Annotated in this window: 102 protein-coding genes (1 of these 102 running past the window's edge); 56 read left to right on the top strand and 46 right to left on the bottom strand. The window is 47.7% G+C overall.

What is annotated here, in order from left to right; all coding sequences use genetic code 11:
- A protein-coding gene (locus EJV45_RS00515; protein WP_129713662.1) for a glucose-1-phosphate adenylyltransferase crosses the window boundary here: on the top strand, positions 1 to 409 show its 3' portion. 860 nt of this gene lie to the left of the window's left edge; the window shows 409 of its 1269 coding nt (coding positions 861-1269); the start codon falls outside the window, past its left edge; its stop codon occupies positions 407 to 409.
- A gap of 103 nt (positions 410 to 512) precedes the next feature.
- On the opposite strand, the gene EJV45_RS00510 is transcribed toward EJV45_RS00515, so the two are convergent.
- Positions 513 to 1385: a ChaN family lipoprotein gene (locus EJV45_RS00510; RefSeq protein ID WP_129713661.1), complete on the bottom strand. Its 873-nt coding sequence runs from the start codon at positions 1383 to 1385 to the stop codon at positions 513 to 515.
- A 127-nt stretch (positions 1386 to 1512) separates the two neighbouring features.
- Between EJV45_RS00510 and EJV45_RS00505 the strand changes: the two genes are divergently transcribed.
- The 10 genes from EJV45_RS00505 to tsaB all read left to right on the top strand — a co-directional run bounded on the left by EJV45_RS00505 (position 1513) and on the right by tsaB (position 7535).
- Positions 1513 to 2292 carry a LiaI-LiaF-like domain-containing protein gene (locus EJV45_RS00505; protein WP_129713660.1) on the top strand — a complete coding sequence of 260 codons (780 nt, stop codon included), beginning with the start codon at positions 1513 to 1515 and terminating at the stop codon, positions 2290 to 2292.
- Between the two features lie 13 nt (positions 2293 to 2305).
- Complete coding sequence (locus EJV45_RS00500; protein ID WP_129713659.1) at positions 2306 to 2656, top strand: DUF4288 domain-containing protein; 351 nt, start codon at positions 2306 to 2308, stop codon at positions 2654 to 2656.
- Between the two features lie 10 nt (positions 2657 to 2666).
- On the top strand, positions 2667 to 3728 hold the full coding sequence (locus EJV45_RS00495) for a sensor histidine kinase (protein WP_240755148.1): 1062 nt from the start codon (positions 2667 to 2669) through the stop codon (positions 3726 to 3728).
- Positions 3706 to 4440 carry a LytTR family DNA-binding domain-containing protein gene (locus tag EJV45_RS00490; protein ID WP_129713658.1) on the top strand — a complete coding sequence of 245 codons (735 nt, stop codon included), beginning with the start codon at positions 3706 to 3708 and terminating at the stop codon, positions 4438 to 4440. The genes EJV45_RS00495 and EJV45_RS00490 overlap by 23 nt, the downstream gene beginning before the upstream one ends.
- Before the next feature lie 43 nt (positions 4441 to 4483).
- Positions 4484 to 5287 carry a helix-turn-helix domain-containing protein gene (locus EJV45_RS00485; RefSeq protein WP_129713657.1) on the top strand — a complete coding sequence of 268 codons (804 nt, stop codon included), beginning with the start codon at positions 4484 to 4486 and terminating at the stop codon, positions 5285 to 5287.
- Positions 5288 to 5377: 90 nt separating this feature from the next.
- Complete coding sequence (locus EJV45_RS00480; protein WP_165304948.1) at positions 5378 to 5887, top strand: DUF1772 domain-containing protein; 510 nt, start codon at positions 5378 to 5380, stop codon at positions 5885 to 5887.
- A gap of 104 nt (positions 5888 to 5991) precedes the next feature.
- Complete coding sequence (rpmH, locus tag EJV45_RS00475; RefSeq protein WP_055133745.1) at positions 5992 to 6150, top strand: 50S ribosomal protein L34; 159 nt, start codon at positions 5992 to 5994, stop codon at positions 6148 to 6150.
- A 61-nt stretch (positions 6151 to 6211) separates the two neighbouring features.
- Complete coding sequence (locus tag EJV45_RS00470; protein WP_129713655.1) at positions 6212 to 6607, top strand: ribonuclease P protein component; 396 nt, start codon at positions 6212 to 6214, stop codon at positions 6605 to 6607.
- On the top strand, positions 6591 to 6821 hold the full coding sequence (gene yidD, locus EJV45_RS00465) for a membrane protein insertion efficiency factor YidD (RefSeq protein ID WP_129713654.1): 231 nt from the start codon (positions 6591 to 6593) through the stop codon (positions 6819 to 6821). Before EJV45_RS00470 ends, yidD begins: the two co-directional genes overlap by 17 nt.
- 18 nt (positions 6822 to 6839) lie before the next feature.
- Positions 6840 to 7535: a tRNA (adenosine(37)-N6)-threonylcarbamoyltransferase complex dimerization subunit type 1 TsaB gene (gene tsaB, locus EJV45_RS00460; RefSeq protein WP_129713653.1), complete on the top strand. Its 696-nt coding sequence runs from the start codon at positions 6840 to 6842 to the stop codon at positions 7533 to 7535.
- Here the strand turns inward: tsaB and EJV45_RS00455 are convergent.
- The gene (locus EJV45_RS00455; protein ID WP_129713652.1) at positions 7532 to 9094 is read right to left on the bottom strand and encodes a hypothetical protein; all 1563 of its coding nucleotides are present in this window, start codon (positions 9092 to 9094) and stop codon (positions 7532 to 7534) included. The genes tsaB and EJV45_RS00455 overlap by 4 nt on opposite strands.
- Positions 9095 to 9255: 161 nt before the next feature.
- Between EJV45_RS00455 and EJV45_RS00450 the strand changes: the two genes are divergently transcribed.
- Both EJV45_RS00450 and priA read left to right on the top strand, forming a co-directional pair.
- A complete protein-coding gene (locus EJV45_RS00450; protein ID WP_129713651.1) occupies positions 9256 to 9642 on the top strand; it encodes a DUF423 domain-containing protein in 387 nt (128 codons plus the stop codon).
- Positions 9642 to 12119 (top strand): primosomal protein N', encoded by a 2478-nt coding sequence (gene priA, locus EJV45_RS00445; RefSeq protein ID WP_129713650.1) that lies wholly within the window; start codon positions 9642 to 9644, stop codon positions 12117 to 12119. Before EJV45_RS00450 ends, priA begins: the two co-directional genes overlap by 1 nt.
- On the opposite strand, the gene EJV45_RS00440 is transcribed toward priA, so the two are convergent.
- Positions 12116 to 12811: a hypothetical protein gene (locus tag EJV45_RS00440; protein WP_129713649.1), complete on the bottom strand. Its 696-nt coding sequence runs from the start codon at positions 12809 to 12811 to the stop codon at positions 12116 to 12118. The two genes, priA and EJV45_RS00440, sit on opposite strands and share 4 nt — an antisense overlap.
- Positions 12812 to 12969: 158 nt before the next feature.
- On the opposite strand from EJV45_RS00440, the gene EJV45_RS00435 reads away from it, so the two are divergent.
- Positions 12970 to 13626: a protein-L-isoaspartate(D-aspartate) O-methyltransferase gene (locus EJV45_RS00435; protein ID WP_129713648.1), complete on the top strand. Its 657-nt coding sequence runs from the start codon at positions 12970 to 12972 to the stop codon at positions 13624 to 13626.
- Positions 13627 to 14769: 1143 nt separating this feature from the next.
- Here EJV45_RS00435 and smpB read toward each other — a convergent pair.
- The gene (gene smpB, locus EJV45_RS00430; RefSeq protein WP_129713647.1) at positions 14770 to 15219 is read right to left on the bottom strand and encodes an SsrA-binding protein; all 450 of its coding nucleotides are present in this window, start codon (positions 15217 to 15219) and stop codon (positions 14770 to 14772) included.
- A 152-nt stretch (positions 15220 to 15371) separates the two neighbouring features.
- Here smpB and EJV45_RS00425 point away from each other — a divergent pair, with 152 nt between their 5' ends.
- Entirely contained in the window at positions 15372 to 17678 is a 2307-nt protein-coding gene (locus EJV45_RS00425; RefSeq protein WP_129713646.1) for a TonB-dependent receptor, read from the top strand.
- On the opposite strand, the gene EJV45_RS00420 is transcribed toward EJV45_RS00425, so the two are convergent.
- On the bottom strand, positions 17679 to 19538 hold the full coding sequence (locus tag EJV45_RS00420) for an Nramp family divalent metal transporter (protein WP_129713645.1): 1860 nt from the start codon (positions 19536 to 19538) through the stop codon (positions 17679 to 17681). It lies immediately after the preceding gene.
- 1 nt (position 19539) lies between these two features.
- The gene (locus EJV45_RS00415) at positions 19540 to 20193 is read right to left on the bottom strand and encodes a metal-dependent transcriptional regulator (protein ID WP_129713644.1); all 654 of its coding nucleotides are present in this window, start codon (positions 20191 to 20193) and stop codon (positions 19540 to 19542) included.
- A gap of 114 nt (positions 20194 to 20307) precedes the next feature.
- On the opposite strand from EJV45_RS00415, the gene EJV45_RS00410 reads away from it, so the two are divergent.
- Positions 20308 to 20778 carry an Lrp/AsnC family transcriptional regulator gene (locus EJV45_RS00410; RefSeq protein WP_129713643.1) on the top strand — a complete coding sequence of 157 codons (471 nt, stop codon included), beginning with the start codon at positions 20308 to 20310 and terminating at the stop codon, positions 20776 to 20778.
- A 36-nt stretch (positions 20779 to 20814) separates the two neighbouring features.
- On the opposite strand, the gene ung is transcribed toward EJV45_RS00410, so the two are convergent.
- On the bottom strand, positions 20815 to 21495 hold the full coding sequence (gene ung, locus EJV45_RS00405; protein ID WP_129713642.1) for a uracil-DNA glycosylase: 681 nt from the start codon (positions 21493 to 21495) through the stop codon (positions 20815 to 20817).
- Positions 21496 to 21510: 15 nt separating this feature from the next.
- Positions 21511 to 22029: a thioredoxin family protein gene (locus tag EJV45_RS00400; protein ID WP_129713641.1), complete on the bottom strand. Its 519-nt coding sequence runs from the start codon at positions 22027 to 22029 to the stop codon at positions 21511 to 21513.
- Between the two features lie 92 nt (positions 22030 to 22121).
- Between EJV45_RS00400 and EJV45_RS00395 the strand changes: the two genes are divergently transcribed.
- A complete protein-coding gene (locus EJV45_RS00395) occupies positions 22122 to 22661 on the top strand; it encodes a DUF2892 domain-containing protein (RefSeq protein WP_129713640.1) in 540 nt (179 codons plus the stop codon).
- Between the two features lie 43 nt (positions 22662 to 22704).
- Here the strand turns inward: EJV45_RS00395 and EJV45_RS00390 are convergent, their stop codons facing one another.
- The 6 genes from EJV45_RS00390 to EJV45_RS00365 form a co-directional block, all read right to left on the bottom strand.
- Positions 22705 to 22920 (bottom strand): hypothetical protein, encoded by a 216-nt coding sequence (locus EJV45_RS00390; protein WP_129713639.1) that lies wholly within the window; start codon positions 22918 to 22920, stop codon positions 22705 to 22707.
- A 94-nt stretch (positions 22921 to 23014) separates the two neighbouring features.
- Entirely contained in the window at positions 23015 to 24736 is a 1722-nt protein-coding gene (gene lysS / locus EJV45_RS00385) for a lysine--tRNA ligase (RefSeq protein WP_129713638.1), read from the bottom strand.
- Positions 24737 to 24804: 68 nt separating this feature from the next.
- A complete protein-coding gene (locus EJV45_RS00380; RefSeq protein WP_129713637.1) occupies positions 24805 to 26721 on the bottom strand; it encodes a long-chain fatty acid--CoA ligase in 1917 nt (638 codons plus the stop codon).
- 100 nt (positions 26722 to 26821) lie between these two features.
- Positions 26822 to 27148, bottom strand: coding sequence for an iron-sulfur cluster assembly accessory protein (locus EJV45_RS00375; protein WP_129713636.1), 327 nt, complete (start codon positions 27146 to 27148; stop codon positions 26822 to 26824).
- A 27-nt stretch (positions 27149 to 27175) separates the two neighbouring features.
- On the bottom strand, positions 27176 to 27589 hold the full coding sequence (gene iscU, locus EJV45_RS00370; protein WP_129713635.1) for a Fe-S cluster assembly scaffold IscU: 414 nt from the start codon (positions 27587 to 27589) through the stop codon (positions 27176 to 27178).
- An 85-nt stretch (positions 27590 to 27674) separates the two neighbouring features.
- Positions 27675 to 28886, bottom strand: coding sequence for an IscS subfamily cysteine desulfurase (locus EJV45_RS00365; protein WP_129713634.1), 1212 nt, complete (start codon positions 28884 to 28886; stop codon positions 27675 to 27677).
- Positions 28887 to 29000: 114 nt separating this feature from the next.
- Here EJV45_RS00365 and mce point away from each other — a divergent pair, with 114 nt between their 5' ends.
- The gene (mce, locus tag EJV45_RS00360; RefSeq protein ID WP_129713633.1) at positions 29001 to 29399 is read left to right on the top strand and encodes a methylmalonyl-CoA epimerase; all 399 of its coding nucleotides are present in this window, start codon (positions 29001 to 29003) and stop codon (positions 29397 to 29399) included.
- A gap of 388 nt (positions 29400 to 29787) precedes the next feature.
- Here the strand turns inward: mce and EJV45_RS00355 are convergent, their stop codons facing one another.
- Entirely contained in the window at positions 29788 to 31413 is a 1626-nt protein-coding gene (locus tag EJV45_RS00355) for a Na+/H+ antiporter (protein ID WP_129713632.1), read from the bottom strand.
- A 163-nt stretch (positions 31414 to 31576) separates the two neighbouring features.
- On the opposite strand from EJV45_RS00355, the gene EJV45_RS00350 reads away from it, so the two are divergent.
- From EJV45_RS00350 to EJV45_RS00325, 6 genes are all read left to right on the top strand, one after another.
- Positions 31577 to 31825, top strand: coding sequence for a type B 50S ribosomal protein L31 (locus EJV45_RS00350; protein ID WP_107216258.1), 249 nt, complete (start codon positions 31577 to 31579; stop codon positions 31823 to 31825).
- 116 nt (positions 31826 to 31941) lie between these two features.
- Positions 31942 to 33111: a putative sugar nucleotidyl transferase gene (locus EJV45_RS00345; RefSeq protein WP_129713631.1), complete on the top strand. Its 1170-nt coding sequence runs from the start codon at positions 31942 to 31944 to the stop codon at positions 33109 to 33111.
- 8 nt (positions 33112 to 33119) lie between these two features.
- Entirely contained in the window at positions 33120 to 33881 is a 762-nt protein-coding gene (gene tpiA / locus EJV45_RS00340) for a triose-phosphate isomerase (protein WP_129713630.1), read from the top strand.
- Complete coding sequence (gene prmA / locus EJV45_RS00335; protein WP_129713629.1) at positions 33881 to 34732, top strand: 50S ribosomal protein L11 methyltransferase; 852 nt, start codon at positions 33881 to 33883, stop codon at positions 34730 to 34732. Before tpiA ends, prmA begins: the two co-directional genes overlap by 1 nt.
- Before the next feature lie 63 nt (positions 34733 to 34795).
- Positions 34796 to 36148, top strand: a complete 1353-nt coding sequence (murC, locus tag EJV45_RS00330; protein ID WP_129713756.1) for a UDP-N-acetylmuramate--L-alanine ligase — start codon at positions 34796 to 34798, stop codon at positions 36146 to 36148.
- A gap of 35 nt (positions 36149 to 36183) precedes the next feature.
- On the top strand, positions 36184 to 36510 hold the full coding sequence (locus EJV45_RS00325; RefSeq protein WP_129713628.1) for a helix-turn-helix domain-containing protein: 327 nt from the start codon (positions 36184 to 36186) through the stop codon (positions 36508 to 36510).
- On the opposite strand, the gene EJV45_RS00320 is transcribed toward EJV45_RS00325, so the two are convergent.
- From EJV45_RS00320 to EJV45_RS00300, 5 genes are all read right to left on the bottom strand, one after another.
- Positions 36511 to 37629 carry a GNAT family N-acetyltransferase gene (locus tag EJV45_RS00320; protein ID WP_129713627.1) on the bottom strand — a complete coding sequence of 373 codons (1119 nt, stop codon included), beginning with the start codon at positions 37627 to 37629 and terminating at the stop codon, positions 36511 to 36513.
- Between the two features lie 107 nt (positions 37630 to 37736).
- Positions 37737 to 37934, bottom strand: a complete 198-nt coding sequence (locus tag EJV45_RS00315; protein ID WP_129713626.1) for a hypothetical protein — start codon at positions 37932 to 37934, stop codon at positions 37737 to 37739.
- A 103-nt stretch (positions 37935 to 38037) separates the two neighbouring features.
- A complete protein-coding gene (gene scpB, locus EJV45_RS00310) occupies positions 38038 to 38604 on the bottom strand; it encodes an SMC-Scp complex subunit ScpB (RefSeq protein WP_129713625.1) in 567 nt (188 codons plus the stop codon).
- 255 nt (positions 38605 to 38859) lie between these two features.
- Entirely contained in the window at positions 38860 to 41790 is a 2931-nt protein-coding gene (locus EJV45_RS00305) for a two-component regulator propeller domain-containing protein (protein ID WP_240755147.1), read from the bottom strand.
- Complete coding sequence (locus EJV45_RS00300; protein WP_129713623.1) at positions 41780 to 42559, bottom strand: LytTR family DNA-binding domain-containing protein; 780 nt, start codon at positions 42557 to 42559, stop codon at positions 41780 to 41782. Before EJV45_RS00300 ends, EJV45_RS00305 begins: the two co-directional genes overlap by 11 nt.
- Before the next feature lie 56 nt (positions 42560 to 42615).
- On the opposite strand from EJV45_RS00300, the gene EJV45_RS00295 reads away from it, so the two are divergent.
- Together EJV45_RS00295 and EJV45_RS00290 are read left to right on the top strand one after the other, a co-directional pair.
- On the top strand, positions 42616 to 43404 hold the full coding sequence (locus EJV45_RS00295; RefSeq protein WP_370291086.1) for a ferritin-like domain-containing protein: 789 nt from the start codon (positions 42616 to 42618) through the stop codon (positions 43402 to 43404).
- Positions 43405 to 43416: 12 nt separating this feature from the next.
- A complete protein-coding gene (locus EJV45_RS00290; RefSeq protein WP_129713622.1) occupies positions 43417 to 44277 on the top strand; it encodes a ferritin-like domain-containing protein in 861 nt (286 codons plus the stop codon).
- A gap of 125 nt (positions 44278 to 44402) precedes the next feature.
- Here the strand turns inward: EJV45_RS00290 and EJV45_RS00285 are convergent, their stop codons facing one another.
- The gene (locus tag EJV45_RS00285) at positions 44403 to 45527 is read right to left on the bottom strand and encodes a CofH family radical SAM protein (protein WP_129713621.1); all 1125 of its coding nucleotides are present in this window, start codon (positions 45525 to 45527) and stop codon (positions 44403 to 44405) included.
- A gap of 195 nt (positions 45528 to 45722) precedes the next feature.
- On the opposite strand from EJV45_RS00285, the gene EJV45_RS00280 reads away from it, so the two are divergent.
- On the top strand, positions 45723 to 46961 hold the full coding sequence (locus EJV45_RS00280; RefSeq protein ID WP_129713620.1) for a pitrilysin family protein: 1239 nt from the start codon (positions 45723 to 45725) through the stop codon (positions 46959 to 46961).
- The gene (locus EJV45_RS00275) at positions 46954 to 48240 is read left to right on the top strand and encodes a pitrilysin family protein (RefSeq protein ID WP_129713619.1); all 1287 of its coding nucleotides are present in this window, start codon (positions 46954 to 46956) and stop codon (positions 48238 to 48240) included. The genes EJV45_RS00280 and EJV45_RS00275 overlap by 8 nt, the downstream gene beginning before the upstream one ends.
- Before the next feature lie 16 nt (positions 48241 to 48256).
- Here EJV45_RS00275 and EJV45_RS00270 read toward each other — a convergent pair whose 3' ends face one another.
- From EJV45_RS00270 to EJV45_RS00260, 3 genes are all read right to left on the bottom strand, one after another.
- Positions 48257 to 50152: a DUF3857 domain-containing protein gene (locus tag EJV45_RS00270; protein ID WP_129713618.1), complete on the bottom strand. Its 1896-nt coding sequence runs from the start codon at positions 50150 to 50152 to the stop codon at positions 48257 to 48259.
- The gene (locus EJV45_RS00265) at positions 50149 to 52149 is read right to left on the bottom strand and encodes a DUF3857 domain-containing protein (protein ID WP_129713617.1); all 2001 of its coding nucleotides are present in this window, start codon (positions 52147 to 52149) and stop codon (positions 50149 to 50151) included. Before EJV45_RS00265 ends, EJV45_RS00270 begins: the two co-directional genes overlap by 4 nt.
- A gap of 92 nt (positions 52150 to 52241) precedes the next feature.
- On the bottom strand, positions 52242 to 54074 hold the full coding sequence (locus tag EJV45_RS00260; protein WP_129713616.1) for a PQQ-binding-like beta-propeller repeat protein: 1833 nt from the start codon (positions 54072 to 54074) through the stop codon (positions 52242 to 52244).
- A 775-nt stretch (positions 54075 to 54849) separates the two neighbouring features.
- Here EJV45_RS00260 and guaB point away from each other — a divergent pair.
- The 3 genes from guaB (at position 54850) to EJV45_RS00245 (ending at position 57478) form a co-directional block, all read left to right on the top strand.
- The gene (gene guaB / locus EJV45_RS00255; protein WP_129713615.1) at positions 54850 to 56319 is read left to right on the top strand and encodes an IMP dehydrogenase; all 1470 of its coding nucleotides are present in this window, start codon (positions 54850 to 54852) and stop codon (positions 56317 to 56319) included.
- A gap of 117 nt (positions 56320 to 56436) precedes the next feature.
- A complete protein-coding gene (locus EJV45_RS00250; protein WP_129713614.1) occupies positions 56437 to 57015 on the top strand; it encodes a nitroreductase in 579 nt (192 codons plus the stop codon).
- A gap of 1 nt (position 57016) precedes the next feature.
- Complete coding sequence (locus EJV45_RS00245) at positions 57017 to 57478, top strand: 3-oxoacyl-ACP synthase (protein ID WP_129713613.1); 462 nt, start codon at positions 57017 to 57019, stop codon at positions 57476 to 57478.
- 61 nt (positions 57479 to 57539) lie between these two features.
- On the opposite strand, the gene EJV45_RS00240 is transcribed toward EJV45_RS00245, so the two are convergent.
- The 6 genes from EJV45_RS00240 to EJV45_RS00215 all read right to left on the bottom strand — a co-directional run bounded on the left by EJV45_RS00240 (position 57540) and on the right by EJV45_RS00215 (position 64067).
- Complete coding sequence (locus EJV45_RS00240) at positions 57540 to 58688, bottom strand: DUF3298 and DUF4163 domain-containing protein (protein WP_129713612.1); 1149 nt, start codon at positions 58686 to 58688, stop codon at positions 57540 to 57542.
- A 69-nt stretch (positions 58689 to 58757) separates the two neighbouring features.
- Positions 58758 to 60128, bottom strand: a complete 1371-nt coding sequence (locus EJV45_RS00235; protein ID WP_129713611.1) for a M1 family aminopeptidase — start codon at positions 60126 to 60128, stop codon at positions 58758 to 58760.
- A 1-nt stretch (position 60129) separates the two neighbouring features.
- Positions 60130 to 60999, bottom strand: coding sequence for a polysaccharide deacetylase family protein (locus EJV45_RS00230; protein WP_129713610.1), 870 nt, complete (start codon positions 60997 to 60999; stop codon positions 60130 to 60132).
- A gap of 477 nt (positions 61000 to 61476) precedes the next feature.
- The gene (locus tag EJV45_RS00225; RefSeq protein ID WP_129713609.1) at positions 61477 to 63084 is read right to left on the bottom strand and encodes a DUF4173 domain-containing protein; all 1608 of its coding nucleotides are present in this window, start codon (positions 63082 to 63084) and stop codon (positions 61477 to 61479) included.
- Positions 63085 to 63126: 42 nt separating this feature from the next.
- Entirely contained in the window at positions 63127 to 63426 is a 300-nt protein-coding gene (locus EJV45_RS00220; RefSeq protein ID WP_129713608.1) for a transcriptional regulator, read from the bottom strand.
- On the bottom strand, positions 63423 to 64067 hold the full coding sequence (locus EJV45_RS00215) for a hypothetical protein (protein ID WP_129713607.1): 645 nt from the start codon (positions 64065 to 64067) through the stop codon (positions 63423 to 63425). The genes EJV45_RS00220 and EJV45_RS00215 overlap by 4 nt, the downstream gene beginning before the upstream one ends.
- 1152 nt (positions 64068 to 65219) lie before the next feature.
- Between EJV45_RS00215 and EJV45_RS00210 the strand changes: the two genes are divergently transcribed.
- From EJV45_RS00210 to EJV45_RS00190, 5 genes are all read left to right on the top strand, one after another.
- On the top strand, positions 65220 to 65876 hold the full coding sequence (locus tag EJV45_RS00210; RefSeq protein ID WP_129713606.1) for an ABC transporter ATP-binding protein: 657 nt from the start codon (positions 65220 to 65222) through the stop codon (positions 65874 to 65876).
- 22 nt (positions 65877 to 65898) lie between these two features.
- Entirely contained in the window at positions 65899 to 66396 is a 498-nt protein-coding gene (locus EJV45_RS00205; RefSeq protein ID WP_129713605.1) for a hypothetical protein, read from the top strand.
- On the top strand, positions 66386 to 66991 hold the full coding sequence (locus EJV45_RS00200; RefSeq protein WP_129713604.1) for an HAD hydrolase-like protein: 606 nt from the start codon (positions 66386 to 66388) through the stop codon (positions 66989 to 66991). The genes EJV45_RS00205 and EJV45_RS00200 overlap by 11 nt, the downstream gene beginning before the upstream one ends.
- Before the next feature lie 4 nt (positions 66992 to 66995).
- Positions 66996 to 68606: a S41 family peptidase gene (locus EJV45_RS00195; RefSeq protein ID WP_129713603.1), complete on the top strand. Its 1611-nt coding sequence runs from the start codon at positions 66996 to 66998 to the stop codon at positions 68604 to 68606.
- Between the two features lie 162 nt (positions 68607 to 68768).
- Positions 68769 to 69035 (top strand): hypothetical protein, encoded by a 267-nt coding sequence (locus EJV45_RS00190; RefSeq protein ID WP_129713602.1) that lies wholly within the window; start codon positions 68769 to 68771, stop codon positions 69033 to 69035.
- Positions 69036 to 69135: 100 nt separating this feature from the next.
- Here EJV45_RS00190 and EJV45_RS00185 read toward each other — a convergent pair whose 3' ends face one another.
- Positions 69136 to 70083 carry a M20/M25/M40 family metallo-hydrolase gene (locus tag EJV45_RS00185; protein ID WP_129713601.1) on the bottom strand — a complete coding sequence of 316 codons (948 nt, stop codon included), beginning with the start codon at positions 70081 to 70083 and terminating at the stop codon, positions 69136 to 69138.
- Between the two features lie 189 nt (positions 70084 to 70272).
- On the opposite strand from EJV45_RS00185, the gene EJV45_RS00180 reads away from it, so the two are divergent.
- Positions 70273 to 71703, top strand: a complete 1431-nt coding sequence (locus EJV45_RS00180) for a PQQ-dependent sugar dehydrogenase (protein ID WP_129713600.1) — start codon at positions 70273 to 70275, stop codon at positions 71701 to 71703.
- A 9-nt stretch (positions 71704 to 71712) separates the two neighbouring features.
- On the top strand, positions 71713 to 72705 hold the full coding sequence (locus tag EJV45_RS00175; RefSeq protein ID WP_205942300.1) for a glycoside hydrolase family 43 protein: 993 nt from the start codon (positions 71713 to 71715) through the stop codon (positions 72703 to 72705).
- Positions 72706 to 72749: 44 nt separating this feature from the next.
- Here the strand turns inward: EJV45_RS00175 and EJV45_RS00170 are convergent, their stop codons facing one another.
- Positions 72750 to 73193, bottom strand: coding sequence for a GNAT family N-acetyltransferase (locus tag EJV45_RS00170; protein WP_129713599.1), 444 nt, complete (start codon positions 73191 to 73193; stop codon positions 72750 to 72752).
- Positions 73193 to 73684 carry a YajQ family cyclic di-GMP-binding protein gene (locus tag EJV45_RS00165; protein ID WP_129713598.1) on the bottom strand — a complete coding sequence of 164 codons (492 nt, stop codon included), beginning with the start codon at positions 73682 to 73684 and terminating at the stop codon, positions 73193 to 73195. The genes EJV45_RS00170 and EJV45_RS00165 overlap by 1 nt, the downstream gene beginning before the upstream one ends.
- A gap of 80 nt (positions 73685 to 73764) precedes the next feature.
- Here EJV45_RS00165 and EJV45_RS00160 point away from each other — a divergent pair, with 80 nt between their 5' ends.
- The 3 genes from EJV45_RS00160 to EJV45_RS00150 all read left to right on the top strand — a co-directional run bounded on the left by EJV45_RS00160 (position 73765) and on the right by EJV45_RS00150 (position 77460).
- Positions 73765 to 74406, top strand: a complete 642-nt coding sequence (locus tag EJV45_RS00160; RefSeq protein WP_129713597.1) for a hypothetical protein — start codon at positions 73765 to 73767, stop codon at positions 74404 to 74406.
- Positions 74407 to 74503: 97 nt separating this feature from the next.
- Positions 74504 to 76573: a polyphosphate kinase 1 gene (gene ppk1 / locus EJV45_RS00155; RefSeq protein WP_370291083.1), complete on the top strand. Its 2070-nt coding sequence runs from the start codon at positions 74504 to 74506 to the stop codon at positions 76571 to 76573.
- A gap of 2 nt (positions 76574 to 76575) precedes the next feature.
- A complete protein-coding gene (locus EJV45_RS00150) occupies positions 76576 to 77460 on the top strand; it encodes an exopolyphosphatase (protein WP_129713596.1) in 885 nt (294 codons plus the stop codon).
- Positions 77461 to 77487: 27 nt separating this feature from the next.
- On the opposite strand, the gene pgl is transcribed toward EJV45_RS00150, so the two are convergent.
- From pgl to EJV45_RS00130, 4 genes are all read right to left on the bottom strand, one after another.
- Positions 77488 to 78210, bottom strand: a complete 723-nt coding sequence (gene pgl, locus EJV45_RS00145; RefSeq protein ID WP_129713595.1) for a 6-phosphogluconolactonase — start codon at positions 78208 to 78210, stop codon at positions 77488 to 77490.
- A 1-nt stretch (position 78211) separates the two neighbouring features.
- Positions 78212 to 79726 carry a glucose-6-phosphate dehydrogenase gene (gene zwf, locus EJV45_RS00140; RefSeq protein WP_129713594.1) on the bottom strand — a complete coding sequence of 505 codons (1515 nt, stop codon included), beginning with the start codon at positions 79724 to 79726 and terminating at the stop codon, positions 78212 to 78214.
- A 7-nt stretch (positions 79727 to 79733) separates the two neighbouring features.
- Positions 79734 to 81146 carry an NADP-dependent phosphogluconate dehydrogenase gene (gndA, locus tag EJV45_RS00135; RefSeq protein ID WP_129713593.1) on the bottom strand — a complete coding sequence of 471 codons (1413 nt, stop codon included), beginning with the start codon at positions 81144 to 81146 and terminating at the stop codon, positions 79734 to 79736.
- Between the two features lie 102 nt (positions 81147 to 81248).
- Positions 81249 to 82007: an ROK family protein gene (locus EJV45_RS00130; protein WP_129713592.1), complete on the bottom strand. Its 759-nt coding sequence runs from the start codon at positions 82005 to 82007 to the stop codon at positions 81249 to 81251.
- A 159-nt stretch (positions 82008 to 82166) separates the two neighbouring features.
- On the opposite strand from EJV45_RS00130, the gene EJV45_RS00125 reads away from it, so the two are divergent.
- The 3 genes from EJV45_RS00125 (at position 82167) to EJV45_RS00115 (ending at position 86981) form a co-directional block, all read left to right on the top strand.
- Positions 82167 to 83387: a sterol desaturase family protein gene (locus EJV45_RS00125; RefSeq protein WP_129713752.1), complete on the top strand. Its 1221-nt coding sequence runs from the start codon at positions 82167 to 82169 to the stop codon at positions 83385 to 83387.
- A 170-nt stretch (positions 83388 to 83557) separates the two neighbouring features.
- Entirely contained in the window at positions 83558 to 85999 is a 2442-nt protein-coding gene (locus tag EJV45_RS00120; RefSeq protein WP_129713591.1) for a glutaminase family protein, read from the top strand.
- Between the two features lie 79 nt (positions 86000 to 86078).
- Positions 86079 to 86981 carry an SMP-30/gluconolactonase/LRE family protein gene (locus EJV45_RS00115; RefSeq protein ID WP_240755146.1) on the top strand — a complete coding sequence of 301 codons (903 nt, stop codon included), beginning with the start codon at positions 86079 to 86081 and terminating at the stop codon, positions 86979 to 86981.
- Here EJV45_RS00115 and EJV45_RS00110 read toward each other — a convergent pair.
- The gene (locus EJV45_RS00110; RefSeq protein ID WP_129713590.1) at positions 86953 to 88482 is read right to left on the bottom strand and encodes a PLP-dependent aminotransferase family protein; all 1530 of its coding nucleotides are present in this window, start codon (positions 88480 to 88482) and stop codon (positions 86953 to 86955) included. The genes EJV45_RS00115 and EJV45_RS00110 overlap by 29 nt on opposite strands.
- Before the next feature lie 79 nt (positions 88483 to 88561).
- Between EJV45_RS00110 and EJV45_RS00105 the strand changes: the two genes are divergently transcribed.
- The 3 genes from EJV45_RS00105 (at position 88562) to EJV45_RS00095 (ending at position 91362) form a co-directional block, all read left to right on the top strand.
- The gene (locus EJV45_RS00105) at positions 88562 to 89494 is read left to right on the top strand and encodes an EamA family transporter (RefSeq protein ID WP_129713589.1); all 933 of its coding nucleotides are present in this window, start codon (positions 88562 to 88564) and stop codon (positions 89492 to 89494) included.
- A 111-nt stretch (positions 89495 to 89605) separates the two neighbouring features.
- Positions 89606 to 90841 (top strand): MFS transporter, encoded by a 1236-nt coding sequence (locus EJV45_RS00100; RefSeq protein ID WP_129713588.1) that lies wholly within the window; start codon positions 89606 to 89608, stop codon positions 90839 to 90841.
- Positions 90842 to 90939: 98 nt separating this feature from the next.
- Complete coding sequence (locus tag EJV45_RS00095) at positions 90940 to 91362, top strand: DoxX family protein (protein WP_129713587.1); 423 nt, start codon at positions 90940 to 90942, stop codon at positions 91360 to 91362.
- 19 nt (positions 91363 to 91381) lie between these two features.
- Here EJV45_RS00095 and EJV45_RS00090 read toward each other — a convergent pair whose 3' ends face one another.
- Entirely contained in the window at positions 91382 to 92089 is a 708-nt protein-coding gene (locus tag EJV45_RS00090; RefSeq protein ID WP_129713586.1) for a uracil-DNA glycosylase family protein, read from the bottom strand.
- A gap of 121 nt (positions 92090 to 92210) precedes the next feature.
- Between EJV45_RS00090 and EJV45_RS00085 the strand changes: the two genes are divergently transcribed.
- Both EJV45_RS00085 and EJV45_RS00080 read left to right on the top strand, forming a co-directional pair.
- Positions 92211 to 92942, top strand: a complete 732-nt coding sequence (locus EJV45_RS00085; protein ID WP_129713585.1) for a hypothetical protein — start codon at positions 92211 to 92213, stop codon at positions 92940 to 92942.
- Between the two features lie 119 nt (positions 92943 to 93061).
- On the top strand, positions 93062 to 93580 hold the full coding sequence (locus tag EJV45_RS00080) for a hypothetical protein (RefSeq protein ID WP_129713584.1): 519 nt from the start codon (positions 93062 to 93064) through the stop codon (positions 93578 to 93580).
- A gap of 55 nt (positions 93581 to 93635) precedes the next feature.
- On the opposite strand, the gene EJV45_RS00075 is transcribed toward EJV45_RS00080, so the two are convergent.
- Together EJV45_RS00075 and EJV45_RS00070 are read right to left on the bottom strand one after the other, a co-directional pair.
- Positions 93636 to 94496: a cyanophycinase gene (locus EJV45_RS00075; RefSeq protein ID WP_129713583.1), complete on the bottom strand. Its 861-nt coding sequence runs from the start codon at positions 94494 to 94496 to the stop codon at positions 93636 to 93638.
- A 65-nt stretch (positions 94497 to 94561) separates the two neighbouring features.
- Positions 94562 to 95527 carry a TIGR03885 family FMN-dependent LLM class oxidoreductase gene (locus EJV45_RS00070; RefSeq protein WP_129713582.1) on the bottom strand — a complete coding sequence of 322 codons (966 nt, stop codon included), beginning with the start codon at positions 95525 to 95527 and terminating at the stop codon, positions 94562 to 94564.
- A 136-nt stretch (positions 95528 to 95663) separates the two neighbouring features.
- Between EJV45_RS00070 and EJV45_RS00065 the strand changes: the two genes are divergently transcribed.
- The 6 genes from EJV45_RS00065 to EJV45_RS00040 all read left to right on the top strand — a co-directional run bounded on the left by EJV45_RS00065 (position 95664) and on the right by EJV45_RS00040 (position 103194).
- A complete protein-coding gene (locus EJV45_RS00065) occupies positions 95664 to 96047 on the top strand; it encodes a hypothetical protein (protein WP_129713581.1) in 384 nt (127 codons plus the stop codon).
- A 136-nt stretch (positions 96048 to 96183) separates the two neighbouring features.
- Entirely contained in the window at positions 96184 to 98547 is a 2364-nt protein-coding gene (locus EJV45_RS00060; protein ID WP_129713580.1) for a TonB-dependent receptor, read from the top strand.
- Positions 98544 to 99647: a PepSY domain-containing protein gene (locus EJV45_RS00055; RefSeq protein WP_129713579.1), complete on the top strand. Its 1104-nt coding sequence runs from the start codon at positions 98544 to 98546 to the stop codon at positions 99645 to 99647. The genes EJV45_RS00060 and EJV45_RS00055 overlap by 4 nt, the downstream gene beginning before the upstream one ends.
- A gap of 172 nt (positions 99648 to 99819) precedes the next feature.
- On the top strand, positions 99820 to 100494 hold the full coding sequence (locus tag EJV45_RS00050) for a hypothetical protein (RefSeq protein WP_129713578.1): 675 nt from the start codon (positions 99820 to 99822) through the stop codon (positions 100492 to 100494).
- A 159-nt stretch (positions 100495 to 100653) separates the two neighbouring features.
- Positions 100654 to 102657, top strand: a complete 2004-nt coding sequence (locus EJV45_RS00045) for an ATP-binding protein (RefSeq protein ID WP_129713577.1) — start codon at positions 100654 to 100656, stop codon at positions 102655 to 102657.
- Positions 102658 to 102810: 153 nt separating this feature from the next.
- Complete coding sequence (locus EJV45_RS00040; protein WP_129713576.1) at positions 102811 to 103194, top strand: hypothetical protein; 384 nt, start codon at positions 102811 to 102813, stop codon at positions 103192 to 103194.
- A 12-nt stretch (positions 103195 to 103206) separates the two neighbouring features.
- On the opposite strand, the gene EJV45_RS00035 is transcribed toward EJV45_RS00040, so the two are convergent.
- The 5 genes from EJV45_RS00035 to EJV45_RS00015 form a co-directional block, all read right to left on the bottom strand.
- Positions 103207 to 103443: a hypothetical protein gene (locus EJV45_RS00035; RefSeq protein ID WP_129713575.1), complete on the bottom strand. Its 237-nt coding sequence runs from the start codon at positions 103441 to 103443 to the stop codon at positions 103207 to 103209.
- Positions 103444 to 103552: 109 nt separating this feature from the next.
- Positions 103553 to 104281 (bottom strand): FRG domain-containing protein, encoded by a 729-nt coding sequence (locus tag EJV45_RS00030; protein ID WP_129713574.1) that lies wholly within the window; start codon positions 104279 to 104281, stop codon positions 103553 to 103555.
- A gap of 241 nt (positions 104282 to 104522) precedes the next feature.
- Positions 104523 to 108224 (bottom strand): ATP-binding protein, encoded by a 3702-nt coding sequence (locus tag EJV45_RS00025; protein ID WP_129713573.1) that lies wholly within the window; start codon positions 108222 to 108224, stop codon positions 104523 to 104525.
- 230 nt (positions 108225 to 108454) lie between these two features.
- Positions 108455 to 111580: a PAS domain-containing protein gene (locus EJV45_RS00020; protein WP_129713572.1), complete on the bottom strand. Its 3126-nt coding sequence runs from the start codon at positions 111578 to 111580 to the stop codon at positions 108455 to 108457.
- Positions 111581 to 111657: 77 nt separating this feature from the next.
- A complete protein-coding gene (locus EJV45_RS00015; RefSeq protein WP_129713571.1) occupies positions 111658 to 113580 on the bottom strand; it encodes a LuxR family transcriptional regulator in 1923 nt (640 codons plus the stop codon).
- Positions 113581 to 113758: 178 nt separating this feature from the next.
- On the opposite strand from EJV45_RS00015, the gene EJV45_RS00010 reads away from it, so the two are divergent.
- Positions 113759 to 114124 carry a DUF4870 domain-containing protein gene (locus tag EJV45_RS00010; RefSeq protein WP_129713570.1) on the top strand — a complete coding sequence of 122 codons (366 nt, stop codon included), beginning with the start codon at positions 113759 to 113761 and terminating at the stop codon, positions 114122 to 114124.
- Positions 114125 to 115343 lie beyond the last annotated feature (1219 nt).

Genomic DNA, 115343 nt, shown 5'->3' with positions numbered 1-115343 from the left:
TGGCCGGATGCTGCCGCCTTCAAAGATTTCAGGTACAACGCTTATCAAAACCGTGATTGCTGAAGGCTGTATTATTCACGCGAGTAAAGTTGAACACGCCGTACTCGGCATCAGATCGAGAATCGGCAGTGAAACAACAATTGTGAACGCATATATCATGGGCAGCGACCGCTACCAGACACTGGAAGAGATCCAGGTAGATGTCGACGCCGAGAAACCACTGATCGGCATTGGCGACCGCTGTTATATACAAAATGCAATTGTAGATAAAAACTGCCGGATCGGTAACGATGTGAGCATCAGCGGCGGTGCACACCTTGAAGATGGGGATTTTGGTCTCTATGCAGTCAAAGACGGCATTGTGGTGATAAAAAAAGGAGCACTGATTCCAAGCGGGACAGTGATCTAAGCAATCTTTAGCAAGAAAAAAAGTGCCGGTCTGAATGCCGGCACTTTTTTTTATGGGGCTTCGCCAGATGTTTTCAATGAGCCTTCGTGCACTTATGCTGGATCTAGAACGTCTTTTTAACTGACGGATTTGTCAGAATAACAAAATCAGCCAGGCCTGTATAAGCTGCCCAATCGGGCTGTCGGAAATCATCTGCTGCGAAACAAGAGATACTTAGCAGTTTCAGTTGCGGGGCATAAGCCGCCAGCCGCGCATAGGCGCCAAGTTTCTCATCGCTATGAAAACGGCCATTGAGATGCAAGATCTTGTAACCTTTATTTTTCTTCAGAAAGGATGCTACAGACCAGCCCATAGAGCTGTCCCACAAGTTCTGTGTCTGGTAGATCTTCATGCTACCCATGCTATGGCCGCCAAGCTGTGCATTAAACTTCTGCAGATAGGCACCGGTCACCGTGTCGACCGGCAGTGGCGGCAGAAAGCTGCGGGAAGCCTGTGGAAATGCTTTCAAAATGTTTAGCCCGTTCATCGTAACTGCATTTGTGTACCGGGTTGGCGTATTCGCTGCGATAACCGGAACCTTGTTTGCTTTTGCAAATTCAATCATCGGACGGTAGTCCTTATAATTACTCCATATTCTTGCATCCTTTGAAAAGTTCTTTTCAGAGATCAGTCCGATTAAATACTCGTCCATAACAGGCTGAATATCGGTATGGAACATTTCCATAGACAGAGCGATCTTCTGAGGCCATTCACGATGCATCAATATAAGCAGGTTATGTTCGAGGGCGTGCCCGACAGAATCATTATGTTCTTCACCAAAAAAAAGTACATCGGCAGATCGCGCAGATTTTACAACATCTTCCAGGCTCACAACGCTTTTGCTTCGGGTATCATAGATTTTATAGGTTGATACATCAGGCTGAGCATATGTACTGATGGTACAGGCAAAAAGAAAAGTGAATAGGATAAATCTCATTATCCAAAAATAATAAATTAATTTTCACCGGCTGAAAACCGCCGTTTACCGGAAGTTTTCGTGCTCACATAGTTATGCTCTGGCAGCATGCGTATGCTGCAGGTACTTTTGATAAACATTCAGAAAAATGAGAAACCGAAATAAAGATAAAAATCATTCAAGCCGTGCCTTCGGGGGGATCGTGCTGCTTGGACTTGGCCTTTTTTTCCTGGGAAGAAATCTGGGCCTTCATATACCCGGCTGGATATTCAGCTGGTCTACTTTCCTGCTGCTGATTGGTTTGGCAATCGGCTACAAACATAAATTCCGTTTTGGGGGATGGCTGGTTCCGACCTTGATCGGCGCTTTCTTTACAGTTGATAAGATCATTGATGTTGACATCAATCTTTCAAAGTATTCGATAGCCGTCATCTTTATCGTTTTGGGGCTCTATGTGATATTCAAGCCAAAAAAAACGGTCCCGGTTTCTGCTTTTGATGCTGATCCGGTAGCCGTGCCCGAACAGGAGCCTGTTGAGCCTGTTATTGCTGAGCCGGTGCTGACTGCAGCCGATTACAGCAAACATCCGCTTGATACGATCGACTCCGTTAACATTTTTGGCGGAAGCCACCAGAATGTCTTCAGTAAAAATTTCAGGGGCGGGGAAATCGTAGCCGTATTTGGCGGCTGTGATGTTAACCTGAGCCAGGCAGATATAAACGGCGTCGTTGTGATTGAAATTGTTGCAATCTGCGGAGGCGTTAAACTGGTTGTGCCTGCCGGCTGGCAGGTGAAGTCTGAAATATCGGCCATTCTTGGCGGCCTGGACGATAAACGCGGTATGGCACCATTTGGCGAAGGGGCTTCGAAGATCCTGATTATTAAAGGACTTGCCTTGTGCGGAGGCGTAGAAATCAAAAACTTTTAAACTCTATTATATCATGAAGTGGTTTGCTGTAAAATACATTTTCAGAATTATAAGCGGCGAAGGCAAGCATTCACCGCAATTTGACGAACAAACACGGCTGGTGCTTTCTGCCAGTAAAGTAAATGCATTCGAAAAGGCACGGAGCCTGGCCGGACAGCTGAATAAGTCTTTCCGCAACCGGTTTGGCGACCTGGTATCCTGGAATTTTGTCGACATCGTAGAGGTGAACGAAGTAGATAATCCAGAAGATGGCGTGGAGATCAACTCGAAAATCATCGAGCCTGAAAATGTTAAAGGTTTTCTGGAAGAGATCAGGCTAAAAAAGAGCTATCTTTCAGAAAACACATTGTCCCTCAATTTCTAACAGTACAGTTTTGACGGTCCGGCCTTTATCAATCAGACAGGTTCAGTACGCCTCAGCAGGATTTATGCTGGTTTGGATGGGTGCATGTTTTGCATTCCTTTATTACCAGCTTGATTTTGTACTGGAGATCGCGATCGCAGACAGCGTGGTCAGCAACCTGCTTTTAACCGCGGCCTGTATAAGCGTGAGCAATTTGCTCGGGTATTATCAGCCAAAAAACGAGCGTATTCTGTTCACGCTTGCGGCCACCGCAGTGCTGACTTTTATTGTCGTTTATCTGAGCAAATTAATCTTATGCGGGTTATTTGCCGATGACCGGGCATACGCTGCATTTTTTGGTCTGACCATGTATGTACGCGCTGCACTGATGTTTCTCACCATCTCCTGGTGTGCCCTGGCTAATGTGCTGTGGTACCGGCTGGATGAACAGTCGGCTGCTCAGGAGCGCTTGCTTCAGGCACAAAATCTGGCGAAGGAAGCGGAATTAAATAAGCTGAGGCATCAGCTGCAGCCGCACTTTCTTTTTAACAGCCTGAATTCTGTTTTCGCGCTAACGATGGTGAATCCGAAAGAAGCGGGCGTGATGATCACCAAGCTCGCGGCTTTTCTCCGCGGAACGCTAAAGCGTGATGATGAGATCTGGGTTGGGCTTGGCGAAGAGATCGAGTATATCCAGTTATATCTGGATATTGAAAAGGTTCGGTTTAGTCACAGGTTGAAGGTAGAAGTAAACGTGGCTGATGAAGCGCTGAGCCTTGCGCTGCCGGGAACTCTCCTGCAGCCAATTGTGGAAAATGCCATCAAATTCGGGCTTTATAACACATCTACAGCAATTACAATCCGGGTTGAAGCCCGGTCTGTACAGGGCATGCTTGAGCTTTCGGTAAGTAATCCCTTCGATCCGCAGATGAAAGCCACAGGTGGTACAGGCTTCGGCCTCGGATCGGTAAGACGGCGGTTATACCTGCTGTTTGCAGACAGCAGTCTGTTACAGACCCGTGTTGTCGACGATAATTTATATATTACAACTCTCAAAATTCCGCAGAAAAATGATCCGGACAATACTCATTGATGACGAGCCGCTGGCCAGAGACATTGTCAAATATTACCTGTCCAGCCACCCTGAAGTGGAGGTAGTGGCCGAGTGCGCAGATGGCTTTGAAGGCCTGAAAGCCATTGCCCGGCATCAGCCGGATCTGATCTTCCTTGACGTTCAGATGCCTAAGATCAGCGGTTTTGAGATGCTGGAGCTGGTAGACAATAAACCCGCGGTTATTTTCACAACCGCTTTTGATGAGTATGCTATAAAAGCTTTCGAAGTAAATGCGGTAGATTATTTGCTGAAACCCATTGAGCAGGAACGTTTTGAGCTTGCGATGAAAAAAATTCCTGCGAAGCTGAATCAAAACCAGGAAACGGAAGAACTGCTGGAGGCTGCTGCCCGGAGCCCGATGCAAAACAGCAGGGTAGTGGTTAAGAAAGACGGTGCCATCAAAATCATTCCGGTAGCAGACATTCATTATCTTGAAGCCGATGATGATTATGTAAAGCTGAGCACAACCGAAGGCGTGTTCCACAAGAACAAAACGATGAGTTTCTTTGAACAGATCCTGGACGCTTCGCAGTTTATCAGAATACACCGTTCTTACATCATCAATCTTGCGCAGGTTACAAAGATCGAATTGAAGGAAAAAGATAGTTACATCGTTTTGTTGAAAACGGATATCTGGCTGCCCGTTAGCAAAACAGGTTACGCAAAACTGAAGTCTGCGCTGGGGATGTAGGTCCGGATTGCCGGGCAATTATCAAACTCGAATACTCATCCCAATGAAATACGGTTATTTTGCGCCGCCTGAGCCACTGAAGAAGTATGTGAGATATTTCTGGCGCCTGGAAGACTCCGGTCACGCGCCGGTTCCGCCAACATTCCGGACCATTGCGGATGGCTGCCCGGGTATTATTTTTCAGCACGGGGAACATGGTTCTTTTTTCAGGGCGGGGAAACAACTGCCCCCTCTTTTTTTGTACGGCCAGGCTACCGGTTTTGCCGAGATCGCAGTGCGCGGTTCTTTTTGTACCGTTGGCGCTTACCTGTTTCCACATGCAATCAGATCGCTCTTTGGCATCGATTCGTCTGAACTGACAGACAATTGTGTGGATCTCAATCTTCCCGAATACCGGGAACAACATCGTGGTTTGAAAGGACTGGAATCGGTATCACGGGGAGACGACCAATTCAACTGGTTAGGGGCCTTTCTTCAGCTTAAGGCAGAAAGAAGTCTGCTGAAACACGATCTGCAGATTGACCGGGCAGTCCAGCTGATCATGAGCCAGAAAGGACAGGTAGCTGTCAAAACGCTGCAGAATGAGCTTGGGATGTCTGAACGCCGCTTTAAGCAGTATGTCGGCATTTCCCCGAAGCTGTTTGCAAGGATCTCACGTTTCCAGGCAGCATTAAAGCAACTTCGCGATGAAAAATATGAGCGGTTATCTGATATTGCATATAGTCATGAGTACGCCGACCAGTCGCATTTTATCCGTTCTTTCAAGGAGTTCTCAGGCGTACTGCCAAAGGATTTTATAAGAAGTTTAAAAACCTCTGCCAATCATCTTCCCGAGATCATTTTTTAAACGGCCGGCGGTTTTGTTCTATTTTACGTTGCACCACAGGCTTATCTTCGCCTCAGACAACTGTTGTACATGAACCAAAAACCCAGCCTTATGTTTTCATTCTCCATTATAGTCTGCCTCTATGCAGTCTTATGTACGGGATTAATGGCCGGCCTGTTCTTTTCCTGGTCATGCTCAGTCGTTCCGGGAATTAAGAATCTGCCCGACAATATGTATCTGGCGGCCATGCAGTCGATGAACAAAGCCATATTAAACCCCCTGTTTCTGATCGTCTTTCTTAGCGCACCCCTGGCGGCTGTATTAAGTACCTGTCTGCAACTCCGCCAGCCGGTCAACCTTTCTTTGCTGCTGTTTGCATCAGGAACCGTGATCCTGCTGACCGGGGTGCATGGTCTGACAATAGCAGGCAATGTGCCCTTAAATGAAAAGCTTGATGCCTTTAACCTGAGGGGAGCTAAACGACCCGATCTTGCTGCATTCAGACTTGGTTTTGAAAGTTCATGGAACCGGATGAATGATATCAGAAGTTACTGCAGTGCCCTGGCCTTTGCGTGCATGCTGCTGTCGCTTGGCCTGCAGCTGTCTGCAAAGCATCTGTAGAAGGAATAAGCGAACATAAAATATTAAGCATGCCTTTGATATTTAGAAATTAAAAGCATATATTTGCACCTCTTATTTAAAAAAGAACAAGATATTATACGGTCATGAAAAGAACATTCCAACCTTCGCAAAGAAAGAGAAGAAATAAACACGGCTTCCGCGAAAGAATGGCAACAGCAAACGGCAGAAGGGTATTGGCTTCACGTCGTGCAAAAGGAAGAAAAAGATTGTCAGTTTCTGACGAGCGTCGTCATAAAGCATAATTTTTTGGTTGCCCCGTAGTTACGGGAGCAGATCAGAACATCTGCAAAAAAGCAATCAAAAATGTATACATTCAGGAAAGAAGAACGGTTATGCAGCAGGAAACATCTGGACCTGTTGTTTAAGAACGGTTCTTCTTTTTTATTGTATCCGTTCCGGGTTACGTACCTGGAACTTCCTGACAAGCATAGCTTTCCGGCGCGCGTTGTAGTTAATGTACCCAAACGTCGCTACAAACATGCCGTAGACAGGAACCTTTTAAAACGCCGCATTCGTGAAGCGTACCGCCACCTGAAGAGCTCTGAGCTGTATGACCTGGTCAATGAGGAAAAACATCTGCTGCTTTCGCTGCAGTTTGTGGGCAAGGAAAAGTATCCGCTTGAATTTATTCACAAAAAACTGAATCTTACCCTTCAGAAGCTTGTCTCTAAAATTAAAGACCATGGCACTGATCAATAAGATTTTCGGCTGGTTTTTTCTGTTGCTGATCAAACTGTACCAGTACCTTATTTCTCCCATGCTTGGTGCAAATTGCCGGTATACGCCTACCTGCTCGCAATATGGTATCGAAGCGATACGCAAACATGGTCCTTTTAAGGGCGGCTGGCTTACATTAAAAAGGATTGGCCGCTGCCACCCCTGGGGCGGGCATGGTCATGATCCGGTTCCCTGATTTTCTTATATTTGCCTGATGTCTGTAAACCTGCTCCAGATTGAAACTGCAACGAAAGTATGTTCGGTCGCTATATCAACCGATGGGGAAACCCGCTATGTCCTTGAAGAGGAGGGACAGAACCTGCATGCATCGCGGCTTACACCCCTGATCGACGAGGCTATGAAAGCTGCGGGAGTTACCTTCAGTGAACTGGACGCCGTGGCTGTGAGCAAAGGACCGGGATCCTATACCGGACTTCGCATCGGTGTTTCTACCGCAAAGGGGCTTTGTTATGCGCTCGATAAGCCTTTGATCGCTGTAGAAACGCTTGAGATGATGGCTGCCGGGTATGCAGAACAGGACGCCGGGGCGCAGGGTTTTTTGATTTGCCCGATGATTGACGCCCGCCGTATGGAAGTTTACACCGGTTTGTTTGATGCTTCAGGAAGACGTTTATCAGAAACAAGTGCCGAAGTTATTGATGAGGAAAGTTTTGCAGCCGTGCTGGCTGAGCAGCCGGTAATTTTTCTGGGCGATGGAGCAGAGAAGTGCAGGGCCGTTCTGACACAGCCAAACGCCCGGTTTGATACGCGGAACTTTAACTCGGCACGGCATATGAGTAAACCGGCATTTGCTGCATGGCAAAGCAAAAGTTTCGAAGACGTTGCTTATTTCGAACCTTTTTACCTTAAGGATTTTGTTGTAACGCCATCAAAAAAGAAGCTTTTTTAGTTGGTAGTTTGCAGGCTGTCTGCTTCCGCCGCAGGCTTTTTATCCAGTACAATATTTGTCTGAAATTTTCCTTTGTCACCGCTCAACAGGTAACAAAATGCTGTGTAATTCTTTAACCCGTCTTCACTGCGAAGCTGCCGGTAGAAAGGCAGGTAAAAGTTCTGTCTGAAGACATCTGTTGAATTATTCTGGTTAACATAAAAGACAACGCTGGCGGTGTTCGGCAGCTGATCAAACAGGCGCGTGTAGTTTTCGGTCTGTAAAAGCAGGCGGTTGTTCCTGTAACTATTCAAAAATGACTGCACGGTACTGGCCGTATTGGCGCAGACAAAATAGTTATCGATGATCGTGTAAAACGGGCGTTCGAAACGTTCGAAAGGTTTGCCAAAGTAACTGTATAACAAGCCTGCATCTTTAAAGACTTTGACATCCGGTGCATAATCAGCAGACATTTCGATAAGCAGCTGGCCAAGTTTTTCCCCGTTCTTTAAGTCAATCGCTGCCAGTTTTTCGCCGGTTGATAACTGGAAACTGATCATCTGTTCTTTAAAAAAGGCCGGGAATGTCCGCTCAGGATCAATGCGGTATTGCTCTTTAACCCGGTTCCGGGCGCTTCGCGCGGCATCAATTTCTTTTTGTTGTGAAAGCAGGCCCTCAAAGGCAGACCTCCACGATTTATAATCCGGCACAACATATAAGGTATAATTTGCCGTGCCTTCAGGCAGAAGGTTGCTGATGGTCATCTTTTTTGGCGTTGCTGCGGCGAACAGCTTCAGGAATTCAGCAGAATCCCGGACGCTTGTACTGCCATAAAAGACCAGGCGCTCCTTGCTGAAATTGTAATTGAGGGCAGCAAACGATTGTTGTCTGCCGAAAACTGCAAGTTCCCCGTTCAATTTTCCGGCAACCATTTGCTCAAGCAGGGCTGGAACTCTTCGGTAGTCGATAAACAGATTGGCGAGGGTGTTCCTGTTAAATCTTGCCGTTTCGCTTATATACGTGGCAAAGTCGCCTGCAGTTGGTGCTGCCGCTGCCGCCTTACGCACCGCTTCGCGATTCGAAGAAAATGCAAGCATTCTTTCTTTAACAGCCAGGTAAAAAACGGCAGAGTCGCCCAGGCGAAGTTCATACGTACCGCCAGATTGTCTGGCCTTGAATTTCCTGATGGCGCCGGCAACGGTTTCCTGATCGGCAGCGGCCAGACGACTTGTAAAAAGGAGATCGAGACTTTTTTCGGTTCCCGGCACAACGCCAGCGTATATCTTTTCTCCTGCGATAAGCGCGTTCAAAGCCGGATCAGAAAGGATGTGTTCTTGGATAAGCGCGAGTTCATGGCTTTTCCGCTCACCAAGCAGTTCATTGAATAAGGTCTGCCCGCCCATGATCTCATAAAAACTACGATCGCTCTGAAACCGGAATACGATACCCGAACTTTCTGATATGGCGATTAATGGCAGGTTATTTTCATCGCTCTCGCGGTTCAGCCTGGAAAAATACAGATAAGCCATGGCGGCGGTAATCCCGGCAAAGAGCACGATCAGCAGAATAAATTTTTTCATTTTATATGTGTTTTCCGGAGCTGGACTATCCGTCACGAGAACTTGACAGGCTGGATCCGGAACGGTTTATTTCGTGCAACAAATTTAATTTAATGATGCCAATAAGCGGTTATTTGGGGCCAAGTTTCTTAATTTAGCAAGCCTAAAAGCGAACAACATCTATGAACAAACGGATAATCTTAACTGCTGCCTTTCTTGGAGCCGTAGCGGTCATACTCGGAGCTTTCGGTGCGCACGGCCTGAAAAATCTGGTAGACGCTGCCTCGATCGATGTATGGAAGAAAGGTGTTGAGTATCAGTTTTATCATGTGTTTGCCTTGCTTTATCTCTCGACCTTTGCGCGGTACCGGAATAAGCTTGTAAACATCGCCTATTTTTGTTTTACGTTTGGTATCGTTTTCTTTTCAGGGTCATTGTATCTGCTGGCTACGCGCAGTGTTACAGGACTCGGATTTGCTGCCGCACTCGGGCCGGTAACGCCTATCGGTGGATTATTGTTCATTTTTGGCTGGATCATGTTGTTTTTTGCCGCGCTTAAAGACAAATAATGTCAGCAGATCTCTTAGCCGGTTTTTCAGAGAGCAATACGCTTTTTGTTGAGGTGGTTCTGCCACTTTCACTGGCCAGGAATTATACGTATCGTGTTCCGGCTTTTTTGAATGAGGAAATTGTGCCCGGAAAGCGCGTTGTTGTACAGTTTGGTAAATACAAAATGTATACGGCACTGATCCGGTCAGTTTCTTCAAAGCCGCCCGAGCACTACGAGGCAAAGTATATCATTGATGTTGTCGACCCCCTTCCAATCGTAAATGAAAAGCAGTTTGCATTTTGGGAATGGATGGTTCGTTACTATCTGTGTAATGAAGGCGATGTAATGGCGGCGGCACTGCCCGCGGGACTGAAACTTGCAAGCGAAACGGTGCTCAGCCTGCGCGGCGGACAGGACGACCGGCCGGTTCTGACAAATAAGGAAGAGCTGGTGATGGAGGTGCTGGAAAAGCAGCAGCGCATGACCATCAGCGATGTGATGAAATTGCTTGGCCAGAAAACCGTGTATCCGACAGTGAATGCGCTGTTGCAGAAACAGCTGATTGACATTGCTGAAGAGGTTAGCGAAAAATACAAGCCGCTCACCCGCTCATTCATTGAACTGGACGACTTTTATAAAGAGCAGGAAAACTTGCGCCAGCTCTTCGAACTCCTTGAAAAGGCACCCAAGCAGCTTGACGCGTTGCTGTCTTATATCAAACTTTCGCGGGGCGGAGCGCCGGTAGCCAAACAACAGTTGCTTGAAGACAGTAACTGCGGCCCTGCGGCGATCAAAGCGCTTAGCGAGAAACAGGTTTTTCATATTCAGAAGCGTTTCGTAGACCGGCTGAATGATGAAGGAAACGATTTCCTGCTGAATTTCACGCTAAGTGATGCGCAGAGCCAGGCCTTTGAGCAGATCAGCGAAAAGTTTACTTCTAAAGATGTTGTCCTGCTGCATGGAGTTACTGCCTCCGGGAAAACGCAGGTATACGTCAGACTGATGGAAAAAGCCCTGGAACAGGGCGGGCAGGTGCTGTTTCTGCTGCCTGAAATAGCCCTGACCACCCAGCTTGTTGAACGTCTCAAGAATTACTTTGGTGAAAAGATCGGTGTCTATCACTCAAAATTCAATGACAACGAACGTGTGGAGATCTGGAATAAGGTTTCATCAGGAACATACAGGATTATACTCGGGGCACGTTCTTCGGTTTTTCTGCCATTCAAAGATCTGGAGCTGGTGGTCATTGACGAAGAACACGAGTCGTCTTATAAACAATACGATCCGGCGCCACGCTACCAGGCGCGCGATGCAGCCATTTACCTGGCGCATCTGCACGGCGCAAAAGTAGTTGTTGGTTCAGCGACGCCCTCACTGGAAAGTTATTACAACGCCCGCGAAGGCAAGTACGGTTTCGTGCGGTTGCAGGAGCGTTTCGGCGGCGTGCCGCTTCCCGATCAGAAAATCATCAGCATACCCGAAGAGCAGAAGCGAAAGAAAATGACGGCCTATTTTACCGGTACGCTGCTTCAGGATATTGAAGAAGCCATTGGCCGCAAAGAACAGGTAATTCTTTTTCAGAACCGACGGGGATACGCCACAATTTCCATCTGTGCAACATGTGGATATACACCAAAATGCATCCATTGCGATGTTAGTCTTACTTATCACAAAAGCAGTGGTAAATTGCATTGCCACTACTGCGGGTATCATCAGAATTTGCTGAATATCTGCCCTGCATGCGGATCGGTGCATATTGAACAAAAGGGTTTTGGTACCGAACGGATCGAGGAGGAGCTGCAGACACTTTTCCCCGACCTGCGCCTTGCCCGGCTGGATCTTGACAGTACCCGGTCAAGAAACAGCCTGCAGCAGATCATAGCAGATTTTCAGGACCGGAAGACGGACATCCTGATCGGTACCCAAATGGTGGCTAAGGGACTGGATTTTGACGGCGTTGGGCTCATCGGCGTAATCAATGCAGATACGCTTCTGAATTACCCCGAATTCAGGGCTTTAGAACGCAGTTACCAGCTGCTAGCCCAGGTTGCAGGCCGGTCGGGCAGGCGGGATAAACAGGGGCTTGTGTCTATTCAGACTTATAACCCCGACCACCGTACACTGAAGCAGGTAACAGAAAACGATTACGAAGCGATGTACGCAGACGAGCTGGTTGAACGCGAGCAGTTCGGTTATCCGCCCTTTACGCGGCTGATCCAGATCTATGTGAAGCATAAGGATCCGCATGCGCTAAACCGTGGCGCCGCCGAGCTGGCAAACAGGTTGCGGCGACAAATGGGGCCACGGGTGCTCGGTCCCGAACAGCCGCTCATTGCAAGGATTCGCAGTTATTTTATTATGCAGATCATGATCAAGGCTGACCGGAGTACCTCCATTACGAAAGTGAAAGAGGCGCTGAGGAACACACTGCTGCATTTTCATGCCGATAAAGACCATAAAGGCATTCTGACCCAGATCGACGTAGATCCCTATTAATTCTTTGAGGAGAGATGGAAGAAAATTCCGACTGATACCGGGTTAACCAGGTATTCCCACTTCCTGTACCGGTTCACCGATTGGGAATTCGCGGCATCCTGCACAACCATGTCCTGTCTTTCATAAGAATAAAAGACATCAAGATTACTCTCGGCAAAAACGCTGATCTGGTCTATGATATTGATCTTCAGTCCGACGAGTGGCGCCAGGACCAACCCGTCTTTAGCAGTCTGCAATGTGGAAGTTGGAATGGCGACGCTCAGATTCTGTGCCTGCGGGTTGCTGTTCATGATCGTGCCTGAAAAACGATTTGAGCGAAAACCGAGATCGAAGCCGAAATAAGGCTGGATACGCGAGTAATTAAAATTTTTCTCGAAACCAACTTTGAAGCCATAGTCCTCAACTTTTCCTTCAGCGAACTGGCAGTTAGCGCAATTGTTGTTAAAACTTTTATCGCCCCGGTAATAGGTGCCGCTCAGACGGTAACTGATCTGGTTATCATTAAACTTGAACAGACCTCCATGTACATACAACTTACTGAATTTATCGCCGCCGGTCTCATTCAGAATTTTTGGCATTTGCATCAGACTAAAGCCACGGAGTCCGACGGAATAATTAAAATCTCCACCGGTTTGCGCATAAGACGCGCCAAAGAACAGGAGAGCAACAAGCGTTAATAAATAGTTTTTCATATAGTGAGCAATGGGAGCTCAAAAATAGGAAAATATCCGGTAGTTCCCGGCTGGAAACATTACAGGTGTTTTATTTCTCGCTGGATCTCTTTCCCTTAGGCCATCGTGGATAACTTGAAGGGCGGTTAGTCGGATGAAAACGATATTTTTGAGGTGAAATGGCATATAAGTTTGTTGATAATTACCGTGAAAAGGGTGCAAGAAAAAAGCTGGTCGAGCTGCTGAGAAGCCGCGGAATTGGCGATGAGGCGGTGTTAAAGGCTATCGGGAAAGTGCCCCGCCATTTTTTCTTCGACGAGACTTTCTGGAATCAGGCCTATAAAGACATCGCTTTTCCCATCGGCGATGGCCAAACTATTTCCCAGCCTTATACCGTAGCCTATCAGAGTGAACTGCTTCACATAAAAAAGGGCGATAAGGTGCTGGAGATCGGTACCGGTTCCGGTTACCAGACCTGTGTACTGATCGAGCTGGGCGCGCGTGTTGTTACAATTGAAAGACAGGAAAATATCTTCAACCGCACCATCCAGGTACTGCCTGGAATGGGATACCGGCCAAAATTCTACTGCGGCGACGGCTCAAAAGGGATTGCTGAAGAAGCGCCATATGACAAGATCATTGTAACTGCCGGCGCACCGTTTGTGCCTGAGATTCTCCTGAAGCAATTGAAAATCGGCGGCATACTTGTTATCCCTGTCGGTGATGAGAAGGCACAGAAAATGGTAACTGTGATCAGGGTCAGCGAAACCGATTTTGAAAAGATTGTACTGGACACCTTCCGCTTCGTACCGCTGGTTGGCGATCAGGCCTGGTGAGGTCAAAAGGCGACTTTAGATATGAGATTTGAGTCCGAGACCTGGAATAGTATAGATATTCGTAGTTCGTATTTAGACGTTGTGCAATTGTTATAGACTTGAGATATGAGATTCGAGTCCTGAGACAGCGCAAAGAAACTAAGCCGGGTAGGGCGTTTGAGGGGGGCCGAGGTCGTTCATCCTTTTTCCATCTTCTTTGGTCTTAGGGCAGCCCAGGTCCTGACACATGATTCCGTATTCACTGTTGTCCGGTAAAAATTGGTTGAATGAAATAGGATCCTTCTGAACAAGTTCAAAGCAATGTTTTCCTGAGTTTTTTAAATCAAGCCCCTGAACTCTATGTTTGTGGGTTTTACGCACAGGCGGTGGTTTTGATGACGGTTTTGCCTGATTACTGCCACTAATAGGTGCGGACCGGCCTTGTATCTTCTCGCCGCAGAAAAGTATTAAAAGTCTTGCACTGTTTTAAGGAGGTCGCGAAGAACCAAGGAGGGGAACCAGCCCGGAACGAAATGGCGCAGGGGTAATCCGGGCCTTTTCCCGCCGCCGTCGGACTTTTGATGCTTTTATGCAAGAAGAGATACACAGCCGGAGCGGTTTGCTTCTTTTCCAAGAAAAAGAAGGAGCCCCCGCGGCGGTGAGCGGTTCGATACCATAGCCTCACATCTATTGGAAACCGAAGAACTATAGGCTTTCGCAAAACTTTCCCCAGACAACACTGATCAATGGTTCGTGGTTCGGTTTTTTCCTTTTTCTTTAATCTCATTGAGGGGTTCTGCGCCCAGACTTACAACTTAATACCTACAACTTAAAACTTCACTGATTCATGGCTCGTGGTTCCGCTTGAGAGTCATCCAGACAGAGGGGAGCCGCGGAAGACTCTCACTCGGGATCACAAGTCAGATTCTTCGCTACGCTCTGAATGACCCGTGGGGAATTACAACCCGGAATAGTATATAGATATTCGTAGTTCGTATTTAGACGTGGCATTTGTTCGAGATTTGAGTCCTGAGATTTGTGTCCTGAGACAGGGTGCAAACCCCTCCGCCGGTTAGGGAATTTGAGGCATGGGCGCGGTCTTTCCTCCTTATTCCTTTTTCTTTAATATGATTAAAGCCCAGTCCTGGCGCTGATTCGTTAAAACTACCGCTTCAGCACCCGGTCGAGCTCCCGTTTTGTATCCTTTTCTTTCAGACTCTCCCGTTTATCGAATTCCTTTTTACCCTGTCCGATAGCCAGTTCAAGTTTGGCAAAGCCGCGCTCGTTGATAAAGATGCGCAGCGGCACAATTGTAAAGCCTTTTTCCTCACCCTTTACGCGGATCTTTTTCAGTTCTTTTTTCTGAAGCAAAAGCACCCGATCGCGCTTAATGTCATGATGATAAAACGAGCTGTTCGCGTATTCTGAAATATGCAGGTTGCGGATGTATAACGTACTGCCGATAAACATGCAAAACGCATCGGTCATATTGACCCTGCCTTCCCGAATCGCCTTGATTTCGGTCCCCAATAAGGCAATACCAGCCACATACTTGTCGCCCAGCGCGTAGTCAAAATAAGCCCTCTTGTTTTTGATGTTTATGTCGTTTTTCATAGTCGCCCGGCAAATATCTATAATTCAATTCCCTTCAGGAAACAAAAAATAACTTAAGTGGTTCACTTTCTGAAAAATCAAACGCTTAAAATATTCTAAATTAATTTTTAGATTAGTCTAAATATATATCTTTGTATATCTAATTCAAAGGTATGAGAACCCTGATCTTCGTTTTTGCCTTGTCTTTTTTATCTGCAGATGTCTTTGCGCAACAATATGTTAAAGGAACGGTGAGAAGCGGAGAGTTACCGCTTGCAGGCGTATCAGTCAGAATCGGCAATTCCGGACCGGCAGCAAAAACAGATACACTTGGCGCATACTTTTTGCCCGCCGGTGCTGCGGGACAGCAGGTTATACAATTCAGTGCGGTTGGTTATCGCCGGCAACGGTTACCTATAGAGTTAAAGTCTGGCGACACACTATTGTTAGACATCCGCATGGAGACCGAAGCAGGAACACTGAACGACGTTGTTGTGTCAGGGACGCTCAAACCGGTACGTAAACAGGACAGCCCCGTAAGCGTTGAAGTTTACGACGCACGATTTTTTGCGAAAAATCCCGCTGCCACGATATTTGATGCACTTCAGCACGTAAACGGCATCCGGCCGCAGTTAAACTGTAACGTATGTAATACCGGCGATATCCATATGAACGGTCTTGAGGGGCCCTATACCATGGTCTTAATAGATGGTATGCCAATCGTTAGCGGTCTTTCCACCGTTTACGGCCTGTCAGGTATTCCGGCTTCCTTAATAGACCGGGTGGAAGTTGTAAAAGGTCCGGCATCGTCTCTATATGGTTCTGAGGCCGTTGGCGGACTCATCAACGTTATCACCAAAAGCGCCCTAAATACCCCGTCATTCACGGCCGATGCATTTGGTACGGGCTGGGGAGAATACAACGCTGATCTCGGTGCAAAGCTAAACCTGGGTGAAAGCGCAAGTGTGCTGACGGGCCTGAATTACTTCAACTTTAGCAACCGCATAGATAGAAACGATGACGGGTTTACCGACATGACGCTGCAGCAGCGGCTGTCGGTTTTTCAAAAATGGGATTTCAGGCGTGCAGAGAACAGAAAGTTTAGCCTTGCCGGTAGATACCTCTATGAAGACAGGTGGGGTGGCCAGACAGGATGGACAAGAGACCTTCGTGGCGGCAATACGCTCTATGCCGAAAGCATCTATACGAAACGCTGGGAAGTTTTCGGTACTTATCAGCTGCCGCTTCCCGAGCGGATGTTTCTGGCTTTCTCTTACAATGACCACAATCAGAATTCGGTGTATGGAACAGATCTGTTTACCGCATCGCAGCGAATTGGATTCGGACAGCTTACCTGGGATAAAAAGTTGGGAATAAATGACCTGCTTTTTGGCGCGGCACTGCGTTATACGGTTTATGATGACAACACGCCGGCAACTCCGCATGCAGACCGTGTACTTTTGCCCGGTATTTTTGCCCAGGATGAGCTTGCCCTGGGCACGGCGCACAAACTATTACTGGGCGTTCGCTACGACCACCATTCTGCGCACGGAAACATCTTTACGCCGCGCATGGCTTATAAATGGAACGTTACCGAAAACGACATTCTTCGGCTCAATGCCGGCACTGGTTTTCGTGTGGTGAATCTTTTTACCGAAGATCATGCCGCCTTGAGCGGTGCGCGGGAGGTTATCGTTGCCGAAGCCCTGAGGCCTGAACGTAGCTATAATGTCAATCTCAACTATGTAAAAAAGCTTGTTCTCGGAAACAGCAATCAGCTAAACATAGATTTTTCCGGCTGGTATACCTATTTTAATAACCGCATCACTGCCGACTATGATACCAATCCCACCCAGATCCGGTATGCCAACCTCGATGGTTTTGGAGTGACCAGGGGACTCAGCCTGAACTTTGATCTGACATTGGCAGGCGGTCTGAATGCCATTGTTGGCGGGAGCCTGCTCGACGTGCGCAATGTGGAACGGAATGCGGCGGGCGAACGGGAATCAGTGCGTCCGGTTAAAAGCGAATCCTGGATGGCGACATGGGCGATCAGCTACGACTTTAAGCAGATGGGTATGCGGATCGACTATACGGGCAGCGTAATAGGGCCGATGCGGCTGGCGCTGCTTGGTGAGCTCGATCAGCGATCGCCTTATTCAAAAGCCTGGAGTATCCAGAATATCCAGGCTACGAAAAAACTGAAAGGCAATGTGGAACTATACGGCGGGATCAAAAACCTGCTTAACTGGACCATATCAAAAGGGCAGCCGGGTGGTACGGCCATAGCGCGTGCGTTTGACCCGTTTGACCGTTCGGTTCGCTTTGATGATAACGGTCAGGTCATACCGGTCAGCAACGTTTCGCCTTCAGATCCCGCATATAATCCGCAAGGGCTTAAGTTCGATCCGGACGGCTATTCTTACGGCCCCAACCAGGGCATTCGCGGATTTCTGGGCCTGCGGTTATTTGTTCGCTGATCAGCGAATAATCAGTACCGGAATAGTCACACGATGCCGCACGGCATCGACCGTTGTTCCAAAGATGAGATCCTTGACTCCGCTATGCCCGTGGGCACCCATTACCAGCAGGTCCAGTTCCTTTTCCCTTGCTATGGTGGCGATGGCGCGTGCCGTACCACCAAACCCGATAGAAAGGCTTGCATCAAAACCTAGCTCGTTCAGGTTTTCGATATACTTCTGCAGGTTCTGCTGGTCACTCTGCGTTTCATGATCCATTGCGCCTGCACCATGATATCGCGCAGCCGCGGTCTCGACCACATGAATCAGGTAATAATGCGCGTCTTTTCCACCCTGTATCAATGCATGACGAATCGTATTGCGGTCATTTTTTGAAAAATCGACTGCAATACCGATGCGTTCGTAATCTATTTTTTCAATGTTGCCGATCTCCAGCGCATCGCCATGCGGCACAATCGTTCTCTGGCCGGCTATCCTTGGAACCAGCGGACGTACGAATACGTACAGCAACAGGAACCCCACAAGCACAGCCAGCGGAACAACGATTAACTGTACAATCCAGCCGTTTGAACCCTCGCTCCAGGAAGCAATTTCTTCCATAACCAGTTTCACGTTGAGCACAACAATAAGCAGTGCACTGGTCCATGCGATTATCTTAACCCACACAGGAATAGCGAAATTTTTCATCAGTTTTTTGTCTGATGTAAAATGGATCAGCGGAATGACCGCAAAGCCGAGCTGCAGGCTTAATACTACCTGGCTCAGGACGAGCAATCCGCCGAGGGCGTCATCACCAAAGTGAAGAATGGTGAAGAATGCCGGCGCAATGGCAAGCAAGCGGGTGATCAGGCGCCTGAGCCAGGGTTGGATACGGAGGTTAATGTGTCCTTCCATGACAATTTGCCCGGCGAGTGTCCCCGTAACTGTAGAACTTTGGCCGGCGGCGATAAGCGCAATGGCAAACAGGGCAGGCGCTATGCTGCCAAAAATGTTTTCCAGCAGTTTATGTGCATCCTGGATCTCGGCCACCTCATGCAATCCGTTGCGATAAAAAGCAGCCGCTGCAAGGATAAGAATGGCTGCATTGACAAAAAACGCCAGGTTAAGCGCCACTGTAGTGTCTATCAGATTGAATTTCAGTGCTTCGCGGATGCCTTTATTGCTCCGTTCAATCTTCCTGGTCTGTACAAGCGAAGAATGCAGATAGAGGTTATGCGGCATAACGGTTGCACCGATAATGCCTATGGCGATATAGAGGGCATCGCCGGAGAGAACCGAGGGTTTCAGGCCCTGTAGAATTTCGCCTGCTGCGGGCTCTACGATGAACATTTCAGCAAGAAACGCAATCCCCACGATGAACACCATCGATACAATGAATCCTTCCATGGCACGCATGCCCTTGTTCAGCAGGAAGAGCAGTAAAATAGTGTCAAGCAGCGTAATAGAGATGCCCCAGATGAGCGGTAAGCCAAACAACAACTGGAGACCGATGGCCATGCCGATGATCTCAGCAAGATCGCAGGCAATTATGGCAGTCTGGGCGAGCACAAACAGCGGCAAGTTTACCCACTTCGGGTAGGCCTGTCTTGATGCCTGTGCGAGATCAAGCCCGCGTACGATCCCCAGCCGGGCGCTGAGCGACTGCAGAAGCAGTGCGATCAGGTTCGACATAAGCAGCACCCAGATCAGCTGATAGCCGAATTTGCTTCCGCCTGCAATGTCGGTAGCCCAGTTTCCCGGATCCATATAACCTACGCTTACAAGGTATGCCGGCCCGAGGAAAGAAATGATCCGTTTCCAGCCTTTTCGCTTGCTCGTAGAAACGCTGTGGTGTACTTCGCTTAATGATTCAGATGACATGTCAGGTATTGATCAGAATATGTTTCGCAACATCGCGGCTGATGTTTATGTTTTTATTATTCAGTACAAGTTCTACAGAGCCGTCAAATTCACTTACCTCGCTCACCTCGATACGTGCGCCAAGCGTAAGTCCGAGTTTTTCGAGATGTTTCAGGAAAGGTGTTGAGTGTTCGCTTACGCCGGTTACCGTACCCGAACTTCCGGCTGTGAGTTTTGAAAGCTTTATAAAACTTCGCTTTTCAAATTTGCCGTGTTTATCGGGGATCGGATCGCCGTGGGGGTCAGTGCGTGGAAAGCCCAAAAATTCATCAAGACGTTCAATAAGCAGCACAGAGTTGATGTGTTCAAGTTCTTCTGCAACGTCATGCACTTCATCCCATTTGAAATTTAGCGTTTCGACAAGAAAAACCTCCCAAAGACGGTGTTTCCGGACAATTCCGACCGCCGTCTGGTACCCTGTTTCAGTAAGTTTAGCGCCCGTATATCTGACATAATCAATTAATCCTTTATCTGCCAGTTTTTTCATCATATCAGTGACCGAGGCAGCTTTGGTTTGCAGCCGTTCGGCAATGGCATTTGTCTGCACATACTGATCAGGCTGCTCAGTGAGGTGATAAATCGCCTTAAGGTAATTCTCCTCAGTAAAACTTTGCATTTTAAACTATCTAATAAATTTTTTAGGTAAATCTAAAAAATTCTGAATAAAATATTTGATAAAAGTTGTGTAGATTTTTAGAATAAAATTTGGTCTAATGTTTAACTTTGCCCCATGGCAGCTGAACTAGATAAGACAGATCTGAAGATTTTAAAGATTCTTCAGGAGAACGGAAGAATAACCAACCTTTTACTTTCGCAGGAGATCGGCCTGTCGCCAGCACCAACACTTGAACGCGTGCGCAAACTGGAGATGTCGGGTTTTATAAAGAGTTATCATGCGCTGGTCGATGAGGAAAAACTTGGCCTCGGCATTAAGACCTTTATCCAGATCCAGCTTGATTTTCATAAAAACAATACGATACAGATCTTTTTAGACGAGGTGAATCAGATCAAGGAGATTACTGAGTGTCATCATGTTACCGGGCAGGCAGACTTCCTGCTTAAGGTATATGTAAAAGATATAAAGGCCTATGAAAGGCTTATTATGGATAAGATCAGCAAGATTTCTGTTGTAAAGACTTTCCAGACGATGATGATCATGTCTACAACGAAAAAAGAACCGATTATTCCGCTGGAGTACTAGGGAAGTTATGGTCTATGGTAGACCGCTGTCTACAGTTTAGTCCGCGATTTGCCAGTCTATGGGCTTCAGATTATGCTGTCTGAGCAGTTCATTCGTTTTTGAGAAGTGCCGTGAGCCGAAGAAACCATTGTGTACAGAGAACGGCGAGGGGTGAGCTGCCTTAAGAATGTGGTGCTTCGTTTCGTCAATTAATGCAGCCTTCTCCTGTGCATAACGCCCCCAAAGCAGAAATACTACATTTTTCTTTTTAGCAGAAAGTGCGCGTATAATTTCGTCGGTGAAGTTTTCCCAGCCCCGTTTCTGATGCGATCCTGCTTCGGAGGCGCGAACTGTCAGCGTGGCGTTCAGCAACAGCACACCCTGCTCTGCCCAATGGGTCAGGTTGCCGTGGGCCGGTGTCCGGAAACCGGGAATGTCAGCTTCCAGCTCTTTATAAATATTTTTTAACGAAGGCGGAATAACTACGCCCTTCTGAACCGAAAATGAAAGGCCATGTGCTTGTCCGGCGCCGTGGTAGGGATCCTGCCCCAGAATGACGACTTTGACATTGTCAAATGACGTTGTGTTCAGGGCATTGAAGATTTCGCTGCCTTTTGGATATATTTTCATCCCCTTGTGCTTTTCTTCTTCAAGAAATGCACGGAGGTTTACCATATAATTCTTTTCGAATTCCTGTTCAAGTACGGCCAGCCAGCCCGGCTCAAGGTTTACAGACATAAGGTTATGCGCTTATTATTTTTTTTGCACAATAGCCAGCAGATCTTTCTCAAGCGTTTGTTTTGGATGCTCAGTGATACGACCAAGTTCCGTCCCTTTTTTATCAGTTACGATAAAAGTAGGAACACGCTCAATTGCCAGCTTATCAATAAGACCTTTACCGGCCTTTTTGTTTCCGTCGACAGCAACAAAAGATACCTTTTCTGCAGGGAATCCCGCTTCATCAAGCACTTTCAGAAAGTGAGGAACCTGTAGTTTACTGTCTCCGCACCATGTTCCAAGAACAATCGTGATCTTTTGTCCGGCTGATAATGCCTGCTTTAGCTGTGGTGTTGTGGCCGAGTCAGGAACGTACGAGGGGTAAACAGCATCATACATCTCCTTAAATTCAGGGAAAGATACGACTCCCGCGCGATCGCAGCGGTCTATCAAAACTTCCTTGTTGCGGATTGCGTCCTGCATTTTTCTGTTCAGGTCCTGTGAGAATGCGGTCATGGTAAAAAGGCTGAAGATGAGTATAAGTGCTGCTTTCATGTTTTAGCAATTTTCGCTGAAAATATCATTTTATAATCTATTAATTGGCATCTAAACACGATATTTGCACAAAAATTATAATTCACAAACATATGCCAAATATCATCAGGTTGATCGTCGGGTTTGCGCTTTTAGGTGGTGCGGTAGCGCTTTTCTTCTACGGTTTCTGGGGCTGGGGAATCCTGGCCGTTCTTATCAGCCTACTTGTTTTTGTTACTTTCTTTTTCAATGAAAATATGCTGCTTGCGCAATGGTTTTTACGCAAAGACAATATGCCTAAGGCCGAGCAGTTTTTAAAGCGCATTACGAACTATGAAAGCCAGCTGATCAAACCTCAGCATGGCTACTATCATCTGCTTATCGGACTCATTGAGAGCCGCCGGGCGCCCATGCAGAGTGAAAAATATTTTAAGAAGTCGCTTGCCCTCGGCATGCAGATGGACCATAACATTGCGCTGGCTAAATTAAGCCTGGCCGGCATTGCAATGGCCAAACGGAACAAACGCGAGGCGCAGATGTATTTGTCTGAAGCCAAGAAGGCGGATAAGAATAAGCTGCTTGCCGAACAGATCAAACAGATGAAAGATCAAATGGGCATGATGGATAAGCAGCAACAGGTGAGGTACAGGTAGAGTCTTCGGGCTGTGTGCGCCATTAGCGGCCAACGGTCCGGCGCTACTTATCCCCGAGGTAATCAAAGCCTTCCAGTTCCTCGCGGCTGGCGCGGCGGCTCAGCAGGTCTCCATCTTCTTCTTCTGCCTTGCGGCGGAAAAAAAATTCTTCGGCCTGAATGCGTTTAATCAGCTGATGAACCAGCGAAAGATCAAAAACGTCTTTGTTAAGTTTGATACAGTATTCGCTTTCTGTAATTTCAAGGATTGAACCGTTCATAATTTTCAAGTTATTAGCCGTTAGGCATTTGTAAAAATAAAAAAGCCCCTGAAACAAGAGTTTCAGGGGCTTTTAAGCTTTTGTTATGTTTGTGTTAACTGAACCAGGTCATCACATCTTCTTTAGCCGGCATGGTAATGTCCAGCTTCAGTTTTTTTCTCATGCCGCCGAGGTCGTTAAATACTTTATTCGGGTTAGCGGCTTTTAGCTCGTCAATCGTATTGATGTTCATTTTGCGGATTACCTGAACCCATTCTGCGGGAACTCCTGCATTTACAAAGTCCTCATCGCTCGTGACCTTTGCTTTTTTCTCGGGGCGCATCTGCGGGAAGAAAAGTACCTCCTGGATAGTGCTTTGGTTGGTAAGCAGCATGACGAGGCGGTCAATACCGATGCCCAGGCCGGATGTTGGCGGCATGCCATACTCCAGCGCACGCACAAAATCGTCGTCCATTGCCATGGCCTCGTCATCACCGCGGGCAGCAAGTTTCAGCTGTTCTTCAAAACGCTCCCGCTGGTCTATCGGATCATTAAGCTCGGAATATGCATTAGCGATCTCCTTACCATTTACAAAAAGCTCAAAGCGTTCAACCAGGCCTTCCTTGCTGCGGTGTTTTTTTGCAAGCGGGGTCATCTCGACCGGATAATCGGTAATGTATGTGGGCTGGATCAGGTTTGATTCGACCTTTTCGCTGAAAAGCTCATCGATCAGTTTCCCGCGTCCCATAGAGCCGTCAATCTCAATGTTCAGGCTACGGCAAGTGTCTGCAAGCTGGGCCTCGGTCATTTCTGAAACGTCTATGCCCGTGTATTTCAGAATGGACTCATACATGCTCAACTTTTCATACGGGCCTTCGAAGTTTATTTCATGGTTACCAACCGTTACTTTCGCTGATCCGGTTGTAGCCACAGCAACTTTCTCCAGGCACTCCTCAACCATGGCCATCATCCAGATGTAATCCTTATAGGCTACATAAATCTCCATCGAGGTAAACTCCGGATTATGCGTACGGTCCATGCCTTCATTCCTGAACATTTTTCCAAACTCATATACGCCGTCAAAGCCTGCAACAATCAGTCTTTTCAGATAAAGCTCATTGGCTATGCGCAGGTAGAGGGGCATGTCGAGCGTATTGTGGTGGGTAGCGAAGGGCCGGGCGGCGGCACCGCCGTGAATGGGCTGCAGGATTGGTGTTTCTACTTCCATCCAGCCCTGGCTGTCAAAATAAGAACGCATTGAATTGATCACCCGCGATCTGCGCTGAAAAATATCCCTGTTTTCAGGATTCACGGTAAGATCGACATACCTCATCCGATAGCGCATCTCCGGGTCTGTAAATCCGTCATAGACGGCACCCGTTTCGTCCCGCTTTACAATGGGCAGCGGTCTGAGCGATTTGGCAAGAACAGTAAATTCTGTAACATGCACGGAGATCTCGCCGGTCTGCGTCGTAAACACATATCCCTTTACGCCAATATAATCGCCCAGATCAAGCAATTTTTTGAATACGGTATTGTAGAGGGTTTTGTCTTCGCCAGGACAAAGGTCATCACGTTTCAGGTAGATCTGTATGCGGCCGGTTGAATCCTGTAGCTCGGCAAAAGAGGCACTACCCATTATACGGCGGGTCATGATGCGGCCTGCAATATTGATGTTTTTGTAAGCAGTTTTGTCTCTTTCGTAATTTGCATTTATATCGGCTGCATGGGCATTTACTTCATAAGTTTCTGCCGGATAGGGTTCAATACCCAATTCGCGGAGTTGCCTGAGTGCGTCACGACGTAATATTTCCTGTTCGGATAGTCCTGTGATCATTCGTGGTAATTTTTTGCAAAAATAGTGATTTCAGCCCGGTTTTCCATGCCGGTAAACGGTCGCCCGGCCTACTCTTCAACCTCAGCAGCGTAAAGATCTTTTATAGCCTGGGCATACTTCTGCTCTACCACACGTCTTTTGATCTTCAGCGTAGGGGTAATCTCTCCCGCTTCCTGGCTAAAAGGTGTACGTTTAATTTTGAAGTTCCTGATACGCTCGAACTTGGCTAATTCTCCAGACAGCTTCCGGATGTCTGAGGAGATCCAGTCATGGATGTTTTGGTCCTCGATAAACACTTCAGGCGACTGAAAAAAATCGTCTTTAAGTCCGAATTGCTCTTCAAGGTTTTCACGATTGGGAATGACGATAGCAGTGATGTATTCCTTTTTGTCGCCGATAAGAAAAAGCTGGTCTATTTTTGTGCTTTTTAAGTAGATATTTTCGACCGGGGTAGGGTATACGTTTTTGCCATACGCATTCACGATCATATTTTTCAGCCTGTCTGTAATTTGCAGGTTGCCTTTAAAAAAACGGCCTATATCGCCAGTATGAAACCATCCGTCGCGGTCTATTGCCTCAGCGGTCTCAGCAGGTTTATTAAAGTACCCTTTCATAACGCAGTGGCCGCGCACCACAATTTCGCCTTCTGCGCACTCAAAGTTTTCATCAAACTTTTCGTGCGTCTGCACTGAGTGGAACTGTTTTGTATCGATGTCCTGAATGCCGATTTCTATGCCGGGGATTACACGACCAACGGTACCGTACACCTGGCGGTGATACTCTGTAACGCTCATAACCGGCGATGTCTCGGTAAGACCGAAGCCTTCAAGTATCTTTATGCCCAGGTTCCCAAAAAACTCACCAACGTTTCTTGGCAGAGCGGCTCCGCCGGATATCATGAATTTGAGCCGGCCTCCGGTCTTTTCCTTGATTTTGCTGAAGACGAGCTTTTCGGCCAGCGCTTTTTTTGCTGAAAGCATGATACCCGGATTTTTACCAGCTTCCTTTTTCTGGCGGTAAGCCTGTCCGGTTTCAAGTGCCCAGGTAAATATTGAGGCTTTGACACCGCCGGCGCTGGTGCCTGATTTGATAGCTTTGTCGTGAATGCGTTCAAGCAGCCTGGGTACGCAATTCATAACGGTAGGCCGGACTTCGCCCATATTTTTAGCGAGCAGCTCGAGACTTTGTGCAAAGGCAATCTTACAGCCCTGAGCACAACAAACGTGGTAGGTGGCTGTTCGTTCAAACACGTGCGACAGCGGGAGAAAAGAAAGGAAAGTTTCAGTTTTATCAATCACGGGGATCTGTTGCAGGCAAACCTTTACATTTTCAACGAAGTTGCTGTGCGTAAGCATTACGCCCTTCGGAATCCCGGTTGTACCTGACGTATAGATCAGTGACGACACATCCTGCGGCAGCAGCAGACGACGGCTTTGGTCTATGGCAGCCTTTTCGGCGGCTGTGACCTGTTGTTTCAGCTGCAGAATGTCATTAAATGCAATTACCTCGGCCGGTAAGCCCTCCGGTACAGCGATTTTGGCAAAGTCTGCAAATGCGGGTATGATATAGCGCAGTTCTTTACAGTTGGCGGCGATCTTAAGAACTTTCCGGTATAAAAAATTATTCCCGACAAGAATGGCTTTGAGTCCGGAATCGTTGATGATATAGGCAACCTCCTGCTCCGACAGGGTTGGGTAGACTGAAACGTTGATTGCTCCTATCTGCTGGATGCCCTGATCGTAATAGACGTATTCAGGCGAGTTTTCAATCATGAGACCCATCCTGTCGCCTTTCGTAATGCCTTTTTCAAGAAAGAAGGCCGATACAGCGTCAGCCCTTTTCAGCGTGGTTTCGAACGATATTTCTTCCCATTCCGCACCTTTTTTATCGATCAGAAAAGTTTCAGTTGGCGGATGTATGTTTTCTACGACATTTCGCAGCAGACTTGGGACGGTGGAAAATTCGTTGAATAAAGGCTTGCTCATCTTTTGCTTATTAGCTGGTCTAAGGGGCAATGATAATTGCTTTTTGTCTAAAATGCAAAAAGGGCGCAATCGCGCCCTTTCCTAATAATCTTTAAAAAAATTAAACAGAAAAACTTTCTCCGCATCCGCAGGTGCGGCTTGCGTTCGGATTGATGAAGTTAAACCCTTTGCCATTTAGCCCGTCAGAGAAATCCAGTTCGGTACCGGCCAGGTATAAAAACGACTTCATGTCAAGCACGACTTTGATACCCTGATCTTCAAACGGCTGATCGCCTGGCTTGGTTTCATTGTCAAAATCGAGGTTATAAGATAAACCCGAGCAACCGCCACCTTTTACAGAAACCCGTAAAAAATAGCTTTCATCTAAAGCAGCATCCTGCATCAGGTGCTCTATTTTGCCTTTTGCTTTCTCGGTGATGGTAATCATTTTCTCTCCTGTTTTATTGGATAAAGCTTAGTGGTGTGATTTTTCAAGCACCAAAGGCTCCATTCCGTTTTTTACACGATAATCGTTGATGGCAGCTTTAATTGCGTCCTCAGCCAACACTGAACAGTGAATTTTTACAGGTGGAAGCGCAAGTTCTTCGACAATGTCCATATTGTCGATTGCAAGCGCTTCGTCTACGGTTTTTCCTTTAAGCCACTCTGTAGCCAGTGAGGAAGAGGCAATTGCGGAACCACAGCCAAAGGTTTTAAATTTAGCATCTGTAATAACGTTTTCTGCGTTTACTTCAATCTGCAGACGCATTACGTCACCGCATTCTGGTGCACCAACCAAACCGGTTCCAACATTTTTTTCGTCTTTATTCAACGTGCCCACATTGCGGGGGTTGCTATAATGATCGATTACTTTATCTGAATATGCCATGATCTTTATTTTTTAGCTTCCGTAAGTATGACACCTGGCGGAAGATTTTGTTTTGAATCTTATTACGGGCAAAGGCCCTTACATGCTAGTGTTCCGCCCACTCAATCTTGCTGAGGTCAACACCTTCTTTAAACATTTCCCACAGTGGTGAAAGTTCGCGCAGGTGGTTCACAGCTTTTTCGGTGATGGCGATGGCCTCTTCAATATCAGCCTCTGTAGTAAAACGGCCAAGTCCGTAGCGGATTGATGAATGAGCCAGGTCATCTGAAAGGCCAAGGCTTTTGAGCACATATGACGGCTCAAGTGATGCTGACGTACAGGCAGAACCAGATGAAACAGCCAGGTCTTTCATAGCCATCATCAGTCCTTCACCTTCTACATATTTAAATGAGATGTTTGCTACATGCGGCAAACGATGCTGGGTATTGCCGTTCACGTAACTTTCTTCCAACTGCGTCAGCCTGCTTTCAAGTTTGTCACGCAGAGCGGAAAGGCGTTTTGCTTCCTCATCCATTTCCAGGCGGCAAAGTTCGCATGCTTTTCCAAGTCCGACGATACCAGGAACATTAAGCGTACCTGAACGCATACCGCGCTCATGACCACCACCATCTATTTGTGCTGTTACTTTTACTCTTGGTCCTTTGCGGCGAACATACAGTACACCGACACCTTTTGGACCATACATTTTATGTGCTGAGAAAGCCATCAGGTCGATGCCGTCTTCGTTAACATTTACCGGAATTTTGCCGACCGCCTGTGTAGCATCTGTCATGAAAAGGGCGCCATGTTTATGCGCAATAGCAGAGATCTCTTTTACGGGCTGGATAACACCAATTTCGTTGTTGCCATACATGATCGAAACAAGAATAGTTTCTGGTGTCATGGCTGCTTCAAGCTCGGCAAGATCGATCAGGCCATCTTCCTTAACCTGCAGGTACGTAACCTTCGCACCAAGTTTCTCCAGGTGTTTGCAAGTATCAAGAACAGCTTTGTGTTCGGTTACTGCGGTGATGATGTGGTTTCCTTTTTCAGAATACATCTCAAACACACCCTTTATTGCAAGGTTGTCGGCTTCGGTTGCACCGGAAGTAAAGATAATTTCTTTCTCTGTACAGCCGACAAGTTTAGCCACCTGTTCACGGGCATAGTCGACTGCTTCTTCTGCAACCCAGCCAAAAGCATGGTTACGGCTTGAAGCGTTTCCGAATTTTTCTGTAAAGTAAGGCAGCATAGCTTCCAGCACCCTCGGATCGAGCGGCGTGGTTGCGTTATTATCTAAATATATCGGTTGTTTCATCTCGTTATCTTTAAGTAGACAAAGATACTAATTTTCTAACTGAACAATTATAATTTATTCCTATGGGCCTATAGATAAAACCTGCATTTTTACATTCCTTTAACCGTCAGACGCATGAATAAAATTGAACATATCGGCATCGCTGTAAAAAGCCTGGCCGCGGCAGGAAAGCTTTACGAAAGATTGCTTGGAAAGGCGCCGTATAAAGCGGAATCCGTTGCTTCTGAACACGTTAATACGCTTTTCTTTCAGACAGGCGAGTCAAAGGTCGAGCTGCTCGAGGCTACCTCAGCTGATAGCGCCATTGCCCGTTTTATTGAAAAAAGGGGTGAGGGCATTCACCACGTTGCCTTCGAAGTGCCGGATATTTACGCGGAGATGGAGCGGCTGCGCAGCGAGGGTTTTGTGTTGCTGAATGAGCTGCCAAAACGTGGTGCAGACAATAAACTCGTCTGTTTTGTGCATCCCAAAGATACACATGGCGTGCTGATTGAAATTTGTTGTAGTATATAGGTTTTCGTATTTCGTATTTAGACCTGGCGCATAACCCCTGAGTGTCCTCCCGGATTTGCAATCCGGGTGAGCTGAGCCGCGGATATTTTATCCGCATGATATTGCCCGGGTTGGAAACCCGGTGCTCAGTTGCTTTGGATTGTAAATCCAAAGCGACGTTCCCGATTTGTCATGCGGCTGGGCTGAGCAGCGGATATTTTATCCGCGATATTGCCCGGGTTAAAAACCCGGTTCCCAGTTGCTTTGGATTATAAATCCAAAGCGACGTTGTCCTCCCGGATTTGTAATCCGGGAGTATTGGGCCGCGGATATTTTATCCGCATGATATTGCCCGGGTTAAAAACCCGGCTCCCAGTTGCTTTGGATTACAAATCCAAAGAGACAGGCCTCAATGCCCCAAGCCAACAATCTTAGCTTCGTCAAAGTCAAGTTCATTCTCCATCTTGCGGATTTCTTCATCGCTGAACACCTTTTCGCGGCGTAGCTGGTGGAGTTCCCGACGCTGATGATCAAAGATGTCGAGCAGGATCTGGTTGTAGCGGTCTATTTCTGCTTTTTGGCTGGCATCGCACTCAAACGAGTCCAGTTGCTGGCGCGTAACGGCGATATCATTCGTCATTTTTTCGCGAAACAGTTTCACAAGTTCATTGCCATCGGCTGCATCTTTCCACTGGCCGTCCAGCCTGGCTATCGCGACATGCATCAGCCGGAGGCGAATGCCTGCTTCCTGTTCTTCGGGCGGAGGAAAATCTGCGGTGTCTTTCATGCCCACCCACCTGACCAGCAGCGGAAGACTGAGTCCCTGCAGTACAAGCGTAGCCAGAATAACAACGAACGTTATAAACAGAATCAGGTTGCGGTGCGGAAAAGGCGTCCCGTCCTGCATCAGCAGCGGGATAGACAGGGCAGAGGCGAGCGATACTACACCGCGCATGCCTGCCCAGCCGACAATAAGCGGTGCTTTCCAGGGCGGGTTCTTCAGATCAGCGCGTTTCATATTACCCAGCCAGCGTGGAACGTAGGCGATCGGGAACACCCAAAGCAGGCGTACAATGATGGCAATCAGACTGATGACGGCTCCGTAACCTATTGCCTCTGTGATCGAATATTCGCCCAGGTTCTCCATAATGACCGGCAGCTCCAGGCCGATCAGGATGAACACCAGTCCGTTAAGCACAAATGCCAGGGTGGCCCAGACGTTGATAGCCTGAAGCCGTGTTTCGCTTCGTGACAGAATTTCATGCGCCCGGAAAGAGAGAAAGAGGCCGCCGCTTACAACGGCCATAACACCCGAAAAATGAAGTTTCTCTGCTGCAATGTACATGAAATATGGTGTCATCAGCGTCAGCGCGGTATCAATACTGGGTGTAGTCGGAAGAAAACGGTGAATCACATACATAACATGGGCAATGGCCAAACCGATTACCACACCCATTCCGGCAGAGAGGAAAAACTGACCTATGGCCTGCCCCATAGAGAACTGTCCCGTAAGCACTGCGGCGAGCGCAAAACGGAACACGATCAGGCTGGAAGCATCATTAATGAGGCTTTCGCCTTCGAGAATCGCGGTGATGCGCTGCGGTACCTTTACGTGTCTGAGAACAGAAGAGGCGGCAACCGCATCGGGTGGTGAGACAATGCCGCCAAGCAGGAAACCGAGTGCGAGCGTAAAGCCCGGAATCATGTACTGTGCCGTGAAGGCAACTGCTATTGATGTAATAAAGACAAGGCCGAAGGCAAGCATGCCGATCGGTCTGCGCCATTTCCAGAAGTCATTCCAGGATGTATACCACGCGGCTTCATACAGCAATGGCGGAAGAAAGATCAGGAAAACCAGCTCGGGCTCGAGTTCAATGCGCGGCATTCCCGGTATAAACCCGATGCCAAGTCCGGCCAGAACAAGAAAGATCGGATAGGCGATCCTGAGTTTCTGGCCAATCATGATCAGCATAAAAACAAGAAACAACAGGCTGAGAATGAGTAATAAATGGTGCTCAACGGAGGCTTCGTGCATAGTCGTTTAATTTCGGCTGAAATTAAAGTTTTGAAACGAAAGCTGAAAGCCGTGACCTGCAAGCGTATGTATCGATAAAAAACAAAATAAAGACTTGGAAATAAAGAAAAGTATCCGCATATTTGCATCCTTAAAATTGAGGCAATAATATAACGATATAACAATGAAAAAAGATCTGCATCCTTCTAGCTACAGGCCTGTTGTTTTCAAAGACATGTCTAACGACTATGCTTTCCTTACAAAGTCTTGTGTGGATACAAAAGAAACGATCCAATGGGAAGATGGAAATGAATATCCGCTTTACAAGCTGGAGATTTCGCACACTTCGCACCCTTTCTATACTGGTAAAATGAAGCTTGTTGATACAGCAGGACGTATTGACAAATTCAAAAACCGTTACGCGAAGAAGTAATTTTTCGTTGCTTTACAAAAAATTAAAAGTCCCGGGTGCTGATGCCTCGGGACTTTTTTTATTTTTGTTGCCGCCTGTAAGTCTAATTTTCAGGTACTGAAATTATAACCGATTTAATGACTTTCAACCTTTTTGACGACGGGTCGTGGAATTCACTCCGGCCATTAACCTTTACGCGGCCGGTGGCTGATCTGCGAATCGGTATTCTCACCATTGCTGAAAAGTGGAGCAAAAGATTAGAACGCGACCAGGGTTTTTGCACGCAAAACTATCTCCAGCAGAAGTTTCCCACGCGTACAGCATCCCTGTTTATTAACGGAAGTATCTGCCCTGATGAGGCGCTCTGCGATGCTGTACAAAATCTTCAGCATGGAGAAGCCCTCTGGCAGGAAAACGTATTGATCGGCTATTCAGGAGACGAAGGCATAGGGCATCATGCGCAGCAGATCAGTTCATTCAAGAGGATTGAATTTGAAGGAAACTTCATCAAAATCGTTTATCCTGAAGATATCTTTCGTCATAACGGAACCGAGATAGAGAAAGACTTCGAATTATTAACCAGGGGACGCAGTTCCGCAAAACTCAGCAATACAAACGTTTTTCTGGGCGACAGGATCTTTGCTGAAGAAGGTGCGTCTGCGGAGTGTTCGGTATTCAACAGCCTTCAGGGGCCTGTTTACCTGGGCCGCAACAGCCAGGTTTGGGAAAGCAGTAACATTCGCGGCAGTTTTGCGCTTTGTCATGATTCACAGGTTAAAATGGGTGCGAAGATCTATCCGAATTCAACCATCGGACCATTCAGCAGGGTTGGTGGCGAGATTAACAATGCTGTGATCTGGGGGTATTCCTCAAAGGGTCATGAGGGCTATCTCGGCAATTCGGTTCTTGGTCAGTGGTGTAACATCGGTGCCGACAGCAACAACAGCAATCTCAAAAACAATTATGCACATGTCGGGTTATGGGATTACGGCCAGAAAGCCTTTCGCAAGACGGGTCTGCAGTTTTGCGGGCTCATCATGGCCGATCATGCGAAGTGCGCCATTAATACGATGTTCAATACAGGAACCGTTGTAGGTGTAGGCGCAAATGTTTTCGGGGCAGGATTTCCAAGGAACTTTGTTCCTGACTTTTCCTGGGGCGGCGCGCAGGGTTTTGTTACGTACAGGCTCGACAAGATGATAGAGACCGCCGAACGGGTGTATGCCCGACGCGGTATGGAACTGGATAGCGAAGAACGCAGCATGCTTCAGACAATATTCGAATTAACTGATACATACAGATATTAATAAAAATTATGAGAAAGAAAATCGTAGCCGGCAACTGGAAAATGAACCTCGACTATATGGAAGGGTTAAGCCTTTTTTCTGAGATCGTAAATATGATCGGCGATGAAAAAAAAGGCACTCAGACTGCTGTGATTTGTGCCCCTTTTATTCACCTGTACAGCATTGGCAAATTAGCTGCTGACAAAGTGGGTGTAGGTGCGCAGAACATTCATCAGAATGACAGCGGCGCGTTTACCGGCGAAATTTCTGCAAAGATGGTCAAATCTGCCGGTGCAGATTATGTGATCATCGGGCACTCAGAACGCAGGCAGTACTTTGCCGAAACTGACGAACTGCTGCTTGAAAAAACCAAAGCTGCACTCAAAAATGAACTCACACCGATTTTTTGCGTGGGTGAGACCTTAGATGAGCGCAACAACGGCAGTTATTTCGATGTGTTAAAGAGACAGCTTCAGCACGGTCTTTTCAGTCTTGATGCAGCAGACTTCTCGAAAGTTGTAATTGCCTATGAGCCCGTATGGGCAATCGGAACCGGACTGACGGCTTCGCCGGAACAAGCGCAGGAGATCCATGCCTTTATTCGCGCAGAAGTGGCAACTGCATATGGTCTCGAAACGGCAGACCTGACCAGTATTCTGTATGGCGGAAGCTGCAACGCAGGTAATGCGCCACAGCTATTTGCGCAGCCAGACATTGATGGCGGACTTATTGGCGGTGCTTCACTGAAGTCGCGCGATTTTACAGACATCGTAAAGGTTTTTAATAGCTAATGCAGTACACAAGCGTTGTCTTTACATTCGGGCAGATTGAGGAATATCAGCAGGATATTCTGATCAGTGAACTGGGCGATCTTGGCTTCGATTCTTTTGAGCAGGCTGAACAATCCTTGTCTGCCTACATTCAGTCAGCAATTTTTAACGATCAGGCGCTGATTCGCCTGATCGCTTCTTTTTCCGATCAGTTTCATTGCGACTATACGGTAACAGAAGTGCAGTCGCAAAACTGGAATGAAGCCTGGGAGAAAAATTTTCAGCCGTTGCTTATCGGCGATTCCTGTTATGTCAGAGCCACTTTTCATAAAGCCGATCCCGCTGTTCCGTATGAGATTGTGATCGATCCGAAGATGGCTTTCGGCACCGGGCATCACCAGACCACTTCAATGATGCTCCGGTATATCCTTGAGCTCGACACAAGCGGAAAGTCTGTGCTCGATATGGGTGCCGGAACGGGCATTCTTGCCATTCTCGCGGCTAAAAAAGGTGCCGGCGAACTTTTGGCGATCGACTACGACGAGGTTTGCTGCGACAGCATCAGGGAAAATGCCGAACTTAACCATATTGCCGGTCTTCGTGTTCTGCACGGAAGTAAGGAAGTCATTCCTGATGAATCTTTTGATCTGATTTTCGCAAATATCAACCGGAATATTCTTTTGGATCAGATTAGCCGTTACGCTGAAGTTCTTGCACCCGGCGGAACTATCTTATTCAGCGGCTTTTATGAATCGCCTGACCTGGATATGATTAAAGATGCGTGCAGTCCATTCGGGCTAACTTATGCTGACCATAAAAAAGACGGCGACTGGGTTGCTGCACGTTTTCTGTCGAATAAGCAAAGCTTTTAACGGCTTGCAATTATTTTCGATATTTTTGATCAAACCATCCCTGCTAATACGATTAACCTTATGATGCGAATACACCTGATTGCCATCGGCGGAAGCGCCATGCATAACCTTGCTATAGCCCTGAAACAGAAAGGTTTTCAGGTAAGCGGTTCTGATGATGCCATTTACGATCCTGCTAAATCACGACTTGAGAAGCATGGCATACTGCCCGCCGAACTTGGCTGGGATGAAAGCCGGATTGATGCGGGGCTCGATGCCGTCATACTGGGTATGCATGCAAGGGAAGATAATCCTGAACTGGCGCGTGCAAAAGCGCTTGGCCTGAAAATCTATTCATATCCTGAATACATTTATGAACAAAGCAAGGATAAACTGCGGGTCGTTATTGGCGGAAGCCACGGTAAAACAACGATTACCTCAATGATTCTTCATGTTTTGAAGGCATCCGGTAAACAGTTTGATTACCTGGTGGGGGCACAGCTTGAGGGCTTCGAGACGATGGTATCGCTTACAGATGCGCCGGTTATTGTGATCGAAGGTGATGAATATCTGTCTTCTCCGATCGACCGCCGGCCTAAGTTTCATCTCTACAAGGCAAACATCGGCGTGATTAGCGGAATTGCCTGGGACCACATCAACGTTTTTCCAACTTTTGAAATCTATAAGAAACAATTTGATCTGTTTATCGAAACCATTTGCGCCGGGGGAACGTTGATTTATTCAAAAGACGATGCCGAATTGGAACAACTTGTAACTTCAAACCAGAAGCAGATCGAAAAGATCCCGTATTCGGTGCCTGCCCACGTCATTGAACATGGCCGGACATACCTGACACCGGGGCATACTGCGCTTCAGATCTTTGGTATGCATAACTTGCTGAATATGAGTGCTGCGCGTGAAGTTTGTCTGAAACTCGGTATCGGGGAAGAAGCATTCTACCGAGCTATTTCAACATTTAAAGGTGCTTCAAAACGGCTGGAACTACTTGCGTCATCAGACCGGATGAACGTTTACAAAGATTTTGCGCATTCACCATCAAAGCTTAAGGCAACCATTGCGGCAGTTAAATCACAGTACCCGGAAAGAAAACTCATTGCCTGTGTAGAGCTGCATACATTCAGCAGCCTGAACAAGGACTTTCTTGCCGAATATGCCGGTACGATGGACCTTGCAGACGAAGCAATCGTCTTTATAAGTGATAAAACATTCGAACAAAAAAGATTGCAACCTTTTCACTACAAAGAGGTGCAAATATCCTTTAATAACTTAAATTTACACTTCTTTAAAGATGTTGAAACATTAGAAAAACATTTGCGTAGTCTGGATTATGGTCTAACTAACTTATTGTTAATGAGTTCAGGAAACTTTGCAGGAATGGACCTCGGTAAACTTGCGGATGATTTGATTAAAGATTAAGCAAAAACAACCCCATAAACACCCTAACAATCACAATGAACACAATCGGTAAGAACATCAGGCAATTACGCCAAAAGCAGGGCTGGAGCCAGGGGGAGGTAGCCAAAAGGCTAAACATCTCCATTCCGGCTTTTTCCAAAATTGAGACGGGAATCACTGACGTGAACTTGTCCAGGTTATCGCAGATCGCCAATTTATTTGACGTAACTGTGGTATCTATCATTGATACAAACGGTGAAAATAACAGCAACCTGGACGAAATCAGGACGTTGAAAGAATTGCTTAATTCGCGCGAGGCAGAGATCATCAAACTTCAGAAAAAAGTGATTGATCTCTACGAAGAGCGCGAAAAGGAAAAATAATCAGAATATCTTTTTGAGGGTCGCATGTCGTTTACCGAATGTTGCCCCGGTGGCCTGGTGTATAGCGAGCATTTTATCATTAAAGTCGCCAACCCAGGAAAGTTCAAGTTCTTTGTACTGATTGAGGGGAAGTACATATTCCTTTAGTTTGATGAACAAAGCTGACTCCAGGCCATGTTTTTGAAATGCCCTCTTTGTTCCCATTACAATTGCCCGCATCCGGGTTACGCCCACCCAGCGGCGATACGCAAACCGAATTTTTTCAATCAATCCCAGTTTGCCGTTAAAACCTTTGATCATTTGGTTGGCATCTGGAATGATGACTACGAATGATGCCGGTTCACCGTTTACATAAGCAAACCAAATCAGCTTTTCATCCATAATAAGTTCCATACTTTTAAAGCTCTTCTCAAGTACTTCGCGCTTTATAGGAACAAAGTTCTCAAAGTCTACCCAGGCATCATTGTAGATTTCCATTAGGTCTTTGATATACTTATCCTTGTTTTTGATGGAAAAGTGTTCGAAGGTATAACCATCTTTTTTCGCTACCCAGCTGGCAATTTTTGTAAAACGTTCGGGAAAAGGTTTTGCTACGGCAAGGTGGTTTGTGATCTGCTCATACGACGTCTGAAAGCCGTAGTTGAGAAACAGCTGGTGATAATAAGGGAGATGGTAATTCATGCCGAAAGATGGCGGCGTAAAACCTTCAATCAGCAGGCCCCAGAATGTATCGTTCTCGCCAAAGTTGATGGGTCCTTCCATGGCTTTCATACCACGTTCTTCGAGCCAGACCCTTGCGGTATCAAACAGCAGGTTTGCAGCCTCCTGGTTGTCTGTGCATTCAAAGAAACCGCATCCGCCGGTGGGAATGTCGTACTGGTGAGCCTTTTTCTCATTGATAAAGGCAGCAATCCGGCCAAGCGGCTCGCCAGCATCGCTGAATAAAAGCCATCGGGTACAGCTGCCATGTTCGAAAAAGGGATTTTTCACCGGATCAAACACATTCTCGATTTCCTGGTCCAGCGGACAGATCCAACTGGGATCGTTCTGGTAAAGTTTTTTTGGAATGTCCAGGAAAATTTTTTTGTCCTGGCGGCTGCTAACGGGTCTGATATTCATAGGCTGTTCGTGCACTGCAAAAATAAAAAGCATCCTGAAAGCAGGATGCTTTTTTTATATTTTATGTAATCGGTGTCGGCTCTTAAAAAAATCGGGCAGTGGCCAGATTAGTATTTATCATCGTCTTCATCATCATCAAAATTATCGAATGTATCGAAATCATCGAGCGGCATGTCAAAATCGTCATCCTCATCATCTTCGAACGGCTTTTTATTGCCTTTGTGATCCAGTTCCGAAAGGCCGTTTGCGCTTTCTTCGGTGTTATTCACCTCACTTTTCTTTATTGGTTTCTTTGGCGTTTTCATTACACAAAAATAAAGTTTGCTGTGATTTTTACTGAACTAAAATTACAAAATTCTTTTCAAAGAAAACAAGAAAACAAGCCCGGGCAGACCACGGTCATACGTATCATTCCCCGGCCTCCCCAATTGAATTATCGTCGGTTGTTATGTCTTTCAGCCTCGGCAGCTGATCAATGCCAGAGAGCGCAAAATAGTCCATAAACTGGGCGCTTGTTCCGTAAAGGATCGGCTTGCCGGGACCGTCTGCCTTGCCTACAATGCTGATAAGTTCCTTTTCGAGTAAACGCTGCACCGAATAGTCTGAGTTAACGCCGCGAATCTGCTCAATTTCAAGTTTTGTTATGGGCTGCCGGTAGGCCACAATGGCGAGGGTTTCTATAGCAGCCTGACTAAGTTTCTTTTTTGCCTGCTGTTGTTGCAGCACATTAACAGAATTGAAGAATTCCGGCTTCGTCAGAAACTGATAGCCGCCGCCAATTTTTACCGGTCTGAACGAAAAACCTGTCTCTGCATATTTTTCTTCAAGGGCCGTACAGGCGGCCTGAATATCCGCCTTGCTGAGCTCTGCTCCAAGAGAGGTATAGATGGCAAGGCGAATGTCTTCTTCTGAAATACTACCCTGAGCAGAAAAAATCAGGGCTTCGATATGTTGTTGAACTGCGGCATCAGACATGCGACAAAGGTAGTTCAAAGCGCCATAAAACAAAAAAAGCGGGAAAGTTTTAAACTTTACCGCTTTCAACACACAAATGAAACCTGAATTAAGATATAGTTTTAGGTTAGGTTTAAATATCTATATCAATTCTATAAGAACGCTTTTGGTAATCAGGTCTTTTACCTGATATCATGAAACAATTATAGAGCAAAGTTAAGACACCCCCTCAGGCATTTTAGTAAGTGGTAGTTATAATTGAGTAAACGGTAATCATTAATGCAGCGGTAGTAAAATTTGTACCGTGGTGCCGGAAGCACCGTTCTGAAAAATATGAAGTTGTATAGGTTTTGATGCAATCTGGCTCAACAGTCCGATTCTTTCTCTGGTCAGTTCCATGCCCTTGCTACTGTGCGCATGGCGTTTGTTGCGCTTCGAATTTTCTATGCCTACGCCATCATCCCTGATTTCTATAAAAAGATTGTCATTCTGGCCTTTCATAGTGATGAGAATCGTTCCCCCTTGCTCCTGGGGCATGATTCCGTGCCAGATTGCGTTCTCTATGTAAGGTTGCAGCAGCATAGACGGAATCATTGTCTCCTCTTTATCAATGCCGGGGTCAACCTCTATCGCATAGTTCAATTTCTCGCCGAACCTGTTTTTTTCAAGTTTGAGATAAAGGTTAAGGTATTCCAGTTCTTCTTCAACAGGGATATAACTCTTTGTACAGATATCGAGGTTTTTTCTGATCAGTTTCGCGAAACCGGTAAGGATCCGGTTGGCAGCTGAGTTATCCTGCGTATTGATGAAATGCTGAATGGAGTTCATTACATTGAATACAAAATGCGGATTCATCATGGCCTGCAAGGCCTGCTGCTCGAGGATCAGCACCTTATTACGGAGCAGCAACTGTTTTTGCTCTTTGTTTTTCTGTCGCCTGGTGATCCAGACGGCCAGGAGATAAAAGATATATGCAGCCAGGACAACGCTGATTACAACGAACCAGGGGCGCTGCCAGAACATCCCGGTTACTTCAAAACGCAGGGTTGCGGGATTGCTCCATGTGCTGTTCTGGTTTCTCGCGCTAACCTGAAAGCTATAGTTGCCCGGCTCAAGCGAAGACAATTCAATGCGGCGGTTTTTTGTTTGTGTCCAGGCACCATCATCTTTCAGCCGGTACCGATACATTACATTCCCCGAGCGGAAATTGAGTGCGCTGTATTCAATGTTAAGGTTGTTGCCGGGGCTAAGCACGAGGCTATCGGTATCAATGGCCAGGGGCGATTTGTTGTTTGTGATCGCCGTTAGGTAAATAGGAGGGGGGGACAGATCTGCCGTGTTCCGCTTGTCTGTGGCCAGAAAAACGAGACCCGAATTTGTACCGAAATAGGCATTCTGCCTGCCGATGAACACATCATTCACTTCATTGTTCAGAAGATCTTTGCCGTTTTCAAATATCGAGACCTTGTAACCTTTGCCTTCCTTTCTAACCTTGTTAATGCCCTTGTTCGTGACGACCCAGATATCGTTTCCGGCTACGAAAAGTTTATTGCAGATGTTATCCGTCAGCCCCTGCGCCCTGCTCAGGTGCGAAACAGCATGGCCCGGCTTATAGAACACAAGACCATAGCCATCTGTTGCCAGTACAAGTGTTCCGTCGGGCATCTCGATCATATCGTTAACACGTTTGTTCAGCAGACCGGCTGCATCCCGATGGGCTTTTAATCTGCCCTCAGAAAATTCGAAAAGCCCTTCAATATTTGAAAACCAGAGGTGATGTTTGCGGTCGTAAAATGCATAATACGCGCGGTCTTTAAAAAAATCGTGTTTCTCCCGGAATCGCAGCGACGAAAATTCGAGCTTTGGTGCTTCGCGGTTGGGAATAATCACAACGCCTGATGAAAGTGCAAGCGCAACCTGCCTGTTACTGCCCAGACTAAAGTGTTTTACAACAAACAGTACCCCGTTTGCTTCGCGGAGATAATCAATTTTGTAAGGCTTTTTGTAGATGTTCCTCACCACGCCAAAGCCATAGTCTGACGCGAAGTAAAGACTGTTGCCATCCAGCTCCAGCTGTTTGATCGATCTGAAAACCCGCTTATCCGGCAGATCGATGGTATGACAGGCAAAGTTGGATGAATTTACCTTTGTGATCTGCCCGTTGTTGCTGCCCAGCCACAGATTGTTTTTATCATCCATTACTACAGAACGCAGCGATTCATTTGGCAGCCCGTTATCCCTGTTCAGGATAAAAACCTGATCACCCTCGCGGGCAAGCATGTACAGGCCATTGGGCGTTGTGAACCACATGTTGCCGTTCCGGTCCTCAATTGTCTGCGTAACCGGTGTCCCGGGCAAAAAAGTTCGCACAACACCATTCTTCAGATTCAGCACACCTTTCTGGCTGCTGATCCACAGGCTGCTATTCAGGCTGTAAAAAAAATAACCGGGGTTAGCTGTAAGCAGTGAGCTGTCAATCGGCATGGAGGGGAGAACCATTCCGTTTTTCCACCTGTTCAGACCCTTTCGGTCAATAAAAAGCATGGTGCGGTCCTGCATATTTACCGCAGTCTTAAAGGAAAGTGGCAGCCGGCCAGCGCTCACGGTCTTAAACGACCTGCCGTTTAGCAGCGAGGCATGCGCATTGCTGATGGCCCAGATGCGGCCCTCCTGATCTTCATGCAGAATGGCGTTTATTAACTGGGACTTGTCGTCGGGGCTGGTGTACACATGAAAGCGGCGGCCATCCCACATGCCTACACGATTGGCATTTGAGCCGAACCAGATCCGGCCGCGGCTGTCTTCAAGAAATGATACAATAACCGCATGCAGGTTTAACTGGCGGATCATCGGGTTGTTTTGCTCGTTGTAGATCAGACCTTTATAATGATAGCTCAACTTGCCATTAAGAGCCAGAAACCAGATCCTGCCCGCACGGTCTTCCTTCAGCTGAAGAATCTGTGTGTCCGGCAATCCGTTATCTACCGTAAAGGTTTCGAACTCTTTACCATCGAAGCGGCTTACGCCTGCATCTGTTGCTACCCAAATAAAACCCTTGCGATCCTGCAGTACATTAAAACAATTGTTACCTGCCAGGCCCTGTCTGACCGTAAATCTGGAAAGGTAAGGCGACTGCGCAAATACGGGTACGGTCAGCAGAAGAAGACCGCATAAACATAGAATCCGGTGAAGGTGTTTATTTCTCAACCTGAATATTGGTATAGGATTTTATTTTTTCAAGGAAATCTGGCGCGCGCCGGCGGGATACGTTGATGGCATCGCCATTTTTCAAAATGATCTGCAGCCCGTTCCGTGAGTGAAATTCTTTTACAAAATCGAGGTTTACAATGCTTGACTTGTGTACCCTGACAAATCGCGTATCGGGTAAAAGCTCTTCATACTCCCGTAAAACCTTTGAAACCGTTATTTTTTCAAGGTTAACCAGGTTAAAGACTGAATAGTTGCTGTCTGCCTCTATATGTACGATGCTGTCGAGCTCAATAACCCTGAATCCCTGGCCATTTGGCAGTGTGATTTTTTTTAGCTCATTCCGGGTGCTGAGATCACCGGCCAGGTTTTCCAGTCGGTCGGAAAAACCGCCCTGGCTGTCTTTAAAGTTTTTTCGCTCTGCAGCTCTGGCAACGGCCACTTTAAGTTCATCAATGTCTATTGGTTTGAGCAGGTAATCCAGGGCATTGGCTTTTATGGCCTTCAGCGCGTACTGATCATACGCAGTAGTAAAAATGACCATGGCCTGTTGCTGTGCAATCGCGGGAAGCAGCTCAAAACCGTTGTCGCCCGGCATGGCAATATCAAGAAAGACGAGGTCGGTTTTTTGCTGGAGAAGCAATGCTCTCGCTTCGGCGACCGAGCGTGCAATCCCGCCTATTTCTACTTCAGGGCAGTTTTGCTGCAGCAGAAAGAAGAGTGAGGAGCGGGCAAACTCTTCATCGTCGACAATGATGGCTTTGAGCATTTCTGTGTGTTGATTGAGCCCGTTAAGTTATTCAAAAAAACCTTCAGATAAAAAAAATGACAACAAAGGAAATCCGTTGCACGCCGGCTTTCGTAAATGGTGAAGATCACTTTAAGAAACTTAAAACTTTTTCCATGATGAAAACTACTGACAATCAAGAATCACAGCTGATTTCAGGCTCAGGCGGACTAATCAGCTCCCGCCGTTCTTTCCTGCAGTTTGCGGGCGCGGGCGTTGCAGGGATGGCCCTGGTGGCTGCCGGCTGTAAGAAAAACCGGTACCCAAATTTCGAGACGGGCGATGGCGTCGATCTCGGTAAAGACGATATTGGCATATTAAATTATGCTTACGCGCTTGAGCAGCTGGAAGCAGCTTTCTATACGCAGGTAGTTGCCGGTGCAGGCTTCAGTACCTTCAACGATATGGAAAAAGCTTATCTCACAGATATTCGTGACCATGAGGTGGCGCACCGCGAATTTTTCAAAAACGCGTTGCAGGGCAATGCGATCCCTGCACTTGAAGTAAACTTCGCTTCGATAAATTTTGGTGATAAGACATCTATCCTTAATACGGCAAAGGCGTTTGAAGATTTGGGTTGTGCTGCATACAATGGCGCCGGAAAACTGATCAAGGACAAAAACTATCTGCTTCTTGCAGGGAAGATCGTTTCGGTTGAGGCACGTCATGCGGCATTGATCCGTGACCTGATTGCTGAAGGATCTTTTGCAAACAGCGAAGTTGTGGATGCCAATGGTCTGGAGAAATCAAAAGCACCGAAAGACGTTCTGGCTATCGCTGGTGCGTATATCAAAACAAAAATTAACGCAAGCAATTTACCTTCTTAAACCTCAGCGACCATGAATATTTTAGATATTATTGACGAAATTGAAAAAGCAGACGATACCATTACCGAAAGGTTAAGTCCGCGCAGACAGGCCATGAAAGATTTCTATGGCTTCGGATCAAAAATTGCGCTTGCTTCACTTCCTTTTGCTTTGGGATCGATGTTTAAAAAAGCGTATGGCCGCCAGACCAGCTCTACTGTGCTGAACGTGCTGAACTTTGCACTTACACTGGAATATCTTGAGGCAGAATTTTATACGCAGGCGGTGGCCCGTGGCACTGCCTTGATTCCTGCCGGTGCGGCAACCGGTGCCATTACAACTATACGTGATCATGAAAACCAGCATGTGGCCTTCTTAAGAACGGCAATTACGCAGGCTGGCGGAACACCGGTGCCAAAACCAACCTTCGATTTCTCTGGCGGCAACGGATCGGGAAATGGCCCTTATAAAGATGCCTTTTCAAACTATGGATTGTTCCTTGCTGTAGCGCAGACATTTGAAGATACAGGGGTTCGCGCATATAAAGGTCAGGCCGGAGATCTGCTTGGCAGCGGCGGTGTACTTGAAGCAGCGCTGAACATTCACTCTGTAGAAGCACGTCATGCAGCACATATTCGCCGCATGCGTCGTGCCAACGGAGCGCTTGTGCCATCAGGAGTAGTCGTTAAACCGTGGATCACTGAAAACCAGAGTGGTATTGCTGACGCAGGTGTGCAACCATCCTATAACGGTGAAGAGGTAAAATCGCAGGCGGGTATCGGGATCCAGAACATTAATGGTCAAAACGTTTCTGCTGCAGCAGCTTCAGAGGCTTTCGACGAGCCGTTAACAAAAGAACAGATCCTGGCAATCGTCGATCCGTTTATTGTATAACGTTCCATAAACGTTTAGTTTTAGGTATGGGGTAAGTGGCGAAAGCCATTTATCCCATTTTTTTAAGCATGGGTAACCTGCGCTTTTTCAGGTACCTGTGAGAGGCTGTCGCGCAGCTCCTAGGCTTAGTAATTGATCACCTGTTCCTCAAGATGTTCGGGAAGATCGCGGTAGTTATATTTCTGCCCCCTCAGCTGCGGTTCAAAGCCGGCTTCGCGAATGGCGCGCTGAATTCCTGCAGCGGTAAAGCGATGAGGGGCGCCAGCGGCTGAAACCACGTTTTCCTCGATCATAATTGACCCAAAGTCATTTGCCCCCGCGTGCAGGCATAACTGGGCCGTCTTTTTTCCAACGGTAAGCCAGCTGGCCTGAATGTTCCGGACGTTGGGCAGCATAATACGGCTCAGGGCAATCATCCTGATGTATTCATCTGCAGAGACATTGTTGCTGATACCGCGCAGGCGTTTGAGCAGTGTGCCATCATCCTGGAACGGCCAGGGTATGAAGGCCAGAAATCCGTTAGCATGTTCGGGCTTTTCACTTTGTACCTCCCTGATCCAGGCCAGGTGCTCAAAACGTTCGTACAGGGTTTCCACGTGCCCGAACATCATGGTTGCAGAGGTGGTAATGTCAAGCTGATGAGCGGCACGCATCACATCCAGCCATTCTTTTCCCCCGCATTTGCCCTTGCTGATCAACCGGCGAACACGGTCATTCAAAATCTCGGCGCCTGCGCCGGGAAGTGAATCAAGACCTGCATCTTTCAGTGTACTTAAAACCTGGGTATGCGAGATGCCTTCCAGTTTAGCAATGTGCGCGATCTCAGGCGGACCTAACGCATGCAACTTCAGGTCAGGATAAAGTTCTTTCAGTTTTTTGAAAAGGTCTGCGTAAAACTGCAAGCCCAGATCGGGGTGATGCCCGCCCTGCAGAAGCAACTGGTCGCCACCAAGCCTGAAGGTCTCTTCAATCTTTACTTTATAGGTTTCTATGTCGGTAATGTAGCTGTCTTCATGGCCTGGGCGGCGAAAGAAATTACAGAACTTGCAATTGGCTATACAAACATTTGTCGTATTTACATTCCGGTCGATCTGCCAGGTAACCTTGCCGCCCGGAACCTGGATTTTCCTGAGCGCGTTTGCGGTAAACATCAGCGAAGCGGTATCTGCTTCCCGGAATAAGAACATTCCTTCTTCAATACTAAGAAATTCGAAGTTCCGGGCTTTTTGCAGCAAGTCGGCAGTATTCATACTGCAAATATACCAATAATACCGTTCCTGATGCGCCCGGCAGAAACTGTCGGACCGAAAATGTGATGCATTTTACAAAAAAGCGATGAGGCGATTGAGCCGGGAGCGAAGAAATTGTCAGTATGGCATCAGCTGTTTGAATGCAGGGAAAGATTACAAAGGAATAAACTATATTTACCGGCTTTAGCAGATCCTATGGTAAGTTTTAACCGTTTTACGCTTGATAACGGACTGAAAGTCCTGGTGCATGAAGATCCCACGACGCCGATGGCCGTATTAAATGTACTCTATGATGTTGGTGCGCGGGATGAAAACCCTGAACAAACAGGTTTCGCACACCTTTTCGAACACCTAATGTTTGGCGGCTCTGTCAACATTCCAACCTACGACGAGCCATTGCAGCGGGTAGGAGGGGAAAACAATGCATTCACCAGCAATGACATTACGAACTATTATCTGACGCTGCCTGCGGAAAATATAGAAACAGCTTTCTGGCTGGAAAGCGACCGGATGCTGAGCCTGGCATTCACTGATAAAAGCCTGGAGGTTCAGCGCAACGTGGTTTGTGAAGAATTTAAGCAGCGTTACCTGAATCAGCCGTATGGCGATGTCTGGCTTAAACTGCGGCCGCTGGCCTACCGTGAGCATCCCTACCGCTGGGCAACCATCGGGAAGGAACTGTCGCATATAGAAAACGCCACCATGGCAGATGTCAGGGCATTTTTTAAAAAACACTATAATCCGCAGAATGCGATCCTCGTGGTAGGAGGTAATGTAAAAACTGCCGAAATGAAAGCGCTGGCGAACAAATGGTTCGGCGACATTCCGGCCGGAGAAAAGTATAACCGTACTCTACCCCAGGAGCCGGAGCAAACAGAGGCCAGAACGGAAACGGTGAAGGCCGATGTTCCCCTGGATGCGATCTATATGGCGTTTAAAATGGGAAAACGTACAGATCCCGATTATTATGCCTTTGACCTGCTTTCTGATATTCTTTCCCGCGGGAAGTCGTCGAGACTGTATAATGCTCTTTTGAAAGAAAAGCAGCTCTTTACCGAGATTAACGGCTATAACATGGGTAGTCTTGATAACGGGCTTTTTATTGTGGAAGGTAAACTGGCTGAAGGTATCGCTATGGAACAGGCTGAACAGGCAATTTGGGAAGAATTGCGGCGTGTGGCTGAAGAGCTGGTAACTGAAGAAGAGCTAACAAAAGTAAAAAACAAGGTGGAATCGACTATGCTATTTGCCGAGATGAGTTTACTCGACAAGGCAATGAACCTTGCTTTTTACGAATTGCTTGGGGATGCAGCCCTGCTGAGCGAAGAAACAGGCCGTTACCTTGATGTCGACGCCGGACAGATCAGACAGGCTGCGGCGGCTACGTTTACAAAAGAAAAAAGTTCCATCCTTTATTATTTAAAAAATGCTTAACAGAAGCGAAGCACCGGCTTTCAGGCTGGTTTCAGATATACACTTCATCGAACCGGTGAAGCGTCATTTGCAAAACGGGGTCCCGGTCTTTTCACTTTACGCACCCGAACAGGACCTGGTGAGGATCGAGTTTATTTTCGAGAATATAGGCCGGCAGGCGAATCCGCTGCAGTCAATGGCAGCAAACAACCTGCTTAATAACGGAACGGCGCGCCTGTCTGCAAAAGAAATTGCAGAACGGGTGGACTTTTATGGTGCGTTTCTGCAGACGGATTACAACCCGGACCATGCGTCGCTCACGTTGTATACCCTGAATAAACATCTTGAAGCGGTATTGCCGATTGTATACGATGTGCTTACAGGCAGCGTATTTCCTGATGAAGAGCTTGCCATCTTTGTTCGCAACCAGAAACAAAAACTGCTGGTAAATCTTAAGAAAAACGATTTTGTTGCGCGCAGATTGTTTTCGGGAACTTTGCTGGAAGGAACGCCCTATGGATATGTTCCGGTAGCCGAAGATTTTGATGCGCTGACCAGAGCTATGCTGCAGGATTACTTTGAAGCCGGTTACGGCCCGGCAAACTGCACCATCATTGCTGCGGGTAAGTTCGAAGAAACATCTTTCTCGCTGCTTGACAAGTTTTTTGGCCGCGACTGGAATGAAACGCAGAAAAGTGAGGCACAGCATTTTGAAGCTCCTGATTCATCCCGTAAAGAAATCTACAGTGAAGTTCCTGACGCCCTGCAATCAGCCATCCGCCTTGGTTCACTGAGTATTAACCGCCGCGATCCGGATTTCCCTGCCTTGCAGGTGTTAAACTGTGTGTTGGGTGGATATTTCGGCTCGAGGCTGATGGCCAACATCCGCGAAGATAAAGGCTTCACCTATGGAATCGGCTCCGGACTTGCATCGCTGAAGCATGCCGGTTACTTTTTTGTGTCGACAGAAGTAGGCGCTGATGTCTGCGGGGCAGCACTCTCGGAAATTTACAAAGAAATCAGCCTCTTACATGAAGAGCTGATAGGCGAGGAGGAGCTTTCGCTGGTTCGCAACTACATGATGGGCTCATTACTGGGTAGCCTTGAGAACGTTTTTTCGCACGCAGACAAGTTTAAGAATGTTTATTTCTCGGGCCTTGACTACGGGTATTACAAAAATTATATCCAGACCATACGCGAGGTGAGCGCAGATAAGTTGCAGCAGCTTGCGCGTCGTTATCTGGACCCGCAAAACTTTGTTGAAGTGGTGGTTGGAAAAAAACAAGGGCTGCAGGTTTAACCTGCAGCCTTTTTTATCAGGATATTTTTGCCAGAACAGCCTTGACCTTATCTGCCTGGTAGATCTTTTTGTAAAAATCGACCAGGGCGTTGTACCGGTCTGGTCCAAAAGTACGGTCATTGATCAGCAAGCGTCGTCTGTAAATTATTTTGCCTTCTTTCTCGCTCATGTTGATTTCATATTTTCCAAACTCACTTTCGTGGCTTACCGGCTTGGGCAAAAACTCAACTTTGTAGCCTTTTGGAAGTGTAAAGGTCAACTCATCGTCGTCCTGAAACCCGAAAGGAAGAGCAAAGGGAGTTTTCCTGTTTTCTACTGAAGCAGGAACAGACTCCCGCCTGTTCAGCAGATTCAGGGTTAAAAATGCTTTGTCGCCACCAGATGTGAGGATTTTTGATGCCTTTACCTTCAGCTCTTCCTGCATTTCAGCTTTTGTACGATCTGGCTGACGCAGCGCATAGGAGATAATCTCAGGGCTTATAGTACTATAACTTTCAATCAGATACTTTCGCTGTTCAGATGGTTCAGATGACAACATCTCCATATTGCCTTCATACTGAGCAGCCCCAAAAGTCGTATTGATCATAATATCCGCGTTTCCGTCTTCATGCAGTACAACTTCGGCTTGTCTGCGCTGATAGTTTTTCTGAGGGGTCAGCGCGGGTGTGCGCGCTAAAACACCTCCCTTTTCTGTAACCAGCAATACTGTGCGGTTTGCTATGCTTTGAGACACATAACCGCCCGGAGTGCGCTGGCTGGTACACTCAAGCCACGTCGTGTCCTTTCCCATAGGAACACTCAGAATCATATGGTTGGCCTGATTGAAGCTCGCGAAGTCTTTTTTCAGTGATGGCATGCCTGCGCCGATCACTACAAGTTGCGAAGAAATGCCGACTTCCTGCAGCATGGCTTTCATATAGTTAGAAAGCGCCTTACAATCGCCATAACTTACCTGCGAGACCTTTTCAGCGGCTATAGGGCGAAAGCCGCCTATCCCGAGTTGTACGCTGACATATCTGGTGCTTTGCTGCAGGTGGTTATAGAGCACGGCCACCTTCTGTGCCGGCGTAACGCAATCCTTTGTTAATTCATGTACGAGTTTTGCTTTTTCAGGGCTTAACTTGTCACCGCCGCTGCTCAGGTCAAAAATCCACTTTCCCAGATCATTCCAGTTGCCAAGCTTACCTTCAGACCGGTCATAAACAAACTTATTTGGCGATACCTGTACCCATGGTGTAAGCTGGTTCAGCCCTGTACTGAATGGCTCATCCTCGTACGCGGCCAGGTTACTGGCTGTCCAGCGATAGTGCATTTTGTGATCTTTCAGTGTCGAATCTGTCTGCAGATTATTGCTCTTAAGCATTTTCACCCTAAATCCTTCTGGAACAATCAGTTCATAGGACGAGCGCTCTACCGCAAAACCAAAGTCGGCCAGGGGATTCCAGGAGGGGTAATTGAGCAGCCCGTCAAAACTTTTACTAAAACTGTACTCGAACGTATAAGGATAACTCTGGTTGCTTGCAGCGAGGTGTTTCACCCGGTAATCTTCATAAAGCGAATAGCTTGAAATGGCGCTCTGGTCTATGAAATCAGATGATTTGTATTCTTTTGTTTTTTTACCCCAGGCGTCATAAAGGGTTGCCTTAAGGTTGTAAATCGAACTGGAACGATCGTAAAACTCGGTGAAGGCAGCAGCATGGTCGCCGTTTTTATTTAGTACGGTTACGACGTATTTGGTGGTCTGCACGGCGTTTCCGGGACCTTTCACTTCGAACCGGGTATCATCCATACGGACAATATAAGATGCTTTTTCCTGAAGGTTGCCCGCAATTTTGCCTGCATCGTAGTCTTGTGCAGAGGCTGCGGTAACAAAGCAGGTTGTCAGAATTGCTGTTATCAATTTCCTGATCATATCTTTTTGAAAACAATTTGTTCTGCCTGTTTACTTACAATATTCTTGAAAAGCTCCTTCAGATCGTGGTACTCTTCAGGGCTGAAGAGAGATTTATTTATAGCGATCTTACTTGTTATAAGTATCTGATTATCCTGCTCATTGAAAATAAAAGTAAATGCCGCTGAATTGTCTTTTAGTTTAAATATTTCGCTCTTTGGTGTCTTCTCGATTTTGTATCCCACTGGATAACTCACCATAATCTTATATACTTCTTCCGAAGGATAGGCAAAGTCTACCGGAAACTTCCGTTCTTCAAGTTTGAACGGATTCTCTTTTGTACGTTCGAATAAAAGCGGATTAAAATATACCAAATTGCCCGCTTCCTCAACCTGCTCGTCGATGGTTATGTCCATCGTTTCAATAAGCGTTTCGTGTAAATTGTCAAGAGCATCGACTTTGTACTTGAGAATGTTTAAGCCAGGTTTTTCAGATTTAAACGATTTAAGAAAGTCGGCCTCGTTAGCCGCTTTCCGGTAGCCCGTGCGCCGGCTCACACCGCTGTGCCCGCTATTGTAATGGAAGAGGGTACCTGATAGTTTATTGTCAGTGCCAAGGGTGAGATTGTACATATAAGTCTTCCGCGCCGGAGATGATGCTTCGAGTGAGATCCATCCGGCCGACGAGCCAACCCGCAAACCGGTATGGTTCAGACTTACCGCCCCAATCATGCCCGGATAATTCTCCGGACCGGTTGCATCGAGCAGATAAGTCTCCTTTCCGGCTACGGCCTCAATAACAATATTGTCGAACTTGCTGAGCATGGGATAACCGGGGTGCGCCCCATTCGGCCGTGTACTCAGCAGTACGGGGCTTGCTTCTATTTTTGCTTCAGACAAAAGGGCAAGCAAAGCAAGATTGATATCTGCCGAATTGCCTGTCTTTTTTTCCATTGCCGACTTCACATTTGTAAATGAACTGTACATCTGGTGACTGCCGTTCCACTTCATGTTCTTTTGAACATAGTTGAAAATATGCCTGATGCGGTCTTTATCTGCCGTGTCGTTCTTGATCAGTTCGGTAACGATGCTCCGGGTAAATCCTGATTTTTTTGCATAACCGCCAAAACTTTCATCTGCATACAGGTCTGCTATAATTTTGCCCCAGTTCCCTGTATAATCCCGGTAAAATTCGCCGGGGAAGTTCGTTGAAAGCAGTTCAAACTCAATTTTCGCCGTATAATCGCTCAGCGCTGTGATAAAAGACTCGTCTTTTACTGCGGGTGCATTTTCGACTACATATTTGGTAAATAAGGCCGTAGTTCCTACAGATCCCGCGCCCGAAATGTAGTAGCTGGCATTGACCGACTCGTTTTTTACAACCTGGATAGGGAAAAATCCGGTAGGGTTTACCTTGTAACGGAAGTACTCGGGGATACTGATTGAATACTCTGAATATAGTGTCGGGTAACTTCCCTGAAAGGACCAGTCGCGTAGCGTGAAGATATAGTCTGATTTGATGCGCAGTTTGTATTCGATAATTGAGCCTTCTTTAACGTTTGGAAGCGTGTATTTTTTGATGCTGCGAAATCTGTCTACGTTTTCGGTAAAGCGTGCATCTTTAGCCATTTTGACGGCTACTACCTTTCCGTTTTCGAGGTTATAGGTTGCGGCTTCCAGGTTATCAACCGTTTCTTTGCTGGTTCCTGAACCCCGAAAAAGGCTTATTTCGAAATTAGCAAGGTCATATGCATTTTTGTTGTTGATCTTGTACCGGAAATGCCGTTCGTACACAAATGCGAAGCCTCCGGTAAGCGAATTTATTTCAAAATAGCCGTTCCCGATATCAAATATTTTAATGGCAGCGGCAGCACTGTCAGCTCCGGCGGCCCGGACGTTAAATTCAGCGGGATCGACTTTTCCGAATTTGAAGGTTTTAGGTGTGGTTTGGCTTTGGGCGAAGCCAACAGCAGAGGCAATTGCTAAGGGCAGCAATGCCAGGATGAATTTGAGATGCATGAGAGATAGCGTTAATCTTAATGCAATGATATAGTTTTTGTGATTAAATAAAAAAATAAAAATAAGATGAACAGAAGGCCGACACTTCAGCGTTATTGCTCCTGCAACATCGTAACCACACCATCCATTGTAGAGACAAGGATTCTGCGGCCGGCAAGCACATTTACCGTGTTTACCATTGAATTGTCGACCTTATGGCCCCATCGTGTTGCTTTTCCGTCAGGGCTGATTGCATAAACTACGCCGTTACGCGTACCAAAATATACTTTGTCTTTACCGGCAATGAGCATGGATGGGGCATGTTCGTACCCAAAACCTACGTTCAGCCTCCAGGCGATTCCGCTGTTCGTGCGGCCGGGTTTAAAAGCCACCACCTCGTCCTGCATGGTCTTTGCATAAATAAAGCTGCCGTCGGCGGCGATGCCGGTCGACTCCCGCACCCGGGCTTCGTTATTGCGCCAAAGGGTCTGACCAGTAGCAAGATCAATCGCACTGAGGGTACGGTCGGGCGCTGATATATAAATTACACCGTCTTTTTCGACCGGCGTACACATGGCAGGCGATAGCATCCGGTTGCCATTGCCGTTGTTCCACTTCCATAACAGCGCACCTGTTCTGGTATCAAGCGCGTACAGATGACGGTCCCATGAGCCGAATACAATCGTATTTCCGGTGATGAGCGGTTTGCCTACGATCGTCCCGCCAAGGCCGTTGAAAGTCCAGATGACCTTGCCGGAACGCGCATCCAGGGCCCGGAAACAGCTATCGCTGGAGCCGATATAAACAGTTTTGCCTTCAACCAGCGGACTTCCAAGCACAGACTGTTTTGCTGCGAATGTCCAGGCGGGCTTACCGTTCGCAGCTCTTAGTGCGTAAACTTTGCCATCGCCTGAGCCGGTAATGACAAGGTCTTTCCACGAAGCCGCAGAACTGTAGATCGCGCCGCCGGTCTGGAAGCTCCAGATCTTTTTTCCGTTATCGGCGCTAAGCGCTTCTATCGTGCCCAGGCTGTTTCCAAAAATCACCAGCTTTTTGTGCTGCAGCGGTGTGTTTACAACGTTTGCCGCGCTGTGATAAGTCCATGATTTGCGCACCTCTGGATATCTGGCATTGATGCCGCTGTCCGGCCGTGCATAACTGCGGCCGTCATTGTGATACGTTTCGAGCCCAAACTTTCTCCATGGATTGCGAAGCGCCTGTCCCGGTCTCTTTTCGGCAAAGAATACAGAATCTGTCCGCATCGTTACAATATTGTAACCGCCAATGCTGTCTTTTGCCCGCAGGTTAGACCGGCCCATCGTGCCTTTGATACCTTCAAAGTCGTAAGGCTGATTTTGGTGTCCATGTCCGCAAATGGCATATTGAATGTTGTATCGTTTTAACCGGTCGGTGGCTTCATACCAGTTATCGAGGCTGTTATCTAAAGGATAATGATTGATAAATACAATTCGCTGTCCTGCTGGCGCATCTTTTAACACCTTGTCCATCCAGATGATACCATCGCGGGGAATATGCCCATCAGACATACGCACATAGGGGCCACAGGCATTGCCGATGAACGTAAACCCTTTGTGCGTGAAATTAAATTTATCAGCGCCGAAAGTCCGGATAAACGAAACACCGCCCGATTCGGACCAGCCGGTATCGTGGTTTCCCGGGATGACATGGTAGGGTTTGTTCAGTCCGGAAAGAATCTCTTTTGTCAGGGTTAGTTCCTTGTTGGTGCCCATTTCTGTCAGATCGCCCGTTACCAACACAAAATCAATATCGGTAAGCTCGTTGATATCGGCTACAGTATTACGAAGGTCGCGCTCGCCGCTGTCTGAACCCACATGTGTGTCGGTTACAAATGCATATCTGAATTGCTGCGCTGCTGCGTTGATGCTTAACAGGGCGGTGAAGAGAAAACCGAGGAAAATTTTCATTGCGTCTTTTTGCTGTTTTATAATTTAAATATGCGCATTTGTGCGGGAATCTAATGGGATTGTAATTAAGAAGTTAAGAATCATTGTTGTCCGAGGAAAGTTTTGCAAAAGTATATAGCCCTTCGACTTTCAATAAATGTGAAAACTCTGGTATCGGACCGCTCACCGCCGCGGGGGCTCCTTCTTTTTGGCGAAAAAGAAGCAACCTGAGGCATAGCCGAAAGCGTTCGTACCATTAAAAACCACATACAAGACATGAACAAACGCTCCGGCTGTGTATCTCTTCTTGCATAAAAGCATCAAAAGTCCGACGGCGGCGGGAAAAGGCCCGGATTATCCCTGCGCCATTCCGTTCCGGGCTGGTTCCCCTCCTTGGTTCTTCCCAACCTCTTTAAAACATTGCAAGACTTTTAATACTTTTCTGCGGCGAGAAGATACAAGGCCGGTTCGCACCTATCAATGACAGTAATCAGGCAAAACCGTCATCAAAACCGCCGCCTGTATGTAAAACCCATAGACATAAAATTCAGGGGCTTGATTCAGAAAATTGATGCAGATATTGCTTTGAGACTGTTCAGAAAGATCTTATTTTGGTCTGCAAATTTTTACCGGACAACAATGAGTTGAGAACTATGCCCGGAGTTCAGCAAGTCGCCGGACAGGGTTTTGTCAGAATGATCACATTTTGGCAGGTCAAAACCTTGTCGCGGTTGTGAATCATGAAATTTTGAATTACCTTTGCCCGGCAAATAATAACTCCTAATCATTATTTGCTATGCAACTCGATCCCAATAAATTTATTGCCGAGGGACTTACATACGATGACGTACTGTTGGTTCCTGCTTACTCTGAAGTGCTTCCCAGCGATGTGGATACCAGCACGCAACTTACTGCCAGCATCAAGCTGAATGTTCCGATTATTTCTGCAGCAATGGATACGGTGACGGAGTCTGAGCTGGCTATTGCAATTGCACAGGCAGGGGGGATTGGCATTTTGCATAAAAATATGACGATTGAACGCCAGGCAGGTGAGGTACGCAAAGTGAAACGTTCTGAAAGCGGAATGATTCAGGAACCGGTAACTGTAGATGAGGGTGCGTCTGTGGGCGATGCCTTTAAACTTATGCAGCAAAACAGCATCGGTGGGATCCCGGTGGTTCGTAACGGTAATAGTCTGGTTGGCATCATTACCAACCGCGATCTGCGTTTTCAAAAAGATATGCAGCGGCCTATTGTAGAAGTGATGACGAAAGAAAATCTGATCACCGCGCCCGAAGGGACGAACCTGGTACAGGCAGAAGAGATTCTTCAGAATCACAAGATCGAGAAGCTTCCTGTGGTAGACAAGCAAGGTTTGCTGATTGGCCTCATTACCTATAAAGACATCCAGAAATATAAAAATTATCCGAAAGCCTGTAAAGATGAACACGGGCGGCTGCGTGTTGGTGCTGCGATCGGTGTTGCCGGAGATAACATTCAGCGTGTAACCGCACTGGTTCAGGCAGGCGTAGACGTAGTTACTATAGACACCGCACACGGACATTCTAAAGGCGTGATCGACATGGTGAAGCGTGTAAAAAGCATGTATCCAGACCTGCAGGTTATTGCCGGTAACATCGCTACCGCCGATGCTGCCATTGCATTGGCCGATGCGGGTGCAGATGCAGTGAAGGTTGGTATCGGGCCGGGATCGATCTGTACCACGCGGATTGTTGCCGGGGTCGGCGTTCCACAGCTGTATGCGGTATTTGAGTGTGCACAGGCGCTCAAAGGAAGAAATATTCCTGTCATTGCCGACGGGGGCATCAAACAAACGGGAGATATCGTTAAAGCTATCGCTGCCGGCGCAAGTTCTATCATGGCCGGGTCGCTTTTTGCAGGTGTGGAAGAATCGCCGGGAGAGACCATTATTTACGAAGGCAGGAAATTCAAATCATACCGCGGAATGGGATCAGTTGATGCGATGGCAAAAGGTTCCAAAGACCGTTACTTCCAGGATGAAACCGATGTTGTAACCAAACTGGTACCAGAAGGTATTGTTGGGCGTGTGCCTTACAAAGGAACGTTAGCTGAAGTGATTTACCAGTATGTTGGCGGTCTTCGCGCCGGAATGCACTACTGCGGAGCAGCTACTACTGCAGAATTGCAGGAAGCAAAATTTGTCAGGATCACGGCTGCGGGAATGCGCGAAAGTCATCCGCACGATGTGACGATCACCAAAGAATCGCCAAATTACACCAGATAGGCCAGACAGCATACAACCCCGCAGCAACCTGCGGGGTTTTTGTTTGCGCATAAATGGGCGGCACCGTCTGTCACATTTTACAAGCACCCTACAAATTAATCCCTATTTTTACCCGATATGAATCAGTCTTTTGAAACCATAGAGCGCCTGATCAGGCAACGGCGCAGCGTTTTTCCCGAAAGTTATACCGATCAGGAAGTTCCTGCCGAGGCGATTGAAGCGGTGCTTGCCAGTGCAAATTATGCACCCACCCACAAACTGACCCAACCCTGGCGTTTTGTTGTATTTACAGGCGATGGAAAGCGCCGGTTTGGTGCCGAACTGGCCAGGTTTTATAAGGAGACGGTTGCGCCTGCATCTTTTCTTCAAAAAAAATACGACAGCATCATCGATAAGGCATCGCGTGCTGCTGTGATGATTGCAATAAATATCCGCTACCATAGAGAGAAGGTACCGCAGTGGGAAGAAATTGCAGCAGTAGGCGCTGCCGTGCAAAACATGGCTCTAACAGCAGAGGCCCTGCAGATCGGTTCATACTGGAGCAGCCCGGGCATGATCAGTTCACTATCGGCCTTTCTCGATCTTGAAGCTCAGGAAGAATGCCTGGGCATATTTTATATGGGTTACCATCATGACGCTCCGCGCGAGGCCAATCGGACGCCCATCGAAGAGAAAGTCCGCTGGGTGAGGGATTAGTATGAACATACACGATCAAAGCATGAAAGCCGATGTGCTTGCTGCTGTGGCAAGCCTGATTGACCGCCGGCTTGAAGAAGCTGCTACAGCACTCCGTCTGGCCGAAGAGGCGTCAAAAGATAATACCAAAAGCAGCGCGGGCGATAAATATGAGACCACCCGGGAAATGATGCAGCAACAGATTGATAATAACCGCAAGCTGCTCTTTGAGGCCGGAAGGCAAAAAACTTTTTTACAGCAGCTGCCGGCCGCAGGCTCTGACAAAGTCAGAAACGGAAGCCTTGTCGAGACCGATCAGGGCTGGTTTTTTATCGGCGTCAGCGGGGGGACTTTACAGGTATCCGGCAAAGCCGTAACAGCTATTTCCCAGGCCTCGCCGCTTGGTAAGGTACTCGCAGATCAGCAGGCTGGAGCGCAGGTATCCTTCAATGGGCGCCACTTCAGAATCCTGCAGGTTATCTGAAAATACTATTGAAAAAAAGAGAGGCTGCCTTTTTGAGGCGGCCTCTCTTTTTTGCGGCAGACTACAGGCCCATTCGCTGTTTGAACGCAGGTACGATAAAACCGCGTACATCGGTGTAAGGAACGAATACTTCAAGTTCGCCGGCAGCATACGCAGCAATTTCATAAGGATTGTACAGGAAGCCGATTCCCTTATCATTGAAGTAGACATTTTCATTTGCCGCAAGGAAATCATCGAACAAAATCTCTTTAAGACTGGCCCCGGGTGCCAGGCCATACTGTTGTCTGAACCTTTTTTCTATCTGGCGCTGAAGTCCTGCCGAATCTATATTTACGATGTCTTTCAGCTTCAGCCGGCGCTTTGTTTTCAGGTCGAAGCAGGTAAATGTAATACCATGATTTCCGTGTGCACCTCCCGTATAGGCAAAATTCATGGCTTCAAAAACAAGGAAATCTTTTTCATTGTACCGCACACCCAGTGTTTCCAATGATTCATAATTCATGGATGCACGGGCCAGTTCAGGATCATTCAGGTCTTCTTCAGAAATGCCGGTATCATAGTCGTTGAAGAATCGTTGTGCGCTCGCTTTCAATGCCTTATTCCAATCCGAACCCTGCAGCTGCATAATGCTTTTTATCTGGGTATTTACAAATCGTGAATTGGGATTTGCCTCAGCAATGAGCGTCTGAATGGTAGCTTTCGCCTGCGGTGAGTTTTTCTTTCCCGGAAAGGCGTAGACAGAATCGATAACCTTCATCACCCTGAAAGGCACTGAAGACTTTGCATAGGTCTCTGTCAGAACAATCGGGAAATTCTTTCCTTTATCTTCGTCTTTCCAGGTCCCCGTGAATGCCTTACCATTCCATTTGACAATAAACTGGGGTGCTTTCGGGTTGCCGCTTGTACTCCACATCATCTCAGAAAACCGGAGTTCTCCATTCGGCGCAATTGAATCAAACTGAAGTTTAATTGGGATGCCAATATCCCTGTAATAATATGACCCGGTTGCATAATCAGTAGACCTGATCAGCTCCATGACGATGGCTTTGCCTGCAATGCTGCCTTCAAGATGTTTGTAAAAAAGGCTGTCAAGTTTAGCTTCAGCAGCTGGTACTGCTGTGGTCGTTTCAGTTGTTGTTTGTTTTGATTCGGTGCAGGCTGCAAAACTGAGCAGCGCAGCAATACCGTATAAAAGGTGAAGACGTTTCATGGTGATGTTTTCCTTTTAACGAGTAACCGGCAACTTTGTTTGTTTCAACAACGAGAGTATGGTGCAAGCTTACCTGATGGCTGCGGTTGCGTTCGAAGTTCTGATAAAGGTTTTTTCGAATTGCAACCATTCATTAGCGGTAATCCCTGCCTCTGCGGCCCGCTTTTTGAAAAAAGCATAATCAGTGAGCTGGCCGTCAGCACGCAGACATTGTTCCAGCAAACGGTACATACGTTTTTCACCAACTATCTGTTCAAGTCCGCGCAGCAGGAGGGGCCCGTAATTATACCTGTAAGTTCCCGAGACTTCATCCTGGTTCCTGATCTGGTCAAGCGGAATCGCCTTGAAGCCGGCAAGGTCTTTTGCCTGCTTCTGGAAATGAGCATCTGCCCAGGCCTTTCCAAACTTGGCTTCAGCAGTTTTAACCGCGAGGTATTCTGCTGTCGATTCGAGAAAAAACCAGAATAGGGTAGCATTCGGTCTGAGCACGTTGCCAAAGTAATAGTGCGCTACTTCATGCGCTATGAACGGGTAGTCGGAACTGTCTTTGAGCGCAGAGGTCCTGGTGTCGACCATCCTGCCTAGCGATGTCCCGGCAAAGGCTATAACCGGGAAATTCACAAATCCCCACACCCGCCCCTGCTGAAAGCGCTCTACAGGCTCGTGTTCTATAAATACGTTCTTTGTATGATAAGGGACGTTCAGTTTTGCAGAGAGAAATTGTTTCATTTCTGCTATGTTTTTTTCGAATCCGGACAATTCTGCAGCAGTCATTTTTGTATTCAGGAACCAGGCGCCCGGGGTTTGCTGGATGGGGTAATTGCCGGCAAAAAGAAGTGGTGCAGCCGGTATTTTTGATTCGAAAATAGCCTTCGGACCGGCTTTCGGACTGTCGCCGTTGACAAAGAGCATTTTTGCATCAGCACCCTCGACAATGATTCGGTAAGTGACCTGTTCGATAAGCCTGTCGTTTCTGGTATCATAAATAACGGGATACCATTTAGACTGATCGGTTGCACGCAGTGTTTTGCCATTGAAGGCAATCAGGCCTTTAAAATCGATGAAGTTTAACGTATCGGTGTACACAGGAAATGCACCTGTATACGTAATCCGAAGCGTGCCGGGGTTTGCATAGGTGCTGTCGCCCCGCTGCGGCGTGTAACACAAACCTTCACCGCGCATCTTGCCATTATAAAAACCGCCGTATTTTAACACCAGGCCGGCGCTGTCGCGTATGGCCTTAATGTTGAATCCTTTATTTAGCAGTACCTGATAGTCTTTTCCCAGGCGGGGAAGATCTGATAACGTAAAATCACAGCTAATAAGGCCCTGAGCCATGTTGATGCGGACCGTTCCGGTCAGATGCGGTACCTGGGCCTGCACTGCCGAAACAATTTCCATGAGGCCGGCAAGCAAAAAAATGATCTTACGGGAAAGCATGCTAGAAGCTATTTTTTATGCTATTGCTTAACGTCTTCGGACTCCAGTAGCCGCTGGCGATGATCCTGCGGATCGTGTAAAGCGGTTCCTGCTCATCACGTTTTGTAGCCAGTTGAAACGCCATTCTGAAGCCGCGTTTCTTTAGTTCGGGAATACCCTGGCTGTTCCACAGTCCGAAGGGATAAGCGAATTCAGTAATTTTCTTCCCGGTAATTTCTTCTAGTTTTTTGGTCGGCTTGTCCAGTTGCTCTTCCCAGTCTTTGCCCTGGTATTTTTTGAAGTTTTTATGATCGTATGTGTGGCTGCCAATTACGTTTCCTTCGGCAGCAAGTTGTTTAATCTGATCTTTTGTCATATACTCGATCAGGCCTTTCTTGCCAATGGAAACGGTCATGATAAAATATACCGCTTTATAGCCATATTTCTCAAGTGTCGGCCGAACGATGGTAAACTGGTCCATATCGGTATCATCGAAAGTGAGCATGATAGGCTTGCTGGGCAGCGGGGCGCCGGTATTCAGGTATGCATACAACTGGTCGGGCAGAATGGTGTGATAGCCGCTGTCTGCCAGCATTTTCATCTGGTCTTTAAAATTTTGAATCTCAACAATATAGTCTTTGCCAACCTTGCCGTCTGTAGGGCGCCAGTTCCGCACCTGGTGATAACAAAGAATAGGAACCTGTTTCTTCGCCAGGATATCGGAAGCCTTTGCCGGCTTAATCTTCGAGACGTCTACCGTGGCAGCAGGCGAAGCAGCGCTCGTCGAATCGCCCGGTTTATCGGTAGCGGTATTGGAAGGCTGCGATTTAGACTGGCAGCCGGCAGTAAAGATTAGTGCGGCAGCAGCCAGGGATAGTACCTTATTCTTCATTGTTGGGTGTGAATTTTTGTGTTGCTGCAAAGCTAAAAATTACAGCGATCTTTTTTGCGTGCTTTTGATTTTAGGGTCACTGTTGTCCGGGGATAGTTTTGCGTAATCTGTAGCCCTTCGGTTCTCAATAAATGTAAGCTGTGATATCGGACCGCTCACCGCCGCGGGGGTTCCTTCCGAAACCGCAGGCCAAATTGTTTCTGCCGCGAATTGTGCGGTGAGGAATCTCACCTTTGCTCGTTATAAAGCTTTTTTCATCAAGGTGACGGCAATGCCGAGCACCAGGGAGATCCCTCCGCATTACACTGCGTTTGGCATGAAGTCAAGGCTGTGTATCTCTTCTTGCATAAAAGCATCAAAAGTCTTTGAGACTGTTCAGAAAGATCTTGTTTCCTTCTTCAACTTTTTACCCAAAGACAATGATTTACGGTTTTGCCCCGGCAGCCGCCCCACAACACTGCTGCCAGGGATACCGCGCTACTTTATATGTTCAAGATACCTCGCTGTTCGCTGGTCGGGCAGGTTCCAGGCCTGCCAGCCACTTTTTTCATGCCGCTTACGGAACAGTTCAATTTTCGATTCCAGCTGCTCTGAAAATTCTTTTGCTGCTTCAAGCTGTAAGGCGCCGGCATCCTGTTTCAGGCTATCTTGCCCGGGTTTTGGAACGGTCGTGCGATCATCCTGTTCTGAAATCGCAGCGACCTGCTTTTTAAGCAGATCACGGTTTGTATGAAGGATTGCAATGGCTTTGTCGCTCAAGCCCATCAGGTGATCTACATCGAGTGAAATCCGGTCTGCCCTGTTTACATTATAGCCTGCAATTACCACATCCCAATTTACAGCACTACCAGCTGTCAGGAATATCAGCCAGAAAAAGGCATTCCACCTGTACAGGTAAAAGAAGGTTCGCGTTGCAGCTACCTTAACGTAAACCGTAAAAAGTCCTGCGCAGCAGAGAATCAGAAATGCGCCAACACCGATCCGCTTATAGGTAAGCCCGTAAAGGTCTATATAATGATAATCGCGCAGGGCGACGGTGAGAACCAGAAATGCATTCTGCACAATCCATACATAGACCAGCAGTTTCAGCTGACGGTTATTACTTAAAAAGTTCAGGTTCCCCCTGAAAAAGAAAACAATCACTGCCATGGCCAGCACGATGCTGAAGATCAGTGCATTTGTGCCATCATGCAAGGCTGCCGAAGGATTATTCAGGTCAGCACCTTTCGTGAACAGGGTGATCATATCAAGCACATTCACAAATAACAGCAGAAGGTTTAGGAGCGCAAAACAGATGCGGGCATTGATAAACTCCGTTTTCAGCGCCATTTTACGGCCCGACAGGTTAATGGAAAAAATTTCGGCAAACGCATGTAACGCAGATTTCGTCCGGTCGTGCCTTTCTTTTCTGATCAGCGCTTCGGTAAGCCGGCTTTCTATTCTTTCAAATGAAGAAGGCTCATAGTTAAGGATCAGGGCTGCGGTTATGGCCATGCCTGCAAGGATATGAATCATTCTAACTGAGATGATCTTTTCAAGCAGACTGATGGCATCCAATATCGAATTGATCAGCCGTGACAGCATATCGGCAAACTGTTCGTTGGCTGCTGCATAAACGAGTGTAAAAACGAGTAGTATGAACGCGGGCAGCAGCACGTACTTAAGCTGGCGCAAAACGGGGCGGAGTGAGATCCCTGCAATGCGCATCCGTTTCAGGCGCTGAAAAAGGGTGTAGGGCAAGGTGGCAAACCGGAAAATGCCTGCAACGATTGCCGTTCCTGCAGTCTTCAAAAGCGGATAATGTACACGGCCCACCCATGCAAACAGGCTGATGTAGTAAGCCCAGGCCGCCATTTCAGAATGGTTCACTACAATCATTAGCGCCGAAAAAAGATGTATGGCCGCATACAGGGCAAAGACTTTGTCTGCAGGAACGTTCCGGCTTAAAAGCAACGCCAGCAAAATAAAAGCCGAGTAAACCAGTTTATTGAGGCCGGGCGCCTGATCCCAGAATAGCAGGCTGAAAAGAAGACCGCCTGCGATTGAAAGCAGCGGGAGCAAGTCGTATTTAATTTTTATTTTCATTTTAAAAGTGCTTTGTGTTTCAAAGTGTATGTGCAAAAAAAATTAGCTTATATTTTTAATCATTTTTTCCAGGGCATCGAGGTGGTTTTTAAAGGCGAGTCTGCCTGCCTCTGTTGCCTGGTAGGTTGTATTGGTTTTTTTTCCGACAAAAGCTTTGTGAACAGAGATCAGTGCGGCCTGCTCAAGCGTGCTGAGGTGTGAGGCGAGGTTGCCGTCGGTCAGTTCCAGCATCTGCTTCAGGTCATTGAAGTTAATGCGTTCGTTTACCATGAGCACTGACATCACACCCAGACGGATCCGGCTGTCGAAAATCTTATTTAACGACTCGATCGGGTTTTTCATGTGCTTTTGCGTTCATATTTAAAATACATCACTGTACCGTAGAGGATATGCAGGATGCCGAAGCCGATTGTCCAGAAGATTAAACCCAGCGCTGGGAAGATCAGGTTGATGATGCCGAGAATAACTTCCAGAAATCCGAGGTAACGAATATCAGTGAGTGTATATTTTGAGGCGTTGATGAGTGAGAGGCCGTAAAAGATCAGGCAGGCAGGTGCAACCAGACCGGAATTATTGACCAGCAGTGACAGTACGAAACATCCTCCGGCAAATAGCGGGATGAACAGGTTAACGAGCATGTTGCGGGTGGTGCGATCCCACAGCGGAAGGCCGCCGCGGCGGGCTCTTAGCCAGGTAAACAGAAATCCGGAACTCAGTGCAGCGACCAGTACACCCAGGGCAATACAGATCAGGTTGAATTCGAGATCAGTTTCCCCGCTCACACCGGGTGCGTAGGCCCGGGCGTCGCCAAAGCGGCTGTTTCCGAAGCGATCAAGTTCGCGCTGCGCAAGGAAAGCACCAACCAGTGCCGATATACCGGCGCCAACGCCAGAAAGTCCGCTCAATGAGATAAATCTGGACGAGCGCTCCATCATCTTGCGGATGTCTTTCAATGCCGAAATCTGTTCCTGTTGATCAGTCATCTTAAAAGTACTTTGTTTTGCAAAGTTATGCGAGTATTTTGGATTTGCAAACATAAGTGAACTTTTGTAATGTTTTTTTTTGAATCATAAGGAGCGCACGGACTTATGGTCGGGCTGAGATTAGGCAGGTTGTAAGTTGATCAGATCAAAGAACAAGGAACCAAGACAAAGACCACGGCGCCTAGCCCCTCAATGGCCGCTAGCCGATCCATGAGCCACGAGCCAGTGTTGTCCGGTTGAATTCGCCGAGTGAAATAAGATCCTTCTGAAACAGTCTCAAAGCAGTATTTGCCTGAGTCTTCTGAATCAAGCCCCCCTGTATTATATGTGTGCGGGTTTTACGTACAGGCGGTGGTTTCTATGAGGGTTTTGCCTGATTATTGCCACTGATAGATGCGGACCGGCCTTGTATCTTCTCGCCGCAGAAAAGTATTAAAAGTCTTGCACTGTTCTAAGGAGGTCGGGAGGAACCAAGGAGGGGAACCAGCCCGGAACGGAATGACGCAGGGGTAATCCGGGCCTTTTCCCGCCGCCGTCGGACTTTTGATGCTTTTATGCAAGAAGAGATACACAGCCGGAGCGGTTTGCTTCTTTTCCAAGAAAAAGAAGGAGCCCCGCGGCGGTGAGCGGTCCGATACTATAGGCTCACATCTATTGGAAACCAAAGGACTATGGGCTTTCGCGAACTTTCCCCAGACAACAGTGAGCCACGAGCCATGAATCAGGACCTGGGCGCCTAACCCCTCACTTTGCCAAGCCCCACCGACGTAACCCATGCCGTCATCCCGAAGCGCGTTTACGCAATCCGTTTTTTTTTGATATCGCAACGGCGAGGGATCCCCTGCGAGGAGGCAGTAGCGGCCGTTTACGAAGGGAGAGCAAAGAGAAAAGAACCAGGATGACCACGTTTTATGTCCCCTCAATACGCTGAGCCTTCAATCAGATCAAAGAACAAGAAACCAAGACGAAAGACCACGCGTCCATATCCCTCAATACGCCGAACCGGCCGGGGGAGTTTGCGCCTAAAACTTACCACCTAAAACTTACAACCTAGCACTTACCACTTAAAACTTCCCCACCACCATCCCTGGCAAGGTAATTGTCTTCCAGCAGCATCGTGATGCTGCGTCATCTTTTTTTCTACATTTGCATATGCTGAAAGCGGAAGGGATCAAAAAATCGTACGGGAACCTCGCTATCCTCAAGGGGGTCGACTTTGCGGTTAGCCAGGGTGAGATAGTAAGTATCGTTGGTGCGTCGGGCGCGGGTAAAAGCACGCTGCTGCACATCTTAGGAACACTCGACAGGCCCGATGCGGGTTCGGTGATCTTACAGGATACCGAAGTAAATAAGCTGAACGGCAATGCGCTTAGCGCCTTCCGTAACCGGAATATCGGCTTTGTCTTTCAGTTTCATCACTTGCTTCCCGAATTCACTGCATTAGAGAACATCTGTATTCCGGCATTCATTGCAGGCACCGCAAAAAAGCAGGCAGAGGCCAGAGCGCACCAACTGCTCGACTTTTTCGGGCTCGGCGCCAGGGCCGGACATAAGCCGTCGGCCCTTTCTGGCGGAGAACAACAGCGGGTAGCTATTGCACGCGCATTGATAAATGACCCCGGCATTGTACTTGCCGATGAACCCTCAGGCAACCTTGATTCGGCAAATGCCAAGGCCCTGCATCATCTGTTTTTTAAACTGCGCGACGATTTTAACCAGACTTTCATCATCGTAACGCATAATGAAGACCTGGCCAAAATGAGCGATCGCGTTGTGACGATGAAAGACGGCATGATCGTTTCCTCCTAACCATTCAATTTTTATATACACTGTGACAGTCCTGATTACCGGCGGCCATTCGCCACGCACATTCAAACTTTTGAAGGCCTTTCCGGGCAACCAAATCGTTCTTGGGGGCTATGGAGAGATGCCATCTATGCAAACTGACGAGTACCGGTTGGTTTCGCTGGGAAAGTTTCTGCCCGATGCGCTGGCGCACCAGTTGCTGCAGTCCTGCCTCGATTATGATGCTGACGCGATCTTGCCCGTACTCGCGGAAGAAATTCTTGCCGTTGCCCAGGCAGCGGTGCTGTTTGATGAATTTGGTATAACGGTGCTGCTGCCGGTTGATGCAGAATCATACCTGCCAGCGGTTGATCTGCCCGCAACAAACTGGTCAGTCTGGATGAACGGACAGCCGGTCGCCGCTGTGCCCGAACTTTCTGAAGCACAATTTGATCTGGGGCGGAGCCTGAAACTTCAGGGTGCATTCCAGCTTGATCCGCAGGAACGATTTACACTTTTTACCGTATCTGCCAATGGCTTATGAGCACCTGATCAGGCATAAAAATGCCTTCATTTTTGAGTTCGACGATGTGCTTTATCCTGAAAGGGATTACCTGCTGCAGGTTTATTACCTGTTCGCCCAGTTTATGGAATATACGGAACAGCTGCCAGCCGCAGACATGGTAGCCTTCATGAAAAAAAGATTTGAAGCACATGGTCCGGCAGACATTTTTGCTGAAACGGCATCCTGCTTTGGCATTGGAGCGCATTTTAGAGAAAACTTCGACCGGCTGCATCGCAGCGCCAAACTTCCGCTCAAACTCCTGCTTTTCAAAGATCTGCTTGTTCTCTTGCAGGAACTGGTTGTGGAGCGGAAAAAAATCTGGATCGTTACACCAAAAGACCCTGAACAGCAACTGAACAAAATCAGGCAGATCGAGTGGCATGGCCTGGAAAAATATCTGGAGGTTTACTTCTGCGAGGAACTGAACAAAACGCCTGAATCGGTCTATACGGAACTCATTGAAAACAGCGGTATTAGCGCTGAAAATATTCTTCTGGTAGCCGGTAACAATTTTCAGCCGGCCGCATCTTTCCCACCCAATTTACCGTATATTCGTGTTAAAGACTTATTGTAATTTCATGATAAATATGACGACGAGGGGATCACTGTTTAAAGCAGCGGCGGTTTTGTGTTTAGGAATGGCGCTTTCCTGCAAAAAATCAAATGTAGAAACGCCCGAGCCGCCGCCGGTAGATCCACCGGCCTCAGGCAACACCAAGCAGACGCCGACAACGAACCGCGTCGAACTTACAAATGATTCCATTTTCCTTTACGCTCAGCAGATTTATTACTGGAACAGCTCGCTGCCCAGTTATGATACATATGAACCACGTAAATACACAACCGGAAGTACCAATCTTGATAAATACGAAAACAATCTGTTCAACCTGGTAAAAACATCGGCTTCGCCGGATTACGTGGCAGGGCAGCTGGCGCCAAAATATTCGTACATTTTTGATAAGGCCAATGCAAATCCACAGGCCAGTCTGAAAAGTGAGCGCATGTCGGTAGACCTTGAAGGCAACGGAAACGATATCGGTGTAAGACTTGGTTATTACGGAACAACCTCAAACTTCAGCATCTTTGTTACGGCGGTGTATCCCGGCTCACCGGCTGAGACTGCGGGTATTAAGCGCGGCGACCGCGTTACGAAAATAAACGGCGCCAGTTACGGCACAAACTTCAATGCTCAGATCGCTACAATCATTGCTGCTATCGAACAAAATTCAGTCACCTTTGAGATCAACAAATCTACCGGTGAGACAGTAAGCGTTCCGTTGACCAAAGCAATTTTTAGAAGCAACCCGATCTACAAGCAAACTGTGATTACTGCCGGAACGCATAAGATCGGTTATCTTGCGTATGCCCGTTTCTCGAGCACGGCGAATTCGGTTACTGAACTTACAAATGCTTTTAACTTTTTCGGTCAGCACGGAGTAACGGACCTGATTGTCGATCTTCGCTACAATGGCGGGGGCTACGTAAGCACGGCCGAGCATCTGATCAATCTGATCGCTCCTTCAACCGCAACCGGAACCATGTATGTGGAGCATTACAACCAGACCATGAAAGAGGGCAAAGCAACGATTCTGAAAAATCAGCCTCTGCTTGACGCTAATGATAAGGTTCAGTTTCAGAACGGAAAGATTGTTACCTATGCCGATGTGAATTATTCAGAAGCCGCAATGACGGCAAACTTCGCTAAGAAAGGTACTGTTACAGGTGTGAGAAACATCGTCTTTATTGTATCAGGCAGTACAGCTTCTGCAAGCGAGCTCGTGATCAACAGCCTTAAACCCCATATGACAGTGCAGTTGGTAGGGCAGACCACATATGGTAAGCCGATCGGCTTTTTTCCTGTAGTTCTGGAAAACAAATATGATGTTTACATGTCGCTTTTTGAGACGAAGAATTCCCGCGGCGATGGAGGTTATTATACAGGCATGGTACCTGAGCAGAACCTTGCAGAAATAAGCGGTAATTCCATGTATGATTTTGGAGACGTTCGCGATCTGTATCTTGCCCGCGCGGTATCACTTTTGGCGCCGGGTGCTACGGTAACCAGTCAGGGAAAGGTGAGTAGTTCACTAAACCGGACAGCATCTGCTTCAAGTGCTTTGACGCTGCAAACCGAGCTTGGTCCGCAGGAATTTAAAGGAATGATCGAGACCCGCCACAAACTCAGGTAAGCTCGTTATCTATATAAAAAAAGCCTCCTGCCACCATACAGGAGGCTTTTTTGTTTGCAGGCAAAATGAAGCCTGGAATGTCATCATACCCTCAAAACAAGGTTCCGGATTTGCGATAACCAGATTTATTTGATAGCTTAATAGTAAGAAATAACTATTGATATGAGAGCAGAACTGATAGCGAAAGAAACCATCCAGGTAAGACAGATCATTCCGGCCGGAGCGGCTGCCGCAGGCGACATCACCGAGAAACTGCAGGCTGCAGCGCGACTGGGAAACACCTACAAATCAAAAACCGTTCTGACATTTAACACCTTTTCCGGACCAAAAAAGGTAGAAACGACCGTATGGTCTGCAACAGAGGGATTTGTGCAACTGAAACACGGCATTCACATACCCGTTTCAGGTATTATCGAAGTAGAATATTAACCGGGCTTTCCGGCACCAGCCAGGTAGACCTAAAAAATGCTAAAAAACAAACGTCCTGCATGTCTATTGCAGGACGTTTTATATTTCATCTTCGCTGGCGCTATTGTTTCTTCATCTGGACCTTTTCGCGGTATAACGACTGGATGGTAACACCCCGGTCTATACGGCCAATAATTTCCTGGATGGCATCGGCCGCTTTTGAATAAAATTCTTTGTTGATATTCTGAAATTCGTCTGTTTCCTTGTGATAGTCTTTATGATCTTCAACGCCGAAATAAATAAAAGGGATATTTTTTGCGTTGAATGCGCCCTGATCGCTTTGGTTGGTCCAGTCATCCTGACCCATTTTGGGATCGTCATGACCGGGCAAAACCTTTATTCCCGGAACCGTGGTGACGAGATAAGGCTTTAGCTGTGGATATTTGAATGTGCCGCAGGCATACAATTCTGATTTATCGTTATGGCTGATCATATCCATGTTAATATTCATCAGCACCTGGTCAAGCGGTACCGGTGCATTGGCTACAAAGGCCTTCGCACCCTGCAGACCCATTTCTTCAGCATCAAACGCTGCGAAGATCAGCGTATGTTCAGGTTTGTTTTTTGATTTAGCGTAGTGAGCAGCAAATTTCAGCAGGGCCGCCACACCTGAAGCATTATCATCAGCACCATTAAAGATTTTATTATCGCGCACGCCCAGGTGATCATAATGAGCGGAGATTACGATGGCAGCAGCTGTCTTACCGGGAATGTAACCGATCACATTTTTTCCTGTTATCTTTTTTCCCTGCCTGTCGCTAAAACTGAAGTCGCTTACATACGGCATGCCACCAGCACATGATTTTAGACCAAGTTTTGTAAAACGTGTTGTAATAAAATGCCGGGTCATCTCTGCACCCTTGGTTCCGGTTTTGCGGCCTTCGTACGCATCAGATGACAGCACTTCAAGGTCCTGAAGCAACTGGCTGTTCCCGCCCGTTGATGTACCCTGTTTTACAGATGAGCAGCTAAGGAGAAGTGCAAAAGAAAGTAGGAGGTAAGACTTCATTTTTATGGAAGATCAATTTAGACGAAGGTACAAATTTATTTGGCAAGCAGCCGGGGTGCGTCTCCTGCCCGACAGGGGTTATATGTAACATTATCGACCGAAACGCGCTGTTTTTGCAAGATCTGATCAGCATTGATGCCTTTTTCGTATTTTCCACCCTGCAAAGTCTGATTTGCGCAAACAAAACGTATGAAGAAAAAATCCCTGGTCGTATTACCTGTGCTGCTTAGTCCGTTCTTTTTTGCAGCCACGCTGTTCCACAACGATGGCGGCCTGACAGCCCGGCCAAACATGGAGGCCGGCCCTGAAGAAAACTACCGTAATTACTGCGCCAGTTGCCATGGCGAAAAAATGGACGCATTTGCCGACAGGTCATGGAAACATGGCAGCTCGCGCGATGATCTTTTCAAATCGATCAAAAAAGGCTGGCCGGACGAGGGGATGCCCTCATTCGATTCGACCTTCACTGATAAGGAAGTGTACGCACTTGCCGATTACATTCTGAAAGGCATAAAAAATGTAGACCGGTACAAGGGCGGTGATAAGCCAAAATCAGCTACGTTTAAGACAGAGGCACTAACCATTAAACTTGATACTGTTGTAAAAGGTCTGGACATTCCATGGGGAATGGCTTTCCTGCCTAAAGGCGCTATGCTGGTTACCGACCGCAATGGCAAACTCTATCATGTTGCTGCAGAAGGGAGGCGTTCTGAAGTTTCCGGTGTGCCAGAGGTGCTGAACAGAGGACAGGGCGGGCTGATGGATGTAGCTGTTGATCCGGCGTTTGCCAGCAACGGATTTATTTATCTGAGCTATTCAAAATACAAGAAAGAAGGCGGCGCAACGCTGGCTACCACTGCCGTATTAAAGGCGAAGTTGTCTGGTAATCAGTTAAGTAGCCAACAGGATATATTCGTGGCAAAACCTTATTCCCGCACACAGCATCATTACGGTTCAAGGCTACAGTTTGGCAAAGACGGACTATTGTATATATCGGTAGGGGAGCGGGGAAATGAGAAAGAAAATCCGCAGCAGATAAAGGGAAATGACCTGGGCAAGATTCACCGCATCAAAGCCGATGGCACTGTGCCTGCAGACAATCCTTTTGTAAAAACTGAAGGCGCCGGGGCTACGATCTGGTCGTACGGTCACCGCAATCCGCAGGGAATGGCCATCGATCCGGCCACCGGACAGCTCTGGGAAAACGAGCATGGCCCTCGGGGAGGTGACGAAATCAATATCATTAAAAAAGGCCGGAATTATGGTTGGCCGGTTGTTACCTATGGTATCAATTACAATGGGAAAATCATAAGCGATCTGAGTAAAAAACCTGGAATTGAAGACGCTGTTCATTTCTGGCTGCCCTCTATCGGCGTAAGCGGGATGACATTCGTAAACAGCGATAAATACCCCGGCTGGAAAGGAAATATCCTCAGCGGCTCGCTGCGATTCCAGTACCTGAACCGCTCTGTCCTAAAAAATAATAAAGTAGTACACGAGGAAATTTTATTCCGGAATATTGGCCGTTTGCGCGATGTGAGGGTGGGTCCCGATGGTTTTATTTATATTGCGGTCGAATCTCCGGGAACAGTTTACCGCCTTGTACCCGTTAAGAAATAAATAAAGAACATGAAGATGCGAATTTTTCTTACAGCAGCATGCTGCTGTGCATTGGCCCTGAGCGGGTATGCGCAAAAAGTGAAAGACAAGAAACAAAACGGGAACCCCGTTTTTGAAGGATGGTATGCTGATCCGGAAGGAATTGTTTTCGGTAAAAAGTATTGGATCTATCCAACCTATTCGGCACGTTACCGCGAGCAGGTTTTCATGGATGCTTTTTCCTCTCCTGATCTTGTGAACTGGACAAAACATCCGCGGGTTATCGACACAGCCGCCATCAAATGGGCAAATAAGGCCATGTGGGCACCGTCAATCATTGAAAAAGATAAAAAGTACTATCTTTTCTTTGGTGCTAATGATATCCAGAGCGACAAGGAAACAGGTGGCATCGGTGTCGCTGTAGCAGATAAGCCTGAAGGTCCTTATAAAGATCACCTGGGGAAACCGCTTATCGACAAATTTCATAATGGTGCACAGCCAATTGACCAGTTTGTATACCGCGATCCTAAAACCGGAACATATTATTTAATCTATGGCGGCTGGTCGCATTGTAACATAGCCAAACTAAATAATGATTTTACCGGATTTATTCCATTTGAAGATGGTAAAACGTTTAAGGAGATTACACCGCAGGGTTATGTAGAAGGGCCGTTCATGTTTATGAAAGATGGCAAGTATTATTTCATGTGGTCTGAAGGCGGTTGGACCGGTCCTGACTATTCAGTGGCCTATGCAATTGCAGACTCACCTATGGGGCCTTTTAAAAGAATTGGTAAGATTCTTCAGCAGGATCCTGCCGTGGCTACGGGTGCAGGCCATCACTCTGTTATCAAACATCCGAAGAAAGACAAATACTTCATCGTTTATCACCGCCGTCCGCTCGGCGATAACAACGGTAACCACCGGGTAACCTGTATCGAAGAGATGAAGTTTGCTAAAGACGGCACCATTCAGCCGGTTAAGATAACTTTCGAAGGCGTGAAACCACTCTCTTTGAAATAAGATAAGCAAATGAAATAAAAGAGGCGCTCCATGAAGCGCCTCTTTTATTTTTCAGTTTTATAAATATCCCTGATGTTGATCGCCATGATCCTTTCGGGGTTTTCAAGCGGCCTGAAACCAAACTGCTCATACAAACCGTGTGCATCGAGCGTAGCCAGCATATACCGCCTGAGACCCTGCAGGTCGGGGTGGAAGATCATAACCGACATCAGTTTTTTCGAAAGCCCTCTACCACGGTGCCTGGTGTCTACAAACACGTCACAAAGGTAGGCAAAGGTGGCCCTGTCGGTAACCCAGCGCGCAAAACCTACCTGTCTGTTGTCATGGTAAATGCCGAAGCAAAGTGAGTTATCAATAGATCGTTTAACTACCTCAAGCGGGATCTGCTCAGCCCAGTAAGACTCCTCGCTCAAATATTTGTGTACGTAGAGCAGGTCAATAAGCTGCTTGTCGTCAGAAAATACGTAGTTGTCTTCCCGGATCTCCATTAGTTGCGCATATTGATAAATTGCAGGGGCTGGCCAAAGTCTTCATTGCGGCACAGTGAGATCACAGCCTGCAGGTCGTCGATCTTTTTTGCGGTTACACGCACCTGGTCATCCATGATAGCGGGCTGCACCTTCAGACCACTTGCCTTGATCTTTGCCACGATCTTTTTCGCCGCATCTTTATCAATCCCCTCTTTAATGGTCAATTCCTTGCGAATCATATTTCCGGAAGCCGCTGACTCTTTACCAAAGTCGATACTCTTGGGATCAAGCTGCTGTTTCATCATTCGCGAAATAATAGAATCCTCTATCGCTTTAAGACGCATGTCATCTTCGGTTACGATCGTAATGACATTCGTTTTTTTATCCAGGTCTATTGTGCTTTTCGAGCCGTTGAAATCGTAGCGGTTCAGAATCTCTTTTTTTGCATTGTTCACAGCATTATCCAGTGTCTGCGCGTCCACTTTGCTCACGATATCAAAAGAAGGCATGATTTTGGTATTTTGGGTAAAAAAAAACTAATTTTATTGAGGCTCTTACCTCAACTCCGCACAAAAAAACAAAAAATATTATGAAAACCACCAAACCGAAGTCTCAAAAAAAGTCGGCAAAAAAAGCAGCCAAAAAAGAACTTGAGCAAAGCCTAAGCGAGCGTTTCCTTGAAGCGGTTCGCGGTCTGGGCCATAATGCCGAGCACATTGGCGAGGAAATCGCTAAAGCAAGTAAGTCGATCGCAAAACGGCTGTCTAAAAAGGTAACTGAGGTCAAAGAACTGGTGGAAGAAAGGATTGAAACTATTGCTGCAAAAGACGACGTAAAGAAAAAGCCGGGAAAATATTCAAAATCCGGCAACCGCGGTTCAAATAATGCTGCACCTGCAGTTCAGAGTGTAAAAGTAGCTGCCATCGAAACCGCTGACAAAGCGCGAAATCTGATTGAAAAACCGGTTGTGAAGACAAAAAATCCGGTGCTGAAGGCCAGGGATACCGCTGTTAAAGCAGTACCCGTAACACCTGAAACCAGTATGCCTAAAAAGAGAATGAGCACCAATAAGACTGCGAGCGTACAGCCGGTTGCCGCCAAACGAGGCCGGCCGGCTAAGACGGCATTACCTGCGGCCGCTTCTCAGGAATCTTTTGAAAGCCAGGATACTACGCAGACAACTTCTGTACGGAAGCCAGGACCTGGCAGACGGAAGTCTACAGGAAAATAATTAACAATTATTTAACTCCGGTATGCCAAATGGTTAACGATTCCTTTACACAGATTGAGCATATTTGGATTCCCTGTTTCGCAGGGATTTTTTGTTTATGATGACCAAATCCAGGAAAAAAAGTCCTTTCTTAAACCGGGAGATCAGCTGGCTTTATTTTAATGAGCGGGTTCTCCAGGAGGCGGCCGACGAAAGTGTGCCGCTGATCGAACGCATCAGGTTCCTGTCTATTTTTTCATCCAACCTGGAAGAGTTTTACCGAGTGCGCGTGGCAACCATGAGCCGCCTGGCTAATCTGAATGAAAAATCAAAGGAATTGCTGGGCTTCAATCCGAAAAAGGTTCTTAATGAAATAAAAAACCTCGTTGTAAAGCAGGAAAAACGTTTCGAGCAGCTATTTCAGGATATCCTGATCAATGAACTGGCCCGTAACCGGATCTTTATTTTAAATGATACCCAACTCAATGTAGCGCGGGGAACTTTTGTAAAAGACTACTTCCGCGATAAGATTTTGTCTAATCTTGTGCCGGTAATGGTTGATCCTGAAAAGCCGTTTCCAGAGCTTAAAGACAGGCATCTGTATTTTTTTGTACGGCTCAATAAAAAGACCGGCTCGGGTCGCGAGCGCTATGCGCTGGTAGAACTGCCCCCATTTTTGTCGCGTTTCCTGGTTCTTCCCGAAACTCACGACCTGAAGTTCATTATCCTGGTAGAAGATATTGTACGTTATTGCCTTGACGACCTGTTTTTTACGTTTATGTACGATAGCATTGAGGCCTACACCATCCAGGTAACCCGCGATGCGGAGCTGGATATTGATAAGAACGTTAGCGACAAATTTATCGATGACCTGAAGAGCAGCCTGGAAAAGAGAAAAAAGGGCAAACCCATGCGTCTGCTGTATGACTCAGATATGCCTATGCAAATGCTCAACACCCTGGTTGCGAAACTTAAATTGCAGGCAGAAAGCCTGATCCCGGGCAACAGGTATCATCGGTTTGGCGATTTTATTGCCTTTCCAAATGTTGGCAGCGCAAGCCTGAATTATCCCTCGCTTCCGCCATTGAAGGTTAAAGACCTGCACCGAACGCAGAGCATCTTCGCAAAGATGGCAGACCGCGATTATCTGGTAAACCTGCCATACCAGTCTTATGACTATATTATCCTTTTTCTGCGTGAGGCGGCTATAGATCCGAAGGTTGCTGAAATCAATATTACACTGTACCGGCTCGCTGAGAATTCAAAGGTGGTGAATGCGCTGATCAATGCAGCAAAAAACGGTAAGAAGGTTAATGTGCTGGTAGAGCTTAAAGCGCGTTTTGATGAACAGGCCAATATTTTCTGGACGAGCAAACTTTTGGAGGAAGGCGTAAACGTCAACTATGGGCTGACCGATTATAAAGTGCACTCCAAAATCTGTCTTGTTAAACGGATGGAAAAAGACCGGCCCGTCTATTATGCGAACCTGGCTACGGGAAATTTTAATGAAAAGACTGCCGGTATCTATTGCGACCACAGCTTGTTTACGGTAAAAAAGGAAATAACCGGCGATCTGGTAAAGCTATTTGAAGCATTAAACAAACGGACCGTAACCCGTGGTTTCAAACACCTGATCGTATCGCCGCTGGAGTCGAGGTCAAAGATCTATAAACTCATTGACAGGGAGATCAGGCATGCCAAACAGGGCAAACTGGCTTATATGATCCTGAAGGTAAACAGCCTTGCAGATGAAGGGATTGTAAACAAGCTTTACCAGGCAAGTAATGCCGGTGTGAAAATCCAGCTCATTGTCCGTGGTATCTGTTGCCTGGTGCCCGGAGTCAGCGGCTACAGCGAAAACATCAGGGTAATCAGTATCATAGATAAGTATCTCGAGCATGCCCGGGTGTTCATCTTTGCTAACAACGGAAAAGAAGATATGTACCTTTCTTCCGGCGATTTTATGACGCGGAATTTCGAACACCGCGTTGAAGTCGGTTTCCCTATTCTTGACAAAAACGTTAAAGAGGAAATCCGCGAGATCATTGAGCTCCAGCTGCAGGACAACACAAAAGCCCGGGAAATTACGCGGCTTAACAATAACAAATATTACCGGACCCGCGCGGCTAAAAAAATCCGCGCCCAGGTAGATATCTATAATTACCTAAAAGCCAAACATTCCACCTGACCATGATCAGATATGCTGCCGTTGATGTCGGCTCAAATGCTGTACGCCTGCTGATTGCAGACGTGATTCTAAAAGATGACAAATACACCTATAAAAAAAATACGCTGATCCGCGTGCCCCTGCGTCTGGGCGATGATGCCTTTCTTGAAAAACACATCTCGCCAAAAAAGGGTGAAGCGTTGCTTAAAACCATGCAGGCCTTTAAAAACCTGATGGACGTATACCAGGTTTCAGGCTATCTGGCCTGTGCAACATCGGCTATGAGAGAGGCTGTCAACGGGGCAGAGCTCGCCACAGACATCAGCCGGCAGACCGGTCTGAACCTGGAAATCATAGAAGGAGCCAGGGAAGCCAGGATCATCTATGCTAACCATATTGAGGAACAGCTTGACATCAGAAAAAATTTCCTGTATATCGATGTGGGGGGAGGAAGTACTGAACTTTCGCTTTTCGTGGATAAACAGGTAGTCGCTTCCCGGTCGTTTAACATCGGTACGATTCGTATCCTGGACAACCAGGATAAGGAAGAACACTGGAGCGACATGCGCGACTGGGTAAAAGAGCAGACACGCCAGCACAAACATCTTGTTGCGATCGGCACCGGAGGTAATATCAACAAACTTTTCAGAATGTCTGAAGAAAAGGAAAATATGCCGCTCAGTTTTATCAAACTGAATGCGCTGTACAACAAGATCAACAGCCATTCGCTGAAAGAACGGATCTCATTGCTCGGTCTGAACCAGGACCGCGCAGACGTGATTATTCCCGCGGCAGAGATCTATCTTACGCTGATGAAATGGACCGGTATTAAACAGATCTATGTTCCCCGGCTGGGCCTGGCAGACGGCATGATCAATCTGATGATAGAGGAAAACCTTCAGGCATAAAAAATCCCGCCGGGGGGCGGGATTGGTTTATTCTACAAGTGAAGCCGCAGCTTCGTCTACATACCAGGTCAGGCTGCCGCTTATGGGCCGGATCAGCTTTGCCGGATAGGTGTCCGTGTCTTCTTCCTCCTTTGAGATAACCTGCCTGAGCGCTTTTGCTTTTCCTTCCCCGAAGACCAGAAAAACAACGTGCTCCGCTTTGTTGATCAGCGGTGCGGTCATGCTGATGCGATAGGTGTTCAGCTTTTCAACAAAAACAGCTGCAACTGCCGGATCTTTTTCTTTCAGGATGTCTGTATGCGGGAAAAGTGAGGCGGTATGCGCGTCGTCGCCCATGCCAAGCAAGATCAGGTCGAAACTCAGGTCACTGCCGTTGAAGTGTTTCGATATGGCCTTCTGATATTCTATAGCTGCCTTCTCAGGAGCAAGTGCCGTATTTACGTAAAAGACCTGGTTTTCCTGAATACCGAGCGGATCGAGCAGCGTCGTTTTGGCCATCAAGCCGTTGTAACTCTCATGGTCTGAAGTAACATTCCGCTCATCGCCAAAAAAGAAGTAAACTTTAGACCAGTCCAGTTTGTCTTTATATGCTGAAACAATCAGTTCATGCAGTTTTTTGGGCGAGTTACCTCCGGTTAAGACAAGGTTGAAACAGTTACGCTCAGCAATCGCTTTTTCGGCGACCGAGATGATAAACGCGGCCAGATCTTCGAACAGCTCGGGCTCCGTTTTATAGATTAATAAACTCATATTACTCCTTGTTTTTCATAGGCAGGTGGAACCAGTGAAAACCGTCTCGCGCAATAAGTGCTTCGGCTTCTTCAGGGCCCCAGCTGTCTGCCGGGTAATTTGGAAAGTTCAACGATTTCTTGCTTTCCCATGCATTGATAATAGGCATAACAAGTTCCCAGGCCGCTTCAACCTGATCGCCGCGCATAAACAGCGTCTGATCGCCGGTCATCGCATCGAGCAGCAGGGTTTCATAGGCTTCAGGACTGTCGGTATCATACGTGCCTTTGTAATCGAAGACCATGTCTACCGGGTTGAGGACCATATTTACACCCGGGCGTTTTGCCTGGACCTGTAAACGAATGCTCATCTCCGGCTGTATGCTGATGATGAGCCTGTTTTGCTGCCAGCTTTCTGTAACCTCCGGACTGAAGATATGGTGCGGAACGTCTTTAAACTGGATGGTGATAAGCGAGGAGGTCTGATTCAGGCGTTTACCCGTACGTACATAAAACGGAACACCCTGCCAGCGCCAGTTGTCAATATGGAACTTAACGGCTGCAAAAGTTTCGGTATTGGAGTGCGGGTCTACATCGACCTCAGAACGGTAGCCGGGAACCTCTTTACCTTCAACCCAGCCTTTGCTGTACTGTCCGCGCACGGTGCCAAACCGGATGTCTTCTGATGAGAAAGACCGCATGGCCCGAAGCACCTCAACTTTGCGGTCCCGAATTTCGTCTGCATCAAAACTGATCGGCGTTTCCATGCCGATCAGGCAGAGCAGCTGTAGAAGGTGATTCTGAATCATATCCCGCAGTGCGCCGGCACCCTCATAATAACCGCCGCGATCGCCGACGCCCAGCTGCTCGGTTACCGAGATCTGAACATGGTCTATATAGGAACGGTTCCACAGCGGTTCGAAAAGTGAATTGGCAAACCGGAAAGCCATCATATTCTGAACGGTTTCTTTTCCGAGATAATGGTCAATGCGGTAGATCTGTTTCTCGCTGAATATTTTGCTTAACAAAGCGTTCAGTTCTTTCGCAGTTTCAAGGTTATGGCCAAATGGTTTTTCTATAACGATCCGGCTGTTGTCTTCGTCCTGCGCAAGCTTATATTTCTGAAGGCATTCAGCAATGATCGGGAAGAAGTTTGGCGCCACCGCCAGGTAAAAAATAACCTGGGTGCTCGAGCCAAACTCTGCTTGTTTTTCTTCGATCTGTGCCTTCAGATTTTCGAAAGTTTTCGGGGTGTTAAAATCAGTGGGGCAGTAGTAAAGGTTGGAAGCAAATTCGCTCCATTTATCTTTTTCGGCCTTTCCTGTTCTGGAAAACTGGTTGACAGCGGTTTCAAGGGTATCCCTGAATTTTGCATCAGGAATCTCTTTTCGGCCGGTCCCGATAATGGCATATTTGGAAGGCATAAAACCTTCCAGAAACAGGTTATACAAGGCGGGACAAAGTTTCCGCTGGTTCAGATCGCCGGTGCCTCCGAAGATGACGAATATAGTTGGCTGGGTGGAATGTTTCTGTGTCATGATTGCCCTATAAGTTGTTCCAGTTGGCGTGGAAGGTGCCTTCACTGTCTATACGTTCAAAAGTGTGTGCGCCGAAAAAGTCGCGTTGTGCCTGAATCAAATTCGATGGCATCCGTTCGGTACGGATAGTATCAAAATAAGTCAGTGCTGAGCTGTATGCGGGCAATGCCTTACCTGACAGCGCGGTATCTGAGATGAGTTTACGCAGGGCCGGTACTGCCGATGAAAGTTTTTCCGCAACCTGCTGATCCAGGAATAAATGCTCCAGGTCTGCCTGCCTGCTGTAGGCCTGGTAAATATCTTCGAGCAGCGCCGCCCGGATAATACAGCCTCCACGCCAGATCTTTGCAATTTCAGCCAGGTTTAGCTCATATTGATATTGTTTAGATGCCTGCCAGAGCAGGTGCATGCCTTGTGCGTATGCCGTAACCATCGCCACATAGAATGCCTGCTCCAGTTCCTGTTCGGTGATTTGGGCTTCACCTGTTTGTTGGTCCGGATAAAGGGCCGCCAGGCTTCCGCGCAGCGATTTGTATTTGGACAGGTCACGGTTCGAAACGGCTTCGTTGATGATCGGAACCGGCAGCTGGAGGTCCATGGCTATTTCAGATGTCCACTTACCGGTGCCTTTGGAACGGGCCTCATCTTTGATCATGTCAACAAGGTCATTACCGGTTTTTTCGTCTTTGAAGAGAAAAATTTCAGCGGTAATTTCTACCAGGAATGATTGAAGCGAACCTTTGTTCCACCTGGAAAAGGTTTCATTGATCTGCTGGTTGCTGTACCCCAGCGTTTGTTTGAGTACCTGGTAGGTTTCAGCCAGCAGTTGCATAATGGCATACTCAATACCATTGTGGGTCATTTTTACAAAATGACCTGAAGCTCCGGGGCCGATATATGTAACACAGGCATCGCTGCCAACTTTCGCCGCAACAGCTTCGAGAATTTCTTTTACTTCTGCGTATGCTTTCTTATCGCCGCCCGGCATCATGCTTGGTCCGAAACGGGCGCCCTCTTCGCCGCCTGAAATACCCATGCCAAAGAAATGGAGACCAGCTTCAGCAAGCTCTTCCACACGGCGGGTCGTATCTGTAAAATAAGAGTTTCCGCTGTCTATGATGATGTCACCTTCAGAAAGCAGCGGCTTTATTTCCTGAATCACATTATCGACGATCTGACCGGCGGGTACAAGCAGCACAAGCGTGCGCGGTGTTTTTAAAGAACCAATAAACGCTTCGATGTCTCCAAAGCCTTTTAGCTGGTGTTCCTTTCCCTCTTCTTCAAGTTTCGCCAGCATTTTCGGGTCCTTGTCGTAACCTGTTACTGAAAAACCCTTGTCAGCCATGTTAAGCAGCAAATTGCGGCCCATGGTCCCGAGCCCGATCATGCCGAGGCGGTATTGTGAATTGGTGGTACTCATTGTCTACGCGGTATTTGTTTCGCGCCAAAAATAGAGTTTACCGATCAATAATGCTAACAATTGACGGGCGAGAATGGAACAATATTTCTTAAGGGTGACTTTTTATTTTTCTGCCGGATGGTTAGTGAAAACATCGTATTTTTCATTGGCCGACCACAGCCGCGCACCCCCTTTGATGCCGTCACGGTTTGAAACAATGCGGATGTTTTTGTCAAGCTCAAAGTCAAGATGCTTGGCATTGCCACCGCCGATATACAGGGTATCATAATTGAACACCGTCTTGTAGATGCCGATAACGCGTTTGACACGTTTGTTCCAGCGTTCTTTTCCGATCTCCTGCATGGTCTTTTTTCCGACGTAGTCGTCATAGTCTTCCGTTTTGCTTACGGGCATATGCGACAGTTCCAGATGGGGCAGGAGCTCTCCGTCGTAGACCAGTGCGGTGCCAAAACCGGTACCCAGTGTAAACACGATCTCAAACCCCAGCCCGCTCACCAAACCAAGACCCTGCTGGTCGGCATCATTGATCAGTCTGACCGGTTTGCCATAAATATCTGCTATCTTCTGCGCCAACGGAAAATCATTCCAGCTGTCTTTACCAAGATTCGGCGCAGTCTGTACCCGCCCTTTTTTTACATAACCGGGAAAGCCCATAGAGATCCGGCCATAGGCATCACCAAGCTGATCAGTCAGTTCCCTGATTCCCTTAATCACATCTTCGGGCGTAGCCTCTTTAGGTGTCGGTGTTTTGATATACTCAGAAACCGGCTCACCCGCAGGGGTAAGAATGGTGGCTTTAAGACTTGTTCCGCCGATATCGATGGTAAGAATATTTTGATCTGCGATGCTTTGCGTATTCATGGGCTATGGTTAAACAAATAATAACGGCTAATTTATCATTATTAAGTGCGTAAACATTAAGGCTTTTTCAACAATTTGCACAAATACCGCATAAATATTAATATTAATTCTATAGATTTAGTATATTTTTTGTTTGTTTGGAAAACCTTTGAAAACGTGATGGACAATCTGAACTATGCTGCGTTTGCTGCACCTGCTTTCTTCTTCTTTCTGTTCCTGGAATATATGCTCGCCAGGAGACAAAAAAAAGCCCACCTTTTTAACTACGAAGGGAGTGTAGCCAATATCAGCATAGGTATTGCAGAACGCCTGCTGAACCTGTTTGTTTCTGTCGGTTTCTACAGGCTCTATGAATGGGTTTATGCCAATTATGCCATTTTTGACATTCCAAAAACCTGGTGGGTATGGTTACTCCTGCTGCTGGCCACAGATCTTGCCTGGTACTGGTACCACCGTCTGGGGCATGAAATCAACTTCCTGTGGGCGGCCCACATTGTTCATCACCAGAGTGATGAATTCAACTTTACTGTTTCTGCCCGTATTACAACCCTACAGGCTGCGGTACGAACATTGTTCTGGTGCGCGCTGCCCCTGCTTGGTTTTGCACCGGTTATGGTCATGACTATTCTGGTCGTGCATGGCGCTTACTCTTTTTTTACGCACACACAAATGATTCCGAGAGTCAGATGGCTGGAATATGTGCTTGTTACTCCTTCAATACACGGCATTCACCATGCTTCCGATGAAAAATATCTTGACAAAAATTTCGGCGACGTATTTGTATGCTGGGATATGTTGTTCGGAACATACAAACGTGAGGAAGAGCCGCCCCGTTATGGCCTGACACACCCTTTAAAAAGTTATAGTTTCTTATGGCAGCATTTTCATTATTACCTTGAGATTGCCGAGGCATTCAGGCGCGCACGAACCGTCAAAGCGAAGTGGAACGCAGTTTTCGGTAATCCGGCGGGTATGGACCAGAACATCAGGCCGCTGCTTGAGGAACGGTGGCTGCAGAACCGCGGCGCACAGATTTATAAATACAAGTTCAGGGGTTATATTAATCTCCAGCTGGTCATCAGTGTCGTCCTCTTGCTCGCGCTTACCTTATTCTATGCGTATGTAGATGTGATCGCAGCCTCATGCGTTTTGTGCTTTATTTTGCTTACACTGATCAATATAGGCGCCCTGCTGGAACAGCGCCAATGGATTTATTACCTCGAATGTTTCCGTTTGATCCTGGTCTCAGGCTATGTACTTTACATTGCCGGTCTGCCTGAGCTTGCCCTGCTTCCAACCGTACTGCTGATCGTGCTTGAGCGAACATTTGAACTGGGCAGATATTACCGGAAGTACGTATTGCGTTACGAGCCGAAATGAGCGGTCTACAGCAACATTTCGGTTGCGATGAAACGAATTGTGGTTTGATGCAGGGAATTTTAATATACTTGTTCTGCCTGACAGTAAGTATCTCCTCTTGGCGAGTTTCGTCCAGAAGGTGTTTATGTTTGTCAAGTAAAACAATTTAGCAACCAAATTAGACCTATATTATGAACCTCAGATTCCTTCAGACATTAAGTCTGCTGCTGCTTGCCACGACACTTTTTGCACAGGAGCACCGCGCACCCGCTTATCCGCTGATTACCCACGACAGTTATTTTAGCATCTGGTCGGCCACGGATAAACTCAATGCTTCATCAACAACACACTGGACCGGGTCAGCACAATCATTACTGGGTTTTGTACGGGTTGATGGTAAAATTTACAGGTTTCTTGGTGCCGAACAGCCACAGTATGTTTCGGTTGTTCCTTCTTCAGAAGACGGTAAGGCAGTGTTTCAATATACTGAAGACACTCCCGGACCAGACTGGAAAAGCGCTGCTACACCGAGCAGCTGGAAAAGTGCCGAAGCGCCCTTTGGCGATGACCGTGTTTCAAAAACGCTATGGCGGTCTGCTCATCTCTGGGTTAAAAGGACCTTCGAACTCGAAGCGGCAAAAACAAAGAAATTATTTGTCAAACTTGACCATGATGATAACGTTGAAGTTTACCTGAATGGTAGAGAGATCTTCAGGAAACAAGGCTGGACAAATAACAAATACATCTACATTCCGTTACCCGAAGGCCTGGCCAGGGCCGGCACAAACACGCTTGCAATTCATGTTGCCAACACGGCAGGCGGCCGTAAGCTGGATGCGGGGCTGGTAACCGAAGTGCCGGGCCGCGGTGCACCCGCAGCTGAGGCGGTACAAAAGTCTGTAACAGTGACGGCGACAAAAACAAATTATACGTTTCGCTGCGGTGGTGTAGACCTGGACCTTGATTTCCTGTCGCCGCTCCTGCTTGAAGATCTGTACCTTGTCTCAAGGCCTGTTTCATATGTGAGTTATAAGGTCCGGGCGAACGATGGCAAGACACATCAGGTACAGGTTATGATCAGTACCTCATCAGACCTGGCTGTAAACCAGCCATCTCAACCCGTACAGGCAAGCCGCGGACATACAAACGGCGTTGCGTTTCTGAAGGCCGGAACGCTGGAACAGCCGGTTCTGCGCAAAAAAGGTGACGACCTGCGGATCGACTGGGGGTACGTCTACGTGGCCCTCCCAAAAGGATCGACCGCAACTCAATCCATTAGCCGTGCTGCTGATGTACGTTTGTCTTTTACCAACCCTGCGGGCGATGTAGGCGAGGGCCGGAGCCTGTCCTTGAATACGGCCTGGGACCTGGGCCGGGTTGGTGCCGCTGCAAAAAGCAACATGCTTATGCTGGGGTATGATGATCTGGATGCCGTCGAGTATTTCGGAAAACGTTTGAAAGCATACTGGAATACCGAAGGCGATAAAAAGTTCGAAGACGAACTTGTAAAGGCGGCTTCCGATTATCCTGTTCTCAAAGACCGTGCTGCGGCGTTTGATGACCAGTTGTTTAAGCAGGCTGTTGCGGCGGGCGGAAGGGAATATGCCGGACTTTGTGTACTGGCCTATCGCCAGGCCATTGCAGCGCACAAACTTGTAAACAGCCCTGAGGGTGAGCTTTTATTTATGTCTAAAGAGAATTTCAGCAACGGGTCTATCTATACTGTAGATGTAACGTATCCGTCTGCACCGATGTTTCTTCTTTATAATCCCGAGCTTGCTAAAGGCTTGTTGAACGGTATTTTTGCTTACAGTGAAAGCGGCCGCTGGAAAAAACCCTTTGCTGCGCACGATCTTGGAACATATCCGCTGGCCAATGGCCAGACCTATGGCGAAGACATGCCTGTGGAAGAATCAGGCAACATGATCATTCTTGCTGCTGCAGTAGCCAGGGCAGAAGGAAACGCGGAATATGCACGCAAACACTGGAAAACGCTCGGCATCTGGGCCGATTATCTGAGCAGGGAAGGGCTGGACCCTGCAAATCAGCTTTGCACAGATGACTTTGCCGGTCACCTAGCCAGAAATGCCAACCTTTCTGTAAAAGCGATTGTCGCTTTAGGCGCCTATGGATGGCTTGCAGGCCAGCTTGGCGAAACGGAAACGGCCAACAAATACACCGCGATGGCGAAAGACTATGCAAATAAATGGATGGTCCTTGCTGATGATGGCGATCATTACGCCCTGACTTTTGACAAGAAAGGAACCTGGAGCCAGAAGTATAACCTTGTGTGGGACAAACTGCTCAGGTTAAATCTTTTCCCGAAAGAGGTGTACGAAAAAGAAATTCGGTATTACCTTGGCAGGCAAAATGCCTATGGCCTTCCGCTCGATAGCCGGAAAACCTATACCAAATCTGATTGGATCGTGTGGACGGCGGGCCTGGCCGCCAACCGGCAGGATTTTTTGTCGCTCATAAAACCGGTTTATAAATATGCGCTTGAAACGCCCAGCCGTGTTCCGCTGAGCGACTGGCATGAAACCACCGACGGCAAACAGGTTGGTTTCCAGGCGAGGAGCGTTGTTGGAGGCTATTTTATTAAGATGCTTGAAGAAAAGTGGCGCGAGAAGTAAGATGACCCACCGACCAGAGTAGATCGATTAACGCTGGCCGATGAACAATTAGCCGGTCATTGCGGTTTCCATTAACAGAATGATGAAAAAGTTATATCTCTTAGCCGCAGCATTTGCGGCGGTCTTCTCGGGCAGCCCTGCGATGGCGCAGGAGGTTTCTGACCCTGTACAGGAAAATGCGACACTGCAGCTCGTAAGCCGGCAGTTCGCATTTACTGAAGGGCCTGCAATGAATAAAAAAGGTGAGATTTTTTTCACCGACCAGCCGAACAATACGATCTGGAAATTCGGGCTTGACGGCAAACTGACCTTATTTATGAAAAACGCAGGCAGGTCAAATGGCCTGTTTTTTCATCCGGATGGAAGCCTGATCGCCTGTGCCGATGAAAAAAATGAACTCTGGTCTGTTACGCCAGCCGGAAAGGTAAAAGTACTGCTTGGAAATTACGAAGGCCGTCTGTTTAACGGCCCCAATGACGTGTGGGTCGACAAAAACGGCGGCATATGGTTCACAGATCCTTACTATCAACGCGACTACTGGAGCCGGAAGGCACCCGAGTTACTACACCAGGGCTTATATTTCCTTGCGCCGGGTTCCGCTGCGGCAGTGCTGGTTGACACGGCTTTCCGCAAGCTAAACGGCCTTGTCGGCACGCCTGATGGAAAAACACTGTATGTAACTGACCTTGGCGGTGGAAAAACCTACCGGTACACGATTGACGGCCCCGGAAAACTAAGCGGGCGCACCTTGTTTGCTGAGAAGGGTTGTGACGGCATGACGCTGGATAGTCAGGGTAATGTGTACCTGAGTGGCAATGGTGTTACGATCTATAATTCTGAAGGCAGGGAGCTGCGACACATTAAAGTGCCTGAAGAGTGGACAGCCAATCTCTGTTTTGGCGGCAAAGACAAAGACATTCTTTTCGTCACCGCAAAACAGGCCGTTTACACGATCAGGATGCTGGTGAAAGCTGCGGAGTAAGATTGCTGGTCTTTTCCTGCAGCGCTTTATCATAAGCACGTGCAAGGATGCTTACCGCGTCCTTAAGCTCTGACTCGTTCATAGATGCAAAACCGAGTCGTACAAATGGTTGTGGCCTGGGGTTATTGCTGAAATAATCGGCCACATTTCCTATGTTAAGCCCCATCTCAAAAGCAATTTCAGCTACCCTTGCAGGTTTGACACCGTTCAGGTACTCCGCCCAGATGGCAAATCCGCCGTCAGGCAACCTGAAACGCAGTTTTCCGTTAAGGTGGCTGTTAAGGAGAGCGGCAAGCAGGTCGCGCCGTTCATGATAAATTTTATTCATTTTTTTCAGGTGCCGGCTGATGTCCCCGTTTTTAAGCAGGTTTGCAATGGCTTCTTCCAGCAATTGTTCACCCTGTCTGTCGATCAGCTTACGCAAAGTTGCTGTCTGACTGATCAGGTTTGCTGGCGCTACAATAAACCCGATCCGTATTCCCGGCGCAATCGTTTTACAGAATGAACCGATGTAAACCACGCTGCCATGACGATCGGCGCTGGCAAGGGGAAGTATCGGATTCCCCGTGTACTGAAAATCGAAGTCGTAATCATCTTCAAAAATGGCAAAGCGGTGTATTCTGGCCAGTTCGAGCAAACGGATGCGGCGGTCCTGGCTGAGACTAACCGTAGTAGGCATATGATGGTGGGGAATCACATAAACAGCCCGGACGCTTTCGATTTTGCATATGTCTTCAACGGCATCCAAATCCATGCCCTGGTCGTCTACCGGGACATACCTGACAAGCGCGCCCGCATGCTCAAATACCTCATTCGCGCCTTTATAACCCGGGTCGGCAACAATAATAACGTCATTCCGTTTAAAAAGCACCTGCGATACCAGATACAAAGCCATCTGTGCACCTTTGGTTATGATAATATTTTCCGCGCTGACGTTTAGCGCGCGGGTTTTTGCCAGAAAACCTGCAAGTTCATTGCGCAGATTCTCAGAGCCATGAACCGGACCATACATCAGGTACTTCGGTGTAAAACGATAGCTGCCGAAACGCCGGTATTCCCTGATCAGTAAGTCGATCGGCGCAAGCCTTGTATCGGGAAAACCGTCATTAAAATAAAGATGTTGTTCTGCCTGGGTAACAGCAGACATGACGTCCGGAAAAAGATTCTTATTCAGTTGAAAATAACTCTCCCGGGGATAGTCTTGTTTCGCGCCGCCCTGCATCATGGGTTGTGGCGTCAATTCAGGCAGCTGTCTGGCAACAAAAATTCCTTTTCTTGCTATGACTTCGACCCAGCTTTGGGCATAAAGTTCGTCGTACGCGGCAATAACCGTTTTACGGTGAACGCCGAGCGCGGCAGCCAGTTGCCTGCTGCCTGGCAAGGTTGCGCCGGGGGGCAAGGTACCCGACCTGATCTGGTTAATGATGTTGTTTGAAATCTGAAGATAAACCGGAACACTCAACGACTTATCGATTAAAATGGCGTGGGGGATGAGGGGCATCTGGACTATTGCATTTATAAATCCTGGACTATAAAGGTAGCTCAATTCATGCTAATTTTGGCAGCCAATCCGAAACTTCATGACACAAATTTCCAGTTCAAAAGCCTCTGCTGCGTATGTGATTCTTGCCTTTGCCATTGTCTATGTTGTGTGGGGCTCAACCTACTTTTTCATCCGGATAGCTGTAGACGGTTTCCCGCCCATGCTGATGGGCGCTGTCAGGTACAGTATTGCCGGTCTGCTGCTGCTTGGCTGGTGCGCAGTCAGGAAGCAGCCGGTCTGGAACCGGCGCGACATTGTCAATTCGGGCATTAGCGGTCTGCTGATGCTTTTCCTTGCCAACGGCATTGTGATTTGGGTGGAACAGGTATTGCCCAGTGCAATGGTCGCCATTATGGTATCTGTCAATCCGATGTGGTTTGTTGTGCTCGACAAAGCAAACTGGAAGAAGAATCTTCGCAACGTTGCGACATTGCTCGGGCTGCTGAGCGGCTTTATCGGGGTGCTGATGCTCTTCGGACAGGAACTCGGGCAACAGGCTGCGCAGCCAAAGGAGGGATACCTGCAGGGCATCATCCTGCTGATCTTTGCGCCGGTGGCCTGGGCGGCCGGTTCATTGTGGTCTAAAGGCAAAACCAGCGCTTCTCCCGTTTCTGTCAATACAGCCTGGCAAATGATCGTTGCCGGTCTGGCCTTTTTTCTGCTGGCAGCACTTCATGATGAGTTCAATGCCTTTAATCCGGCCAGTGTACCCCTTCGTTCATGGCTGGCGATAGCCTACCTGATCATATTTGGCTCGATTGCAGCGTTCAGCGCATATGTCTGGCTGCTTAAGGTTCGTCCCGCCACCCAGGTCAGTACGCATGCTTATGTTAACCCGGTTATCGCTGTGCTGCTTGGTGTGTTTTTTGCCGGTGAGCATGTTACTTTCTGGCACATGACCGGCCTGGCCGTTATTCTTCTCAGTGTGCTGTTGCTGAATCTTGATAAGTATGTCAGGAGACATGCCTGAGTCCAGATTATGGACTCCCGGCATTAGACCATACGCTATGTCGTAAAAATACAAGTGAAAACTAGCCCGATGCGGTAATTTGCGCGTTTAACCGATCAGCCTGACTACCAAATGAATGCTATTATAAATATCTACCGGCTTGCATACAGCGGTCTTACACGTGACAGCTGGCTGCTCAGCCTGGTCATGCTTATCAACCGGTGCGGAACCATGGTCGTGCCGTTTTTGTCTATTTATTGTATCCGTGAACTTCATTTTTCTGTCGGGCAGGCCGGAATCCTGCTGGGAATCTTTGGCATTGGTGCCATTATCGGGAGCTTTATCGGGGGCAAACTGACCGACTGGCTGGGTTTTTATGACGTGCAGGTCGGTTCCATGCTGATTGGCGGTGCGCTGTTTGTCATGGTCAGTTTTTTAAGGTCGTTTGAGGTGATGGCAGCAGGTATCCTGGTGCTAAGTATTTGTAACGAAGCGGTAAGACCGGCTAACACAGCCGCCGTTGCAGCCTACAGCGCCCCCGAGGCAACAACCAGGGCCTTTTCGCTCAATCGTTTGGCGATTAACCTGGGCTGGTCTGTTGGCGGTGGGCTGGGCGGTTTGCTCGCTTCTATAGACTATCACCTCATCTTCTGGGTCGATGGCATTACCAATATTTTTGCGGCACTGATGCTTCTTCGGCTTATGCCGCGGCGGGTTCAGGCCGGTAAAAAAGAGCATCAGCCGGAAAATACGCAGGAAGCGAGTCCTTATCGGGACGGGGTGTTTCTCATTTTTATGCTGTTCATGTTATGTTATGCCTCCTGTTTTGTCCAGTTCATGGTTATCCAGCCGGTATTTTATAAACTGCAGTGGGGATTCAACGAAAAATTCATCGGCTTTTTGCTTGCATTGAACGGACTGATCATCGTATTTATTGAGATGGTGCTGGTGCAGCGGCTTGAAAACCGCAGACATCCGCTGTTATACGCTGTTGCCGGTATCCTGCTCTCTGCGCTTGCTTTTCTTTGTGTCAACGTACTTCCTCCCGGAAAGAGCAACGCATTGGTTGTGGTTGTGCTGATTACCTTTGGCGAGATCCTGGCCATACCTTTTATCACGACTTTCTGGGTGGCGCGAACCACGGTTCGCAACCGTGGCAGTTATGCGGGTATTTTTGCAATGGGCTGGGCCGCCGCCCAGATCATCGGGCCTGCAGCCGGGGGGCTCGTGGTTGAACGTGCCGGTTTTCCGCTTCTGTGGTGGATCCTGTTTGGTCTATGCTTGTTTACCGCCTTAGCTTATTACCTGTTATACCATTTGCGGTTCAGGCATTGGCGGGCCGCGGCGGCTGCGCCGGATGGTCAATAAGCCGCATCCGGCCCATCAGCATGTCGTTTTCAGACACTGTGAACAGGCGCTGCGGGTGCTATTTTTGTATCATATATGTTTATTCATCATAATAAGTTATGAGAAAGAAATCAGCCACCACCCTGAACAGTTCAGCAACCGGAAGAACCGCCCTGGCGGGAAAAATCCTGTTGGTATTGTGCATCCTGTTTTTATTATTCGATGCCGTTGGCAAAATCATGCTGGAACCGCATTCCGTGAAGGGAACACTTGCCCTGGGTTGGCCCGCCTACACTGTCCGGCCTGTGGGGATAGTACTTCTGCTCGCCACAATAGTGTATTCAATTCCGCGCACACGCATTCCGGGCGCAATCCTGGTCACGGCCTTCCTCGGGGGAGCGACCGCTACCATGGTCCGCGTGGGTGAACCCTTTTATTTCGCAGTGGTGTTTGGCATGCTTGTGTGGACAGCTGTGATTCTGCTAAACCCGGTCCTGAAAAACGTACTTTTGGGACTAAAGAACAAGCGGTCAATTCTTTAAAGTTGGTTGTTCGCCAACTTTACCCTTTCCCATCCAGGATTTTACGGAACGTGTTCAGGTATTTTTCGATGTAGTCAGTCAGTGTCTTCTGACGATACTGCATAATAAAACGCGGGTGTTCCAATGCTTCTATTTTTGGAAAGAAATGGTGTTCCTGATTTAGCTTACGCAGAAACTTTTCATTCTGGCCGGTTCCAAGACAAAAACAACAATCGGTGAAGACACCCAGATCATGAACCTGCCGGATGTTCTGAACTATGTAAGCGATTGTTGCCTTTAACAGCGACGGACTGTCATAATAGTTGTAATTCTTTTCTTTGCCGTTTGCAGTTTGTGCTACATAACCCAGTGGTGAAAGCGAGTTGATAAAAAAGTCTCCGTAAAACTTTTCGGGTCCACCGTAGGCATTAATCATCTCGTATATGAAAACGGAAGACGGTTCGTGCGAAGCTTTGCCCTCATACGTTAAACCGCATACGGCCTCAAGTCGTTTCGGATCAGTGAAAGGCACCCCGGTAAGACTGGCACCAAAGCGGCCGGGGTTAATGCCGAGAATCAGGTACCGCGGTTTTTCATCATTATAATATTTGCGATAAAATGCTTCAGAGATTTCCAGCGCCTGCGGATTCTCCCGAAACGGGTTCATTACACGTATACCCGGCGGCAGCGGAAGACCGGTATACTCAAGTTTGCGGTTGTATGCGATAACCTTATCTGCAAAAGTCATAGGCAAAGATAAAAAAACAGTCTTTGATGCCGGTCGGCAAATCTTTCGTATCGAGTTGATTACAAAGGTTTTTTTACACTTTTTTTAAGTAGTATTGATTACACACACACATGTAACCGATATGAAAAAATTACTCATCATCGCGCTGGGCTGCTATGGCCTGAGCGCTGCGGCTCAGCAGCAGCCCGCTGGCAATTATCTCTACCTGTATTCAGATTCCGTGGTTCAGGCCGAACGCATCAGGCTAAGAGCTGATTTTTATGGTTCCCTGCATCTTCGCGTCGATTCTCGCCGGGTCCCGGCGGCGCAGGTAAAATTCTTTAGCAATGAAGAAGGGTTTTTCGGCAATACACGCCGCCTGAACCTGGGGGGGGTAAGCTCCTTTTCCGAGCGCATCGTCGAAGGTAAACTGAACCTTTATCAGCAACAGGCTTACGACGTAGATTTATCGGGCGAATTTGGGCGCTACCGGCGTCCCGTGCCACAGCGCGTTGACACCCGTATGTATTACAACAAAGGCTTTGAAGATTTGAAGCGCGTTAATTCCATCAATCTTATGCACGACATGGCAGACAGTCCGGAAAGTCAGGAGCTTTTGAAAAGGTACCAACGGAAGGTATCAACCTCGCGGGTGATGTACGGTGTAGCGGGCGCGGCGATTATCGGCGGACTTGCATCCTTCCTGATTTCCGGCTCGAAGTCGGTTGGTTCATTCGACAGCCGTATGCCGAGTTTCGGTGCAAGTTATGCTTTGCTTGGCATCGGGGCAGGATTCGCGCTAGGCGGATATGCTGTCGGAGCATCAGCCGGCAGGCATCTCGAAGATGCTGTTGATCATTACAACAGAAGGTAATGGTCTTTACTTCCGGGAGGCAGGCTGCCCCCGGAAGTATCTGTTTTTCCAATATTTTTCCGCTCATGTAGCGCCCTGGTAAGCCCCGGCGTTCTGAGCAACATAACCATACTGTAACCATGAAAAAGATGATGCTTTCGCTGTTGTTTCTGTTTGTCGCAGGCACAACCCTGATCTCCTGTAAAAAAGATGGCCTTACTTACCGAAGCGACCTGGAAAAAAGCTTTGACACCTGGCTTGCCTTTAAGAAGTCTTCTGCTGATTCATACAGCTATACGGTTCGATCCGCATCCTGGACCGGATATTTTACCGAGACAGTGATTACCGTTCAGGCTGGCGAGGTGACCGGAAGAAAATATATTGCTAAAATCCGAAAAGACAATGGTGCCGTGGAAACCCTCGGGCAGTGGACCGAAGACCGGACCGGATTAAACAGCCATTCTGATGGTGCTGCAACACGCACACTCAATCAGATCTATGACATGGCTCGAACCCAATGGTTGGTCAGGCGCGAAGATGCAGATACCTATTTTGAAGCCGCTAATAACGGAATTATTTCATCCTGCGGTTATGTGCCGAAAAACTGCCAGGACGATTGTTTTACCGGTATCAATATCACGGCAGTAAATGCACTGTAAATAGTTCTGCTGACAGAGCTGGGTCTATCGGTAACGACTATCTATCTATTGTCCGTTACAAATGAGGCGGATTTACACGGGGTATCATATAGCGGTCGCCACGGCCAAGCAATTTTACATTAAGGTCCTGGATGGAGATGGTTTTTCCTGTTCCGAAATCGAGGATATTCGAATCTGAAATTCCGAAGCCCTCAATGATCACAACCGTGCCGCTGCCCACAACTTCCAGTTCGTCGCCCTGCCGCACCAGCAAAGCCGTATCCTCCTCGATGCCGAGGCCTATACAGGTTGGGTTCGTGGCAACAACCTGCGCCATCCGGATAAAGCGTCCGCGATCAACGAAGTGTGTATCAATACAAACTTCTTTCAGAAATTCCAGTCCAGTGGTAATTTTAATCTCACCGACAAGCTGCTGGGCTTCTGCATTCCCGGCAAAGATCATCGGCGTAGACATAGCCATGGCACCTGCGCTGGTTCCGCCTATTACAACCTTATCATAGATATAGCGCTGTTTCAGCGTATATAACATCGGCGTTCCGCCGTATAATGAAGTTAATTTCAACTGGTCGCCACCTGAGAAAAATACGCCGTCGGCTTCCCTGATGCGATCGGCCAGCCCTGAGTCTTTAGCCTCGCCGCGGTTGTTATGATGAATATGACCAATATTTGCAAGACCAAGCTCCCGGAATGCTTTTTCATAGTCAGCAAAACTCTCCTGGCCTTCCGAACTGGCTGAGGTGATTACCTCAATTACCGGCTTGTCTTTACCTGTCAGTTCTAAAAAAGTTTTGAGTACTTCAAGCGGTTTATAATTCGCCTTCTGCACTTTTTTTTCGGGCGCACCGGTCTTGTCTTCATGGCCGCCTACGATGAGCAAAACTCCATTCGGTTGCGGACAGCTGTTTTCTTCTTTCATAACCAAATTATTGAGGGGCTGATTGGCCCTGATCTTCACTAGGTATAGCGTCTGCGGAGCCGGGATTACATATTCCGCAGGGCGGGCAGGACCATGTTGCCAAAATCTTTGATAAATCTTTCCTGGCTGCGGTTTACATTATGCAGGATGATCCTGTCGAAACCAAGTTTCATATCCTCTTTGATCCACTCTATGTGCTCGTCAGCGTTTGCTGAAACCCGTACCATTTCTGTCAGATCTTCCTCTCTAACAAACTCGGCTGCCGCTTCGAACTGCGTAGTTGTTTCAAGGTTGGCAAGGAGCGTAGGAGAGAGGATGTTGGTACGCCATTGTTCATGGGCTGCCGTAAGGGCTTCCTGGCGTGTCTCCGCATAAGAGAGCTGCACTTTCAGGTGTATGGGTTTGTCCTGACCGCCGTTTTCACGGAATGCGGCAATAACGGCTTTCATGGCATCTGGTTCCTGATGCGCTGTAAGGAGGCCGTCGGCCCATGTTCCTGCCCAGCGTGCAGTTTCCTCGCTCAGCGCGGCACAAAAGAGACGCGGAGTAGTTTCTGGCAGGGTATAAAGTTTAGCATTTCGCACTGTGACCAGACCGGAATGGTTTACTGTTTCACCGGCAAGCAGACTGCGAATTACTGTAGCACAGTCCTTAAGCCGGCGGTTTCGTACATCTTTTTCCGGCCATTCTTCACCCGTAATACGTTCATTCAGCGCTTCTCCGCTGCCAAGCGCCACGTCGAGCCGACCCGGAAACAGTTCACATAGTGTAGCCAGCGCCTGCGCAACAATGGCCGGGTGGTAACGCTGGCCCGGAGCGCAAACCATACTATACGGAAGACGCGTTGTCTGCATGGATGCCCCAAGCCAGGCAAACGAGAAGCCGCTATGACCCTGTTGCTTGTTCCAGGGGTGAAAATGATCTGATGAAGCAATTGCGTCAAAGCCCGAAGCTTCAGCAAGGGCTGCATGTTCTCTAAGTTCGGTCGGGCTGAATTGTTCGTGTGAAGCGTGATAGGCGAATTGTGTCATAGCATGCTCATAACACCACCCGGAAAGCTTTGGTTTAGGCACGCGTTAATTAAACCTGCAAACCTGACTTTATGCATGCCTGGTTTTTTTGACACTTTTATTTTCTGACAAGTGTATTCCCTGTATCTTTGCGCCAATGTTCAAACGGATACTTGCTTTCTGTTTAATTTTAACCCTGCTTGGCTCAAGTTTCTCACGCTTTATGGTGTATGCTGAATTTGAGGTGAACAAAAATTATATCGCTTCCGTGTTGTGCGAAAATAAGGCGCGCCCGCAACTGCATTGTAATGGCCGCTGTTACCTGATGAAAAAGGTTAAGGCAGTACAGGAGAAAGAACGTAAGCAGGAAAGGGAAGCCCGTAAAAACAGCCAGCAGGAGGCATTAAACCAGGACCCTGCTTCCGTCTGTTTCGAAGATCCCGAATATCCCCACACAAAATACTTTCCCGCTGCTGTACCGGCACTCCTCAGCCGATCGGCCACTATTTTTCAGCCCCCAAAGCGTTCCCGGTTTATTTAAACTGTTTTAATCTCCATCCTGTTGTGCAGTAAAGTCATTGCTGTACAGATGGGCTATACTTTTTTATTTAAATCGCCAGATGCGTGTCAACCGGTCATAAACCGGCAGATTGCATCGGGAAAATCTTATATACGCAATGAAGATTTATTCATTCATGCTGGGAATGCTGTTTTTGTTGACCAACAGCGTCCTCGGTCAACCCGGTTCGGGAAATTTACAAGGAAGAATTATGAATGCCGGCGGCGGGCCTGTTGCCGGTGCAACCATCAAACTCGGTCAGCGTGACTATATCACCCAAACTGATAACGCAGGCAGGTTCAGCATCAGCGGAGTACCTGCCGGCCTGTATGTGCTCAGTGTTTCTAACCTCGGTTTTTCTGCTTTGAAAGAAAATGTGACGGTTCGCGAAGGCAACAATCCCTTTCTTAGTCTTGAACTTTCAGAAAGTAAGCTGGAATTAAGGGAAGTTACGGTGAACGGATCAAAGAAGCCGTATCATATCAGCCAGTCGGCCACGTCCACGCGCATGGATATGCCCTTGCTGGAAACGCCGCAGTCTGTGCAGGTGGTATCATCAGAAGTGATGCGGAACCGACAGGCTTTCACATTAAATGAACTCGCCGGCAGCTTTACCGGTTTAAAGGCGAACAATGGAAACGGGTCGTTCAGTATGCGCGGATTTACCGCATATTCGCCAAATGATGCCAGTTTTCTGCTGTATAATGGTATTCGCGGTAACCTGTTTCTGTGGAGTCAGCAGCCGCTGCTTTATAATATCGAGTCGGTGGAACTGCTGCGCGGACCATCGGGCGCACTGTTTAGTGAAGGCGCGCCCGGGGGTGTAATCAATTTTATAACAAAGAAGCCGGAAGCCACATCACGTTATACTGTAGACCTTTCTGCCGGCAGCTGGAATTTCTACAGGGCATCTGCAGATTTTACCGGCCCTGTGACGAAAGACAAAAAGTTGTTATACAGGGCAATCGTGGGTTATGATCGGTCAAACAGCTTTCGCGCGGAGCAGGAAAAACAAAACCTGTTTTTCGCCCCCTCCCTTACATATCTCTTCTCAGCTGCTACATCACTTAATCTGGAGGTCAATTATGCCTATCAAAAGGCGGTTCATCAGTATGACAATGGTAGCTTTATCAGGCCCAATGCAGACGGAACCTTTGACTTTAACTATTACCCCAAAAACCTGACAATTCAAAGTCCGACCGATTACGGAAAAACGAACAACGCATCTGCAACGTTAACATTTAATCATGCTTTTACAGACCATCTGAAGCTCACTGTTGTGCAGCGTGCGGTTAGAAATGTGCTTGACTATACGGACCATATACCGGTCGGCAGAATCAGAAACGATTCGATCAGCCGGGGTTACCAGGACTGGGAAACCGACCGGTTCAGCCTGCAAAGTACGGCTTATGCGAGCTACAGCACAAAGACAGGGCCCTTACAACACCAGATCATAGTTGGTGCTGACTATAACCGCTATGGCTGGACGCAAAATGATTATCAATATAAAGCATCAACACGCATCTCAATCCTGCACCCTGATTACCGGAATGATGTACCCGCTGCTGATGCGCCGGCAGAGGAATCTGATGATAACAAGCGCATTACAAACCTGGTTGGCGCCTACGTTCAGGACCAGGTTGGTCTCGGCCGGACTTTAAAGTTGCTGTTGTCGCTTCGTTATGACCACTATGATGCACTTGAAACCCCGCTTTCCCCGCGTGACAATAAGCAGGGCGATGAATTAAAAGCTTCGGGATTTATACCACGGGCTGGCCTGGTCTATCTCCCGTTGGAGCAACTGTCTGTTTACGGAACGGTTCTGCGTTCATTTAATCCGCAGACATCCAATAATGCCTTGTCAGGTGGGCCATTTCCTACCCGGCAGGCAACACAGTATGAATTGGGAGCCAAGGCTGAGTTATTGAAAAGAGCCGTTTTTGCGACTATTTCGGCTTACCAGATTGATTATGCAAATATCCTCACACCGGCACCGACAGAAGAAAACAGTCACAGACAGGCGGCGATAGATGGCACCCGCAGTACCGGACTGGAATTGTCGTTAACAGGAACCGCCGGAAACATAGATCTGATTGCAGGTTACGCATATAACAGGCATGTGCTGCGCAGCACCAGTTCTTATGGGAAAAAAGGCGACCGTTTTGCAAATGCACCCGACCATATGGTGAATGCCTGGCTGCGGTACCGGCTAACGGGAAGCCTGAAGGGCCTGGCGGTTGCGGGCGGCTGGCGTTACATCGGTGATCAGGTAGGTCTGCTTAGCAATCAGAACTTTGTCTTTCCAGCCTATACCGTATTTGATGCGGCGATCGACTATGAGATTGCCCGTTACAGGATTCAGTTCAACGCGTTTAACCTGACCAACAGGCATTATTTCACTGGCAGCCGTTCATCAACAACCACCGGCGGTCTGGGAGATCCCTTCAATTTCAGGGTCGGTGTAAGTTATCAGATCAGATGAGTGCGTTAAACCAGCTTAGGAAAAAGGCTTTCCGGTTGCATAGCTGGCTTGGACTGATCAGTGGTGTCTTTTTGCTGCTATTGGGTTTGAGTGGTTCGATGATCGTTTTTATGAAAGAAATCGATCAGTCGCTGCATGCAGACCTGCTTCGGGTTAAACCAGCCGCAGAGCCCTTGCCGCTCGATGTAATTTACCGTAAAATCGTAGCAAGACGACCGGCAGCAGCGGGAATTGCGTGGTTAAATCCTGATGCCGGCCCGGACCGCGCCTATGAATTCAGAATTTACCAGAATGATGGCCGGTTGAGTACATACGATCTTGGTATGATGACTATTGACCCTTACACAGGTAAGGTACTGCGGGACGGGGAACTTCGAAATTTGCGAACGGGCCTTATGCATTGGCTTGTCCAGTTTCACTGGAGCTTCCAGATGGGCATACCCGGTCTGCTGTTGGCTACCGTTTTCGGGCTGACAATGCTTTTGTCTACAATTACCGGCTTTGTGATATACCGGCGGCATGTATGGAAGGTGTTAACCTTCCGGGCGGGTATTGCCTGGAAGAACTGGCGTACCATTGCTTCAGGTTTACACCGTGTGGTAGGGGTATGGTCACTCGTTTTTAATTTGATCATATTTTTTACCGGCTTCTGGATGAATAAATTTTCTTTTGATCCTGGGTACTGGAACAGGCAGAAAGTGGCAAGCCCTGCTGCTGTCGCATCGGTTTCTTCAATAGACAGCATGCTCGCAAAAGCCCGGCAGGCATTCCCGGACCTGGTTATAAAAAACGTGTATCTGCCTACGCAGCCCGGAAAAAATTTCGTAGCCAAAGGTGTTGTTCCCGCACAAGAGGCATTATTCTATAACGGAAACTCGGTAGCAATAGACCCGCAAACCGCCGGGATTGTCTCGATTGAGCGCCTGTCTGAACAGGGTTTAGCTACGCGCGCTGAAGCAACGTTTTTCCAGCTGCATGCCGGCCACTTTGGTGGTACGCCGGTTAAAATCCTGTACGTAATCCTTGGTCTGACACCCGGTCTTCTTGCCATTACAGGGGCGCTGCTGTGGATCAGACGCCGGCGGCGGCAGTTCACTTAACACGTTTTTTGGCAAATCATGCCAGGTAAGATTATTTGCAGGCAGGTAGTTAAACGGATAAGGTAATCCTTAACTACCTGCTTTTTGATAAATTCCACATCCGTTTAGTACCTGAATACGTATTTATCTGAAAGACCTAAGTTTCCAGTTCTATCTTTGAGAAAAGCACACAATGAACTGTTCAACGGCATATCAGTATTGGGAAGCGTATGTCAAAGTACAGAACAATGCTTTGATTTTTTATCTTACCGTAACGCTCGGTACGAATGATGCGCAAAATCACCTCGACTTTCAGTTTTGCAAAAGGGAAGACCTGACAAATGAAACCGGATGTCTTGTATTAGAGGTGATCGGGTGGACGAATAACGAGATTTCCGGTTCGCACCCTCTTACACTCACCTTCGGCGAAATATTGAAGAACTGTATTTACGAACGGGTTATCCTTGTAGATGAGTTTGAACAGGAGATTGCCGCATTTGCGTTTTGTACAGCAGAGGTGACTGTAAGCTGCGATGCAGACAGCGCGTCTGAATACCTCGTATCTGGTCAGATCGGTGCAGCTGATGACGCCCCGAATTACCGGCTGCTTGCTTATCCGGGCCAGCAGGTTCTGGATGGACAGCTCCTGTTGCGCTGTATTGAAGGCGAACCATCCAAACGCAGGCAGACCGGTAAAGTGCGTTTTAAGCACAAACATTCCGCAACCCTTCCACCGCTGCAGGCTGTTGTGATCACCGATATCAGCGGTCGTATTCTTTTTGCCCAGAGACTAAAATCAGAAGTCAGGGTTTCCAGGTGGGGAAAATACGTTCATGACTGGCTTCGCCAGCTTGAGCAAAGGGGCTGATTTTTCGTTTAGTCCACTTCTCCCTGCAGGCTTTAAGATTACTTATTCGAAAAGGGTGTCCATAGCATTGATTTACCTGATTAAGTATTTTAAATTTTATCCAACTACGCAATGTCAGTTTGCGTTACTTACTTTTGAATTAGCGTTGTAAAAACATACATGGATCAAAATACATCAGGACTGTCGTCTGATCAGATACTGCAGGTACTAACACTTAGTAAAGATGCCACGGCCATTCATGTCGGGGCAGACGCCAGGATTGTTTTTGCAAATGAAGCGATGCTGGCCATCTGGGGCAAAGGCAGACAAGTTATAGGTCTACCTTTGAAAGAGGCGTTGCCGGAACTTATTACCCAGCCATTTTTAGATATGTTTGCCCGGGTCTGGAAAGAGGGAATTACCCTATCAGGTCAAAATACGGCGGCAGATCTTGTCGTAGAGGGCGTACTTCAGCGCTATTACTTTGATTTTGAATACAGGGCTGTTAGCGATGCCGATGGTCGTGTGCAGTGCATTTTACATACCGCAACAGATGTTACTGAACGTGTGCGGCAGCAGGAACTTGTAGATCGGCTAAACCGGAACCTTAGCCTTTCCAACGAAGAACTTTCGGTCGCAAATGAGCAGTTGTCGGCAGCCAATGAAGAACTTGCGGCTATGAACGAAGAGCTGGCCGCGACGAATGAAGAACTGCAAACTTCGTATGCCGAACTAAGTCTGAGTGACCGCAGGTTCGGAGAGATGGTCTTGCAGGCACCTTTTGCCATTTGCCTGATCCGCGCCGGCGATCTTGTTGTTGAAGCTGTAAATACCGATTATCTTAAGCTTGTTGGCAAACGTCGGGAACAACTTGAAGGGCAGGTAATCTGGGAAGGTGTTGCAGAAGCTGCTGAGGTTTACGCGCCCGTTTTGCAGCAGGTAATTGACACCGGCGAAGCTTTCATCGCTGTCGAACACAGATTAAACCTTATTCGCAATAACGAACCTGAAACGGTCTACGTAGACTTTACTTACAAACCTGTGTTTGCGGCCAACGGTGCCGTGCGCTCGGTCCTGGTTGTGGGCATAGATGTTACAGAAAAAGTACTTGCCAGAAAACGTATTGAAGATGTTGAGCAGCGCGCAAGACTTGCAATCGAGGCTGCGGATATCGGTACATTCGACTATCATTATGCATCAAAGGAACTAATTTCTTCAGATCGGTTCAACGATATCTTTGGGTTTGCAGCCTCACCGACAAGGGTTGAAATACTTGAAAAGTTCCACCCTGAAGACCGCCATCTTTCGGGAGATGCGCACCAGGCGGGTGCAAAGACGGGTAAAATGTATTACGAGGCCAGGCTTATTCTGGATGGGGCAATTCGCTGGATCCGCATTCAGGGAAACATTTATTTCAATGCGCAGCGTGAGCCACAGCGCGTGCTGGGAACTGTACTCGATATTACAGAACAGAAGCGCCTGGAACAGCAAAAAGATGATTTTGTTTCAATTGCAAGTCATGAGCTGCGTACACCCATTACAAGCCTGAATGTTTCCCTCGAACTGCTGAACAGGGTAAAGAACCGCGAAGACCGCTCGATGGCTGACCACCTGATCGGCCAGGCGCTGGGCAGCGGCCGCCGCATCCGTGCATTGATTGAAGATCTGCTCGATGTGAGCCGCATACGCGAAGGCCAGGTCATGCTTCAGAAAAAGTGGTTCAATCTTTTTGCGCTTGTTCAGGCATGTATTGAACGCGAGAGGCAATGGAACCATCACGATATCACCATACAGGGAGAGAAGCATCTGGAGGTTTTCGCAGATGAACAACGAATGGAACAGGTCATTACCAACCTGATCACGAATGCTGTCAAATATGGTAAGGGTCCGGAAGGAATTCAGGTCTCGATCGGCCGTACGCCAAACGGCACAATCTTCTCCGTGACCGACCAGGGGCCAGGCATTGCCTTAGATAAGCTTGAACATGTGTTTGAGCGATATTACCGCATTATGCCTCACCAAACTTCCGGATCTGGCATGGGCCTGGGCTTGTATATTGCGAAAGACATTGTGACCAGGCACGGAGGCGAAATAGGGGTCGAAAGTGAGCCTGGTTCTGGCAGTACTTTCTGGTTTATCCTGCCTGCAGCATCTTCAGCCGCCGGCGGAGCGCAGGCAGACTAACCGACATTTCCGGCCGACAAGGAGGCAGGGCTGCGCATGCACACAAATTGCCGCATTAACAATCAGTAATATTTGTAGTTTGCAACCAGGTTCCTGACTGGTCGTTATACAACGCCCGTTTTGGAGCATAACTTTTAAGTAAACAGCAGCCAAATGTATACCCTCGTTTTAGTCTGTGGCGTCTACAGCCTTGCCTTTGCAGGTTTTCACCTGCTTTTCTGGAAACTCTTTAACTGGAAAACAGAACTGAAGAAACTGAGTTTTGCAAACCGTGGAATTCTTCAGATCCTCAACCTGCGGATCATCTATATTTTCTTCCTGATCGCATTTCTGTGTTTTGCGTATCCTGACGAGTTGCTAAATACCAGGCTGGGGAAGGCGGTTATGATCGGGATGTCCCTGTTCTGGCTTGGGCGGCTGATTGAACAGCTGGTTCTGCTGCGTGCAAAACATGTAGTTATTCATATCCTGACCGCTGTGTTTGCCATGGGTGCCATCCTGTTTGCCAGCCCTCTGATAGTGGCCTGCTGTCTTTAATGGAGGTGTTGATCAGACAGCCGTATCGCGGTCGTCGGCGGTTTCTTCTGTATCCCGCTGGTTGCCTCCTGATTCGATCTCTTCAATGGCTTCTTCTGCCGGGATACCCTCTTCTGCCGGAACGGTTTCGCCTGAGCCCGCTCCCGGCGCACCATAGCCAAGTCCTTTTTCAACTTCTTCAGACCCGTTTTCAGTGCGCCTGGTATGCGCCTCGTTCCGGGTGGTGTCTTCGTTATTCTGATTGCTCATGATAATTTTTCTTAAGTCGGTGTAAAGCAGGGATCAGCTTTTATGATGGAACAGGGCAGCCCGGTCTAAGGTTTAAAATTTCTCCGGGCAATCGGGTTATCAATGCCGGTTAATCAAAGTATCGCCACTGCAGGTGGGTGCAGAGCCCTTCAAGTTCCGGAAAGATTGTAAATGCATTTACGCCAAGAGTGTTCAGATCGTTCCTGATTTCAGGGAAACGCTCTTTACTGATTTTGATCTTTACCAGCTTTTGATTGTAAGTGTCGCTTTCGTTCAGGAACCGTTTTTGTTCGAGGTCTGCGGTAGACATGACGCTAAACACGCCCGACTGGCTATTAATGCGTTGTTTGATGATCCGTGGTCTGATCATCTTCGTTTCTTGTACATCGAACGGATGGGTTTGCTCCATATCCAGATCAAAATCGCTGCTGTCTGCCATCAACAGCCATACCAAGGCAAAGTCATTATCGGGTGGAATGTGTGCATCTATCGGTGAGGTTGCGAACCACAACGCTGTAAGGGCATTGTTGGTCCAGTCAAGCAGCCGCGTGGGGAGGCCAAAATGCTGGCCTATGGTCAGGTAGTCCCAGTCGTCCATCGCGCGGAGCTGTTCAATAAGCAGCGGATTGGTACGCTTAAATTCAACGAGTAATTTGCGCTCAACAGCAAGAATTTCCCCTTTTGCCCTGAGCCTGCAGATCTTGGGTAGCAGGGGAGAGTCCATAACTTGTCCGCGGAATAAGAAATCTTCAATGTGTCCTGCGGACATTCGCTGCGCCTTCCGTTCTTTGATCAGTGTCAGGTAATGTTCAATGCTACTTACTTCTACAGTTTGCATATGTGCTATCCCTGAGAATTCATATTTCGCCTGCCGGCGGCTATGACAATTCTTATAGGCCTGACCCGCTCTTTATCAGCAGCGGATATTCGGCGTATCCCCCGCCGGGTTACATGAGTTAACGCCGGTCAGCGACATACTGTTCAGTTTAACAACGAAAAAAAAGACAGCCGGGAGAAAGGGGCTATGTTCAATGAAAAACAATAGGAGGCCCCCCGGTCATGTGATGTTGCACAAGAAATTATTCCTGCGACAGGGGCAGGGTAATATAAAAAGTGGAACCTTCGCCGGGAACGCTTTCAGCCCAGATCCTGCCCTCATGCCGGTTAATAATTTCTGCGCTCAGATAAAGTCCGATTCCGAAACCGGCAATGTGCTGGGTGCTTTCATTGGTTACGCGGTAATATCTTTCAAATAGTTTTTCAAGATCATGCGGTTTAATGCCGATACCCTCGTCTCTGACAGCAACGGTTACCTCAGTGGAGCCGGGCGTTGCCGAAACATAGATCTTGTGCCCTCTGCCCGAGTATTTAACTGCATTACTAAGCAGGTTGGACAGGACAGAACCTATTTTGTCGCGATCGGCATAGAGGATGATGTCCTGCTGCCCTGTGAAGGTTATTGTATGGCTATTGTTAATGATTGCGGTTTCATCTATGATGCTACCAATCAATTCGTAGAGGTTGAAGCGGGTCTTATCAAGAAGTATTTTTCCTGATTCCAGACGGGAAACATTCAGGAAGCCGTTGATCAGGCTGTTCATCTTTTTTGTCTGCACGATGATTTTGTCGACCTTATCCTGAAGAAATTCGTCATTGTTTTTTCGTGAATACAGACCCAGGATTTGTCCATACCCATTCAGCGAGGTCAGAGGCGTTTTCAGTTCGTGGCTTACCATACCGATAAAATCGTTTTTCCGCAGCTCGTCCTCCTTAGATTCTGTTATATCAATGATCACTCCGATTACGCCTGTCACATTTCCCTCACTATCAAGCTCAGCTTTGCCGGTAGAATTAAGCCACTTGCGTTTTCCGCCATCGGCCGGCTGAATCTGGTAATTCTCGCTGAATCGTCCCTTTGTTTCTATAGCCTTTCGAATGCCTTGTATAAGTGTTTCGCGGTGTTCAGGTAGGACAAGATTCACGCTATCTGAAAACATGAGTTCGGTTCCCGGAGGTAAGCCATGAATGCGGCTTGTTATATCTGATATGATCAGGTGGTCGGTACCCAGATCTGTTCGCCATGTACCCAGGTTAGCTGCGTCGAGTGAAAGTTTAAGTGTATCGGTAACCTTTTCAAGGCTCTGACGGGCAAGAACCTGCTCGGTTACATCCGCCGCAACGGCGATCATACCTACAATTTCATTGTCTTCGCTTCGGCGGGCTTCGACCGTTAAATGAATATAGGTGGTCTCTTCTATACCCCCCTTGGTTATGGTTACCGGTATTTCGCCAGAAACGAACCGTTCGCCGGTCTGGTAAACCTTATCCATGATTTCGCCGAAACCCTGTTGCCCCAAGTGCGGCATGACTTCCAGTAAAGGCCGTGCAAAGCTTTCCGCTGCGGTTACTCCCCAGTACTGAAGCATCCGCTCATTCGCAAAATCAATTATATGCAGCGCTGAGCTGTAGATTGCAATAGCGACCGGCGCCTCGGTGAGTAATTCCCGTAACTGCCGTTCGGCATGGTTACGTGTTTTGCTGATTTTGATCTGTGCCCGGACTTTCGTTAACAATTCGGCCGCCGAGAAAGGCTTGACGAGATAATCATCGGCTCCCGCTTCAAGTCCGTCAATACGTGCTTCTTCGCCGGCACGGGCCGAGAGAAAGATGACCGGCAGGTTCTGCGTACCAGGTGTCTCCCTGATCCTGCGTAACATTTGTTTTCCGTCAAGTACCGGCATCATCATGTCGCTTAGTACAAGATCAAAATCCGATGAACGGATCTTGCGAAGCGCATCATCGCCATTCACGACAAGTGTAACCGAGAAATACGGTTCAAGTAACCTGTTGAGATAGGCACGCATATCGGCATTATCGTCTACAACAAGAATGTTGGTTTCTTTGGTTACAGACAAATCCTGATGCGCGCTCATAGTGCTGTTTGCATTCGGATTGGCGTATTCAGCGCCGGCATTATCCTGCAGCAGGTTGTAGGCCTCCTGGATAAACGCACCTTTCAGGGCAGTTGTATCGACAGTTTTTTCTGTCGTAAGCATGTGCGCCTGCGGCAGATGATCACTGCCCAGGGGCAATCTGACGGTAAATGTACTGCCAATGCCTTCGCTGCTTGCAACGGCGATCTCGCCGCCGTGAAGGCTGACAAGTTCATGCACCAGTGATAAACCGATGCCCGTTCCCTCATGCGTACGGCCTGCAGCGTTTTCTACCCGGTGAAAGCGCTCGAACATATGTGGCAGTTCCTTCTCCGGTATCCCGATACCGGTGTCTTTAACCTGCAGTACAGCATGATTGCCCTGCTGGCTGAGCGCCACGGTAATGGTCCCTTTCAGGGTATATTTGAACGCATTTGAAAGCAGGTTCAGGACAATCTTTTCCCACATCTGCCTATCAACAAAACTGGGTGATGTCAACGTTTCGGTCTCCACCAAAAGCTGCATTCCCGCTTTCTCGATGATTGACCGGAAACTGCTGGCCAGGTCAGCAGTTAACTCTGCCAGGTCTACTTTCTGATATGCGGCCTGAGCACGCCCAGCTTCAACCCGGCTATAATCCAACAGGTTATTCACAAGTTTAAGTAGCCGGAGCGCATTGCGGTGCGTGGCCTCGATTGGCTGTTTGAGCTCATCTTCCAGGGGCTCGCGGCTAAGCAGATCTTCCAGCGGACCAAGCATAAGAGTAAGCGGCGTGCGGAACTCATGGCTCACATTGCTGAAAAATGCGGTTTTGGAACGGTCTATTTCTGCCAGTGCCTCGGCGCGTTTCTGTTCCTGTTCATACGCGTAAACGTTCGAGATCGCCGTGTTATAGGTGTTAAGAAGTTGATCGTAGAAGTTAAGATAATCCTGATCCAGTGCCCGCCTGGCGCTCACACCGGCAATCATGAATCCGTAAGGCTCTTCCTGACCCGAAAGCTTGAGCGGCAGGATAACAGCCGAATGCGGAGGTTCTTCATAGGGGCCACAAACGAAAGTGCCAAAACGCCCCGCCAGATCGGTTACGGTTTCCATCTTGCCAGAACGTGCGCAGGCATCGAGTGGCCAGGCTGTATCGTTACCTGGCGCGATATGTACAGGGCTTAGCGCAGAGCAGTCACTAATGCCGGCGGCGCTTATCAGTCTGGCCCCGGTCTCTCCCAATTGATAAAATAGCAGGAAGGGAATATCCAGGTTATATTCATCATACCGCGCTACTGTAAGGCTCCCGATCTCTTCAACAGATTTAGCCTTAACAATGGCAGCGCCCAGATCGCGTAGTGCCTGCGTACGGCGGCCGCTGAGAATCTTGACCGTTGTCTCGGTAATGGGATGAAAGATACCACCCACGCCACCGGTCTCATCACGTATCGGCGCAAATGAGAAGGTCATAAATGCTTCTTCCAGATAACCATAGCGGTCAAGAAACATACGCTGGTCGTTGATATACGTGCCTTCGCCATGTTCACCGCGGGTAAAGGCATCACCAACTACCGGCAGGGCCGTTTCCCAGCAGATCCGAAAGTTCATACCCATAGACTCGGGGTGCTTGGCACCACAGATGGGCCTGTAACTGTCATTGTAGATTTGAATGGTTTCAGGACCCCAGGCAATCAGGATAGGGAAAGTCGAAGACAGGCAGAGGCTAACCGAGGTGCGAAGACTTTGTGGCCAGGATTCTATTGGTCCCAGTGCAGTCTTCGACCAGTCCATAGACCGGATCAGTTTACCCATCTCACCACCTCCTGATAAAAACTGCTCGGTGCTTTCTTGTTCGCGTAAATTCATCTGTAAAGCCTGGTGGCTATCGCCACAAAGATAGAAAAAACAGGCAGTCCAGCCAGGTGGCAGGAAACAGCATCAGATTTTATGTACACAAGCTGGGAATAATGGACAAAGCAATAGTGGTCTCTCCAGATCTGGTGTACCTGACCAAAACAATGAACGGGATATTCCCCGTGCGGAATTCCACTTTTTCCCGACGATACGCCGGCTGTCAGAAATGCAACTATGCCCGCTTAGTCCAGATCCAGCGGTAACCTGATGTAAAAAGTCGACCCAATTCCCGGCTCGCTTGTAACACCTATTTCACCTTTATGCAGGTGGATAATTTCGGCACTGAGATAGAGACCAATACCAAAGCCTGAAATATGCCGCGAATGGCTGGATTCAACACGGAAATACCTGTCAAAAATCCGCTGCTGATCTTCGGGTGTAATGCCCATGCCCTGGTCGGTTACACTTACCGTGACATGCTTTGAACTTTGCTGGCAGTTTACCGTAATATTAGTGCCGCGGGCAGAATACTTTGCCGCATTGCCGATCAGATTTGATATGACTGATTCAATTTTGTCTGCGTCGGCGGTTATCTCAACCGGACACCCGGATTCGAATACGATCTGGTGACTTGTTGTTGTCAGCGCAGTTTCCTTTATGATTTCTTCAATCAGCGTTTGCAGGTTGAACCGTGTTTTCTCAATTGCCATTTTTCCCGATTCCAGCCTTGAGATATTCAGAAAACCATTGATCATGGCTTCCATCTTCTTAACCTGTACGCCAGATTTTTCTATAGTATTTTTTAGAAACTGGTCTTCGCTGGTTTTCAGCTTCTGGCCTGTAACCTGTATAAGCGCCTTGAGGGAGGTCAATGGCGTTTTCAGCTCATGGCTGGCTATGCCGATAAAGTCATTTTTTCTCTGCTCGTCTTTTTTCTGCTCGGTAATATCGAGAAGAACGCCGCTGAGTCGGATGGGCTCTCGGTTCTCATTAAACTGGGCCTTTCCTTTTGCCCTGACAACCCTTGCCACTTTATCGAGCGGATTGATAATCGTATAATGTATGTCATAGTCTCCGCCTGAAGCGTAAGACATCGCCGTATCAATGGCTTGCTGCACCCGTTCCTGGTCTTCTTCAGCTATGGCAGCGACCGCTTTTTCAAGCTCGATCTCGTCTGCAGGCTGCAGCCCAAACCAGGCCTTAGTCATATCGTTACCTGCAAACCTGCCGGTATTAGGATTCAGGTCAAAGGTTGCAAGACCGGCTGCATCGATTGCGAGCTGGACCTCGGCCTGGCTAAGTTTGAGTGCTTCGTTCAGCGCGTTTAGCTCTTCGTTTATACCCGCCTGAACGTTGTTTGCCGATTGAAGTTCTTCGTTTGTTGCAGCCAGTTCTTCGTTGAGTTGCTGTACACGCTCCCTGGATACAACCTGGCTCGTCACATCAATGGCAGTCACGATCACACCGATAATGTTTTCGTGTGCGTCGCGGTAGGGCTGATAAACAAAATCAAGATAAATCGTTTCCAGGCTGCCGTTTCTCAGTAGTGAAACAGCTCTTTCCTTGGCCTCAAAGGTCTGCCCGTTGTTATAAACGTCGGCCAGCAGCTCTTCCAGGCCCTGTCCTTTGGCCTCTGGCAGTGCTTCGAAGATAGGGTGGTTCATCATTTCCTCACGGGATTTTCCCCAAAGGGTGATCATCCTGTCGTTAGCAACATTTACATTGTATTCTGCACCAAGCAAGATACTTTTTGCCACCGGAGAGCGCATAATGATGTTATACAGGCTTTTCTGACTTTGCTCAGCCTGCAATTTGGCGTTAGCAAGATCAGTTACATCTGCTGCGGTATTCATTACGCCGTAAACCTTGCCGCTGCTGTCAAAAAGTGGCGTAAAATCGTAATTGAAGTAAAACGGCGTGAGTGTGCCGTCTACCAGCAGATCAACCCTTTCGTTTCTGGTGTGATAGGGTATGCCGGTCGTGTACACCCGGTCAAGGTGCTCGTAAACCCCGGTATCTGCAAGTTCGGGCAAGACCTCTGCGTATGTTTTGCCGATCAGGTCGCTGCCGCGGTTCCAGGTGTCAATAATTGCCTGGTTCAACATTTCTATGCGCATTTCGCGGCCAACATACACACCAATCGGAAAGGGGGCACTGTCTACCAGGCTCCTGATCTTTTGTTCGCTCATGGCAAGCTGCTCGGCGGTCTCTTCAATCCGCGTGCGGCTGTCAATCAGTTCTTCATTTGTCGATGACAGCTCTTCGTTCACGGCCATCAGCTCTTCATTAAGCGCCTGCTGTTCATGCTCGCTGTCCTGCAATCTGGCTGTACGTTCCAGAATGCGTTGTTCAAGCGTTTCATTGAGAATGGCAAGTTCATCCTGGGCCTGGTTCAGTTCTTCATTTGTAGCCTGAAGCTCCTCATTACTTGCATTCAGTTCTTCGTTTATAGCCTGCAGCTCCTGGTAGGCATCATGGAGCCGGTTGTTAAGAACTTCGAGATCTGCCGTCTTTTCTTCCAGGAGTTTCCGGGCTGCAACATGCTGGGTAATTTCGTATTTGAAGCTTAGCAGTGCATCAATTTCTCCCGCTTCGTTGCGCAGCGGTTGGTAGACGACGTTAAAAAAATGGTCTTCCAGCTCGCCGCCGGCCTCAGCGGCCAAGGGTACGCAGATCTCAGTATCAATATACGGTTTGCCTGTGTGATACACCGAGTATAGGATCTGAACGATCGGATCGTTGCTGATCTCAGGTAACGCCGCCAGCAGCGGCATACCCAACACTTCCCGGTGTGGAAAAAGCTCCCTTTTATACTGTGGGTTGATGTATGAGTAGGTCAGATCCGGCCCCCGGAGAATGGCAATCTGGGCGGGGACTGCATCGAACAGAACTTGCATGTCACTGTCGTGCTGGCCGGTTTCCGCATCTTCTTTCATGCGAATCGTTTCTGCCGATTTATCCTGCATAGCGTCTCCTGCCGGTACGGAACGAATTTCATGGATCACATAGGCAACAGCACCGTCATCATCTGCAACCGGGTGGTTTAATACTTCTACCGGGGCGGTCGCTGGTTCGGAGAAGGCTCCAGGTATGGATAACTGCTCGGCGAACTGAGTGGTCACAACCTGCTGCAACGATTCAATTATCAGGTTTTTCGCCTCATCTGACCAGTTAAACAAGGAACCGGAAAAGACATCAGCAAGTGAACGGTTGGTAATATCCTCCCTGCTCAGGTTGGCGAACTTCAGGTATCTATTGCTGGCAGTAAGAATAGTTAGCTGCGGCGACAAGACCAGGTATTGACCTGGCAGGGTGTCAAAGATGCGCAAAGCAACAGGCGGCAATGCCGAACTGCTTGTATTATTCATAGTGTACAGGCTGAAATCGATAACGGCTGCAAAAGTACGATAAAATTGGGGATTGGGGTAGTTTAAGGTACAGAACCCTACCGGCTTCCAAATGATCTCACGAACTGGTCAAGGTTGTCATCTTTCGAAAGGCTGAATTTTTGTTTAAGCCGGTATCTCGCCATGCGAATACTTTTTGGCTCCACGCCCAGCCGAATAGCTATTTCCTTTGTGTCCAGTCCCATCAATATGTATGAACAGTATTTTAGGTCGAGCCGCGTCAAATTGTTGCCGCATTTTTCCTGCAAACTGTTGAAGAAGTTTGGATGCATCTGGCTAAGCTCATACTGCTGCTCATCCAATTTTTGGTGTTGGTTAACGATCTGACTGATGTGTTTGGCCGTAATTTTATCTTCATTATTCGGTGCCCGTGCTTTGAGCGAATCTAAAATGGCGTTCTTTTCCTCAATCTTCAGAACGCCAGCCAGCAGTTCTTTTTCCAGCCATTCCGTCCGGTCCTGAAGCAGCTCCTGCTGGGCCTCTAACCGGGCCTGTTCCTGTTCTTTTAGTGTGATCTGCAGATCAGACTCCTGTTTGGCAAGCACCAGGCGCTCAGCCTCCGATTCCTGCAACCGCAATTTGAGTGCTGCCTTTTGCATTTCCTGCTCAGCCAGCTGTTCCTGGCGGCGGGCTGCTTTGAGTTTGTAGTGATAGGAAAGAAGTAAAAAGCACAGGAAGAGGATGCTGACCGCGCCGATGCAGAGGTACAGCCAGCCTGATCTCCGGTTAAAACTTTCACGCTCCTTCAGATTTCTGATCTCGTCCTGCTGCCGTGCCGTATGAAACTCTTCTTCCATACGCTGAACTGTTGCCAGCTTCTCAGCATCAAAAACCTTTTTATAATAATCTATGTACCGCTTGTAATAGGCCAGGGCACTACCGGAATTGCCTGCGCGCTCAGCTACGTTGGCCAATCCAAGCATAAGTCTTGATCTGGTTAGATCGGCTCCCGGCGATAAACTCTCCAGTTCTGCAAGGCCGTTTAACAAAAAGGTTTCAGCTCTTTTGTATTCCTTATCTGCCAGGGCGTATTCGCTCAACAGACCATAACAATTTGCAATGACTTCATGACTCTTTGTCTTTCTGCCAATATTTAGTGCAATAGTTATATAAAATTCGGCGCTGTCGCGGAAGCTTCGCGGATGATATTTAAAATATATGTTGCCAAGGTTCAGTGCAGTAGCAGCGCCGTTACTTTGGATGTAAATGCGGCTTTTTCTTTCGAGATAATACTGCATGGCTTGTTTGTAAAACGCTTTTGATGAATCCAGCCATTTTCGCTGTGACAAGTCCCGCTCAAACTTTGACAGGAAACTATGGGCAACTGTCATGTAGCCGGTTTGTATATCATCCGGACGGCCACTTCGCCGGGCAGCCCACAAGCTTTTTACTGCATATCTGCGTTGTTTAGCGGTGTCGCTTCCGTAGGCATAAATGCTGGACATATAGTGATTGATCAGCGACTGATAACTGAATGCCTGTTTGTTTTGCTGTTTTTCTGCAAGCCCTGCTGCTTTGAGCAAGCTAACCATAGCTTGTTCATTGTTACCAACGACCAGGTCGAACCAGCCGCGGCGAAGCCATGCATAAGAGGCAGTTGCCGGATCTTTAGTTTTTCCCGCATACGTTACCGCCGTGTCAATATATTTTTTTGCCTGTACCTGCCCACCGCGCTGCATTGCTATATATCCCAGTGTTGCATAACAGAATGTAAGATGCGCCTTATCCTGGTTTTTGCGGGCCAGTTTCAGCGCTTCGTTCGCCGATTTGAGAGCGGATTCCGGATCTCCCTCGTACATGACCCGCGCAAGCATAGCCATTTTTACCGCCTGCTCCGTTGTTTTTGATCTGGCAAGGTCCTGCTTCAACGAATCCACGATGTAATCCTGCGCCTGCAGGATAGGGGAAATTAATAAGTTGAATAGGAAGATCAGATAAAGATAAGATCTGGATTCTCTCATTGCTGGCAGTCTTCGATTTACCACTATGCTATTGATAGCGTATGCACTTCATGTTTTGGTAGACGTTTTGTATACGCCGTTTTTTTCAGCTGTAGACACCTTGTAGTAGACATTTGTTTGATGACAGGATGAAAGTATTCGAGATTTGCTGACATCTATTTCACAAAAATATAAAGTTATGAAAAACAAAACACTGGCTATAGTAGCCTACATCACCATTATCGGGTGGATCATTTCTTACCTTGAGTACAAAAAAAGAGCAGATAAAGATGCCCTGGTCGGTTATCATCTGGAACAATCCCTCGGACTGATCATCTTATCGGTCTTGCTGGGAATTGCGTCGTCTATTGTAGTTGCCATTTTGCCGGGCGCCTATATCCTGTCGCTGGTCGTTAGCCTGGGAACATTTATTCTGATGTTACTGGGTATCATAGCAGCAAATAATGAAGCGAGAAAACCGCTGCCGCTCGTGGGCAAAATGTTTGAAGGCAAGTTTGCATTTCTCCAGCCAGAGGTGCAGGTTCGAAATAGCGCCAGGCCTTAGCGTGGCAATCAGTTAATTGAATTTTAAATCATTCACTATAAAAAAGCTGCTTTTATTTGCTTGTTAAGTTTGTGTATTGCCCCTCAGCCATATTCTCAATCATCAGAGAAACGCAGCTATTCTGACCATTTTTTTGCGGTTGACTACAGTGATCTTTACGGTAATGCTGTGCTTTCAATAAGTCGTGAAGAGCTGTCTATTGATGGCGCTGCATTTAAGAAATAAGAAAGCACAGAAAAGGGGAAAGCCAGCGGACAGCCGCTGGCTTTCGTTTTGAATGCATAGCGTTAAACTCAAATAGCCATATAACATATAACTGCAGACAACGGCTACTACATTTTCATCAGCCCAATTCCATATTCATTTTAGAATTATCGGTCAACAGGCGATGTGACGCTAGCCCGGACTGATGATTTACCCAGACAGTCCTTTCTGTTACCATTGCTGCCGACGGCATGTTAATTTCTTTAGCTGAGCCTTAGGCTATCACATATGCCGGCCTGGGAAATCGCCGTAAAGAAAATGCGCGTATAGTCAGGATTACCTCCGCACCGTCCTCCGCTCTGCTGCGGCCGTCGCTTCGGTGATCCCTTGGGGGAGGGCTTCATCAATAAACGAAGCTGTCGCTATCGCGCCATTTTTTGTTTTCCGGCCCTTCCGCTTCAAGCCGTGCCGGCTGGAGAAATTGCCGTAAAGAAAATGTGTGTGTAGTCACGATTGCCTTCGCGCCGTTCTCCGCTCTGCTGCGGCCGTCGCTTCGGTGATCCCTGGGGGGAGGCTTTATCAATAAACGAAGCTGTCGCTATCGCGCCATTTTTTGTTTTCCGGCCCTTCCGGGATCAAGCCGTGCCGGCTTGGCGAAATCGCCGTAGAGAAAATGTGTGTAGTCACGATTGCCTTCGCGCCGTTCTCCGCTCTGCTGCGGCCGTCGCTTCGGTGATCGAGGGCGTGGCGAAATCGCCGTAAAGAAAATGTGCGTATAGTCAGGATTACCTCCGCGCCGTCCTCCGCTCTGCTGCGGCCGTCGCTTCGGTGATCCCTGGGGGGGAGGCCTCATCAATAAACGAAGCTGTCGCTATCGCGCCATTTTTTGGATCAAGCAAATAATCTGGGGGGCAAGTTGGATTAAGCATAGATTTTCATCAATCTGAACATGAAGAACTCCACGTTTCTGACACCTCTGAATTGAGCCCTTAGTGCTTTGATCTTTGCGTTGAAA

Origin of the sequence: Pedobacter sp. SYP-B3415 (genome assembly GCF_004138205.1) — a bacterium.
Classification (GTDB): Bacteria; Bacteroidota; Bacteroidia; order Sphingobacteriales; family Sphingobacteriaceae; genus Pedobacter.
Note: the sequence above shows the minus strand (reverse complement) of the source record. Positions and strands in the feature narration are given on the sequence as shown.

What these genes read in the sequence shown, in the direction of transcription:
- EJV45_RS00375 (WP_129713636.1), bottom strand. Translation starts at nt 27,148, where the DNA reads ATGATTACCATCACCGAGAAAGCAAAAGGCAAAATAGAGCACCTGATG.
- EJV45_RS00215 (WP_129713607.1), bottom strand. Translation starts at nt 64,067, where the DNA reads ATGACTGATCAACAGGAACAGATTTCGGCATTGAAAGACATCCGCAAG.
- EJV45_RS00295 (WP_370291086.1), top strand. Translation starts at nt 42,616, where the DNA reads ATGACAACAAAGGAAATCCGTTGCACGCCGGCTTTCGTAAATGGTGAA.
- EJV45_RS00095 (WP_129713587.1), top strand. Translation starts at nt 90,940, where the DNA reads ATGAGAAAGAAATCAGCCACCACCCTGAACAGTTCAGCAACCGGAAGA.
- EJV45_RS00150 (WP_129713596.1), top strand. Translation starts at nt 76,576, where the DNA reads ATGATCAGATATGCTGCCGTTGATGTCGGCTCAAATGCTGTACGCCTG.
- EJV45_RS00085 (WP_129713585.1), top strand. Translation starts at nt 92,211, where the DNA reads ATGAAAAAATTACTCATCATCGCGCTGGGCTGCTATGGCCTGAGCGCT.
- scpB (WP_129713625.1), bottom strand. Translation starts at nt 38,604, where the DNA reads ATGTCTGATGCCGCAGTTCAACAACATATCGAAGCCCTGATTTTTTCT.
- EJV45_RS00315 (WP_129713626.1), bottom strand. Translation starts at nt 37,934, where the DNA reads ATGAAAACGCCAAAGAAACCAATAAAGAAAAGTGAGGTGAATAACACC.
- EJV45_RS00220 (WP_129713608.1), bottom strand. Translation starts at nt 63,426, where the DNA reads ATGAAAAACCCGATCGAGTCGTTAAATAAGATTTTCGACAGCCGGATC.
- EJV45_RS00075 (WP_129713583.1), bottom strand. Translation starts at nt 94,496, where the DNA reads ATGAAAGAAGAAAACAGCTGTCCGCAACCGAATGGAGTTTTGCTCATC.
- EJV45_RS00270 (WP_129713618.1), bottom strand. Translation starts at nt 50,152, where the DNA reads ATGATCAGGAAATTGATAACAGCAATTCTGACAACCTGCTTTGTTACC.
- EJV45_RS00225 (WP_129713609.1), bottom strand. Translation starts at nt 63,084, where the DNA reads ATGAAAATAAAAATTAAATACGACTTGCTCCCGCTGCTTTCAATCGCA.
- EJV45_RS00170 (WP_129713599.1), bottom strand. Translation starts at nt 73,193, where the DNA reads ATGGAGATCCGGGAAGACAACTACGTATTTTCTGACGACAAGCAGCTT.
- EJV45_RS00410 (WP_129713643.1), top strand. Translation starts at nt 20,308, where the DNA reads ATGGCAGCTGAACTAGATAAGACAGATCTGAAGATTTTAAAGATTCTT.
- EJV45_RS00180 (WP_129713600.1), top strand. Translation starts at nt 70,273, where the DNA reads ATGAAGAAAAAATCCCTGGTCGTATTACCTGTGCTGCTTAGTCCGTTC.
- tpiA (WP_129713630.1), top strand. Translation starts at nt 33,120, where the DNA reads ATGAGAAAGAAAATCGTAGCCGGCAACTGGAAAATGAACCTCGACTAT.
- EJV45_RS00390 (WP_129713639.1), bottom strand. Translation starts at nt 22,920, where the DNA reads ATGAACGGTTCAATCCTTGAAATTACAGAAAGCGAATACTGTATCAAA.
- EJV45_RS00010 (WP_129713570.1), top strand. Translation starts at nt 113,759, where the DNA reads ATGAAAAACAAAACACTGGCTATAGTAGCCTACATCACCATTATCGGG.
- EJV45_RS00415 (WP_129713644.1), bottom strand. Translation starts at nt 20,193, where the DNA reads ATGCAAAGTTTTACTGAGGAGAATTACCTTAAGGCGATTTATCACCTC.
- smpB (WP_129713647.1), bottom strand. Translation starts at nt 15,219, where the DNA reads ATGAAAAACGACATAAACATCAAAAACAAGAGGGCTTATTTTGACTAC.
- EJV45_RS00350 (WP_107216258.1), top strand. Translation starts at nt 31,577, where the DNA reads ATGAAAAAAGATCTGCATCCTTCTAGCTACAGGCCTGTTGTTTTCAAA.
- EJV45_RS00090 (WP_129713586.1), bottom strand. Translation starts at nt 92,089, where the DNA reads ATGACTTTTGCAGATAAGGTTATCGCATACAACCGCAAACTTGAGTAT.
- EJV45_RS00455 (WP_129713652.1), bottom strand. Translation starts at nt 9,094, where the DNA reads ATGAAAAAATTTATTCTGCTGATCGTGCTCTTTGCCGGGATTACCGCC.
- prmA (WP_129713629.1), top strand. Translation starts at nt 33,881, where the DNA reads ATGCAGTACACAAGCGTTGTCTTTACATTCGGGCAGATTGAGGAATAT.
- EJV45_RS00110 (WP_129713590.1), bottom strand. Translation starts at nt 88,482, where the DNA reads ATGCCCCTCATCCCCCACGCCATTTTAATCGATAAGTCGTTGAGTGTT.
- EJV45_RS00100 (WP_129713588.1), top strand. Translation starts at nt 89,606, where the DNA reads ATGAATGCTATTATAAATATCTACCGGCTTGCATACAGCGGTCTTACA.
- EJV45_RS00380 (WP_129713637.1), bottom strand. Translation starts at nt 26,721, where the DNA reads ATGAGCAAGCCTTTATTCAACGAATTTTCCACCGTCCCAAGTCTGCTG.
- EJV45_RS00115 (WP_240755146.1), top strand. Translation starts at nt 86,079, where the DNA reads ATGATGAAAAAGTTATATCTCTTAGCCGCAGCATTTGCGGCGGTCTTC.
- EJV45_RS00290 (WP_129713622.1), top strand. Translation starts at nt 43,417, where the DNA reads ATGAATATTTTAGATATTATTGACGAAATTGAAAAAGCAGACGATACC.
- tsaB (WP_129713653.1), top strand. Translation starts at nt 6,840, where the DNA reads ATGTCTGTAAACCTGCTCCAGATTGAAACTGCAACGAAAGTATGTTCG.
- rpmH (WP_055133745.1), top strand. Translation starts at nt 5,992, where the DNA reads ATGAAAAGAACATTCCAACCTTCGCAAAGAAAGAGAAGAAATAAACAC.
- EJV45_RS00165 (WP_129713598.1), bottom strand. Translation starts at nt 73,684, where the DNA reads ATGCCTTCTTTTGATATCGTGAGCAAAGTGGACGCGCAGACACTGGAT.
- EJV45_RS00050 (WP_129713578.1), top strand. Translation starts at nt 99,820, where the DNA reads ATGAACTGTTCAACGGCATATCAGTATTGGGAAGCGTATGTCAAAGTA.
- EJV45_RS00505 (WP_129713660.1), top strand. Translation starts at nt 1,513, where the DNA reads ATGAGAAACCGAAATAAAGATAAAAATCATTCAAGCCGTGCCTTCGGG.
- EJV45_RS00130 (WP_129713592.1), bottom strand. Translation starts at nt 82,007, where the DNA reads ATGAATACGCAAAGCATCGCAGATCAAAATATTCTTACCATCGATATC.
- EJV45_RS00200 (WP_129713604.1), top strand. Translation starts at nt 66,386, where the DNA reads ATGGCTTATGAGCACCTGATCAGGCATAAAAATGCCTTCATTTTTGAG.
- EJV45_RS00055 (WP_129713579.1), top strand. Translation starts at nt 98,544, where the DNA reads ATGAGTGCGTTAAACCAGCTTAGGAAAAAGGCTTTCCGGTTGCATAGC.
- EJV45_RS00300 (WP_129713623.1), bottom strand. Translation starts at nt 42,559, where the DNA reads ATGCTCAAAGCCATCATTGTCGACGATGAAGAGTTTGCCCGCTCCTCA.
- EJV45_RS00040 (WP_129713576.1), top strand. Translation starts at nt 102,811, where the DNA reads ATGTATACCCTCGTTTTAGTCTGTGGCGTCTACAGCCTTGCCTTTGCA.
- EJV45_RS00120 (WP_129713591.1), top strand. Translation starts at nt 83,558, where the DNA reads ATGAACCTCAGATTCCTTCAGACATTAAGTCTGCTGCTGCTTGCCACG.
- EJV45_RS00035 (WP_129713575.1), bottom strand. Translation starts at nt 103,443, where the DNA reads ATGAGCAATCAGAATAACGAAGACACCACCCGGAACGAGGCGCATACC.
- EJV45_RS00320 (WP_129713627.1), bottom strand. Translation starts at nt 37,629, where the DNA reads ATGAATATCAGACCCGTTAGCAGCCGCCAGGACAAAAAAATTTTCCTG.
- gndA (WP_129713593.1), bottom strand. Translation starts at nt 81,146, where the DNA reads ATGAGTACCACCAATTCACAATACCGCCTCGGCATGATCGGGCTCGGG.
- EJV45_RS00230 (WP_129713610.1), bottom strand. Translation starts at nt 60,999, where the DNA reads ATGAAGAATAAGGTACTATCCCTGGCTGCTGCCGCACTAATCTTTACT.
- EJV45_RS00325 (WP_129713628.1), top strand. Translation starts at nt 36,184, where the DNA reads ATGAACACAATCGGTAAGAACATCAGGCAATTACGCCAAAAGCAGGGC.
- EJV45_RS00345 (WP_129713631.1), top strand. Translation starts at nt 31,942, where the DNA reads ATGACTTTCAACCTTTTTGACGACGGGTCGTGGAATTCACTCCGGCCA.
- EJV45_RS00015 (WP_129713571.1), bottom strand. Translation starts at nt 113,580, where the DNA reads ATGAGAGAATCCAGATCTTATCTTTATCTGATCTTCCTATTCAACTTA.
- EJV45_RS00435 (WP_129713648.1), top strand. Translation starts at nt 12,970, where the DNA reads ATGGCATATAAGTTTGTTGATAATTACCGTGAAAAGGGTGCAAGAAAA.
- EJV45_RS00210 (WP_129713606.1), top strand. Translation starts at nt 65,220, where the DNA reads ATGCTGAAAGCGGAAGGGATCAAAAAATCGTACGGGAACCTCGCTATC.
- EJV45_RS00045 (WP_129713577.1), top strand. Translation starts at nt 100,654, where the DNA reads ATGGATCAAAATACATCAGGACTGTCGTCTGATCAGATACTGCAGGTA.
- EJV45_RS00020 (WP_129713572.1), bottom strand. Translation starts at nt 111,580, where the DNA reads ATGAATAATACAAGCAGTTCGGCATTGCCGCCTGTTGCTTTGCGCATC.
- EJV45_RS00285 (WP_129713621.1), bottom strand. Translation starts at nt 45,527, where the DNA reads ATGAATACTGCCGACTTGCTGCAAAAAGCCCGGAACTTCGAATTTCTT.
- lysS (WP_129713638.1), bottom strand. Translation starts at nt 24,736, where the DNA reads ATGATCACAGGACTATCCGAACAGGAAATATTACGTCGTGACGCACTC.
- EJV45_RS00470 (WP_129713655.1), top strand. Translation starts at nt 6,212, where the DNA reads ATGTATACATTCAGGAAAGAAGAACGGTTATGCAGCAGGAAACATCTG.
- EJV45_RS00480 (WP_165304948.1), top strand. Translation starts at nt 5,378, where the DNA reads ATGTTTTCATTCTCCATTATAGTCTGCCTCTATGCAGTCTTATGTACG.
- pgl (WP_129713595.1), bottom strand. Translation starts at nt 78,210, where the DNA reads ATGAGTTTATTAATCTATAAAACGGAGCCCGAGCTGTTCGAAGATCTG.
- EJV45_RS00235 (WP_129713611.1), bottom strand. Translation starts at nt 60,128, where the DNA reads ATGCTTTCCCGTAAGATCATTTTTTTGCTTGCCGGCCTCATGGAAATT.
- murC (WP_129713756.1), top strand. Translation starts at nt 34,796, where the DNA reads ATGCGAATACACCTGATTGCCATCGGCGGAAGCGCCATGCATAACCTT.
- ppk1 (WP_370291083.1), top strand. Translation starts at nt 74,504, where the DNA reads ATGATGACCAAATCCAGGAAAAAAAGTCCTTTCTTAAACCGGGAGATC.
- zwf (WP_129713594.1), bottom strand. Translation starts at nt 79,726, where the DNA reads ATGACACAGAAACATTCCACCCAGCCAACTATATTCGTCATCTTCGGA.
- mce (WP_129713633.1), top strand. Translation starts at nt 29,001, where the DNA reads ATGAATAAAATTGAACATATCGGCATCGCTGTAAAAAGCCTGGCCGCG.
- priA (WP_129713650.1), top strand. Translation starts at nt 9,642, where the DNA reads ATGTCAGCAGATCTCTTAGCCGGTTTTTCAGAGAGCAATACGCTTTTT.
- EJV45_RS00025 (WP_129713573.1), bottom strand. Translation starts at nt 108,224, where the DNA reads ATGAATTTACGCGAACAAGAAAGCACCGAGCAGTTTTTATCAGGAGGT.
- EJV45_RS00355 (WP_129713632.1), bottom strand. Translation starts at nt 31,413, where the DNA reads ATGCACGAAGCCTCCGTTGAGCACCATTTATTACTCATTCTCAGCCTG.
- EJV45_RS00450 (WP_129713651.1), top strand. Translation starts at nt 9,256, where the DNA reads ATGAACAAACGGATAATCTTAACTGCTGCCTTTCTTGGAGCCGTAGCG.
- iscU (WP_129713635.1), bottom strand. Translation starts at nt 27,589, where the DNA reads ATGGCATATTCAGATAAAGTAATCGATCATTATAGCAACCCCCGCAAT.
- EJV45_RS00105 (WP_129713589.1), top strand. Translation starts at nt 88,562, where the DNA reads ATGACACAAATTTCCAGTTCAAAAGCCTCTGCTGCGTATGTGATTCTT.
- EJV45_RS00280 (WP_129713620.1), top strand. Translation starts at nt 45,723, where the DNA reads ATGGTAAGTTTTAACCGTTTTACGCTTGATAACGGACTGAAAGTCCTG.
- EJV45_RS00190 (WP_129713602.1), top strand. Translation starts at nt 68,769, where the DNA reads ATGAGAGCAGAACTGATAGCGAAAGAAACCATCCAGGTAAGACAGATC.
- EJV45_RS00245 (WP_129713613.1), top strand. Translation starts at nt 57,017, where the DNA reads ATGAACATACACGATCAAAGCATGAAAGCCGATGTGCTTGCTGCTGTG.
- EJV45_RS00510 (WP_129713661.1), bottom strand. Translation starts at nt 1,385, where the DNA reads ATGAGATTTATCCTATTCACTTTTCTTTTTGCCTGTACCATCAGTACA.
- EJV45_RS00030 (WP_129713574.1), bottom strand. Translation starts at nt 104,281, where the DNA reads ATGCAAACTGTAGAAGTAAGTAGCATTGAACATTACCTGACACTGATC.
- EJV45_RS00175 (WP_205942300.1), top strand. Translation starts at nt 71,713, where the DNA reads ATGAAGATGCGAATTTTTCTTACAGCAGCATGCTGCTGTGCATTGGCC.
- EJV45_RS00125 (WP_129713752.1), top strand. Translation starts at nt 82,167, where the DNA reads ATGGACAATCTGAACTATGCTGCGTTTGCTGCACCTGCTTTCTTCTTC.
- EJV45_RS00500 (WP_129713659.1), top strand. Translation starts at nt 2,306, where the DNA reads ATGAAGTGGTTTGCTGTAAAATACATTTTCAGAATTATAAGCGGCGAA.
- EJV45_RS00250 (WP_129713614.1), top strand. Translation starts at nt 56,437, where the DNA reads ATGAATCAGTCTTTTGAAACCATAGAGCGCCTGATCAGGCAACGGCGC.
- EJV45_RS00490 (WP_129713658.1), top strand. Translation starts at nt 3,706, where the DNA reads ATGATCCGGACAATACTCATTGATGACGAGCCGCTGGCCAGAGACATT.
- guaB (WP_129713615.1), top strand. Translation starts at nt 54,850, where the DNA reads ATGCAACTCGATCCCAATAAATTTATTGCCGAGGGACTTACATACGAT.
- EJV45_RS00440 (WP_129713649.1), bottom strand. Translation starts at nt 12,811, where the DNA reads ATGAAAAACTATTTATTAACGCTTGTTGCTCTCCTGTTCTTTGGCGCG.
- EJV45_RS00260 (WP_129713616.1), bottom strand. Translation starts at nt 54,074, where the DNA reads ATGAAAATTTTCCTCGGTTTTCTCTTCACCGCCCTGTTAAGCATCAAC.
- EJV45_RS00275 (WP_129713619.1), top strand. Translation starts at nt 46,954, where the DNA reads ATGCTTAACAGAAGCGAAGCACCGGCTTTCAGGCTGGTTTCAGATATA.
- ung (WP_129713642.1), bottom strand. Translation starts at nt 21,495, where the DNA reads ATGTCTGTAAACCTTGAGCCGGGCTGGCTGGCCGTACTTGAACAGGAA.
- yidD (WP_129713654.1), top strand. Translation starts at nt 6,591, where the DNA reads ATGGCACTGATCAATAAGATTTTCGGCTGGTTTTTTCTGTTGCTGATC.
- EJV45_RS00265 (WP_129713617.1), bottom strand. Translation starts at nt 52,149, where the DNA reads ATGCATCTCAAATTCATCCTGGCATTGCTGCCCTTAGCAATTGCCTCT.
- EJV45_RS00195 (WP_129713603.1), top strand. Translation starts at nt 66,996, where the DNA reads ATGATAAATATGACGACGAGGGGATCACTGTTTAAAGCAGCGGCGGTT.
- EJV45_RS00160 (WP_129713597.1), top strand. Translation starts at nt 73,765, where the DNA reads ATGAAAACCACCAAACCGAAGTCTCAAAAAAAGTCGGCAAAAAAAGCA.
- EJV45_RS00365 (WP_129713634.1), bottom strand. Translation starts at nt 28,886, where the DNA reads ATGAAACAACCGATATATTTAGATAATAACGCAACCACGCCGCTCGAT.
- EJV45_RS00425 (WP_129713646.1), top strand. Translation starts at nt 15,372, where the DNA reads ATGAGAACCCTGATCTTCGTTTTTGCCTTGTCTTTTTTATCTGCAGAT.
- EJV45_RS00070 (WP_129713582.1), bottom strand. Translation starts at nt 95,527, where the DNA reads ATGACACAATTCGCCTATCACGCTTCACACGAACAATTCAGCCCGACC.
- EJV45_RS00080 (WP_129713584.1), top strand. Translation starts at nt 93,062, where the DNA reads ATGAAAAAGATGATGCTTTCGCTGTTGTTTCTGTTTGTCGCAGGCACA.
- EJV45_RS00395 (WP_129713640.1), top strand. Translation starts at nt 22,122, where the DNA reads ATGCCAAATATCATCAGGTTGATCGTCGGGTTTGCGCTTTTAGGTGGT.
- EJV45_RS00065 (WP_129713581.1), top strand. Translation starts at nt 95,664, where the DNA reads ATGTTCAAACGGATACTTGCTTTCTGTTTAATTTTAACCCTGCTTGGC.
- EJV45_RS00060 (WP_129713580.1), top strand. Translation starts at nt 96,184, where the DNA reads ATGAAGATTTATTCATTCATGCTGGGAATGCTGTTTTTGTTGACCAAC.
- EJV45_RS00485 (WP_129713657.1), top strand. Translation starts at nt 4,484, where the DNA reads ATGAAATACGGTTATTTTGCGCCGCCTGAGCCACTGAAGAAGTATGTG.
- EJV45_RS00400 (WP_129713641.1), bottom strand. Translation starts at nt 22,029, where the DNA reads ATGAAAGCAGCACTTATACTCATCTTCAGCCTTTTTACCATGACCGCA.
- EJV45_RS00420 (WP_129713645.1), bottom strand. Translation starts at nt 19,538, where the DNA reads ATGTCATCTGAATCATTAAGCGAAGTACACCACAGCGTTTCTACGAGC.
- EJV45_RS00240 (WP_129713612.1), bottom strand. Translation starts at nt 58,688, where the DNA reads ATGAAACGTCTTCACCTTTTATACGGTATTGCTGCGCTGCTCAGTTTT.
- EJV45_RS00185 (WP_129713601.1), bottom strand. Translation starts at nt 70,083, where the DNA reads ATGAAGTCTTACCTCCTACTTTCTTTTGCACTTCTCCTTAGCTGCTCA.